The sequence below is a fragment of the Pseudomonas sp. 8 R 14 genome (assembly GCF_900005955.1).
Classification (GTDB): domain Bacteria; phylum Pseudomonadota; class Gammaproteobacteria; order Pseudomonadales; family Pseudomonadaceae; genus Aquipseudomonas; species Aquipseudomonas marginalis.
Map to the genome: position 1 here is coordinate 1 of NZ_CVTH01000078.1, position 99,546 is coordinate 99,546.

General features: G+C 60.9%; 83 protein-coding genes, 2 rRNA genes and 4 pseudogenes. 47 read left to right on the forward strand and 42 right to left on the reverse strand.

All coding sequences use genetic code 11. The features are described 5' to 3' along the window. Positions 1-189 precede the first annotated feature (189 nt). From BFQ01_RS22130 to mrdA, 3 genes are all read left to right on the forward strand, one after another. Positions 190-3,081, forward strand: a 23S ribosomal RNA gene (locus BFQ01_RS22130). A 152-nt stretch (positions 3,082-3,233) separates the two neighbouring features. Next, positions 3,234-3,349, forward strand: a 5S ribosomal RNA gene (rrf, locus tag BFQ01_RS22135). A gap of 270 nt (positions 3,350-3,619) precedes the next feature. Next, positions 3,620-5,512: a penicillin-binding protein 2 gene (gene mrdA / locus BFQ01_RS22140; RefSeq protein WP_065926889.1), complete on the forward strand. Its 1,893-nt coding sequence runs from the start codon at positions 3,620-3,622 to the stop codon at positions 5,510-5,512. 1 nt (position 5,513) lies between these two features. Here mrdA and BFQ01_RS22145 read toward each other — a convergent pair whose 3' ends face one another. Further along, entirely contained in the window at positions 5,514-5,915 is a 402-nt protein-coding gene (locus BFQ01_RS22145; protein ID WP_065926890.1) for a GFA family protein, read from the reverse strand. A gap of 99 nt (positions 5,916-6,014) precedes the next feature. Between BFQ01_RS22145 and BFQ01_RS22150 the strand changes: the two genes are divergently transcribed. From BFQ01_RS22150 to BFQ01_RS22165, 4 genes are all read left to right on the forward strand, one after another. Then, positions 6,015-6,482 carry an SRPBCC family protein gene (locus BFQ01_RS22150; protein WP_065926891.1) on the forward strand — a complete coding sequence of 156 codons (468 nt, stop codon included), beginning with the start codon at positions 6,015-6,017 and terminating at the stop codon, positions 6,480-6,482. A 138-nt stretch (positions 6,483-6,620) separates the two neighbouring features. Then, the gene (locus BFQ01_RS22155; protein ID WP_065926892.1) at positions 6,621-8,978 is read left to right on the forward strand and encodes a DNA polymerase II; all 2,358 of its coding nucleotides are present in this window, start codon (positions 6,621-6,623) and stop codon (positions 8,976-8,978) included. A gap of 31 nt (positions 8,979-9,009) precedes the next feature. Beyond that, entirely contained in the window at positions 9,010-9,642 is a 633-nt protein-coding gene (locus BFQ01_RS22160; protein ID WP_065926893.1) for a glutathione S-transferase family protein, read from the forward strand. A gap of 164 nt (positions 9,643-9,806) precedes the next feature. After that, positions 9,807-10,382 carry a DUF4174 domain-containing protein gene (locus BFQ01_RS22165; RefSeq protein ID WP_065926894.1) on the forward strand — a complete coding sequence of 192 codons (576 nt, stop codon included), beginning with the start codon at positions 9,807-9,809 and terminating at the stop codon, positions 10,380-10,382. A 36-nt stretch (positions 10,383-10,418) separates the two neighbouring features. On the opposite strand, the gene BFQ01_RS22170 is transcribed toward BFQ01_RS22165, so the two are convergent. The 15 genes from BFQ01_RS22170 to BFQ01_RS22240 form a co-directional block, all read right to left on the reverse strand. Beyond that, positions 10,419-11,453, reverse strand: a complete 1,035-nt coding sequence (locus BFQ01_RS22170; RefSeq protein ID WP_083244918.1) for an acyltransferase family protein — start codon at positions 11,451-11,453, stop codon at positions 10,419-10,421. A gap of 141 nt (positions 11,454-11,594) precedes the next feature. Further along, on the reverse strand, positions 11,595-13,004 hold the full coding sequence (locus tag BFQ01_RS22175; protein ID WP_065926896.1) for a lipid II flippase MurJ: 1,410 nt from the start codon (positions 13,002-13,004) through the stop codon (positions 11,595-11,597). Beyond that, on the reverse strand, positions 13,004-14,431 hold the full coding sequence (locus tag BFQ01_RS22180) for an O-antigen ligase family protein (RefSeq protein ID WP_027603097.1): 1,428 nt from the start codon (positions 14,429-14,431) through the stop codon (positions 13,004-13,006). Before BFQ01_RS22180 ends, BFQ01_RS22175 begins: the two co-directional genes overlap by 1 nt. Before the next feature lie 2 nt (positions 14,432-14,433). Next, positions 14,434-15,537 (reverse strand): glycosyltransferase family 4 protein, encoded by a 1,104-nt coding sequence (locus BFQ01_RS22185; RefSeq protein WP_065926897.1) that lies wholly within the window; start codon positions 15,535-15,537, stop codon positions 14,434-14,436. Next, on the reverse strand, positions 15,528-16,745 hold the full coding sequence (locus BFQ01_RS22190; RefSeq protein WP_065926898.1) for a glycosyltransferase family 4 protein: 1,218 nt from the start codon (positions 16,743-16,745) through the stop codon (positions 15,528-15,530). The genes BFQ01_RS22185 and BFQ01_RS22190 overlap by 10 nt, the downstream gene beginning before the upstream one ends. A gap of 8 nt (positions 16,746-16,753) precedes the next feature. After that, a complete protein-coding gene (locus BFQ01_RS22195; protein ID WP_065926899.1) occupies positions 16,754-18,082 on the reverse strand; it encodes a GH39 family glycosyl hydrolase in 1,329 nt (442 codons plus the stop codon). Next, positions 18,072-19,262, reverse strand: a complete 1,191-nt coding sequence (locus tag BFQ01_RS22200; RefSeq protein WP_065926900.1) for a glycosyltransferase — start codon at positions 19,260-19,262, stop codon at positions 18,072-18,074. The genes BFQ01_RS22195 and BFQ01_RS22200 overlap by 11 nt, the downstream gene beginning before the upstream one ends. Further along, entirely contained in the window at positions 19,262-21,253 is a 1,992-nt protein-coding gene (locus BFQ01_RS22205) for a GumC family protein (protein ID WP_065926901.1), read from the reverse strand. The genes BFQ01_RS22200 and BFQ01_RS22205 overlap by 1 nt, the downstream gene beginning before the upstream one ends. A 14-nt stretch (positions 21,254-21,267) precedes the next feature. After that, positions 21,268-22,044, reverse strand: a complete 777-nt coding sequence (locus tag BFQ01_RS22210) for a polysaccharide biosynthesis/export family protein (RefSeq protein ID WP_065926902.1) — start codon at positions 22,042-22,044, stop codon at positions 21,268-21,270. Between the two features lie 29 nt (positions 22,045-22,073). Beyond that, entirely contained in the window at positions 22,074-22,985 is a 912-nt protein-coding gene (locus BFQ01_RS22215) for a glycosyltransferase family 2 protein (protein WP_065926903.1), read from the reverse strand. A gap of 1 nt (position 22,986) precedes the next feature. Continuing rightward, a complete protein-coding gene (locus tag BFQ01_RS22220; RefSeq protein ID WP_065926904.1) occupies positions 22,987-24,447 on the reverse strand; it encodes a mannose-1-phosphate guanylyltransferase/mannose-6-phosphate isomerase in 1,461 nt (486 codons plus the stop codon). Next, complete coding sequence (locus tag BFQ01_RS22225; RefSeq protein ID WP_065926905.1) at positions 24,447-25,886, reverse strand: undecaprenyl-phosphate glucose phosphotransferase; 1,440 nt, start codon at positions 25,884-25,886, stop codon at positions 24,447-24,449. Before BFQ01_RS22225 ends, BFQ01_RS22220 begins: the two co-directional genes overlap by 1 nt. 430 nt (positions 25,887-26,316) lie before the next feature. Next, positions 26,317-28,803, reverse strand: coding sequence for a TonB-dependent siderophore receptor (locus BFQ01_RS22230; protein ID WP_065926906.1), 2,487 nt, complete (start codon positions 28,801-28,803; stop codon positions 26,317-26,319). Between the two features lie 106 nt (positions 28,804-28,909). Beyond that, positions 28,910-29,860: a FecR domain-containing protein gene (locus BFQ01_RS22235; RefSeq protein ID WP_065926907.1), complete on the reverse strand. Its 951-nt coding sequence runs from the start codon at positions 29,858-29,860 to the stop codon at positions 28,910-28,912. Next, entirely contained in the window at positions 29,847-30,362 is a 516-nt protein-coding gene (locus BFQ01_RS22240; protein WP_053132260.1) for a sigma-70 family RNA polymerase sigma factor, read from the reverse strand. The genes BFQ01_RS22235 and BFQ01_RS22240 overlap by 14 nt, the downstream gene beginning before the upstream one ends. A gap of 160 nt (positions 30,363-30,522) precedes the next feature. Here BFQ01_RS22240 and BFQ01_RS22245 point away from each other — a divergent pair, with 160 nt between their 5' ends. Next, complete coding sequence (locus BFQ01_RS22245) at positions 30,523-31,152, forward strand: LysE family translocator (RefSeq protein WP_065926961.1); 630 nt, start codon at positions 30,523-30,525, stop codon at positions 31,150-31,152. A 181-nt stretch (positions 31,153-31,333) separates the two neighbouring features. Here BFQ01_RS22245 and inhA read toward each other — a convergent pair whose 3' ends face one another. Beyond that, complete coding sequence (inhA, locus tag BFQ01_RS22250) at positions 31,334-32,014, reverse strand: isonitrile hydratase (protein ID WP_065926908.1); 681 nt, start codon at positions 32,012-32,014, stop codon at positions 31,334-31,336. A 90-nt stretch (positions 32,015-32,104) separates the two neighbouring features. Between inhA and BFQ01_RS22255 the strand changes: the two genes are divergently transcribed. Continuing rightward, a complete protein-coding gene (locus BFQ01_RS22255) occupies positions 32,105-33,073 on the forward strand; it encodes a GlxA family transcriptional regulator (protein WP_065926909.1) in 969 nt (322 codons plus the stop codon). Here BFQ01_RS22255 and BFQ01_RS22260 read toward each other — a convergent pair. The 3 genes from BFQ01_RS22260 to BFQ01_RS22270 all read right to left on the reverse strand — a co-directional run bounded on the left by BFQ01_RS22260 (position 33,070) and on the right by BFQ01_RS22270 (position 36,664). Beyond that, on the reverse strand, positions 33,070-33,969 hold the full coding sequence (locus tag BFQ01_RS22260; RefSeq protein WP_065926910.1) for an alpha/beta fold hydrolase: 900 nt from the start codon (positions 33,967-33,969) through the stop codon (positions 33,070-33,072). The genes BFQ01_RS22255 and BFQ01_RS22260 overlap by 4 nt on opposite strands. 75 nt (positions 33,970-34,044) lie before the next feature. Continuing rightward, positions 34,045-35,871, reverse strand: coding sequence for a glycoside hydrolase family 15 protein (locus BFQ01_RS22265; RefSeq protein ID WP_065926911.1), 1,827 nt, complete (start codon positions 35,869-35,871; stop codon positions 34,045-34,047). Continuing rightward, on the reverse strand, positions 35,864-36,664 hold the full coding sequence (locus BFQ01_RS22270) for a glucose 1-dehydrogenase (protein ID WP_065926912.1): 801 nt from the start codon (positions 36,662-36,664) through the stop codon (positions 35,864-35,866). The genes BFQ01_RS22265 and BFQ01_RS22270 overlap by 8 nt, the downstream gene beginning before the upstream one ends. A 253-nt stretch (positions 36,665-36,917) precedes the next feature. Between BFQ01_RS22270 and BFQ01_RS33435 the strand changes: the two are divergent. The 15 genes and pseudogenes from BFQ01_RS33435 to BFQ01_RS22340 form a co-directional block, all read left to right on the forward strand. After that, positions 36,918-37,508: pseudogene (locus BFQ01_RS33435) on the forward strand (HAD family hydrolase); the annotation flags it as partial. A gap of 123 nt (positions 37,509-37,631) precedes the next feature. Further along, complete coding sequence (locus BFQ01_RS33440; protein ID WP_065926913.1) at positions 37,632-38,855, forward strand: transaldolase family protein; 1,224 nt, start codon at positions 37,632-37,634, stop codon at positions 38,853-38,855. Further along, positions 38,852-39,580 carry a sulfotransferase-like domain-containing protein gene (locus tag BFQ01_RS22280; RefSeq protein WP_065926914.1) on the forward strand — a complete coding sequence of 243 codons (729 nt, stop codon included), beginning with the start codon at positions 38,852-38,854 and terminating at the stop codon, positions 39,578-39,580. Before BFQ01_RS33440 ends, BFQ01_RS22280 begins: the two co-directional genes overlap by 4 nt. Before the next feature lie 10 nt (positions 39,581-39,590). After that, entirely contained in the window at positions 39,591-40,316 is a 726-nt protein-coding gene (locus tag BFQ01_RS22285; RefSeq protein ID WP_065926915.1) for an SDR family oxidoreductase, read from the forward strand. Next, on the forward strand, positions 40,313-41,449 hold the full coding sequence (locus BFQ01_RS22290; RefSeq protein ID WP_065926916.1) for a hypothetical protein: 1,137 nt from the start codon (positions 40,313-40,315) through the stop codon (positions 41,447-41,449). The genes BFQ01_RS22285 and BFQ01_RS22290 overlap by 4 nt, the downstream gene beginning before the upstream one ends. A gap of 7 nt (positions 41,450-41,456) precedes the next feature. Then, positions 41,457-42,227, forward strand: a complete 771-nt coding sequence (locus tag BFQ01_RS22295; RefSeq protein WP_065926917.1) for a class I SAM-dependent methyltransferase — start codon at positions 41,457-41,459, stop codon at positions 42,225-42,227. Between the two features lie 10 nt (positions 42,228-42,237). After that, entirely contained in the window at positions 42,238-43,467 is a 1,230-nt protein-coding gene (locus BFQ01_RS22300) for an MFS transporter (protein ID WP_065926918.1), read from the forward strand. Beyond that, complete coding sequence (cysC, locus tag BFQ01_RS22305; protein ID WP_065926919.1) at positions 43,464-44,078, forward strand: adenylyl-sulfate kinase; 615 nt, start codon at positions 43,464-43,466, stop codon at positions 44,076-44,078. The genes BFQ01_RS22300 and cysC overlap by 4 nt, the downstream gene beginning before the upstream one ends. Before the next feature lie 96 nt (positions 44,079-44,174). Next, positions 44,175-44,810: a CGNR zinc finger domain-containing protein gene (locus tag BFQ01_RS22310; RefSeq protein WP_065926920.1), complete on the forward strand. Its 636-nt coding sequence runs from the start codon at positions 44,175-44,177 to the stop codon at positions 44,808-44,810. 91 nt (positions 44,811-44,901) lie between these two features. Then, positions 44,902-45,402 (forward strand): sigma-70 family RNA polymerase sigma factor, encoded by a 501-nt coding sequence (locus tag BFQ01_RS22315; protein ID WP_065926921.1) that lies wholly within the window; start codon positions 44,902-44,904, stop codon positions 45,400-45,402. A 29-nt stretch (positions 45,403-45,431) separates the two neighbouring features. Further along, a complete protein-coding gene (locus BFQ01_RS22320; protein ID WP_065926922.1) occupies positions 45,432-46,385 on the forward strand; it encodes a FecR family protein in 954 nt (317 codons plus the stop codon). 97 nt (positions 46,386-46,482) lie between these two features. After that, positions 46,483-48,888, forward strand: a complete 2,406-nt coding sequence (locus BFQ01_RS22325; RefSeq protein ID WP_065926923.1) for a TonB-dependent siderophore receptor — start codon at positions 46,483-46,485, stop codon at positions 48,886-48,888. Positions 48,889-49,086: 198 nt separating this feature from the next. Then, positions 49,087-50,043: a type III secretion effector protein gene (locus BFQ01_RS32610; RefSeq protein WP_065926924.1), complete on the forward strand. Its 957-nt coding sequence runs from the start codon at positions 49,087-49,089 to the stop codon at positions 50,041-50,043. Positions 50,044-50,185: 142 nt separating this feature from the next. Beyond that, positions 50,186-50,491 (forward strand): hypothetical protein, encoded by a 306-nt coding sequence (locus BFQ01_RS33030; protein WP_065926925.1) that lies wholly within the window; start codon positions 50,186-50,188, stop codon positions 50,489-50,491. A gap of 579 nt (positions 50,492-51,070) precedes the next feature. Then, entirely contained in the window at positions 51,071-51,598 is a 528-nt protein-coding gene (locus BFQ01_RS22340; RefSeq protein WP_256097771.1) for a type III secretion effector protein, read from the forward strand. A 10-nt stretch (positions 51,599-51,608) separates the two neighbouring features. On the opposite strand, the pseudogene BFQ01_RS22345 reads toward BFQ01_RS22340, so the two are convergent. Beyond that, a pseudogene (locus BFQ01_RS22345) lies at positions 51,609-52,759 on the reverse strand (MFS transporter). A 345-nt stretch (positions 52,760-53,104) separates the two neighbouring features. Here BFQ01_RS22345 and BFQ01_RS22355 point away from each other — a divergent pair. The 5 genes from BFQ01_RS22355 (at position 53,105) to BFQ01_RS22375 (ending at position 60,194) form a co-directional block, all read left to right on the forward strand. Beyond that, positions 53,105-54,091, forward strand: coding sequence for a diaminopimelate epimerase (locus BFQ01_RS22355; protein WP_065926927.1), 987 nt, complete (start codon positions 53,105-53,107; stop codon positions 54,089-54,091). Between the two features lie 310 nt (positions 54,092-54,401). Beyond that, positions 54,402-56,420, forward strand: a complete 2,019-nt coding sequence (locus BFQ01_RS22360) for a type VI secretion system Vgr family protein (protein WP_065926928.1) — start codon at positions 54,402-54,404, stop codon at positions 56,418-56,420. Continuing rightward, positions 56,420-57,256, forward strand: coding sequence for a DUF4123 domain-containing protein (locus tag BFQ01_RS22365; RefSeq protein WP_065926929.1), 837 nt, complete (start codon positions 56,420-56,422; stop codon positions 57,254-57,256). The genes BFQ01_RS22360 and BFQ01_RS22365 overlap by 1 nt, the downstream gene beginning before the upstream one ends. Continuing rightward, on the forward strand, positions 57,249-58,031 hold the full coding sequence (locus tag BFQ01_RS22370) for a hypothetical protein (protein WP_065926930.1): 783 nt from the start codon (positions 57,249-57,251) through the stop codon (positions 58,029-58,031). Before BFQ01_RS22365 ends, BFQ01_RS22370 begins: the two co-directional genes overlap by 8 nt. A gap of 12 nt (positions 58,032-58,043) precedes the next feature. Beyond that, a complete protein-coding gene (locus BFQ01_RS22375) occupies positions 58,044-60,194 on the forward strand; it encodes a lipase family protein (RefSeq protein ID WP_065926931.1) in 2,151 nt (716 codons plus the stop codon). A gap of 9 nt (positions 60,195-60,203) precedes the next feature. Here BFQ01_RS22375 and codA read toward each other — a convergent pair whose 3' ends face one another. The 6 genes from codA to BFQ01_RS22405 all read right to left on the reverse strand — a co-directional run bounded on the left by codA (position 60,204) and on the right by BFQ01_RS22405 (position 66,354). Continuing rightward, positions 60,204-61,439: a cytosine deaminase gene (codA, locus tag BFQ01_RS22380; protein WP_065926932.1), complete on the reverse strand. Its 1,236-nt coding sequence runs from the start codon at positions 61,437-61,439 to the stop codon at positions 60,204-60,206. Between the two features lie 27 nt (positions 61,440-61,466). After that, on the reverse strand, positions 61,467-62,672 hold the full coding sequence (locus BFQ01_RS22385; protein ID WP_065926933.1) for a PucR family transcriptional regulator: 1,206 nt from the start codon (positions 62,670-62,672) through the stop codon (positions 61,467-61,469). Then, positions 62,669-63,931, reverse strand: coding sequence for a cytosine permease (gene codB, locus BFQ01_RS22390; RefSeq protein WP_065926934.1), 1,263 nt, complete (start codon positions 63,929-63,931; stop codon positions 62,669-62,671). Before codB ends, BFQ01_RS22385 begins: the two co-directional genes overlap by 4 nt. Before the next feature lie 190 nt (positions 63,932-64,121). Continuing rightward, positions 64,122-64,745, reverse strand: coding sequence for an NUDIX hydrolase (locus BFQ01_RS22395; protein WP_065926935.1), 624 nt, complete (start codon positions 64,743-64,745; stop codon positions 64,122-64,124). A 96-nt stretch (positions 64,746-64,841) separates the two neighbouring features. Further along, on the reverse strand, positions 64,842-65,198 hold the full coding sequence (gene queD / locus BFQ01_RS22400; RefSeq protein ID WP_003237990.1) for a 6-carboxytetrahydropterin synthase QueD: 357 nt from the start codon (positions 65,196-65,198) through the stop codon (positions 64,842-64,844). A 76-nt stretch (positions 65,199-65,274) separates the two neighbouring features. Next, positions 65,275-66,354 carry a hypothetical protein gene (locus BFQ01_RS22405; protein ID WP_065926936.1) on the reverse strand — a complete coding sequence of 360 codons (1,080 nt, stop codon included), beginning with the start codon at positions 66,352-66,354 and terminating at the stop codon, positions 65,275-65,277. Between the two features lie 194 nt (positions 66,355-66,548). Here BFQ01_RS22405 and BFQ01_RS22410 point away from each other — a divergent pair, with 194 nt between their 5' ends. Genes BFQ01_RS22410 through BFQ01_RS22425 form a run of 4 tightly spaced genes read left to right on the forward strand, consistent with a single transcriptional unit; the run spans position 66,549 to position 69,146 of the window. Next, a complete protein-coding gene (locus BFQ01_RS22410; protein ID WP_065926937.1) occupies positions 66,549-66,851 on the forward strand; it encodes a PepSY domain-containing protein in 303 nt (100 codons plus the stop codon). Further along, on the forward strand, positions 66,851-67,162 hold the full coding sequence (locus BFQ01_RS22415) for a PepSY domain-containing protein (protein ID WP_027603140.1): 312 nt from the start codon (positions 66,851-66,853) through the stop codon (positions 67,160-67,162). Before BFQ01_RS22410 ends, BFQ01_RS22415 begins: the two co-directional genes overlap by 1 nt. Next, positions 67,162-67,830: a response regulator transcription factor gene (locus BFQ01_RS22420; RefSeq protein WP_065926938.1), complete on the forward strand. Its 669-nt coding sequence runs from the start codon at positions 67,162-67,164 to the stop codon at positions 67,828-67,830. Before BFQ01_RS22415 ends, BFQ01_RS22420 begins: the two co-directional genes overlap by 1 nt. After that, positions 67,827-69,146, forward strand: coding sequence for a sensor histidine kinase (locus BFQ01_RS22425; protein WP_065926939.1), 1,320 nt, complete (start codon positions 67,827-67,829; stop codon positions 69,144-69,146). The genes BFQ01_RS22420 and BFQ01_RS22425 overlap by 4 nt, the downstream gene beginning before the upstream one ends. 191 nt (positions 69,147-69,337) lie before the next feature. On the opposite strand, the gene BFQ01_RS33445 is transcribed toward BFQ01_RS22425, so the two are convergent. After that, positions 69,338-70,093: a methyl-accepting chemotaxis protein gene (locus tag BFQ01_RS33445; RefSeq protein ID WP_370671270.1), complete on the reverse strand. Its 756-nt coding sequence runs from the start codon at positions 70,091-70,093 to the stop codon at positions 69,338-69,340. A gap of 102 nt (positions 70,094-70,195) precedes the next feature. After that, positions 70,196-71,485 (reverse strand): annotated as a pseudogene (locus tag BFQ01_RS33450) (HAMP domain-containing protein); the annotation flags it as partial. A 238-nt stretch (positions 71,486-71,723) separates the two neighbouring features. Between BFQ01_RS33450 and BFQ01_RS22435 the strand changes: the two are divergent. The 3 genes and pseudogenes from BFQ01_RS22435 (at position 71,724) to BFQ01_RS33460 (ending at position 74,784) form a co-directional block, all read left to right on the forward strand. Continuing rightward, positions 71,724-73,043, forward strand: a complete 1,320-nt coding sequence (locus BFQ01_RS22435; RefSeq protein WP_161985740.1) for a Na+/H+ antiporter family protein — start codon at positions 71,724-71,726, stop codon at positions 73,041-73,043. Between the two features lie 61 nt (positions 73,044-73,104). Continuing rightward, positions 73,105-73,926 (forward strand): annotated as a pseudogene (locus BFQ01_RS33455) (cache domain-containing protein); the annotation flags it as partial. A 102-nt stretch (positions 73,927-74,028) separates the two neighbouring features. Further along, positions 74,029-74,784 (forward strand): methyl-accepting chemotaxis protein, encoded by a 756-nt coding sequence (locus tag BFQ01_RS33460; protein ID WP_370671271.1) that lies wholly within the window; start codon positions 74,029-74,031, stop codon positions 74,782-74,784. On the opposite strand, the gene yegQ is transcribed toward BFQ01_RS33460, so the two are convergent. Beyond that, positions 74,781-76,100 (reverse strand): prephenate-dependent tRNA uridine(34) hydroxylase TrhP, encoded by a 1,320-nt coding sequence (gene yegQ, locus BFQ01_RS22445; RefSeq protein ID WP_065926943.1) that lies wholly within the window; start codon positions 76,098-76,100, stop codon positions 74,781-74,783. The two genes, BFQ01_RS33460 and yegQ, sit on opposite strands and share 4 nt — an antisense overlap. A 161-nt stretch (positions 76,101-76,261) precedes the next feature. On the opposite strand from yegQ, the gene BFQ01_RS22450 reads away from it, so the two are divergent. Next, the gene (locus tag BFQ01_RS22450) at positions 76,262-77,329 is read left to right on the forward strand and encodes an AI-2E family transporter (RefSeq protein WP_027603150.1); all 1,068 of its coding nucleotides are present in this window, start codon (positions 76,262-76,264) and stop codon (positions 77,327-77,329) included. A 17-nt stretch (positions 77,330-77,346) separates the two neighbouring features. On the opposite strand, the gene BFQ01_RS22455 is transcribed toward BFQ01_RS22450, so the two are convergent. The 3 genes from BFQ01_RS22455 to BFQ01_RS22465 all read right to left on the reverse strand — a co-directional run bounded on the left by BFQ01_RS22455 (position 77,347) and on the right by BFQ01_RS22465 (position 78,399). Next, on the reverse strand, positions 77,347-77,526 hold the full coding sequence (locus BFQ01_RS22455; protein WP_065926944.1) for a hypothetical protein: 180 nt from the start codon (positions 77,524-77,526) through the stop codon (positions 77,347-77,349). 91 nt (positions 77,527-77,617) lie between these two features. Further along, on the reverse strand, positions 77,618-77,812 hold the full coding sequence (locus tag BFQ01_RS22460) for a hypothetical protein (protein ID WP_027603152.1): 195 nt from the start codon (positions 77,810-77,812) through the stop codon (positions 77,618-77,620). A gap of 233 nt (positions 77,813-78,045) precedes the next feature. Further along, positions 78,046-78,399, reverse strand: a complete 354-nt coding sequence (locus BFQ01_RS22465; RefSeq protein WP_027603153.1) for a hypothetical protein — start codon at positions 78,397-78,399, stop codon at positions 78,046-78,048. A gap of 156 nt (positions 78,400-78,555) precedes the next feature. On the opposite strand from BFQ01_RS22465, the gene BFQ01_RS22470 reads away from it, so the two are divergent. Continuing rightward, positions 78,556-79,374 (forward strand): shikimate 5-dehydrogenase, encoded by an 819-nt coding sequence (locus BFQ01_RS22470; RefSeq protein ID WP_065926945.1) that lies wholly within the window; start codon positions 78,556-78,558, stop codon positions 79,372-79,374. Positions 79,375-79,432: 58 nt separating this feature from the next. Here the strand turns inward: BFQ01_RS22470 and BFQ01_RS22475 are convergent, their stop codons facing one another. Further along, entirely contained in the window at positions 79,433-80,083 is a 651-nt protein-coding gene (locus BFQ01_RS22475) for a YceH family protein (RefSeq protein WP_065926946.1), read from the reverse strand. A 173-nt stretch (positions 80,084-80,256) separates the two neighbouring features. Between BFQ01_RS22475 and BFQ01_RS22480 the strand changes: the two genes are divergently transcribed. Continuing rightward, positions 80,257-80,766 carry a DUF1993 domain-containing protein gene (locus BFQ01_RS22480; protein ID WP_065926947.1) on the forward strand — a complete coding sequence of 170 codons (510 nt, stop codon included), beginning with the start codon at positions 80,257-80,259 and terminating at the stop codon, positions 80,764-80,766. A gap of 58 nt (positions 80,767-80,824) precedes the next feature. Here BFQ01_RS22480 and BFQ01_RS22485 read toward each other — a convergent pair whose 3' ends face one another. The 3 genes from BFQ01_RS22485 to sstT all read right to left on the reverse strand — a co-directional run bounded on the left by BFQ01_RS22485 (position 80,825) and on the right by sstT (position 85,935). Then, positions 80,825-82,816 carry a 3'-5' exonuclease gene (locus tag BFQ01_RS22485; protein WP_065926948.1) on the reverse strand — a complete coding sequence of 664 codons (1,992 nt, stop codon included), beginning with the start codon at positions 82,814-82,816 and terminating at the stop codon, positions 80,825-80,827. Further along, positions 82,813-84,546, reverse strand: a complete 1,734-nt coding sequence (locus BFQ01_RS22490) for a DEAD/DEAH box helicase (RefSeq protein ID WP_065926949.1) — start codon at positions 84,544-84,546, stop codon at positions 82,813-82,815. The genes BFQ01_RS22485 and BFQ01_RS22490 overlap by 4 nt, the downstream gene beginning before the upstream one ends. Positions 84,547-84,714: 168 nt before the next feature. Beyond that, positions 84,715-85,935, reverse strand: coding sequence for a serine/threonine transporter SstT (gene sstT, locus BFQ01_RS22495; protein ID WP_065926950.1), 1,221 nt, complete (start codon positions 85,933-85,935; stop codon positions 84,715-84,717). 232 nt (positions 85,936-86,167) lie between these two features. Between sstT and BFQ01_RS22500 the strand changes: the two genes are divergently transcribed. Continuing rightward, positions 86,168-87,325 (forward strand): MFS transporter, encoded by a 1,158-nt coding sequence (locus BFQ01_RS22500; RefSeq protein ID WP_065926951.1) that lies wholly within the window; start codon positions 86,168-86,170, stop codon positions 87,323-87,325. A 4-nt stretch (positions 87,326-87,329) separates the two neighbouring features. On the opposite strand, the gene nhaR is transcribed toward BFQ01_RS22500, so the two are convergent. Further along, entirely contained in the window at positions 87,330-88,232 is a 903-nt protein-coding gene (nhaR, locus tag BFQ01_RS22505) for a transcriptional activator NhaR (protein WP_065926952.1), read from the reverse strand. A gap of 134 nt (positions 88,233-88,366) precedes the next feature. Here nhaR and BFQ01_RS22510 point away from each other — a divergent pair, with 134 nt between their 5' ends. The 4 genes from BFQ01_RS22510 (at position 88,367) to mnmH (ending at position 91,626) form a co-directional block, all read left to right on the forward strand. Continuing rightward, positions 88,367-88,618: a hypothetical protein gene (locus BFQ01_RS22510; RefSeq protein ID WP_065926953.1), complete on the forward strand. Its 252-nt coding sequence runs from the start codon at positions 88,367-88,369 to the stop codon at positions 88,616-88,618. 29 nt (positions 88,619-88,647) lie between these two features. Then, on the forward strand, positions 88,648-89,397 hold the full coding sequence (locus tag BFQ01_RS22515) for a TerC family protein (protein WP_065926954.1): 750 nt from the start codon (positions 88,648-88,650) through the stop codon (positions 89,395-89,397). A 94-nt stretch (positions 89,398-89,491) separates the two neighbouring features. Continuing rightward, on the forward strand, positions 89,492-90,526 hold the full coding sequence (gene selD / locus BFQ01_RS22520; protein ID WP_065926955.1) for a selenide, water dikinase SelD: 1,035 nt from the start codon (positions 89,492-89,494) through the stop codon (positions 90,524-90,526). After that, entirely contained in the window at positions 90,526-91,626 is a 1,101-nt protein-coding gene (mnmH, locus tag BFQ01_RS22525; protein ID WP_065926956.1) for a tRNA 2-selenouridine(34) synthase MnmH, read from the forward strand. The genes selD and mnmH overlap by 1 nt, the downstream gene beginning before the upstream one ends. On the opposite strand, the gene BFQ01_RS22530 is transcribed toward mnmH, so the two are convergent. Both BFQ01_RS22530 and BFQ01_RS22535 read right to left on the reverse strand, forming a co-directional pair. Next, a complete protein-coding gene (locus BFQ01_RS22530; RefSeq protein WP_027603164.1) occupies positions 91,616-92,671 on the reverse strand; it encodes a permease in 1,056 nt (351 codons plus the stop codon). The two genes, mnmH and BFQ01_RS22530, sit on opposite strands and share 11 nt — an antisense overlap. A gap of 45 nt (positions 92,672-92,716) precedes the next feature. Further along, the gene (locus tag BFQ01_RS22535; RefSeq protein ID WP_065926957.1) at positions 92,717-93,418 is read right to left on the reverse strand and encodes a histidine phosphatase family protein; all 702 of its coding nucleotides are present in this window, start codon (positions 93,416-93,418) and stop codon (positions 92,717-92,719) included. Positions 93,419-93,671: 253 nt separating this feature from the next. On the opposite strand from BFQ01_RS22535, the gene BFQ01_RS22540 reads away from it, so the two are divergent. From BFQ01_RS22540 to hemB, 3 genes are all read left to right on the forward strand, one after another. After that, positions 93,672-94,370 carry a glutathione S-transferase N-terminal domain-containing protein gene (locus tag BFQ01_RS22540; RefSeq protein ID WP_065926958.1) on the forward strand — a complete coding sequence of 233 codons (699 nt, stop codon included), beginning with the start codon at positions 93,672-93,674 and terminating at the stop codon, positions 94,368-94,370. A gap of 3 nt (positions 94,371-94,373) precedes the next feature. Continuing rightward, positions 94,374-95,213, forward strand: a complete 840-nt coding sequence (locus tag BFQ01_RS22545; RefSeq protein ID WP_065926959.1) for a PhzF family phenazine biosynthesis protein — start codon at positions 94,374-94,376, stop codon at positions 95,211-95,213. A gap of 118 nt (positions 95,214-95,331) precedes the next feature. Beyond that, entirely contained in the window at positions 95,332-96,306 is a 975-nt protein-coding gene (gene hemB, locus BFQ01_RS22550; RefSeq protein ID WP_065926960.1) for a porphobilinogen synthase, read from the forward strand. 423 nt (positions 96,307-96,729) lie between these two features. On the opposite strand, the gene BFQ01_RS32440 is transcribed toward hemB, so the two are convergent. Both BFQ01_RS32440 and BFQ01_RS22555 read right to left on the reverse strand, forming a co-directional pair. After that, a complete protein-coding gene (locus tag BFQ01_RS32440; protein ID WP_141691296.1) occupies positions 96,730-97,113 on the reverse strand; it encodes a hypothetical protein in 384 nt (127 codons plus the stop codon). A gap of 1 nt (position 97,114) precedes the next feature. Continuing rightward, the coding region (locus tag BFQ01_RS22555; RefSeq protein ID WP_083244919.1) for an RHS repeat-associated core domain-containing protein at positions 97,115-99,546 on the reverse strand (2,432 nt) is incomplete at its 5' end.

Genomic DNA, 99,546 nt, shown 5'->3' on the forward strand with positions numbered 1-99,546 from the left:
TTGATTTCTAGTCTTTGATTAGATCGTTCTTTAAAAATTTGGGTATGTGATAGAAAGATAGACTGAACGTTACTTTCACTGGTAACGGCTCAGGCTAAGGTAAAATTTGTGAGTGGCTCTTAATTGAGTATGATCGAATTTTCGGCGAATGTCGTCTTCATAGTATAACCAGATTGCTTGGGGTTATATGGTCAAGTGAAGAAGCGCATACGGTGGATGCCTTGGCAGTCAGAGGCGATGAAAGACGTGGTAGCCTGCGAAAAGCTTCGGGGAGTCGGCAAACAGACTTTGATCCGGAGATGTCTGAATGGGGGAACCCAGCCATCATAAGATGGTTATCTTGTACTGAATACATAGGTGCAAGAGGCGAACCAGGGGAACTGAAACATCTAAGTACCCTGAGGAAAAGAAATCAACCGAGATTCCCTTAGTAGTGGCGAGCGAACGGGGACTAGCCCTTAAGTGGCTTTGAGATTAGCGGAACGCTCTGGAAAGTGCGGCCATAGTGGGTGATAGCCCTGTACGCGAAAATCTCTTAGTCATGAAATCGAGTAGGACGGAGCACGAGAAACTTTGTCTGAATATGGGGGGACCATCCTCCAAGGCTAAATACTACTGACTGACCGATAGTGAACTAGTACCGTGAGGGAAAGGCGAAAAGAACCCCGGAGAGGGGAGTGAAATAGATCCTGAAACCGTATGCGTACAAGCAGTGGGAGCCCACTTTGTTGGGTGACTGCGTACCTTTTGTATAATGGGTCAGCGACTTATTTTCAGTGGCGAGCTTAACCGAATAGGGGAGGCGTAGCGAAAGCGAGTCTTAATAGGGCGTCTAGTCGCTGGGAATAGACCCGAAACCGGGCGATCTATCCATGGGCAGGTTGAAGGTTGGGTAACACTAACTGGAGGACCGAACCGACTACCGTTGAAAAGTTAGCGGATGACCTGTGGATCGGAGTGAAAGGCTAATCAAGCTCGGAGATAGCTGGTTCTCCTCGAAAGCTATTTAGGTAGCGCCTCATGTATCACTGTAGGGGGTAGAGCACTGTTTCGGCTAGGGGGTCATCCCGACTTACCAAACCGATGCAAACTCCGAATACCTACAAGTGCCGAGCATGGGAGACACACGGCGGGTGCTAACGTCCGTCGTGAAAAGGGAAACAACCCAGACCGTCAGCTAAGGTCCCAAAGTTATGGTTAAGTGGGAAACGATGTGGGAAGGCTTAGACAGCTAGGAGGTTGGCTTAGAAGCAGCCACCCTTTAAAGAAAGCGTAATAGCTCACTAGTCGAGTCGGCCTGCGCGGAAGATGTAACGGGGCTCAAACCATACACCGAAGCTACGGGTATCACGTAAGTGATGCGGTAGAGGAGCGTTCTGTAAGCCTGTGAAGGTGAGTTGAGAAGCTTGCTGGAGGTATCAGAAGTGCGAATGCTGACATGAGTAACGATAATGGGTGTGAAAAACACCCACGCCGAAAGACCAAGGTTTCCTGCGCAACGTTAATCGACGCAGGGTTAGTCGGTCCCTAAGGCGAGGCTGAAAAGCGTAGTCGATGGAAAACAGGTTAATATTCCTGTACTTCTGGTTATTGCGATGGAGGGACGGAGAAGGCTAGGCCAGCTTGGCGTTGGTTGTCCAAGTTTAAGGTGGTAGGCTGGAATCTTAGGTAAATCCGGGATTCTAAGGCCGAGAGCTGATGACGAGTTAACTTTTAGTTAACGAAGTGGTTGATGCCATGCTTCCAAGAAAAGCTTCTAAGCTTCAGGTAACCAGGAACCGTACCCCAAACCGACACAGGTGGTTGGGTAGAGAATACCAAGGCGCTTGAGAGAACTCGGGTGAAGGAACTAGGCAAAATGGCACCGTAACTTCGGGAGAAGGTGCGCCGGTGAGGGTGAAGGACTTGCTCCGTAAGCTCATGCCGGTCGAAGATACCAGGCCGCTGCGACTGTTTATTAAAAACACAGCACTCTGCAAACACGAAAGTGGACGTATAGGGTGTGACGCCTGCCCGGTGCCGGAAGGTTAATTGATGGGGTTAGCTAACGCGAAGCTCTTGATCGAAGCCCCGGTAAACGGCGGCCGTAACTATAACGGTCCTAAGGTAGCGAAATTCCTTGTCGGGTAAGTTCCGACCTGCACGAATGGCGTAACGATGGCGGCGCTGTCTCCACCCGAGACTCAGTGAAATTGAAATCGCTGTGAAGATGCAGTGTATCCGCGGCTAGACGGAAAGACCCCGTGAACCTTTACTATAGCTTTGCACTGGACTTTGAATTTGCTTGTGTAGGATAGGTGGGAGGCTTTGAAGCGTGGACGCCAGTCTGCGTGGAGCCAACCTTGAAATACCACCCTGGCAACTTTGAGGTTCTAACTCAGGTCCGTTATCCGGATCGAGGACAGTGTATGGTGGGTAGTTTGACTGGGGCGGTCTCCTCCTAAAGAGTAACGGAGGAGTACGAAGGTGCGCTCAGACCGGTCGGAAATCGGTCGTAGAGTATAAAGGCAAAAGCGCGCTTGACTGCGAGACAGACACGTCGAGCAGGTACGAAAGTAGGTCTTAGTGATCCGGTGGTTCTGTATGGAAGGGCCATCGCTCAACGGATAAAAGGTACTCCGGGGATAACAGGCTGATACCGCCCAAGAGTTCATATCGACGGCGGTGTTTGGCACCTCGATGTCGGCTCATCACATCCTGGGGCTGAAGCCGGTCCCAAGGGTATGGCTGTTCGCCATTTAAAGTGGTACGCGAGCTGGGTTTAGAACGTCGTGAGACAGTTCGGTCCCTATCTGCCGTGGACGTTTGAGATTTGAGAGGGGCTGCTCCTAGTACGAGAGGACCGGAGTGGACGAACCTCTGGTGTTCCGGTTGTCACGCCAGTGGCATTGCCGGGTAGCTATGTTCGGAATAGATAACCGCTGAAAGCATCTAAGCGGGAAACTAGCCTCAAGATGAGATCTCACTGGGACCTTGAGTCCCCTGAAGGGCCGTCGAAGACTACGACGTTGATAGGTTGGGTGTGTAAGCGCTGTGAGGCGTTGAGCTAACCAATACTAATTGCCCGTGAGGCTTGACCATATAACACCCAAGCAATTTGCGTCGAAAGGCCAGATTGCGGTGTGTGAAGACGCAATGAACCGAAAGTTCGAGATTTCACAAAACACCGACAGCTGTCACATACCCAATTTGCTGAAGCGAGGCCAGCTGGCCACGACTCAGTACCCGAATTTCTTGACGACCATAGAGCATTGGAACCACCTGATCCCATCCCGAACTCAGCAGTGAAACGATGCATCGCCGATGGTAGTGTGGGGTTTCCCCATGTGAGAGTAGGTCATCGTCAAGATTAAATTCCGAAACCCCATTTGCGAAAGCAGATGGGGTTTTGTTTTGGGCGCTCGAAAAGTGGGTACGCCTAGGCGGATGAGCTGTTGAGTATCTTCAAGGGCAGCTGCCGTATCACCGTACCCGTCGAGAGGGAACTCACTTCAGAGTGCCGTTGGGGAATTCAATGCAAAGTGTTTCTGCATTTTTGGTATGGTGCAGCACATTTCCCAAGGACTGATCTTTCATCGCAGGATGCGGCGTCGACCTTCTTCAACGAGATGCTGTAGAAATGCCTGAACCGATACCGATTAAAGATCACGAAAAAGAAAACCGCCTGGTCAACAAGCGCCTGCTCGCTTGTGCGTTGTTGGTGATAGGCATTACGTGTGCCCTGGTGGGGCGTATGTATTTCCTTCAAGTCGTACAGTTCGACTACCACTCCACGATTTCTGAAAACAACCGCGTCCACGTGCTGCCCATCACTCCGACGCGCGGCCTTATCTATGACCGTAATGGCGTGGTGCTGGCCGATAACCGACCCAGCTACAACCTGACCATCACCCGCGAGCGCACCACTGACCTCAAGGGCGAACTCGACGCCATCGTCAACTTGCTGCACCTGCCTGTCGAAGACCGTGCGTTGTTCGACAAGGCCCTGAAGCAGGCACGGCACCCCTTCGTCCCCGTGACGTTGTTTTACGAGTTGACCGAAGAGCAAGTCGCATTGCTGGCGGTGAATGAGTTCCGCCTGCCAGGAGTAGATGTAGAGCCGCAATTCGTCCGTCACTACCCGCTGGGTGCGCATTTTGCCCACTCCATCGGCTATGTGGGGCGGATCAATGAGAAAGAATCCAAAGCCCTCGACTCGGTGGAGTACCGTGGCACGCAGTCCATCGGCAAAACCGGTATCGAGCGTTTCTACGAATCCGAACTGCATGGTCATGTCGGCTACGAAGAGGTCGAGACCAATGCCCAAGGCCGCGTACTCCGTGTGCTCAAGCACACCGACCCGATTCCTGGCAAAAATATCGTCCTAAGCCTCGACGTGAAGCTCCAGGAAGCTGCGGAAGAAGCCCTGGGTGATCGCCGTGGCTCAGTGGTTGCCCTCGATCCGCAAACCGGCGAAGTACTGGCCATGGTCAGTAAGCCGAGTTTTGATCCGAACCTGTTCGTCACCGGCATCAGTTTCAAGGAATATGCCGCCCTGCACGACTCCATTGACCGGCCGCTCTTCAACCGTGTCCTCCGGGGGCTCTATGCGCCGGGCTCGACCATCAAGCCGGAAGTGGCCATCGCTGGCCTCGACAGCGGTGTCGTCACCCCACAGACCCGTGTATTCGACCCCGGTTACTACCAGCTCCCCGACTTTGACCACAAATACCGCAATTGGAACCACAGCGGCGACGGCTGGGTAGACATGGACGCTGCCATCATGCGTTCCAACGACACTTACTTTTACGACCTTGCTCACAAACTCGGCATCGACCGTCTGCACGACTACCTGGCGGAGTTTGGCCTGGGCCAGAAAGTCTCCCTGGACATGTTCGAAGAGTCCGCTGGCTTGATGCCATCCCAGGCTTGGAAGCGCGCCACGCGGCGCCAACCCTGGTTCCCGGGCGAAACCGTGATCCTCGGCATTGGCCAGGGGTATATGCAAGTCACTCCGCTGCAATTGGCCCAGGCCACGGCGTTGATCGCCAACAAGGGTGTGTGGAATCGCCCGCACCTGGCCAAGACGATCAATGGTGAGCCGCCGGTGGACCAGAATCCAATGCCCAACGTCGTCCTCAAGGATCCGCGTGATTGGGAGCAGGTCAATCACGGTATGCAGTTGGTGATGCATGACCCGCGAGGTATCGCCCGGGCCGCCGCACAAGGGGCGCAATACCGCATTGCCGGCAAGAGCGGTACTGCGCAAGTGGTTGCGATCAAGCAAGGTGAGCGTTACAACCGCGAAAAAACCCTGGAGCGCCATCGCGACAACGCGTTGTTCGTTGGCTTCGCTCCGGCCGAACATCCGAAGATCGTGATTTCGGTGATGATCGAAAACGGTGAGGCCGGTGGTCGCGTCGCGGGTCCGGTGGTGCGGCAAATCATGGATGCGTGGCTACTCGACCAGGACGGTCACCTGAAGCCGCAATATGCGACGCCGGCAAAAGCGCCAGGTGACCCCCACGTCTAAATCATGCCTTCCACTCGTCCCATTGCTCTATGCCTTCATGGTCAAGCCAGGGCACATCATGGGCCATCCAGATGTGCGAGGTGGGCCTGACGCCCGGATCATCGTCCAGCGTCGCCACCCGCACGATCACATGGGGCTGATGCCCACGTTCTGCTATCAGATGTGAGCCACAGCGCGAGCAGAAATGCCTGAGCTTGCCCGGCGAAGATTCAAAGGACGCCAACAGTTCCTCCCCCAGCGTCCAGCGAAAATGTTCGCGCATTACTCCTGCGGTGGCGACAAACGGTGCCGCATGTATTTTGCGGCAGCTTGCGCAGTGGCAGTGGCTGATAGGCATGTCCAACTGGTCCACCTGATAGCGGACACCTTTGCAGAAGCAACTTCCATTCAATGGGTCAGTCATAAACGTATTGCCGGTTCAAGGACGGGGTCATCATGATTGCTTACAACCTGAGGTTGCGCATTATTTGGTGTCGCCTACTGTCAATGGAGGAGGTGACTTATGCACGTATTAGATCGCATTGAGCGAAAAGTTCTGCTGAACGCTTCACGTAAACAGGTCTGGGAAGCGCTCACCAATGCCGAGCAATTCGGCGATTGGTTTGGCATCGCCCTCAAGGGCAAAGCCTTTGTGGCAGGGGAAACCATAGAGGCGCCGATTACCTACCCAGGTTACGAACACGTGATCTGGAAAGCCAAAATCGAACGCATCCTGCCGCAAACGTTGTTCTCTTTCTGGTGGCACCCCTTCGCGGTAGAAAAGGGCGTCGACTACGACAAGGAAACCCCGACACTGGTTGAATTCACCATTGAGGATCGGGCGCCGGGCATTTTGCTGCGGGTGGTTGAATCCGGTTTCGACGCGGTGCCGGAGGCTCGTCGGCAAAAAGCCTTCAAGATGAATTCCCGTGGCTGGGACGAGCAGATGGGCAATATCGAAAACTATTTGAGCAAAACACGTCGGGCGTGAGCTGGAGAAATGGCACCATTGCGGTGCCCGCTTTCGCCGCCTTTAGAAGTCCACCGCTTGCGTGCGCGTTTACCTGCCGCGTTTGCGCAGATGCCGCGTAGAATCAACGCCTGAAAGCTATTCCTGAGGTGCGGTACGGTGGATTTACAGCAGGGTTTTGTCCTGACCCGGCATTGGCGCGATACCCCGGCGGGCACGGAGGTCAGTTTCTGGCTGGCCACAGACCAGGGGCCACGGTTTATCCGCCTACCCGTGCAGACCTCGGTGATGTTCATTCCCGAGGCCCATCGCAAGCCGCTGGATTGGTTGCTCAAAGGCGAACGCGATATCGAATTGCGCCCGCTGCAACTCTGCGATTTCCATCACCGCCCGGTCCTGGGCCTCTACACGCGCCAGCATCGCCAGTTGATGGACGTGGAAAAGCGCGTGCGCGCCGCCGGTGTCGATGTCTACGAAGCCGATGTGCGCCCGCCGGAACGCTACATGATGGAGCGTTTCATCACCGCTCCGGTCTGGTTCGGTGGGACACCGGATGCCAGTGGTGCCCTGTGCGATGCGCAGATGAAGCCCGCGCCCGACTACCGCCCGCCGCTCAAGCTGGTGTCCCTGGACATCGAGACCACCGCCCAGGGCGACCTCTATTCCATCGCCCTCGAAGGCTGCGGCGAACGCCAGGTGTACATGCTCGGCCCGCCGAACAAGACTGACGCGGTGGATTTCAAGCTCGACTACTGCGACACCCGCGCTCAACTGCTCGAATGCCTCAACCAATGGCTCGCCACCCATGACCCCGATGCAATCATCGGCTGGAATGTGGTGCAGTTCGACCTGCGCGTACTCCACGAACATGCCCAGCGCCTCAACGTACCGTTGATGCTCGGTCGCGGCGATGAGCCCATGGCCTGGCGCGAACACGGCAGCCGCAACCATTACTTCGCCGCAGCGGCGGGGCGTCTGATCATCGACGGTATCGAGGCCCTGCGTTCGGCCACCTGGAGTTTCGAATCCTTCAGCCTGGAAAACGTCGCGCAAACCCTGCTCGGCGAGGGCAAGGACATCTCCACACCGTATCAACGCATGGACGAAATCAACCGCATGTTCGCCGAGGACAAGCCCGCCCTGGCGCGTTACAACCTCAAGGACTGCGAGCTGGTCACGCGGATTTTCGAGAAGACCGAACTGCTCAAGTTCCTGCTCGAACGCGCCAGCGTCACCGGGTTGCCGGCCGACCGCAACGGCGGCTCGGTGGCGGCGTTTACCCACCTGTACATGCCGCTGATGCACCGCCAGGGCTTCGTCGCGCCGAACCTGGGCGACAAACCACCCCAGGCCAGCCCCGGCGGGTTTGTCATGGATTCGCGTCCTGGCCTCTACGAATCGGTGCTGGTGCTCGATTACAAAAGCCTTTACCCGTCGATCATCCGCAGCTTCCTGATCGACCCGGTGGGCCTGATCGAAGGCCTCAAGCACCCCGACGACAGCGACTCCGTCGAAGGCTTTCGCGGTGCACGCTTTTCTCGCACCCGGCACTGCCTGCCGGCCATCGTTGCGCGTGTCTCCGAAGGTCGCGAAGAGGCCAAGCGTGAGCACAACGCGCCGCTGTCCCAGGCGCTGAAAATCATCATGAATGCGTTCTACGGCGTACTCGGTTCCAGCGGTTGCCGCTTTTTCGATACACGACTGGCTTCGTCGATCACGATGCGCGGCCACCAGATCATGCGCCAGACCCGCGAACTGGTTGAAGCCCAGGGGTATGAGGTGATCTACGGCGACACCGACTCCACCTTCGTGTGGCTCGGCAGCGCGCATTCCCAGGACGACGCCAGCCGTATCGGCCAGGCGCTGGTCAAGCACGTCAACACCTGGTGGCGTGAGCACCTGCACAGCGCGTTCGGCCTGCAAAGTGCCCTGGAGCTGCAATACGAAACCCACTTCAGCCGCTTCCTGATGCCGACCATTCGCGGCGCGGAGGAGGGCAGCAAGAAGCGCTACGCCGGCCTGGTGGTACGTGCCGACGGCAGCGAAGAGATGATCTACAAAGGCCTGGAGACCGTACGCAGCGACTGGTCGCCCCTGGCCCGCCGGTTCCAGCAGGAACTCTACCAGCGCATCTTCCACCGCCAGCCCCATCAGGACTACATACGCGACTACGTGCGCCGCACCTTGAGCGGCGAGTTCGATGAACTGCTGATCTACCGCAAACGTCTGCGCCGTCAACTGGATGACTACGAGCGCAACGTGCCGCCCCATGTACGCGCGGCGCGCCTGGCCGATGAATACAACGACCGCCTGGGGCGCCCGCGCCAGTACCAGCGCGGCGGCTGGATCCGCTATGTGATCAGCGTCAACGGCCCCGAACCGCTGGAAGTACGCCAGGCGCCGATTGATTACGACCACTACGTCACCCGGCAATTGCAACCGGTCGCAGATGCCATCCTGCCGTTCGTGAGTGACGATTTCAGCACCCTGGTCGGCGGGCAAATGGGCTTGTTCTAAAATTCTTGATTCATCCAATGGAGGAAAGGCTATGTACACACTCTATGGCATCGACGAATCCGGCTCCTGCATGATTGAAATCGCCCTGCAACGGTGCGCGGTACCATGGCGACGGGTGGACGCCGCCTCCTGGGCCGACGGCGAGGGCAGTGATGAGCTTGCCCGTATCAACCCGCTCAAACAGGTGCCCACCCTGGTTATCCCCGATGGACAGGTGCTGACGGAAAGTGCCGCGATCCTGATCCACCTGGGCCTGGCGTTTCCCGATGCGCATCTGCTGGGCGGCGACCGTGACCAGATCATCCGCGGCCTGGTGTACATCGCGGCCAATTGCTATTCGGCGATTGGCATCATTGACTACCCGCAACGCTGGGTGGGCAATGCCGATGAAGCGGTGCAGGCGCAATTGGTCGCGGGCACGCGTCGCTATCTGCATCAGGCCTGGGTGGTGTTTGCCGAACAGTTTGCCGGCCAACTGTTCGCGTCCAACGGCGAACCGAATGCGCTGGGCATCATGGCGGCGGCGGTGTCGCGCTGGGATGAGGCGCGTGAGGCCTTGACTGCCCTGGCGCCAGGCTTTGCCCAGACCCTGGCGCAGGTGGATGCCGACCCGATCGTGGCGCCTGTCTTTGCCCGCCATTGGCCGGGCTGGAAGGTCTCGTAATGTTTCCGCAATCAAGGGAAACAATGCCGCATGTCGCCGCCAAGCCCTTGCGGAGCGGGCGTCCTGACCTACGCTTTCTGAACGCGGTGTAGGAATCATCCTTGAATTTGACTGTCGCAGACATGAAACTCAAGAACCCTGCATGGAATTCAAAGGAGGTGCGCATGCTCATCCGGTCGCTGACCCTGGCTACCTTGATGGCTTTTACGGGGCCGCTGTTGGCTGCTGATGATATCAACCCGCTCAAGCAGGACCTGGGCAAAGCCCGGCCACTGGTGGTGGTGGAGCTTGATTCCGGCAACGACACACTGGCGACCCTCAAGAAACAACTGGACGAGCCTGCCACCAAGCAGTCCTTTGAAGAGCGCAGCATGGTGTTCTACACCGTGAAGTTTGGCAGCATCGGTGCCGAAGGGGAGAAGTTCGCCAAGGACCCCAAGGACAACAAGAAGCTCACGCCGCCCGAGACCAATGCGCTGATCCGCGCCCTCAAACTGGGTGCCGGCAGCGGCACCAAAGTGATCCTGGTGGGCAAGGATGGCGAGAAGAAAGTCGAGAAGACCGTGCCACCGGATACCCTCGATTTGAAAGAGTTTTTCAGCGCCATCGACCAGATGCCGATGGCCGAGAAAGAAACCGCCGCCGCCCCGGAACCCGAGCCCGTTGCACCGGCTCCGGCCAAGGGCGCCAAGCCGGCGAAACACGCCGGCAAGCCCGCCGCGCAACAACTGGATGACTGAACCCGATACCCGGTAGGAGCACGCTCGCTCCTACCGTTATCTGGCAGCCTTGCGCAGCGGAAATGGAAAGTAGAAAAACCGCAGGAATGCCACCCGCTTGATCACTTCCCCGATCAACAACGGCACCACTACCGCCACCACAAAACCGATGCAGGCCGCGACAAACGCGTGCAGTCCCAGACGCTCCATCAAATCGAATGTCTTGTGCTGGATCTCCCCATGGAAGATCAGCAGGATCAGGGTCGACTGGCCGATGTAGGTCATGACCCGGGTGATCAGGGCCGACGCCATCAGCACCCGCGCCAACGCCCAGCACAGGTACACCCCAATCACCGCCAGCAGGCTGGTCCACAGCCAGTGGTCGTAGCGACGCTGCGCCAGGTCCATGGTATCGCCCCGGTAGAGGAACACCGCCGCGAACAGCGCCACCGACACCAGCAGGGTCAGCAGTGACCCCGCATGGGTACGCAGCCAGTCACGCAGCAGGTAGCCGTAGACGAAACACGCGCTGCTGATCAGGGTGATATCCAGGCTGAAGGGCAAGCCGGGCAGCACCCAGGTTTGCCCGCCGAGAGTCACCGGCAGTTGCCAGAACCACGGCAGCATCCAGATGCCGATCAGCAGCGGCACCAGCATCACTGCACAGCTCACCGCCAGCGGCAGGCGCTGAATCAGCCGCAGTACCGCCCAACTGAAGAGGATCGCCACCCAGAAGTGCGGCAAAAACCACAGCGCCTGCCAGGGGATGGTGTCCACCGAGGCGTACAGCACGCCGCCGATATCCGGCAGCAGCGGTTGGCCGCGCAGCACATCGCGCATGATCACATACACCAGCATGGTGAAGAAAAACGGCTTGAGCAGGCCGTCGGCCTTACGCACCGCCATCTCGACAAACGGCTGTTCAGGTTTGAAAAACACCCCCGACAGAAAGAAGAACAATGGCAGTACGAACGACGCCAGGATCGGGTACATCAAGTCCGGCGACGTGGCGACAAACCAACTGTGGGCGTACACGATCACCAGGATGCCGATGCCCTTGGCGATATCCATTTGAATCCAGCGATTTTTCACCTGAGTGCTCCCGATCTATAAACTCCACCGCCCCTGTAGGAGCTGGCTTGCCAGCGAAGAACGCAAGGGCACCACGTGCATCCAGAATGCCCGCGTTATCGTTGACGATTTTCGCTGGCAAGCCAGCTCCTACAATAAGCGTCATGCCTTGCGCCACGGCTTGAGCCACAGCCCCATGCCGAGCAGCACCATGGCGCCCGCCAGGGTGCTCAGCCCCAGTTGCAGCCACACGCCCTCAATACCAAACAGCATCAGCGCCGCCAGCCCCATCAGCAGCCCACTGAGCAGCCAATGCCGGGCCCACGGCAGGGCGCCAATCAAGGCCTGGCGCTGCATCAGCAACAGTGCGGTGCAGAGCACGCCGGCCAGTGCGGCCAAGGGGATGCCGGCCAGGCCGAACACCCAGGGCAGCGCTCCCAGCAACAACACGTTGACCAGGCTGCCCAGCAACTCGCAGCGCAGCGGCTGGCGCGTATCGCCGGCGGCGTAGGCATAGCGCGCGAGCAAGGCGTTCCAGGCGCCGAACACCAACGGCACGGCAAACCAGGCCAGCAGCAGCGGCAACGGCGAATCCGCCGATTGCCTGGGCAGCAGCAGCGCCACCAGGCTCGGGGCTGCCGCCACCAGGCCGACACCGGCAGGCAGGGTCAGTACGCTGGCGGTTTCCAGGCCGCGCTTGAGCAGGGCCAGGCGCTCATCGCCCTGACGGCGGCTCATCATGCCCAGCAGTACCTGGTTGAGACTCATCAGCGCAATCAGCGGCAGGTTCATCAGCTTGCGCGCCAGGTTGACCCAGGTCACCGCGCCTTCGCCCAGCAGCGATGCCACCAGCCGCTCGATCAGCGCCAACCCCTGGCTGGCGCCATTGCTCAGCAACAGCGGTCCGATGCGCTGGCCCAGCTCCCGCAAGGGTGCGACGCTCAGTTGCCAGCGCCATGGCCGCCAGCCTTGGCGCCACACCGACGGCAACAGCGCCAGCGGCATCAACAGGCTGCCGGCCAGGCAGGCCAGGGCCAGCGCGTGCGGTTGGCTGGTAGTGCCCGCGAGGGCGAGGTACGTCACCGGCGGCAGGTTGAACAGCAACGAGCCCAGCCCCGCGAGGACAAAACGTTCGCTGGCCTGCAAGGGAATGCTGAACAGCCCATGCAATATCAAGCCCGGCACACACCAGGCGACGATCTGCAGGTTGCTGCTGGCCAAGGCTGTGGCGGTGTCGGCCAACCCCGGGCCGAGCATTTGCACCAGCCACGGTGCCAACAGCGTCAGCAGCAGGCTGATGACCAGCGCGATCAGCAGCAACGCCGGGAACAGCACCGCCAGCCACTCCAGGCGTTCGCCATGCTTGCGTTGCAGGTACAACGGCAGCGCGGCGGCGCTCAGCACACCGCCGGCCAACGACATGCGCAGCGCTTCCGGCAAAAACAGCGCGATCAGGAAGGCATCGCTGCGCTCTCCGGCGCCCCAGGCCGCCACCAGCAGCCATTCACGGGCAAATCCCAGGCACAGGCCCACCAGGGTCGCCAATGTCAGCCAGGCGGCAGAGCCGAGCATCAGGGCCGTGCCCCATCAGGCAGGTGTTTGCGGTAGGCCACGGTCTTCACTTGCGGCAGCCGCGCCGGAAACAACCGCCGCGCCTCCAGTACATTGATGCCCACCATCAGCCAGAACAACGCCACCATCACCACCGCAAAACTGAAGTAGTGGTCGAACAGGCCGCTGACCAGCGCCGACAGAATCCCGCCGGTGGTGCCCAGCCACAGGGCATTGTCCTTGGTCAGGCGGATCGGGCCTTTTTGCGGACGCGCCTCACGCCACCAGCGCACGGTCACCGCCACAAAGAACAGCATGCCGACGATGCCGGTCTTGTAGATGAAGTTCAGCCACAGGTTGGAGATCCCCAGCAGGTGGGTACCCGGTACCGGCGGGTCAACCTTGAAGCCGATCCCGAACGGATAGGACACCACCGCCTGCGGGAACATGCGGTACTCGTCGAACCGCACTTCGGTACTGGCGTTGTCCGACGAGAAAATCGTCGCCAGGCGTTCCTGTAACGGTGGGTAGGCCATTACCAGTGCCACGGTCAGCGCCGCGCCGATCATCAGCAGGCGCCCAGTGTAGGGCACGCGGCGCGTAGCCATCCACACCAGCACCAACGCCAGGCTGACCATCGCGCCGCGGCTGCTGGCCAACAGCAACGCGGCCGCGCCCAGGCAGGCGACGCCCAGGCCCAGCGCACGTTTCCAGCCCTGTTCGGTCACGCCGAAGCAGAAGGCCAGGGGCAGCAGCAATGCCATGATCCCGCCGATGGCATTCGGGTGCATCCACGGCGAACCCATGCGCGAAGACATGGCCTCCAGGCCGAATTTCAACATGTCGAAGTTGCCGTAGTTGAACAACGCCAGAATCGGCGCAATGCCAGCCCCGGAGCGCGTGCGCACGAACACCGCAATCGACAGCACCAGCATCGCCAGGCTGCCCAGCAACAGGGCGATGACCAAGGATTCACGCTGCTTGCGGTCCACCAGCAACCTGGCGCAGAGAAACACTGCCGACAGGCTCAGCAACCAGCGCAGCCAGTTGGCCACGCCGCTGCTGTCGGCGTGGACGGTGACCTGGCCGACGATGAACGGGAACACGCTGAACAGCATCAGCCACAGCAGCATCTGGTCGGTGGGACGGCGGGTCAGGCTGGGCGTATCGGGCAGGCGGGCCAGGAAGTTGTGCCACAGCACCGCGCCCCAGGTCAGGGCCAGGATCGCTTCGCTGACGGTGCTGCGGATCCCCAGGTTGATAGTCGAGTACGGCATGAACGTGGCGATCATGGCGAACAACAACAGCCCCCACAACGGAAAGCGCAGGATGGTCACTGCCCCCGCCAGGCCGACCACGGCCAGGAACGCCTTGGCCGGCGACAGCAACAGGGCGAGGGCGCCAAACAGCAGGCCGAAGAGGATCGCGACGAGGCTTGCCAGGTTCACTCTCACTGAAGTTCCTCGATCAGTTCGGTCAGGCGCTGGCGATAGGCATGATGGTTGAAACGTTGCGCCCACAGGCGCCGTTGCTCGGCGCAGTCTTCATCCGGCCGCGCGCCCAGGCTGAGCATCAATTGCACCAGCGCCGGGCCATCGATGGGCGAAAAGCGCGGGGCCGACGGCGGGGTGATTTCATCCAGCGAAGTGCCGCTCGCCACCGCCACCGGCGTACCGACGCTCAGGGCCTCGATCACCGGCAGGCCAAAGCCTTCGGCATAGGACGGCTGCCACAGGCGTGACGCCTGGCGGTAAAGCGCCTGCAACTCGGCGTCCGACACGCCGCTCAGCGCACGAATCCCCGGCAATGTGCGCTGGGCTTCGGGCAAGTGTTCCAAACTGCCCACCAGCACCAACTCCGGCACCGAAGGGGATTGGCGCCGCGCCTGCTGCCAGGCGTCCACCAAAAACGGCACGTTCTTGCGCAACTCGCGGGTGCCCACCAGCAGCCAGTAGTGCTCGGGCAATTGATGCCGGCTCATGTCCGCCACCAGCCCGGCAAAGCCATCGACCTGATTGGGCAGCACACGAATCTTGCCCACCGCCTTGGGAAACAGCCGCGCGGTTTCATCGGCGCTGTACTGCGACGGCGTCCACACGCGGTCGGCGCTGTGCACCGCGTAGGCAATCGACAGGCGATCGCTGGTCTTGTAGATCAGCGCCTTCAAGCGGTTGGCATGGTAGTTGTCCAGGGTGATCTGGAACAGGTCATGCAGCAGCACCACCGTGCGCAAGCCTTTCGGTTTGGGCGGCAAGGGCAGGCCCATATTGAAGGTGCTGATGTACAGGTCGATACGCTCCTCGCGCAAGGCGCGCGGCAGAAAACCGGCCTCAAAGCGCAGACGATTCTGCGGCTGGTGCATGGCGGTCTTGGCACAGCCCCACGCCGGGCAGTGGGCCTGCAGGCGCGTTTCATCGCCCAGTGGTGCCACGGTAAACCGTTCAAGCTCGATGCCCGGCAAGGTGTGCAGGGCGCTTTCCAGTGCATACACCTGGCGGCTGATGCCCGATTGCGGCGAGGTGCCGACGGTGCGGTAATCCAGGCCTATACGCATGCGGGCTCCCTCTGGCTCAGCGGCACGAGGGTGGCGTACACCTGCTCCAATTGGCTGGCGGCGACGCTCCAGTCATGGGCGCGGCGTACGTAGGCGCGGCCCGCCTCACCCATGGGCGCGGCGGCTTCAGGGCATTGCAGCAGGCGCACCACGGCATCGGCCAGGTCGTCGGCGCTTTGCCCACCGAGGTAGTCCAGGCCTTCCACCAGGTCCAACCCCGACACGCCTTGTTCGGTGCTGGCCAGCGGCAGGCCGGCGGCCAGGGCTTCGAGCACCTTGAGCTTGGAGCCGCCGCCGTGGCGCAACGGCGCCAGGAACACCGAACAGCTCGATTGCAGGTCGAGCAGGTTGGGCACGAAGCCTTGCCACTCGATACGCGGGTCTTTCCAACGCTCGCGCCAGTTGCCGGGCATGCCGAAGCCGCACACGCTCATGCGCGCATCCGCACAGCGCGCCCAGACTTTGGGCAGGATTTCATCCAGGGCCCATTCGATGGCGTCCACGTTCGGCGCGTATTCATAGTTGCCGAGGAACAGCACGCGGCGTGTCGACGGGTCGGGATGGGCGGCGGCGAAGTGATCGCAGTCCACGCCATTGACCACCACCGGTACGGGTTTGCCGGCGATTTTTTCCAGGACGTGCGCATCGTTTTGAGTGACCGCCACCACCTGCGCGGCCTGGCGCATCACCCGGCGTTCCCAGCGGGCATAGCGCCATTGATCGTAGCGAATGAACGGCAGCGACCAACGCGGCAAACGGTCGTAGGTGGCCGCGCCCAGGGCCGACTCCACATTGTGTTCGGTCAGCACAAAGGGCTGTGATTTACGCGCCAGCGCATCTTCGTAAGGCTGGAAACTGTAGCTGTGCTCGATCTGCACCACGTCCCACTGCTCACCCAGCAACCAGTTGAAGGTGTCCTGCAACTCGCCCGCCAGCCCATTCACGCTGGCCAGCAGCGGGTAGGGTGCAAACAGCCCCGCCACCAGGGTCTTGAGGCTGCGCAACGGCCGGCGCGGCAGGATGATCAACTGTTCGACAAACGCTTCCAGCACCTGGCGGTCGGCAAGGGACACCGGATGCTTGTCATGCAGCAGCAAGGTGATCCGATGCCCCCGCGCCGCCAGGCTGCGCAGCAGGTGGAACTGGCGCGTCTTGCCGCCGCTGGTGGCGGGCCAGGGCGAGTAGGGCAGGATCCATAAAATGCGCATGGCGGGCCTCACTCCCATAACAGAATTTGCAGGTTCGGCTTGACCATGACGGTCAGCCCGTGGGTGCCGCTTACCGGGGTTTGCGTACCGCGCAGCGGGTCATGCAGGGTGGCGCTGGCCAGGTTGGGCAGGTGTGCGTTGCCGCCCCCGGCCGCCCAGAAGAACCATAGCTTGCGCCCGTCGGCGCGGGTCCAGCCGATGCTGAACAGGCCGTCGGGCAACTGATCGGCGCTGGGCGGGTCGCCGGGGGTGAGCGTCGGACCGCTGACGTCGAGGAAATTTTTCAGCGCGGTGTAGACCGGCTTGGGGTTGGCGTCGATGTCGAGCAAACCGTAAGACTGATCACGCACACTGGCGCGCTGGTCCAGATCACTGAGGGTAAACAGGAAGATCCGGTCGTAATCCAGCGCACTCATCAGCGCCAGGCGGCGCACCACGTAATCGGCCTGGGCCTGTGGGGTGATGATGTCCTGGGCGTCTTTGGGACCTGTGTAGGTCGACCAGCCCCACTCGGTGCTCCACAGGGTCTGCACGCCGCCGTTGCGCAGGGCCTGGTTGAGCGCGGTGGTCCTGGCGATAAAGTCCAGGTTGGCCGGGTCGTTGCCTTCGGGCAATTGGGTATAAGGGTGGTACGAGACGACGGTATTGAGGCTGGCCACGCCCAGGGCGCCGAGGGCATCGAACATGCTCTGGCCGTTGGGCATTTCGCTGAAGAATGCCATGCCGGCGGCCACCACCGGTTTGCTCGGGCTCATTGCGCGCAACGCGGCGGCGGTGGTGGTCAGCAGTGCGGCGTAGCCGGCCGGGTCGGCTGCCGGGCGCCAGAAGCCCAGCAGGTTCGGTTCGTTCCACACCTGCCAGGCGTCGACACTGGGGTAGCGCTGTGCCAACAGCGCCATGCGGTTGGCGAACACGTTCGGGTCTTTCGGCGGGTACTGGTCCTGATACGGCGCACCCACCGGCGCAGTGGTGGCGAACGGCGCCGACCCCACCAGGTAGAACACCGACTTGAGCTGGTTGTCCTGCAGTTTGCCTACCAACTGATCCAACGTCGCAACCTGGTATTGCCCTGGGACCGGCTCCAGCTGGTCCCAATGCAAATCCAGGCGTACCCACTCCAGGCCCAGCGCCTTGAGACGGTCTATCTGCTTCTGATAGCGCTCAGGGGCGAACCACAGGAACTGCGCGTTCACCCCGAGGAAATCCTTCCACACCACGGTTTTGTTGCCCTTGAGCACATGGCTCTCGGCATCGGCCTGGCGCCCCCACAAAAACGCGGTCAGGCCCAAGGCGGCGACCACGACCAGGGTGGCGACGTACGTGCGTTTACGCGCCATGGCGGCTGCCCTCGATGGCTTGCTCAAACAGCGCCTTGAACTTCTGCGCGGTCAACGGCCACAAGCGTTCGCGGCCGATTTCGCCGGCGCGTTCGGCCCAGTCCCGGGCCAGCGGCGGCGTGCGTGGCAGGCGCAGCAGTTGCTCGCTGAGGGCATCCACATCGCCTTCGGGGTAGATAGCGCCATTGCCGCTGGCGACTTCCTCGGCAAACGCGCGAGCGTCAGACGTGATCGCCCCACGCCCGCAGGCGGCAGCCCAGGACAGCGCGCCACTGGTACCGCGCTGGCGCCCGAGCAGGCCGAGTTTTTTTGATTCGCGATAGGGCAGCACCATCACATGGTGGGCCTGGATGGTCTGGGCAATCTCTTCAGCCGGCAGGTTCAGCCGCCAGTCGATGGCATCCGCCAGGCCGAGTTCAGCGATCTGGCGGTTCAACTGCTCCAGGTAGTTGCCGCCTGCGCCAAACGCCATTTCGGCGGCGGTGCCACCGGCCAGGGTCAGGCGCACACGCTCACGCAATTCGGGGGCCTGCTTGAACACGCCGGCCAGGGCCTCTAACAGGTCTTCGATGCCTTTACCCCGGTATATAAACCCGAAGTACAGCAGGCGCAGCGTATCCAGGGGCGGCAACGGCGCCGATGGAATCGCCAGGTTTGCATGGTTGATCACCGCGACTTTCCCCGTCGGCAGTTGCATGCGTTGGCCCAGGCACTCGGCGCCCAGGCGGGTGAGGGTGATCAAACGGGTCAACCCGGCGGCGACCTGGCGCTCTTCACGCAAGGTCAGCGGATCCGCCAGCACCACTGCCGCCTGTGGCATCGGGCTGGGCAAGCGCTCCAGCAGGTTCAACGGGAATGGCAACCGCTCACGCCGCCAGACGATGCGTTCCGGATCATGCACCGTGGCGGTCAAGGGCAGTGCCGGGTAGGCCTTGCGCAATTCGCGCAGGGCCAGGAACTCCCCCAGCCGTCCACCGCCCAGCTCGGCGTGGACCAGGTCCACGCTGTGCCAGTCGAACCCACCGATGGCCTGTTTGATTGCCTCGCTGTTGCCCGCCACCCCGGCCAACGGCGTCAGCACCGTCACCTCCAGTTGTTCCAGTGCCGTGCGGAAATGGTTCGCGTAGTCGGCGATGCCATTTTTCTCCGGTGGCAACGGGGCGAGCAGGGCGACGCGCATCAGAACGCCCCCCGGTACTTGGCGATGGTTTTCAGCACCTTGGCCGGCACTTCGAATTTGCGCCGGTTGATGATGATGCCGTCGACCTTGCCGAACGCGGTGTTGAGGATCGACAGCGCGTGCTCCACCACCGGCACCGTGCTCTTCTGCGCTTCCACCACCAGCCCGATCAGGTCGGCCCGACGCAGGTTGATAAACGCATCGCGGTTATCCAGCAGCGCCGAGGCGTCCAGCAGCACCACTTCACCTGGCGCCGCCGGTTCGGCGCCGCCCACACGCACGTTGATACCGTTTTCCTGCAGCAACTGACGCAGTTGTTCCACCACAAAGGTCACCCCTTCGCCGTGCCGTGCCGAGGTCAGGCCAAGAGTCAGGCCCTGCTCGGCGATGCGCTCCAACTGCAGCAACCCGTACAGCCGGTAGATGCTCGCATTGAATGCGTTGGTGCTTTGGGCGGTGCTGGTGTCCAGCTCGGGCAAGGTGGTCCACAGCGGGAGGCCGAACTTGCGTTCCGCCAGGCCGCCATCGTGGATGCGCTGGTCGAGCAGGTAGCACAGGTAGATCACCAGCAGGCCGACGACGAGGGCGAATGGGACCGCCAGCACCAGCATCACCAGGGTTTTGGGGAAGATACGGCCGGGGTTCAGGGTGGCCTCTTCGATCACCGCGATGTTGCTGATCTGGCTGTTATCCAGTTCGCGGTCAATGCGTGATTTTTCCAGGTTGTCCACATACAACGCGTAGTTGCGTTCGGCGGCGCCCAGCTCCCGGGCGAGGCGTGTCAGTTCCGGTTCGATCTCCAGGGCTTGCTTGCGCTGGGCTTCGAGGTTGGCCAGTTGTTTCTGTTGTTGTGTCAGTTGGGTACGCAGCGCGAGGTTGTTGCTCGACTCATCCAGCAGTACTCGCTGCAAGTGGATTTCCAGGGTATTGGGCGCGCGGTTTTCCGAGCTTTGCACGGTGTTGCTTTCACTCGCGACATGGGCCTGCATTGCGCGGATCGATGCATCCAGGGCTTTGACCGGCGGCGCGTTGTCCGTGTAGGTGCGCATCATGTCGGCCTTTTCCAGCAGCTTCTGGTTCAGCAGGCGGCGCAGGTCCTGCTGCTGGGGGTTCAGTGCGATCTGGCGCACCGTGGTGACTTCCTTGGGCTGGCTCTTGAGCTGGGTGCGGGTGCTCTGGATGGCGCTGTCGGAGGAGGCGATCAGGCGCGTGGTGTTGAACGTTTCGCCCCGCAGTACGTTGATGCGCTCGGACAAGTCTTCCAGGCGATCGGTGATGCTCGCCGCGCCGATCTGGTTCAGGTGCGTGAGGATCTGTTGCTTGTAGCTCTGGATCTCGGTGGCGCTGGTGGCTACCTGGCCTTCATAGAAGACGTACAGGCTCTTGCGCCCCAGGGCCTGGGTGCGTTCGTTGACATAGGTCTCGACCCAATCCTTGACCACCGCCTGGGCTATCTCCGGGTCGCCCCAGGTAAAAGTGATGTCCATCACCGTGGAACCGGCCGCGTGGCTTACCTCGAAGTTCTTTTCCAGGCCCGCCGCCAGGCGTTCCACCGGCGTGGTTTTTTCCACCACGCCGACAGTTTCCAGTACCACGCGGATGCCATCGAACACCGCGCCTATGCCACTCTTGACGTAGTACTTGGTGCGCTTCCAGAAGCCTTCCGGTGGCGGTGCGTTACTGATCACTTCCAGGTAGTGCTCGGCCACCGCTCGCACAATCGGGCGCCCGGTGAGCAGGCGCTCTTCGTCGACAATCGGGTCGCGCTGGGTGCTGGGCATCACCAGCGCCTGGCGATTGCTGATCTCGATGGGCAAGGTCGAATCACGCCCCGGCTTGACCAGCAGGCGCGCCGTGGATTCGTACTTGGCCGGCAGCAGGAAAGCCCCCAGCAGAATGATCACCAGCGCCGCAATGGCGGCCAGTTTGAACTCGTGGCGGAAGATGAAGAACAGGCGTAGCAGATCACGAAAAGAACGGATCTCGATCATGGGATGTCGCTCCTTTAATTGCTGCCGCCGCTGGTTCGCGTGTAGTTGTAGCCGACCCCAATGGACTTGGTGAACGGAATCAGTTGGTTCATGTAGGTATCCACGCCCTGGATGCGCTCGCCGACGTTGGACTTGGGCACGAACACCACATCGCCGCGTTGCAGGCGCACCGGCTTGCGTCCGTTGGCGCCGGTCTTGAGGAGCTGGCTGAAGTCCAGGAAGTAAGCACGATAGGCGCCCTGGGCATCTTCGCGCAGCAGCGCGACCATGCTCGCGTTGCCCGCCGGGCTGACCCCGCCGGCGCCGACAATCGCCTGCTCCAGGGTGTTGGCCGTGGCGATCTGCACCGCCGTGGGGTTATTCACCGCACCGCCGACGATCACCGAGTTGCTCGGCGCCTGGTTGATGTTCACCGTCACCCGGGGTTCGCGGTAGGTCGCCGCGAGCTCGTGGGTCAACTGGGTGGCCAGCTCCGATGGCTGGCGCCCGGCAACCTGGATCGGCCCCAGGAACGGGTAGTTGATCTTGCCGTCGGTCTGCACCGTGTACAGCGTCAGCTCGTAGATGGTGCTGACGTTGAACGCCGACAGCGTCGGCATCTCGCCGGCATCGCGGACGATGCGCAACTGGTCGCCGATACGGATGCGTTCCACCGCCGGTGGCAGCTGGGCCAGTTGGTCGAGGGCGCGCTTGCCGTCCTCGACGGTCTTGCTGTCCGGTGGCTCGATACGCGCCGGGGTGTTGCAGGCGGCCAGGGTCAGCATGGCCAGGGCGAGCACGCTTCGCTTCATCAAGGGGGACTTCCTGTGGGTCATGCTGCTCACCTCCAATAACCGGGAAACATGCTGATGCGCCGCTTGAGGGCGAGCGGCAGGCGGCGTTCAAGATGGCCCAGGCGGTAACCGAGCAGTTTGAACACGCTGCGCACCAGCACCTCGGGCACGCGGTGCAAGGCGCCGGCTTTGCGCAGCGCCGCGAGTTCGGCCAGCACATAGCGTTTGCCCTCGCCACCCGCGTCGCCAAAGGCCTGCTTGATCCACGGCTCGCGGCCGTAGAACACGCCAATGTCGAAGTAGCGGTGAAACTCGTCCATGAGTTTGTAATCGTGGGAGTGATGCACCAGCGCGGTGGCGGCGTAGCGCACCTTGTAGCCGTCGAGCAGCATGCGTGCGGCCACAAAGGCGTCTTCGCTGCCGATCACGTCGGCAGGGAAGCCACCGACGGCCTGCAACACACTGCGCCGGTATACCGAAAACGAGTCGGAGCTGAAGCAGGTCTTGATCCCAAGCTCCGGTGCATCGGCCAGGCTTTTGCTGCGGCTGTGTTCCGGGTAGTTGAAGTGCCGCGATTGCGCGCCCAGCACGCCCGCATCGGGATGGGGCAATTGCCGCCCGTAGGCGACGCCGTTGAGCGGGTCCTGCTGCAATTCATCGAGCAGGTTGGCAAAGGTCTCGGGGGTGGCGGGGATGGCGTCCTGGGTCATCACGATCAGTGCGTCGCCACCCACCTGTTCGCTGGCCCAGCGGCGGGTGCCGCCGTGGTTGAAGTCACGGGCGTCGATCACCTCGACCCGCGCGCCGAACGCTCGAAAGCGCGCCACGGTGTCATCGCTGGAGGCGCTGTCCACCACCAGCATCTCGTCAGGTTGCAGGGTTTGCATCTTCAGCGCGGGCAGCAGGCGTGCCAGGTGGCTGGAGGCGTTACGGGTGGGGATGATCAATGAAGTGCGCATGTCATTTTTTCGCCTCGGCAGGCGCGCGGCCGTAGATGTCGTCGAAGCGCACGATGTCGTCTTCGCCCAGGTACTCGCCGCTCTGCACTTCGATCATCACCAGGTCGATGATGCCGGGGTTGGTCAGCCGGTGTTTGTGCCCGGCGGGAATGTAGGTGGACTCGTTGGCGTTGATCAGGAATTCGCGGTCGCCATTGGTGATCTGTGCCGCGCCGCTGACCACCACCCAGTGTTCGCTGCGGTGGTGGTGCATCTGCAACGACAGCGAGGCCAGGGGCTTGACCACGATGCGCTTGATCTTGAAGCGACTGCTTTCCTCCAGCACGGTGTAGGTGCCCCACGGCCGGGTCACCGTGCGGTGCAGGCTGTACGCCGGATGATTCTGGCGCTTGAGCTCGGCGACGATGTAGCGCACATCCTGGCTGCGGTGGGCGTCGGCGATCAGCAGCGCGTCGGGGGTGTCGACGATGATCAGGTCGCGCACCCCAACGGCGCCCAACACGCGCTTGGGCGAGTCGATGTAGCAGTTGTGCACGTCATGCAAAATCGCTTCGCCATTGACCTGGTTGCCATGGGCATCGCTGGGGGTGAGCTGGCGCAGCGCTTCCCAGGACCCGATGTCGCTCCAGCCAATGTCACAGGGCACCACGGCCACTTGCCGGGACTTTTCCATCAAGGCCACGTCGATGGAAATATCCGGCGCACTGCCGAACGCATCCGCATCCAGTTCACGTTGACGCGAGGTTATGTTCTGCAGGCTCTGGCTGTGCTCCAGCGCGGCGCGTGCGGCCTCCAGCACGTCAGGTGCATGGGTGGCGAGCTCATCCACCAGGGTGCTGGCCTTGAAGCAGAACATGCCGGCGTTCCACAGGTGCTTGCCGCCGTCCAGATAGGCCTGGGCGGTGGCCAGGTCGGGTTTCTCGACGAAGCGTTTGACCCGGTAGCCCTGGCTCAGCGCCTCGCCTTGCTCGATATAGCCAAAACCGGTTTCCGGGTGGTCGGGCTGGATGCCGAACGTCACCAGGTAGCCGGCTTCGGCCAGGTCGCGGGCCTGGGTCACGGCCTCGGCGAACGCCACTTCATTGAGGATCAGGTGGTCGGCGGGCATCACGAGCAACTGTGCGTCGCCGCCGAAATGCTCCTGCACATGCAGGGCCGCCACGGCGATGGCCGCCGCCGTGTTGCGCCCGAAAGGTTCCAGCAGCAGGTCCAGGGGCAGGCGGGCGTTGTTCACTCCGCGGTAGTCATCGAGGGTACGAAACAACAGGTCGCGGTTGGTCACCGTGAGCACGCTTTCCACGCCGGGCAGTTTGGCCGCGCGCAGGAAGGTTTTTTGCAGCAGGCTCTGACCATCGCGCATGCGCATGAAGGGCTTGGGCATGTTCTGCCGCGACACCGGCCACAGTCGAGTGCCCGAACCACCGGAAACGATGCAGGGAATTAATCCGTTGAGGGTCTTCATCAATAGACTTCCTTGGTGGAAAGGACGGCCGGGACCGTCATGAAAACGATGTACAGGTCAAACCACACCGACCACTTGGAGATGTACTCCAGGTCGTACTCGACACGTTTCTGGATCTTGAACAGGGTGTCGGTCTCACCCCGGTAACCGTTGATCTGCGCCCAGCCGGTGATCCCCGGTTTCACGCGGTGGCGCGAGCTGTACTCGCTCACCGCCACTTCGAAGGGTATGCCGGCGGCCTTGGTCGCCGTGGCATGGGGGCGCGGGCCGACCATGGACATGTTGCCCAGCAGCACGTTGAACAACTGCGGCAGCTCGTCGATGCTGGTCTTGCGGATGATGCGCCCCACCCGGGTAATGCGCGGGTCTGCGCGGGTGGTCTGGCGTTCGGCGGTGAAGTCGCTCTGGTCGGTGTACATCGAGCGGAACTTGAACACGCGGATTTCGTTGTCGTTGTAGCCAAAGCGGTTCTGGCGAAACAGGATCGGCCCTTTGGAGTCGAGCTTGATCGCAATCGCCGTCGCCACCATCACAGGGGACAGCGCCACCAGGGCCAGGCTGGCCAGCAGCACATCCTCCAGGCGCTTGATCACCGGCGACCAGCCACGCAACGGCAATTGCGAGGTGTTGAACATCAGGATCCCGCCCACGTCGGTGATGCGGCTATGGCCGTAGCGCAGCGCGGCCATGTCGGGCACCAGCATCACGTTCACCGACATCTGCCGCAGGCGGTTGACCAACCCATGGATGCGCTGCTCGGCGGCCCATGGCAGGCAGATCATCACTTGGTTGACCTGCTCGGCGCGGATGAGTTTTTCCAGCTCACGGGTGTTGCCCAGCAGTGGCAGGTTGCTCAATTCCTTGGGGATCCGCTCGGTGCGATCGTCGATAAAGCCGATCAGGCCGGAGCGGATATCACCGTTGCGTTGCAGGTGGTCGGCGACGTGCATGGCGGTGTCGGTAAAGCCCAGGATCACCGTACGTTGCAGGTATTTGCCCTTGCGCATCAGGCTGCGGTACAGGCGCAGCATCAGCAGGCGCTCAAGGCAGAACAACCCGAGGCTGGCGAAGTACCAGGCCACCAGGTTACGCGGGGTCAATTGCGGGAAAAACTGCAGGATCTGGTACATGAACAACAGGATGCAAAACGCCGCCGACCAGGCCTTGACCTTGGTTTTCAGGCGCAGTCGGTTGCTGAACAGTTCTTCGGAATAGATGCCCAGGGCCTGGAACAGAATGATCGTCAGGACCGCGAAAAATACCAGCAGGCCGAGGAAGTGCCCGCGCAGTTCAGGGTCCATCGGGTCGATGAACATCACCAGGATCAACGGGGGCAAAATGGCACTCAGGCCATGTATGAACTTGACGAAAACAACAAAGAACTCAACAAAACCGGCGCGCGTTAAAAACAGGCTGTCGACGGACGACTTCTCTCGCATAAAACATCCCTCATTGCACGCCAGAGCTATTGTTTGGATGTTTGTTCAATAAAGCAGCGAACTGCTTTAGAGGGCACTTCCAACTACGGCTACTCTGGGTAATACGCAACTATCAATTCAAATGCAGCTATCCATTTGAAGGGAATTTGCGGGGGTAGTGACTACAGGAGTGTTCCCTTAATCAACTTGTCAATGAATTGACGATGGTGCGGAGGTGGCAGGGCAGACAGGTTTATCAGTGTTTTGTTCGGCATTTTATTGACATTCCTTGTCCGGGTACGCGGTGATTGGGTGTGTTTTTGAGTGTAGAAACAAATGCAGGATTTTTCCTGCATAAAGGAAAAACCTTTTTTCAAAGGCGGTAGGAAGGGGGGGCAAAGAGGGGTTGGCAGGGCGCACGAAGTGCCCTGCCTGCGGGACTTTCGCCAGATCAGAAGTTGCCTTTCAAACTCACCGTAAAATTTCGCGGCTCGCCATAAAAGTTACCCCAGGAGGCTGTACCCACCGTGTTGTAGTAACTTTTATCGAACAGATTGTTGCCGTTGAGTGCGACGGTCCAAGTGTCGTCGATACGGTACGCCACACGGGCACTCCAGGTTGCGTAACCGGCCTGTTCGAGCTTGATGGTCTGCACGCGGTAATTGCTGCTCTGGGCGTTGACGCCGGTGCCCACGCTCCATTTCGACAGGGCGCCGTCGAGCTGGTAGTCGCCCCACATGCGCAGCATGTGTCGAGGTACGTAGGTGTTGGACGTGCCGCCTTCCAGGGCGGTATCGATGTTCTTCAGGGACTTGGTCTGGGTGTAGGTGTAGCCGCCGGATACCTGCAGGCGCTCGAGGACTTCACCGCTGATTTCCGCCTCCACGCCCTGGGCGCGCACCTTGCCGCTGTCGGTGTAGCAATAGCCGTCGGCGGAGGTCGGGCACTGGGCGATGTAATCGGATTCGGCCGCGTTTTTCTCGACGGCGCGGAACAGCGCCAGGGAGCTGTTCAGGCGCCCGTCGAACCATTCGCCCTTGATACCCAGCTCGTAGTTGTCACCGATCTTCGGCTTGAGCGCGGCGCCATTGAGCGTGGCATAGGAACTTTGCGGCTGGAAGATATCCGCGTAGCTGGCGTACACCGACAGGTGCTCGTTGAGGTCGTAGATCAGTGCGGCAAACGGCGTCACTTCACCGGTTTCCCGGGTGCGGGCATCCTGCAAGGCCCACTCGCCCCAGGCCAGGTTGTTGGACTGGCGACGGTTCTCGTACCAGCTCACGCGGCTGCCTACGATAAACATCAACGGCTCGGCCAGGCGCAGGCGCAAGGTGGTGTAGGCGCCGTACTGGGTGGCGGTTTCCTTCACCGTGCCGCCGCGATACATGTTCGGCCAGAAGGTGCTGTTGGCCGGCTCCGGGAAATGGTGGTCGGGTTGGTAGATGCCTTGGCGCCTGGGCAGGTTCTGGATCGCGTACACATCGTCCTGGGTACCACGGCTGCCATTGGCACCGAGGATCAGTTCGTGTTCCAGCCCGAAGGCTTCGAACTTGCCGTCCACATAGGCATCGAGGCCGAAGTCCTTGTGGTCGTAGTCCATCAGCGCCGCATAGGAGTTGGCCGTAGGCGTCGGGTTGCTGTAGGCAATGGTGCCTTCGCTGGCGGCGTATTTGGTGTCTTGCAGGTTGCGGCTGTGCACGGCCGCAACCTTGAGTTTCCAGTCATCGTTGAAGGAGTGGGTGAGGTCGGCGAAGAAGGTGGTGCGCCGGCTTTGCCAGTCGTTCCAGGATTGGCCCAGGCAGGTGGAGCGGCTGAGGTGGGCGCTTTTGCCGTCGGCATAGCGCGGCAGGCCGCCCCAGCACGGTGTGGCGTCGACGTCTTCATGGCTGGCGCCGAAGCCCAGGGTGGTGTCGGCGCTGAGATCGACATCCAGGGCGCCATAGAAAGCCTGGTCCTGGCGCTTGGAAATATCCATGTAGGAACCGCGATTCTGTTGGCTGATCGCCGCGCGGCCGCGCACCGTACCGCTGTCATTCAGCGGGCCGCCGGTGTCGACGTCGGCGCGGTAGTTGTCCCAGGTGCCGGCGGACAGCGACAGGCTGGTGGTGGGCCTGGCCTGGGGCCGTTTGCGCACGAAGTTCACCGCGCCGCTGGCGGTGCCGGCGCCCTTGAGCATGCCGGCCGCGCCCTTGAGCACTTCCACACGGTCGTAGATCGCCATGTTCGCGCTGAAGCTGTCGGCCTGCACGTAGTCCTTGCCCATGTCCAGGGGCACGCCATCGTACTGGTACTGGCCGAGCATCTTGAAACCACGGGAATAAAAATATTTGCCGCCCATGGGCGATTCGTAGGTGGTGATCCCGGGCGTGCGTTCCATGACGTCATCGATGGTGGTGAGGTTCTGGTCATCCATCAATTGGCGGGTCATCACACTCACCGATTGCGGCGTTTCCCGCAGGCTGTGTTCGCCCTTGCCGATCGTCACCGCGCCCGTGGTGTAGGCCCCGGTGCCATCGGTGGTGGCGCCCAACCGCTCACCAGTGACTGTGGTGGCGCCCAGGTTCAGCGCGCCGCTGTCGGCCACTTGCGGCAACAGCAGCCAGGTACTGTTGCCCTGGCGCTGGGCTTGCAGGCCCTGGCCACGCAGCAACCGGTCGAGCGCCTGCTCGCGGTCCAGGCGACCACTCAGGCCCGGGCTGGTCTTGCCGGCGACGCTGGTGGCGTCGTACGACAGGCTGATGCCGGCCTGACGGGCGAACTGGTCCAGTGCCGTGGCCAGGGAACCGGCTGCAATGTTCCAGTCGCGGGCCTGGGTGTCGCTGGCCGGCGTTTCGGCCCATGCGAACGGCGGCGCGGCTGCGCAGCTCAGGCAGGCGCCGAGCAAGGCGGCGTGCACCGCGTGCTTGAGGGGGGAACGTGGGGAGGGGAACGCTTGCATGACCGCGGGATGCTCCTGAAGGAAGTGAACAGAACCGGCCTGTTGATCGGCCTTTCCTTACAGGTCGAGCGGCAATGAGAATTCACCTCATTTATTTTCGAGAATGTTAAACGCGGGCGGTGACGGTCACCCAGTAGCGGCTGCGGTAAGTGACATCGAGCTTGAGTGAGTGCGCTACCAGGCCCAGCACTTGATCGGTGTCGTCCAACTGATAAGTGCCCGACACCCGCAACCCGGCCACCGCTTCGCTGCAGCGCAGCAGGCCGTTGCGGTAGCGGCCCAGTTCGGCGAGGAAAGCATCCAGGCGCATGTCCCGGGCGCTGATCACGCCTTCGCTCCAGGCCCAAGGGTCCAGGCCATTGGCGACCAGAGAACGAATGCCACTGCGGTCGAACAGCACCTGTTCGCCGGGGTTGATCACTTGGCGCGCGCCGGCGGCGTGGTTGTCGGCAAACACCGCCACCGTGCCCTGCTGCACGGCGAGCATGGTGCCTTGGGCGTCTTCGCGCACCAGGAAGCGCGTGCCGAGGGCGCGCAGGTAACCGTCACGGGTCTGTACCCAGAAGGGCCGCGTGTCGGCACCGGTATTGACCAGTATTTCACCCTGGCGCAACTGCACCAGGCGCCGCTCCTGAGTCAATACCGCGTCGAATGCGCTGGCGCTGTTCAGTTGGATGCGGCTGCCGTCGTTCAACGCCACCCAACGCCGTTCGCCAGTGGCAGTGCGGTAGTCGGCCATCAAGGCGGGCAGCGGGGTGTAGTCGCGGCCGAACCAGGTCAGGCCGGCCGTACCGGCCACCAGGCCGAGCAGCTTCAACCCTTCACGGCGGCTGATACGTCGACGCGCCCCGTGCAGGGCGTGGCGGCCGACCTGCGCGGGCAGGTGGCTGAACTCATCATTCATCGTCGCCACCCGTTGCCAGACCTGCTGGTGTTCGGCGCTGGTGTGCAGCCAGCGCTCGAACGCAGCGGTGCTCGCGTCGTCGGCGACGTTGAAGCGCAGCTTGATCATCCACTGGATGGCCTGGTCGACCAGGCGCGGGTCAGAGGTCGGCATAGCGCAACCGATAGCAGGCGTGCAGCGCCTTGGACAGGTCACGCTCCACCGTAGCCTTGGACACCCCGAGGCGCAGGGCGATCTGCGCACAGGTCAGGCCGTCCAGTTGCGCCAACAGGAATGCTTCACGCACCCGCGGCTTGAGCTGGTCGAGCAGGCGGTCGATGCGTTCCAGACTGTCGAGAATCAGCAGGCGGGTTTCTTCCGACGGCACGTCGGCCTGGGGGAAATGCGCAAGGCTTTCGAGGTAGGCGCGCTCCAGTTCGCGGCGCCGGTACTGGTCGATCATCAAGCTGCGGGCGATGCTGCTCAGGTACGCGCGCGGCTGCAGTACGGCCTGCTGTTTGCGTGCGTTGAGCAGGCGCACAAAGGTTTCCTGCGCCAGGTCGGCGGCACGTTCACGGCAACCGGTGCGCCGGCTCAACCAGCCGCGCAGCCAGGAGTGATGGGTGTGGTAAAGCTGGCCGATAGCGGCATGGTCCAGTGGGTGATCGCTCGACATGGGCATCCTGGCGCAGCAGTCTTAATTGATAATGTTTCGCATTCTAGACGCTGGTCGTGGCCATTCGCAATTGCCGATGAACAATGTATCCAGCACAATTTTTTGTTCGCCCCAGGCCCACGCACTAATCTGCAGGCTTTTCCCGGTGGACGGCTTGAGCATGATCGACTTTGCGACCCTGGCAGTTTTTTCAGGTGCTGTGCTGTTGTTGCTGTTATCCCCGGGGCCGAACATGGCCTTTGTGATCAGCCATGGCGTCACCCACGGCTGGCGCGGGGGAGTGGCCTCGGCCCTGGGCATCGGTGTCGCCGACATACTGCTGAGCGCATTGACCGCCAGCGGGGTAACGGCGTTGGTCGCCAGTTGGCCGCCATCCTTTGACGTGATCCGCTGTGCGGGTGTGGTCTACCTGCTGTGGCTGGTGTTCAAGACGCTGCAGAAAAAACCTGGGCCAGATACTGCCCACCTGCACCGTGTGCCCCTTGGCCGGGTGTTTCTACAGGCGATGCTCAACAGCCTGCTCAACCCCAAGGCGTTGCTGTTTTTTGTGGTGTTTTTGCCGCAGTTCGTACGGCCGCCGGCCGGCTCCATCGCCGTGCAGTTGATGCTGTTGGGGGGCGTGCTGACTTTGATCGCTGGGGTGTTTCACCTGCTGCTGGGCATATTCGGCGGGGTGCTGAGCCGCTTCTTCGCCAGGCGCCCAAGAGCCGCCTGGCTACAGAAATGGGGCTTGGCGACGGTGCTGAGCGTGTTGGCGGTGCGCCTGGCGGTGATGTCGCGCCCAGCCTGACCCCATGAGGTGAAGGGATTGTGCGGCGAGCAAGCGGTCTGTGGCCAAACGAGCTTGTTGTGGTGAACGAGCTTGTTGTGGTGAGCGAGCTTGCTCGCGCTGGGCTGCGCAGCAGCCCCTCCAAAGCTTGGGGCCGCTTCGCGCCCCAGCGCGAGCAAGCTCGCTCACCACAGGTACAGGCTCAGCCCAATCGTACCGCCGCGCGCGCCACTATCTCCCCCCGCGTTTTGCGCGACTCGCTCGTGCGCTTTTTGGCTTCCTCCAGCACATGCGCAGGCGCTGTGTCCGGGCGACCCGAATCGAACGGCGGCGCCGGCGCATATTCAATCTGCAACTGCACCAGTTGCGCCGCCGCTTCGCTGTACAACTCCGCCGCCAGCACCAGGGCAAAGTCGATACCGGCGGTAATGCCACCCCCGGTGAACAGGTTGCCGTCACGCACCACGCGCTCCTGTACCGGGATGGCGCCGAGGGGGGCGAGCATGTCGTGGTAGGCCCAGTGCGTCGTCGCCTTGCGCCCGCGCAGCAACCCCGCCGCGCCGAGCACCAGCGAGCCGGTGCACACCGAGGTCACGTAGCGCGCGGTCTGCGCCTGGGCCTTGAGGAAGTCCAGGGTCTGCGGGTCTTCCATCAGTGGGCCCACGCCGGAACCACCGGGCACGCAGATCACATCCAGCGTCGGGCAGTCGGCATAGGTCATGGTCGGCGTGAACACCAGGCCCGTGCTCGAGGTGACCGGCGCCAGATCCTTCCATATCAGGTGCAGTTTCACGTCCGGCAGCGAACCCAATACGTCGTAGGGGCCGGTCAGGTCCAGTTGCTGAATGCCGGGGAACAACAGAAAGCCGATCTGCAAGGTCATGAATGAAGCTCCGAGAAAGGGGTAGACGACCTCACTCTAGCGGCCTAGGCTTTGGCGAATACGCCATTGAACCCACGAATCACGCCAACCATGCCCAGAATTGTTCACGTACTCGCTTTCGAGAATGCCCAGGTGCTCGACGTCACCGGGCCGCTGCAGGTGTTTGCATCGGCCAATGACCTGGCGCGCCAGCGTGGCGTGCCGTTGCCTTATGCGGTCACGGTGATCGCCGACCAGGCCGGACCGGTGATGACCTCCGCCGGCCTGGCGCTGGTGGCCGAGCCGTTGCCTGCGGTCGACCAGCCCTGCGACACCCTGGTGATCGCGGGTGGCTGGGGCGTGTACGGCGCCGCTGAAAAGCCTGCGCTGGTGGATTGGGTGCGCGAAAAAGCCCGGCACACTCGGCGCATGGCGTCGGTGTGTACCGGTGCATTTTTGCTGGCGGCCAGTGGCTTGCTCGATGGTTGTCGCGTCGCCACCCACTGGACCCGTTGCGAAGAACTGGCGCGCAAGTTTCCGGCGCTGACCGTGGAGCCCAACCCGATCTTTATCCAGCAGGGCGCGGTGTGGACCTCCGCCGGTGTGACCGCCGGTATCGACCTGTGCCTGGCTCTGGTGGAAGAAGACCTGGGCCGCGCCGTGGCCCTGGAAGTGGCGCGGCACCTGGTGGTGTTCCTGAAGCGCCCCGGCGGCCAGTCGCAATTCAGCGTGACCCTGTCCCTGCAAAAGGGCGGCAGCCGTTTCACCGAACTGCATGCCTGGATAGCCGAACATCTGACCCTCGACCTGAGTATCCCGACCCTGGCCGCCCAGGCCGGCATGAGCGAGCGCAGCTTCGTGCGCCACTACCGCGCTGAAACCGGCCAGACGCCCGCGCGCGCCGTCGAACTGATCCGCGTCGAAAGCGCCCGTCGGCAACTGGCGGACAGCACGGCGTCGATCAAGCGCATCGCCGTGCAGTGTGGTTTCGGCTGCGAAGAAACCTTGCGCCGCAGCTTTATGCGGGCCTTGTCGGTGACGCCCCAGGCCTACCGCGAGCGGTTCTCGCCGGTGGCCTAGGCGAGCAATTCAAACAGGGCGTCGAGGGTGGCCCGCGGTGCTTCCTGGGGAATATTGTGGCCCACACCGGGCAACACCTCCCGCCGGTAAAAAGCGCTGAAATGCTCCACGTCGTCATCCTCTTGCGACGGCGGGCCCACGCCGTCATCGGCGCCGCACAGAGAAATACTCGGCACCGCAATCGCCGGTTGCCGCGCCAGGGCCTGCTCGATGGCTTCCAGCGCCGGATCGCCAGGCGCATACATGAAACGATGGCGATAGGAATGAATCACCACCTCGACAAAGTCCGGGTTATCGAATGACGGCGCCGTCTGCCCATACAGCCCTGGCCCGTCGGCCCAGGACGGCGACCACAGCGACCACAGCAACTCACAGAGTTCGCGGCGATTGGCCGTCAGCCCGTCCACACCGCGCTGGGTGTGAAAGTAGAACTGGTACCACAACCGATGTTCCGTCACCGGCGCCCGTGGCTGGCGCGACCTGGCAATGTCCTGGATGTTATAGCCATCGCCCGTTACCAGCCCGCGTACCCGTTCCGGCCACAGGGCCGCGACGATACACGCGGCACGCCCGCCCCAGTCATACCCAGCCAGGGTGGCGCGCGGGATCGACAGCGCATCCATGAAATCCAGCAGATCCTTGCCCAGCGCCGCCTGTTGGCCGGAGCGCATCACCTGCGCGTTGATAAACCGCGTAGGGCCATAACCGCGCAGGTACGGCACCAGCACCCGGTAGCCGCGTTCGGCCAGCACCGGCGCAATCTCGTCATAGCCGCGAGGGTCATAAGGGAAACCATGCAGCAGGATCACAGGCTCGCCGTCAATGGGACCGTGGGTTTCATACGCCACATCGAGCATGGAGGTGCGCACGTAGAGGAGTGGGGCGGTGATGGTCATGGTGGACTCCTGTCAGGTGTTGAAACTCTAGTCGAAAGACATGACGGGATGCCCTGCCTGTAAAGGCAGGGCGCCTCAGGGCTGCCAGGTCGTCTTCTCGCCACTGAGCTTGCGGTCCAGGAACGTCGCCGCGCTGATCAACGCCAGATGGCTCAACGCCTGGGGCGTATTGCCCAGGTGGCGGGCCTGGCTGTCGAACTCTTCGGCATACAGGCCCAGCGGGTTGGCGTAGCGCAGCAGTTGTTCGAATTCCAGGTGGGCCTTCTCCACTTGCCCGGCGCGGGCCAGGCATTCGACGTACCAGAACGAGCAGGCGGCGAATGCGCCTTCGGTGCCTTGCAAGCCGTCGATCGCGTTGTCGTCGTTGCGGTAGCGGTAGACCATCCCGTCGCGCACCAGGCTTTTCTGGATCGCCTGCAACGTGCTCAGCCAGCGCGGGTCGGTGGCGGCGACAAAACGCACCAGCGGCATCAGCAGCATCGAACCGTCCAGTGCGGTGCTGCCGATGTGCTGCACAAAATGCCCGCGTTCTTCGTTCCAGAAGTTGCTCCAGATATCGGCATAGATCGCCTGGCGGGTCTGGTCCCAACGTGCAAACGGCGCCGGCAACGAGCGCTTGGAGGCCAGGCGGATCGCACGGTCCAGGGCCACCCAGCACATCAGCCGCGAATGCAGGAAGTGATGCTGCTCGCCGCGCATTTCCCAGATGCCCACGTCTTTGCGGTTCCAGATTTCACACACCTGGTCAGCGACTTCCACCGTGTGTTTCCAGCCCTCGTGGGAGATGGCTTCGCCGTACTTGTTGACCAAGTACACCGCGTCCATCAACTCGCCATAAATATCCAGCTGGACCTGGTCGACCGCGCCATTGCCGATGCGCACCGGCTTGGCGCCGCCGTGGCCGCTGAGGTGCTCCAGCGTGGTTTCGGGCAGCTCCTGGCGGCCGTCGATGCCGTACAGGATATTGATCTTGGTCGGCTGGCCACAGCAGTCGCTGACCCGGCCCTTGAGCCAGCGCATATAGGCGTTGGCCTCGTCGACAAAGCCCAGGCGCATAAAGGCGTAGACGGTAAACGAGGCGTCGCGGATCCAGGTGTAGCGGTAGTCCCAGTTGCGTTCGCCCGCAGGCGTTTCCGGCAAGCCGAAGGTGGCGGCGGCGATGATTGCGCCGTGTTTGCGCGAGGTCAGCAGCTTGAGGGCCAGGGCCGAGCGGTTGACCATTTCGCGCCAGCGCCCGCGGTAGTTCGACTGCGCGATCCAGCCGCGCCAGAACTTCAAGGTGTGGGCCAGGGCCAGGTCGGTGCAGACACTCGCCACACGCTCATCGTCCTGGCCGCCGAGTACGAACTCGGCGCCTTCTTCCTGATCCAGGGTGAAGCGGGCCACGGCGGCGTTATCTTCGATCTGCAACGGATGGCTGCCGCACAGGCGCATGCCCGGCTGGCCATCGGCGTTGAAACAGATGCTGGCGTTATCCAGGCTCGCCTCGGTGGTGGCGCGCGCGTAGTCATGGCGCACGGCGCAGCGCAGATGGAGGGTGGCCGTGCCGCTGACCACGCGTACGCGGCGAATCAGCAGGGGCAAGTCGTCGATTTCTTCGCTGATGACCAGCAGGTCGGTGATTTCCACCACGGCTTCATCGCTGAGCCAACGGGTTTGCAGCACATTGGTGTCGGGCAGGTAGATCTGTTCGCGGCGGGCGTTGGGCAGGTCCGGGGTGAGTTGGAACGTGCCGGCATCGGGGGTGTCCAGCAGTGAGCAGAAGATCGACGGGCTGTCGAACTCCGGCCAGCAGAAGAAATCGATGCTGCCTTTATCGTTCACCAGCGCCGCGCTGCGCATATCGCCGATGATGCCGTGGGCATCGATGGCGCTTTGTGGTTCGTTTTTCAAATCAACCATTGTCACGAAACTCCGGGTAAAGGCTCATGCCGCCATCAATGAAGAGGGTGCTGCCGACCACGTAATCCGAGGCGTCACTGGCCAGCCATACCACGGCGTTGGCCACGTCCTCCACATCGCCGACCCGGCCATAGGGGATCAACTTGAGCAGCTCCTGTTCCGCCGCGCCTTCGGTGGCGGCACGGTTGATCGCCGTACGAATCGCCCCCGGCGCAATGCCGTTGATACGGATGCGCTGTTCACTGACCTCCTGGGCGAGGGTGCGCATCAGCATCTCAACGCCGCCCTTGGACGCCGCGTAATTCACATGCCCGGCCCAGGGGATCAACTGGTGCACCGAGCTCATGTGGATGATTTTGCCGGCGGCGCGGGATACGCCTTCACGGATGCCCTGGCGCTTGAAGAGGCGTACCGCCGCCCGGGCACAGAGGAACTGGCCGGTGAGGTTGACGCCGATCACGGCGTTCCAGTCGTCGAGGGTCATGTCGACCACGGCGGCGTCCTTCTGCATGCCGGAGTTGGCCACCAGGATGTCCAGATGGCCGAACGCGTCGAGGGTCTTTGCGAACAGGCGTTCCACATCGGCTTCTTTCGACACGTCGGCACCGATGGCAATCGCCCGGCCGCCCTCGGCGTTGATCTGCTCTGCCAACGCCTCGGCGGGCGCGGCCTGGCTGTTGTAATTGAGCACCACCGCAGCGCCGGCTTGCGCCAGGGCCCTGGCCGCACCGGCGCCGATACCGGAACTGGCGCCCGTTACCAGCGCCACTTGTTGCTCCAACGAGATATGCATTGCCCACCCGACCTTGAATTCGTGAGTTCAAGTAGCTGACTGACGGCGCATAACGGAAGTTCAGCCGTGTGAAATTAGCGACTACAACCATGGTGGAAAATGGAATAACAGAAGAATAAAAAATAACCATAAGATACTAAAAAACCGCTAAAAAGCGTTTGACAGGGTTTTTTGCCCCGTGTCTTATAAGCACACCTCAACCCGCTCCGCTGGTAGTTCGGAAGTCATGCGGAGTCACCTATAAGAGATGCCTATGTGTTCATCGGCAGCTATAGGGGAACTACCAGAGCAGGGAGCTACGACGTTGCCTAAGTTAGTTATTTTCGATTGCGACGGTGTACTCGTCCAAAGCGAAGAGATCACCCTGTCTGTATTGATCGGCATGCTTAATGCACACGTACAGGACGGCAAGACACTGGATAGTGCGTATTTCATTGAGCACTTTCGTGGAAGAAAGATTGCCGATTGTCTGCGCGAAGCAGAACAGTTAATGGGTATTTGTTTGACTCCTCAGTTTGAAGAGGACTTCCGAGTTCGAGCGCTGGAAGCATTGACGCTTAATGTGAAAGCGACTGATGGGGTACTTGACGTATTGGAAGTGCTGGGAATTCCCTATTGCGTAGCCTCGAGTGCGCCGCGCAATAAGATCGAACAGTGTTTACGCCTTGTGGGGTTGTTGCCTTATTTCGAAGGGCGAATATTCAGTTGTTATGAATTGGGGCGTTGGAAGCCTGATCCGCTGGTGTTTTTAACGGCGTGTGAAACTTACAACGTCGAACCCTGTGATGCGCTGGTGATTGAAGACAGTGTCACAGGGATTCAAGCCGCCGTGGCAGCCACTATAAAAGTCCTGGGTTTTGGTCCGTTGTCTCGACATCGAATATTGGCCGAAGCCGGCGCGTTACCTTTTGCCAATATGCGTGAGTTACCGACCCTCATTGATCACGTTACTCAAGGAGCAAGTGTTGTGGGCACACTGGGTTATATAGAGCGACTTAAACGTAATGATCCCTGTTCGGAAGTGTGGTGGGATTCGTCGCCCGTGGTGTACGCACCGTATAAACAGCATTTGTTGGACAAGTACCCGGCAGCCGCCGCCCATATCGAACAGTTGATGCCGCAGGATCTCTCCCAGCCCTGGGGCTTCAGCAGTGTGACCACCAACCCCCGGCTGGTGACGGCGACGATCCTCGACAAGAAAGAGTACTGGTCGTCGCGTTTTAATCTGGCCAGCCTGTCTCCCGGCGAATTGCGCAAGCAACTCTACGACGAAGTGATTGCAGAGGGCGCTTCGACGCTCAAGCCGCTGTGGGTGCAATCGGCCCAGGCCGACGGCTGGATATGCGCCCAAGTCGACCCGTCGGATGTGCGGTGCAGCGAACGCATGACCGCACGAGGCCTGGAGCTGCATCGCCTGGCCGCGAATGTGATGGTCAAAGTGCCGGGCAGCCTGGAGGGTTTCGCGACGATCGAACACCTGGTGGCCCAAGGCGTTTCGGTCAATATCACGTTCTGCTTCACCGTTTCGCAATTCCATGCCGGTATCCAGGCAATAGAGCGGGGCATCGCCTGCGCCCGCCGCAATGGCGTCGACACCGGCTGTTGCAAGTATGTGATCACCTTTATGATCGGGCGTTTTTCCTGCCAGCCCGAGTTCGCCTTGCAGGCCGCCGAGCGTGGCCTGGCGCTGGGCCCGGAGGACATGCGCTGGGCCGAGCTGATGATTTACCAGCAGATCCAGGCCCTGGTCGCGGCCTCGAAGGTGCCGGTCAAGACCCTGCTTTCCAGTATCAAGGTCGACGTTGACGAACGTGGCCACAAGCACTGCTGGCACCTGGAAAAGACCGGGCTGACCACCACGTGCTACACGCTGACGCCGGAGGTGGTGGAGTTTCTGATCGAGCGTGAAAGCCACGGCAAACCGGTGGCACCCGCCTGTGAACCCCAGCAGGCGCCGGCTGAGACGTTCGCCCGGCTCATCCGCATTCCGTACTTCTGCGAAGCCTATTTCATCGACAGCATCGAGCCCTACGACTTTGGCAATCATGAGGCGTTTATCAACGCCTGCAACGAAGCCAACAGTGCGCATCGGCGCCTGACCGACTACTGCGTGCGCCTGTGCCCGGTGACGAAGCCTTTCGCACGCTCGCTCAACGCCATCCTGGCCGCTGAATACGGGGTGCTGGCATGAACAAGATGGTCGGGTTGTGGGCGCACCCGCGTTCCCGTTCCACGGTGTTGGAGCGTGTGTTTATCGAACGAGGGGATTTTGAGGTTTTCCACGAGCCGTTTGCCCATATGGCATTTTCCGCAGATTCAATGATTCCTTCGGATGAATGGGACCACAGTTTGCCCACCACGTATCAAGGTATAAAAGAGCAACTGCTCAAGGCCCGGGAAAGTACCAATGTCTTTCACAAAGACATGTGTTACCACTGCCTGGATGACTTGAAAGTTGACCGGGACTTCCTGGCGCAACAACACAATGTTTTTATTATTCGCGAGCCCGCCAGCAGCATTATTTCCCATCACCGGGTACACCCCGATATGCCCGTGCAGGCCATCGGGCATAAAGCCTTGTACGAGATATTTTGTGTGGTCACCAAACTCATCGGAAAAGTGCCTTATGTGATTAATGCCGATGACCTCGCCGCCGAGCCGGAGCGTGTCATTCGTAAACTGTGTGACTACTTGCAGATTGAATTTTTGCCCCATGCCATGACATGGAAACGTGAATGTCCACGACAGTGGAAAACCTGGAGAAGTTGGCATGTGGCGGCGGAGAACAGTGAACGCATTGCTCTGCCGGATAAACCTGCTATCGATATGGATACTTTCGATCAGTCGCCAAAATTAAAAGCCTTTTACGAATACCACCGACCCTTCTACGCACGCATGAATGAATTTTGCCAATAAGGATTGTTGTATGAAAAAGTTGATTGTCACCGGTGCGGCCAATGGGATCGGCCGGGCTACTGTGGAAAAGGCTATCCAGGCAGGTTATTTCGTTATCGGTGCCGACAAGGATGCCGAAGGCCTGCGTGCGTTACAGCGCACTTACACGGCGGATGTATTGGAAACCCATGTCGCGGACTTTTCGGATAATGCGCTGATCAAGGGTTTTATCCCTGCGCTGTACGAGCGCCACGCAACTATTCATGCATTAATCAATAACGCCGGTATTTACCACGGCAAAAGCATCTACGCCTATTCCGATGCCGAAGTGGACGAAATCTTGACTGTGAACCTCAAGGCCTTGGTCTATCTCTCCAAAGACTTCGCCGAACGGGAGATGAAACACGAGGCGCCGCGCTGCATCGTCAATATCGCCTCGGTGGCGGGCGAAGTGGGCAGTTGTGATGCTTTGTACGGCGCCACCAAGGCGGCGGTGATCGGCCTGACCAAAGCCAATGCCTGGAATTTTGCGCCGTTCGTGCGGGTTAACGCAGTGTCGCCGGCGCTGATCCACGACACCGCCATCTACGACACCATCCCTGAATACCGCCGCGCCGAGTACGCGCGCCAGGAAATCCTCAAGGAACCGATCCTGCCCGGCGGCGTCGCCGAGGTCATTTTGCTGGTGATCAGCGATGCCATGCGGCATGTCACCGGCAAGGTCATTCCGGTAGACAATGGAGCCTACCCACGATGAGCCCGTCAGCCCCCAAGAAGAAACTGCTGCTGGTGGGCGCAGGCAACCTGTGCCTGCAGATCCTGAAGATTCTCGGGCCGAAAAATGCCTTTGAATTCGTGGTGCTGGGGCGCAATGAAGACGCGACCGTGCGGCTATGCAACCTGGTGGCCCTGTCGTGTGCGCAGTTGGGGCACTGCATCACGATCAAGCCGGTGATCGCCGACCTCACCGATATCGACCGGGTCACCCAGGTGCTGCGTGCAGAGGCGCCGGACCTGGTGGTGAACTGCGCGTCGTTGCAGTCGTGGCGTGTGATCACCGGGTTGCCCAGGCTCTCGTTCGAGCAACTCGACCAGGCGCAGTTCGGCCCCTGGCTGCCCATGCACCTGACGCTGATGCATCACTTGATGCAGGCGGTGAAAGCCTCCGGTATCGCGGCCAGGACGGTCAACGCGGCCTTTCCCGATGCGGTCAACCCGATCCTGGCCAGGGTCGGGCTGGCGCCGGATATTGGCGTGGGCAATGTCGCCAACCTGATCCCGGCGCTGCGATTTTCCATCGCGCGGCTGCTGGAGTGTGCGCCTGCCGATGTGCAGGTGTGCCTGTATGCCCAGCACTATTTCAGCCACTACGTGCCGCGCGGCGGCTTGCCCCCGCGTGCCAGCTACCGCTTGTTGCATGAGGTGCGCGACCGCCCGGCCGCGGCCCACCTGCCGGCCGAAGCGATTTTTTCCACGGTTAAATCCGAGTTCCGCCGCCTGGGCGGTATCGATGGGCAGTTCCTCACGGCGTGCTCGGCCGTCACCGTGATCGAAGGGTTGTTTTCGCCCACCCCGGTGCTGGTGCACGCGCCCGGCCCGCTGGGGTTGCCGGGCGGCTATCCGGTGTGGCTGCAGGAGGGGCAGATCAAGGTGCAGTTCAGCGCCGACTGCCCCCAGGACGAAGCGGTGCGTATCAACACCATCTGCCAGAGCCAGGATGGCATCGATGAAATTCATTGCGATGGCTCGGTCACCTATAACCCGCAATGCATGGCCGTGATGCAGGCGATGCTGGGGTACTCGAAGAAAACCATGTCCATCGAACAGTCCGCCGAGTTTGCCCACGAGCTGTCGAGCAAATACCTGTCTTTCAAACATTCAACCTGGTAGGTGTGTGATGAATCGGATGTCGGTGCACAAGCGCGGCGAAGTCGCCAGTTACGCCACGCAATACTCGAAAAAATTCGTCGAGCGCTGGGATGAATTGATCGATTGGGAAAAAAGAAAGGCGGGGGAGAACGGGTTCTTTGAAAACCTGCTGAAGCAGCACGGCGTGAAGTCGGTGATCGACGTCTCCACGGGCAGTGGTTTTCATGCGGTCCAGCTTAAGCAGGCGGGGTTCGATGTCGTCGCCACGGACGGCAGCAGCACGATGTTGACCAAGGCCCGGGAGAATTTTCGGCAACGCGGGTTGGCGATCGAATCGCACTACCGGGATTGGCAGGCCCTCGATCCCGCCGAACTGGGGCGCTTCGATGCTGTGGTGTGCCTGGGCAGTTCGCTGTGCCATGTGTTTGCAGCCCATGAACGGCTGGAGGTGCTGGAGAGATTCAGGGCATTGCTCAATCCGGGCGGCTTGCTGATTGTGGATCAACGTAACTTCTTTGCCATTCGCGCAGGCAAGTTCAAATCCAGCGGTCATTACTATTACTGCGGCACGCAGGCATCCGTCGGCCTGGGGCAGGTGGATGAACACGTGTGTGAGTTCATCTACTCGTTCGATAACGCCGAGCAGTATCGGTTGCAGGTCTATCCGCTGTTGCCGGGCGAGTTGAAGGGGGAGGTGCTCAAGTCCGGATTTTGCACCCATGAGAGTTACGGGGATTTCCAGCGTGACTACGACATGATGAATTGTGATTTTGTCATCCACACGGCACGCGCCGTTTAAGGAGTACCTGATGAGCACACTGGTACAGAGTAGCGCGCGCCCGTTGGACAGCGTCGTGCTGGCGGTGGTGTTGACCGGGTTCGTGGCCAGTACCTACGGGTTTGGCGTCTACCTGTTCGCCAACCTGGTGGTGGACATGCGCCGCGACATCGGTTTCGACTACACCACGGTGGGCCTGATCACCGGCGGTGCGCAGATCGGCTTCCTGCTGTTTTCATCGGTCACCAGTTACATCAGTCGTTTTTTCGAAGGCTGGAAGATCAGCCTGGTGTCGACGCTGATGACCTCCCTGGCGCTGTTGGGGCTGAGTGTCAGCAACAGTATCTGGCTGTCCGGGGCGCTGTTGATTTTGCTCGGCGGCTGCTCGGCCTCGGTGTACATCCCGTTGGCGGAGATTGTCACCAAGGGTTTCAGCCCGGGTAATCGCTCGCGGGTCATGGGGCTGATTTCCAGCGGCACCAGCTACGGCGTGTTCATCAATGGCTTGCTGGTGTCGTTCCTTACCCTGCAGGGTGGCTGGCGCTCGATCTGGCTCACCGCGGGCCTGATCTCGGTGGCCCTGTGCGTGGTGGCCTGGTTTCTGCTGCGCAACCTGGTGGCGGACAAGGACGCCGGTTTTTCCGGGCCGCGTTCGACGGCGTTCGAGAGTCATGCACCTTGGTTGAGTCGCTCGCTGTACCTGACCTGGGCCATTGCGTTTTTGAATGGGATGGCGCTGTTGCCGTTCCAGACTTACCTGGCTCCGTTCCTGCGGGACGAGTTGGGGGTGTCGGTGCAGGACGCCGGGTTTGTCTGGACCACCATTGGCGCGGTGGGCATGGCCTCGGGCTTTCTGGTGGGGTGGATCGCCGACAAGGTGGGCGTCAGGGCGTCGCTGGCCATGTGCTTTTTGAGTGCGGGGCTGGCCGCCACCCTGGTGTTCAGTTTCAACAGCCTCCCGCTGTTCTACCTGGCGGCATTTTTGTTTGCCCTGGCGTTCTACCCCATCTTCGGGCTTGTCCCCAGCTACATCGGGCAAATCGTGCCGGTCAGCCGACTGACCCAGGCATTCGGCATTGCCAATGTGCTGATCGGCCTGGGGGGTGTGTGCGGTAACTTCCTGGGCGGTTTTTCCAAGGACCTGACCGGCTCGTTCGCGACCGTCTACTGGGTGGTTGCGCTGTTGCTGTTCGTGCAATGCGTGATGGTATTCCTGTTGGGTAAACCGCCTGTGGCGGTGACGGAGGGTGAGCGGCCATGAGTCATTTTGCGGAACGTCCAGAACGGAATCTGCATGCGTTTGCGTTCAGCCATCTCGCCGCGGAACGCTCGCGTATGGGGCAAAAGCCCTTGGTCATCTGGATGACGGGCATCTCGGCGGCCGGCAAGTCGACGATTGCCGATGCGCTGGACAGGGCCTTGCAGGCACAGGGGCGCTTGACCTGCATCATTGACGGCGACTCGGTGCGCGGCGGCCTGTGCCGCGACCTGGGTTTTACCGACAGCGACCGCGATGAAAATATCCGGCGGGTCGCCGAAGTGGCGCGCTTGATGCTGGATGCAGGGCTGGTGGTGATCGTGGCGCTGATCTCACCGTCGGCGGCCAGCCGGCATTACGCGCGCGCCATTGTCGGCAATGAGCATTTTGTCGAGGTGCATGTGGATGCGCCGCTGGAAACGGCGGAGCAACGTGACCCTAAGGGCTTGTACAAAAAAGCCCGCCTGGGGTTGATCCAACACTTCACCGGGATTGATTCGGACTACGACGTGCCGATCTTTCCGGAAGTGCACGTGGACACCCAGGCGCTGTCTGTCGAACAGTCTGTCGCGACTATTCTCGATTGGATGGCCCGCAACGACGAGCGCACATAGCCGCTGGTCTTTGCGCCGCGGTGGCGGTGCCTGCACCTTCGGAAAACAAGGTAATCTGCGCCATCGCAGGCATACCGCGTTTTTTCAGGAGCAGGCATGACGCATTTCACCGGCACTGCAAAATCCATCCGCCTGATCGGCGGGGCCCAGGTGTTGGACTTCATCAATACCACCAACGGTCGCCGCCCTGGGTCGCCGCTCAAAGTCATGGAAGAGCGGCTTACCAGTTTTCAGTTTTTCTTTGAATGGGCGCTGCACGCCTCGTTGATCTCCACCCAGGAGTTCGCTGAATACAAGGCCATGGTGTTTGAGTCGCCTATTTCCTACCAGCCGGATCTGGACGCCATCATTGCGTTCCGCGAATGCCTGTATGCCGTGTTTTACCCGTTGTCCTTGCGCCAGGCTGCGGCCGATGACGCCTTGCAGCAGATCAACCTGAATTTCCAGCAAGGCACCGCCTGGCGGGTGCTGCGCATGGTTGATGGGACACCGGCCTGGGCGTGGAAAACCTGCACCTCTGCCCAGGAACTGAGTGCAATGTTGATCGGGCGCCTGGCGATCGAGGCCACGCAGTTGCTGGTGTCCGGTGATCTTCGCGTGCTGAAGTGCTGCACGGCCACCGACTGTGATTGGCTATTCCTGGATATCTCCAAGAACAAACTGCGCAAATGGTGCCAGATGAGCGTGTGCGGCAGCCGGGAGAAATTGAGTCGCCTTAAACAGGCGCTTTAGTTTCCAGGCAGTGGCGCGGTCGACGGGTAGCAATTGCTCCACTTAATAGGAAGCATTACTATTCACGCCCCGCCTCCCCAGTGCTCCCGCGATGATCCCTCAGCCGCCCCGCAGAACAGGCTTTTTCGAGCACTACGAAGAGTTGATCGGCACCTGGACACGCCGCCTGAGAAACCGTCAGCAGGCCGAGGACCTGGCCCATGACACCTTTGTGAGAGTGCTGGAGACAACCGCCTCCCAGGTAGAGCAACCGCGCGCTTATCTGCATCAAACTGCGCGAAATATCGCCGTGGACGCCTACCGACGCGAAGACCGGCGGGAAGCCATGGCGTTGGAAGCCTTTGATCAGAGCCAGCCCCACGGCGGTGACCCGGAGCATTTCATGCACGCGATCCAGCTCGCGGACTCCATCGAGCGGGCATTGGCCGAGTTGCCGCTCAACTGCCGCAGGATCTTTATCTGGCAGAAGATCGAGGGCCTGACCCAGCAGGAGATCGCCGAGCGCCTGGGCTTGTCCAAGAACATGGTGGAAAAGTATATGATCCGCACCCTGCGGCATTTGCGTGACCGCCTGGATGCGATGGCCCCATGACACACGCTCGCTCTGAAACAGGACCTTCCATGATGGATAACCGTGCCCGCGACGAAGCCGCGCAATGGTTTGTACGCCTGCAAGACGCTGGGTTGGACGCCACCGAGCGCGAGCGTTTCGATGTGTGGCGCAATGAAAAGCCCGAGCACCAATATGAATTCGATGTGCTGCAAGGCCTGTGGAGCGCCGCCGACCTGGTGCCCAAGGCCCGCTTGCAGGCGTTGGGCGAGGCGCCGGCCGAGCGTCCAAAACGTCGTGGCGTGTTGCGTTACGCCGTCGCCGCCAGTGTGGTCGCCGTGGCCTTGGGGCTCGGCTTGTTCAGCGGCCTTGATCATCCGAAGCCCTACCGGGCCGATTTCAGCACGCGCCTGGGTGAGCATCGCCAGGTGGCATTGCCCGACGGCTCGATGATGGATTTGAACAGCCGCAGCGTTGTCTCGGTGCACTACGAAAAAGGCCGCCGCAGTATTGAACTCAAGCAGGGCGAGGCCATGTTCAATGTCGAGCATGACAGCAGCCGTCCCTTTGTGGTCGCCGCCGGTGCAGGGCAGGTGACGGTCACCGGCACGCGCTTTGATGTGCGTCGCGATGATGACCAGACCCGTGTGGTGGTCGAGGCCGGTACGGTGAAGGTGCAAGGGCGCTCACCGAACGAGGGGGTGACGCTGACGGCGGGGCTGGGAACCCATATCAATGACCAAGGCTTGGTGGCAGCGTCCTACGCAGTGAATGCCGAGGAACTGACGGCCTGGCGCAGCGGCAAACTGGTGTTCAACAACGCATCCCTGGGTGAAGTCGCCCGTGAGGTGTCGCGTTATCGCGAGCGCCCGTTGCGCGTCAGCACACCCGCCGTTGGCAACCTGCGACTGACCAGTGTGTTCAAGGCCAATGACACCGATGCCTTGCTCAAGGCCTTGCCCCATATCCTGCCCGTGGCCCTGAGGACCCTGCCGGATGGCAGCCAGGAAATTATTTCACGCTGAGATTCAGGTTTTTTCCGAGTTCTTCGTCTTCTCCTGCAGCTGCAACTGGTTTGCATTAACAGCCGCATACTCTTGCGATTACAGGACTGGGGTCGACGTGAAAAAATGTGCCGTTCACAACAATAAAATCTCCCGCTGGGCGCCGCTTGCCCTTGCGCTTGCTGTCAGTGCCGCAGTGCCGGCGGCCTATGCTGGCGACGCTATCCATATCCAGGCCCAACCCCTGGGGAGCGCGCTGAGCCAACTGGGGCAGCAGACGTCCCTGCAAGTGTTTTTCAGCCCCGACCTGGTCGCCGGCAAGCAGGCCCCCGCAGTAGATGGCAACCTGTCGGCGGAACAGGCCCTGCGCCAATTGCTGCAAGGCAGTGGCCTGGACTATCAGATCGACGCCGGTTCCGTGACCCTGCGCCCGCTCGGCAGCGGCGCCGGTGACGCCGGTTCGCCCCTGGAACTGAGTGCCACCGACATCAGGGTGGTCGGCGACTGGCTTGGGGATGCCGATGCCGAAGTGGTGCAGAACCACCCGGGCGCGCGTACGGTGATTCGCCGCGAAGCCATGGTGGAGCAGGGCGCGATGAATGTCGGTGATGTGCTGCGTCGTATGCCTGGGGTCCAGGTGCAGGAATCCAACGGCACAGGTGGCAGCGATATTTCCCTCAATGTCGGCGTACGCGGGCTGACATCACGTCTGTCGCCACGCTCCACCGTGCTGATCGACGGGGTGCCGGCGGCATTCGCGCCCTATGGCCAGCCACAACTGTCGATGGCGCCGATTTCCGCCGGCAACCTGGACAGCATCGACGTGGTACGCGGCGCCGGTTCCGTGCGTTATGGGCCACAGAACGTCGGTGGCGTGATCAACTTCGTGACCCGCGCGATCCCCGAGAAATTCTCCGGTGAAGTCGGCACCACCCTGCAAACTTCCGCCCATGGTGGCTGGAAGCACATCGAGAGCGCTTTTATCGGCGGCACTGCCGAAAACGGCATCGGCGCTGCGCTGTTGTACTCCGGAGTGAATGGCAACGGTTACCGCAACAGCAACAACGGCAACGACATCGACGACGTGATCTTCAAGACCCACTGGGCGCCGACCGACCAGGACGACTTCTCGCTGAACTTCCATTACTACGATGCCAGCGCCGACATGCCCGGCGGGCTGACCCAGAAACAGTTCGATGCCAACCCGTACCAGTCGGTGCGCGATTGGGACAATTTCAGCGGGCGTCGCAAGGACGTGTCCTTCAAGTACAACCGGCAAATCGACGACCGGACCCAGGCCGAAGTGCTGACTTATTATTCCGACAGTTTCCGCGGCAGTAACATCGCTAACCGCGACCTCGCGACCCTCGGGTCCTACCCGCGCACCTACTACACCTTCGGCATCGAGCCGCGGGTATCCCATGTATTCGACGTGGGCCCCAGCACCCAGGAAGTCAGCGTCGGTTACCGCTACCTCAAGGAAGGCATGCATGAGCAGGCCACCAGTCTGAACCTGATCAACAACGTGCCGACGTCGGGTGGCCGCAGCGATGGTCACGTCTACCAGGATCGCACCGGTGGCACCGAGGCCAACGCCTTCTATGTGGACAACAAGATCGATATCGGCAAGTGGACCGTCACCCCGGGCATCCGTTTTGAAGACATCCGCACCGAATGGCACGACCGTCCGGTCATCCCCCTTACGGGGCCCCGCACCCAGGAAAAACGCCGCGAGGTCCATAGCCAGGAACCGCTGCCGGCCCTGAGCGTGATGTACCACCTTTCCGATGCGTGGAAATTGTTCGCCAACTACGAAACCTCCTTCGGCAGCCTGCAGTACTTCCAACTCGGACAAGGCGGCAGCGGCGACCAGACCGCCAGCGGCCTGAACCCGGAAAAAGCCAAGACCTATGAGGTCGGTACGCGCTACAGCGACAGTGTGTGGGGCGGGGAACTCACGTATTTCTACATCGACTTCTCGGATGAGCTGCAATACGTCAGCAATGCCGTGGGCTGGACCAACCTTGGCGCCACCAAGCACACCGGCATCGAAGCGTCGGCCCACTATGACTTGTCGAACCTGGACCCTCGCCTGGACGGCCTGACCGCCAACGCCGGCTTCACCTACACCAAGGCTACCGCCGAAGGTGACGTACCGTTCAAAGGACGCGACCTGCCACTGTATTCCCGGGAAGTGGCAACCCTGGGCCTGCGCTACGACGTCAACCACTGGACCCACAACCTGGATGTGTACGCCCAGTCCGGACAGCGTGCACCGGGTACCACCAGCACCTACATTACCCAGGGCAGCGCCGATGGGCAGTACGGTGATATCCCGGGCTATGTCTCGGTCAACGTGCGCAGTGGCTACGACTTTGGCGAACAACTGTCGAACCTGAAGCTGGGGGTGGGGGTGAAAAACGTCTTTGACCAGCAGCACTACACCCGCTCCAGCGACAACAATGCCGGGCTGTACCTGGGCGAGCCGCGTACGTTTTTTGTACAGGCCAGCGTCGGGTTCTGACCTTTATCGGTTTGGAAAAGTCGCAGTCTTGCAAGAGGCTGCGATCGTTTGTCCTGTTTCTTACATCCTCGCAGTGCATATTGCGGCTGGTTCAGGAACCGTTTCCGACAGAAGTGCCACACATGGGAAAGCTAAAGGGCTTCGACGTTGCGTTGGAGCGGCAAGCTGAAGATCGCGCCCACTGTAATGGAGAAAACTATGTCGGTATTGGTGTCCGATACACAGGCCTCGACCTCATCAACTTCTGACCTTTTGCAGGCCACTTCCAGGCCTGAGGTCAAAGCCCCTCGGCCAGCGACTGCCCCCAACGGCCAAGCGGCTGCAAACGTCAGCTTCCTGCCTCGGGAAAACCAGAGGGGGCCCGTGTTCGGCGCGCCCTCTTCGCAGGCCCCCCGTCAGAGTGCTGCTGACAACGTGATGCGTCACTCCAGCGAGCCGGCCAGGCAGGGCCTGATGGATACGGTCAGACACTGGGTGAGCCCTTGGTTTGCCTGGCATCGCCCACAACCAGGTCCTGGCTACTGCAATCCGCCACCACGCCCCGATCCTACCGTGGGTAAGCCGTATCCGCCCGCGCCGGGCTGGCCTGATCCGACGTACTCGCTGAAAAGCAATGACGAGTTGGCGCAACAGTTACGTGACAATTTCAATGCCTTCAGGGACCGCAGCAACCCTGGGTATGTCAGCGTTGACAGTATCTATGGGATGGCGAAAAAAACCTGGTCTCCCAATCCGGTCACGAACGCGAACATTCGCCTGGCCAACGAGTTGCTGCGACGTCCGGAACTGATGAGCGCCCTGGACCGGCACTCCTCCACCGGTGCATTGGATGGCCTGATCGACCGGCAAAATGTGAACATCGTGGTCAAGGGGGAAAACTACTTCAAGTACAAGACCGACAAGGAAATGGCCGGTGAAATGCTTGAGCATTTCGACGAGTTGAAACGTAATCCCTGGGACCGGGAGCTGAGCTTCAACCACCTGAGGAGCCTGGCGGCCCAGGAGCAGACAGGCGATTCGCCCATGGATCATCTGATCCAGCTGTCCCAGGAGATACTCAAGCGCAGTGACGTGTTGAGGAAAATGGACAATCTCGCCGGTCGTGATAATGACGGCCGGATCAGCTGGCAAGCGCTTTACCTGCTTTCCCGCTGACCGTCCGCCAGGCGCCGCCGCTGAATGACGGTGCCTGGCTCAATTTTGTCAGGAACTGTTTACGCCGACTGACCAAGTAGTTCATAGGCACCGGCCTTGATCAAACCGGTCGGCTTTCAGATTCCGTATGGAGAGCTAGCAAATGACGTCAAGCTCGTTTCACCCGCCCCAGCCCAGCTGTCATGAGCTCTTTCGCAATACGGATGATGACGATCCGACTGTGCCCACGGGTGCCATCGTTGCGCAAGAGCCCCCGGCCCTGGCCGATGTGCATGCTGTCGAAGCCAGGCGCATGAGGGCTTTCGCCGGTCAGTGCCAATTCCAGGCGCCGGTCGAGGAAGACTTTTCCCGGGGCATGCTCGCGACCGGGCAGATGGCGAGTGACGACGCCAAGCCCCCCAAGTACTCCAGGCTGATCAATAGCCTGACGACCTGGTTGCGTCGGTAAGGGTGGGAATCACCGTACCTTCTGGTCGTTGTTTACATGCTGTCATTGGTATTCATCGGTTGTCCGGAACTGTTGTGTTTGTCCAACCACACATGGGGTGCTTGCCGGTGGAATCCATTCGCTGATTCCGTCTGGGGGTGGTGATCACCGGGCAGGTATGTATCGGAAACGCGTTGGAGAAAACCCATGACGATTGAGGGTGCACCCCCTCATGGTCTGCCCTTGGCACTGGATGAGCCGGCTTTACGGTCTACAGTGCCAGCGCCGCTCACGCCCTCTGAAAACCTGACAGGGGGCTGTTCCTGCGCGCCTCGACGGCGTGTCGCGGGTGCCTCTGGTGCTGCGCGGAACAATGTCGGTGCTGCGCCAGCGAGCGCTGCAGAACCTGCCCGCTGCTACGCGCGTGAACCTCGCCCAGCCCGGCGTAACGTCCACCGACAGCCAACTGGCGTTGGCCCTGGAAAAAGATTTTGGCAGGCTGTACCCCTTCCTGAACGACGGGCGTTTGACCTGCTCGTCATTGCAGCGTGTTGCAGACGAACGTATGGGAAAAGCGAGGAGTTGGACCGGACGATTCAAGTGGTCAGCGAGATTCTCAAGCGCCCGCGGTTGAGCGATGCAATTTTGAGCCGCGACGGCGATATCACCCGGGACAGTCTCAGGGCGGCAGCCCAAACGCTACAGGGGAACAGCTCGCCAAGTGTGTTCAGCCAGGACCCGTTCCATGCCCAGGGCAATACCCAGGTGGTGCTGGCCCTGCAGGGCCAGTTCGAACAATTGAGGAATAAATCGCAGGACCGGACGTTCTTCTTTGAACAACACCAGTACGTTGAAATCGCCATGCTCAAGGCCGTCATGCAGGACCCGCATGCCGTTGATCAAGAGGGTGCGCCTGTGCTGGATCCTTCCTCCGGCATGCCTCGGCCCAGGTACAGCAAGCTCTGTGTCTACACGGCGAAGAACATTCTTGAGCGGCCTGGTCTGCTGCCTTCGCTGATACGTGCGAACGGCACACGATTGTTTGGTCTGCCGCAAAAAGACGGCTGGCTCAGTAACAAAAGCCTCGAGCGTTGGCTGGAACAGGACAAGGCCCGCAAAGCGCGCTGATGTGCGGGGGTCATACCTTGAGGACCTTGCCGCTCAGGGACACACCGGCGAGCAGCACTGCGATCAGCACAAAGGCACTGCTCAGGCTGCTGCCATGGGCAATGAAGCCAATCACTGCGGGGCCGGCAAGAATCCCGGCATACCCCAAGGTCGTGATGGCAGGCACGGCAATATGTTCCGGCATCACCGTTTGCTTGCCGACGGCGGTGTACAGCACCGGTACGATATTCGAACAACCGGCACCTACCAGCGCATACCCCAGCAATGCGGTTTCCCAGGCTGGCAATAACGTTGCCAGCAACATGCCAGCAGTGGCCAGTGCACCACCGATCACAATCACACGGGTCGCGCCCAGGCGCCGCACGATGGCATCGCCGGTCAGGCGCCCGGCAGTCATGGTCAGGGCGAAGGCTGCGTAACCCAGGCCGGCGTAAGCTTCGTCCAGACCGCGTTCGGCACTGAGGAACACGGCGCTCCAATCCAGTACGGCGCCTTCTGCCAAAAACACGATAAAGCACAGACAGCCGATGAACAGTACTACGCCGTGGGGGATCGCAAATGCCGGACCCGAACTTTCACTGCCATAGGGCAACAAATGGGGCCCGGCCTTGAGCAGCGCCAGTGCCATGATGACGATCACCACCAGGGTCGCCTGCAGAGGTGACAGACCCAACCCCAGCAGCCCGGCAACCCCGGCCGCGCCGACGATCCCTCCCAGGCTGAACAAGCCGTGGAAGCCCGACATCATGGTTTTGCCACTGGCGCGCTCAACAATCACCGCTTGCAGGTTCACCGTGGAGTCCACCGTGCCAAGGCCCGCGCCAAACAGGAACAATCCGGCGATGAGTAACGGAATCGAGCTGACCGTGGCCAGCATGGGCAAGGCCAGGCATATCATGATCGTGCCGGCGCTCAGCACGCGTCGGCAGCCATAACGAGACGCCAGCGCACCGGCGGCCGGCATGGCGATGATAGACCCCCCCCCAGGCATAACAGCAGCAGGCCCAGAGTGCCTTCACTCAGTTCGGCGCGTGCTTTGGCGTATGGCACCAACGGCGCCCAGGCAGCAATGCCGAAGCCGGCGATGAAAAATGCGATACGGGTCGACATTTGTTCCAGCCGCCCGGGAACCACGGGTGCTGAGGTGGGGATGGCAGTCATGAAAAAATCCTTGGTTTTGCGTTCAGCGAACGATGTCCGGCGCGACATCCTTGCACATCAGGCCTTGGGGGGCGAGCCGGGTTCCCCCCGAGATCAGCGGCGATGAGTTTTTTTGCAATTCTGGAACGCCATGGGCGTTGGCAACCACACACGGAGTGTCTTTGCGGAAGGCGTTCTGGAAGGTGTGTAATCCCTGTGGGAGCTGGTGAACCCCCGGGTTTTCACGGTGGATTACCACCTTCCAGGCCGCCTCCCACACACCCTGCATTGTGTAATACGCTGCTGGTCCAACCCTGTAGGCAACCGAGCGGACGCACCGATGAAGATTGCAAGGCAAGTGGCGCCATGACCCAGTTCTATGACGCACGTGGCAACATTTACGGGGTCGCCAGCCCGGCGTTCCTACGACAGCGGGGTATCGAGGTGCCCGACAGCGCGGCGCAGGCCGCGAGGACTCGCGAGGCTTGGGCTGCATCGGCCATAAGGTCTGAATGCGAGTGGGGCTCGACGCCGCGCCCGGCCAATGCCAAGGCCCACCGCTGCGATGGCTTGCTGGTGGGCCCGTTCCAGGCCGAGCCGCCGTTTGACCTGTTGATCGTGAACACCGACGGCTCCCTGGCCGAGCGCAGTGGCAATGGGTTGACGATTTTTGCCCAGGCGCTTACTGACCAGGGCTTGATGACCGAGGCCTGTGATTTGCGCGTGCATCATGACCAGCCTGACGGGGTGTCGCCGTTGGTGACTCGGGTCGAACCTGCCGTCTATGAGCACCGCTCTGGATTCTGGCTGGCATTGGGGTTGCCCGGGTTCGGGCCGTCGGCCGTGGGTGCTCAGGGGGTTGAGCAGGTGTTCCAAGGCGACATTGAACTGAGCCATGTGAAGGCGTTGGCGGCAATCAACCCACAGTGGGCGCACAGTCAGTTTGTGCGTGTGGGCAATCCTCATTGTGTGACCCTGGTCGAACACATGTCAGCCTTGCCGGACAATCTGCAGATGCAACAGCCAGCGCTGTTCGAACCGTTGCAGGCGATTGCCTTCGCCCCCCCGGCAGGAAGCGGCGAGCCATGCTTGGCCGGAGTCAATTTGCAATGGGTCGCCAGGCAATCCGGCAACCGGGTGGTTGCCCGGGTGTTCGAGCGGGGAGAGGGCCCCACGGCGTCCTCCGGCACCAGCGCCAGTGCCGTGGCCTGTGCGGCGTGGCGAGCGGGTTGGGTTGAGGGAGGTGAAGTCGCGGTGGTGATGCCGGGTGGCACTGCGCCGGTACGTTTGCACACCCAGGTCGATACGCTGCTGAGCGTCAGTCTGTTCGGGACTGCACGGCCTCGGACATGAAGTCTTTTGAGCAGTTGACGCCCTGAGTGGGTGTCAGCTGTTTCGCTATTAATTAATTGATCAGATAAAAGTTGGTGTAGGGCATTTCTTATGTTTGAGAAGTGGCTCATTGACTTGATTTATTATTTTGTAAAAGACACTTCAATCTCAGTCGTACGAAACTTCTTTTTTATTTTTTTGGGGCCGATTTTTTCCTGGAAACGCTAAGCTTCAAGGCGTTCAGGCGCTTTTCCTCGGCAACTTATTTCATGTTTGGCGGGGGAGGTATCTCAGTCCGGTAATAACTATCGATATTGGCGGGTAACAACGGATGGTTAACGCGTTTGTTTCGTCACGTTTCAAATTAATCCTTCCAGGCATAAAGACTGACTTTCAAGTACTGGCGTTCAACGGTCAGGAGGTGCTTGATCAGCCGTTTTTCATCCAGGTGCAGATGGTCAGCGAAAACCCTTCACTGGACCTGGAGTCACTGCTCCACCAGCCTGCCTACCTGGTTTTTGGCGATGCCAATGAAGGCCTGCACGGGCAGGTTTACGCGATTGGCCGCGATGATCCCGGGCGGCGGCTCACCCGTTATCACCTGACGTTGGCGCCGCATCTCGCCTACCTTGCCCATCGACGCGACCAGCGGATTTTCCAGCAGCGCAGTGTTCCGCAGATCATCGCGGCAGTCCTCGAACACCACGGCATCCTGGCCGACCGCTATGCCTTTGAGTTGGGGCCGGTGGTCTACCCGCCGCGGACGTTCTGCGTGCAATACGCGGAAACCGACCTGCATTTCATCCAGCGGCTGTGTGAAGAGGAGGGCATTCACTACCACTTCCGTCACAGCGAGCACCAGCATGTGCTGGTGTTTGGCGACGACCAGACCGTGTTCCACCGCCTGCCTGCGCAGCGTTATTCAGCTGCCGGCGGGCCGCTGGCCGAGACACGGGTTATCCAGCGTTTCGACGTACGCCTGGCGACCCGCAGCCAGCAAACGGTGCGTCGTGATCATGACTTCGAGCATCCGTCCTTATGTCTGCAAGACAGCGCGGGTTCTGCCTCAGCGCAACCCCTTGAGGACTACCGCTACCCGGCTGGATTTACCGGCCATGCACGGGGGGCTCGCCTGGCTCGCAGGGGGTTGGAGCGCCTTCAGATCGGCGGATATCGGGCATTGGGCAGGAGCGACCAAGCGGTGCTGCGCAGTGGGCATTTTCTTGAGCTGCACGACCATCCGGATCCGGCCTGCAATGATTTATGGTTGATCACTTCGGTCCGTCACGAGGGTTATCAACCGCAGGTGCTGGAGGATGGGACAGGTGAGGTGGATGCATTCAAGGGGTATCGCAACCGTTTCACCGCGACACCCTGGAGTGCGCCGTATCGACCCCCTCTCAAGCACCCCAAGCCGACCATCCACGGCACCCAGACCGCCACGGTGACCGGGCCTGCCGGCGAGGAGGTGCATTGCGATGCATACGGCCGGGTAAAAGTACGGTTTCACTGGGACCGACTGGACAAGAGCGATGACACAAGCAGTTGTTGGGTGCGGGTGGCATCGGGTTGGGCCGGAGACGGGTTTGGCGCAACGATGATCCCGCGGGTGGGTATGGAAGTGCTGGTGACATTCCTGGAGGGCGACCCGGACCAACCATTGATCAACGGTTGCCTGGCCAATGCGTTGCACATGCCGACCTATTCCTTGCCGCAACACAAGACCCGCAGCGTCTTGCGCAGTCGCAGCACCCCGGGCGGAGGCGGCGGCAACGAATTGCACCTGGAAGACCGCCGTGGCAAGGAGCTCATCTACCTTCGTGCCCAGCGGGACCTGGAGCAGCAGGTGGGGCATGACAGTCGCCTGGAAGTGGCCGGTGAGCGGCGTGAAATCATTCGAGGGTTAAGTACGGCGCACCTGGAAAGCGAGGAGCATCGTCACGTCACCGGTGACCGCAAGGTTGTGCTCAAGGCCAGCGATCATCTGGACGTGCAGGGCGACAGCCGGACCTATGTCGGGCAAACCCTGGTGATTGAAGCCGGGCAACAGGTGCATCTCAAGGCCGGCGCCAGCCTGGTGATCGACGCGGGCGTACAACTGAGTTTCAAGGCCGGCGGAGAGCACCTGGTGATCCAGGCAGGCGGCATTTTCAGCAGTCGGCCCATCACCCTCGGTGGAACCCCGTCCGCGACCGGGTCTGCGAACGCCCTGTTGGTTGCGCAGAGCCCGAAAATCTCCGCCACACAGGGCGCCATCATGCACTTGGCCAGGCAACTGGATGCGGACTTCTGCCCGCTATGCGAGGACTGCCGCGAAGGCCTCTGCACTGTCGGCGGGAGGGCCGCCTGATGGAAAACCTTCCAAGCCGATGGATGAGCCAACAGCAACAGGCGGGGCACAGGCTGTGCCTGATGCTTGAGGGGAATAACGCAGCGTGCCAGCCAATGTTGGCGGCACGCGGTTTTCCGGCGTACTGCCACCTCTACGCACAAACCCCACTGGCGGAAATGGCCACGTCTGGCCCCGTGATCCTGTTGCTGGATCAGGTAGGGGAGCCCGCGTTGCTCGATCTTCTGCAAGAACCAGAGATGAATTGGGGCTGGCTGGGCAGCTTGCCAGACGCGGACCTGACGGACATGTCCCGGCATTGGCGCGACCGGCTGCTGGTCGGACCGGAGAATAACCGGACGCTGTACCGCCTTCACGACAATCGTACGTTGGCGCGCGCACTGAACCATCTGGGCCTTGAACACTGGCCAGCATTCCTCGGCCCACTGATCAGTGTGTGCTACTGGCATGAAGGCAGTTGGCACTGCGGTGACAACCCTGCCCCCGGTGACTATCCGGTGCCCGAGCCAGCTCCTTGGCTGAACACGCCCAACCCGAATGCCAGCGCCATCCTGCACGCCAATATCCTGCGTTACCTGCTGGCTGAACACAGTGAAGATCTGGCGGCATTGGTTGAATTCCAAGACCCCAGGGTCTGGCTGACCCAAGTGTTGGAACAGGCTCGCAGTTGGCGATGGAGCCAGCCGGAACAGCTGGAGTTTCTGGTCGTGCGACGGCTGGAAGAGGCCACTCGCAGCAGTGGGATTCGTTGGCAGCCGACGGTTGGAGAAACACCGCAGGATCACTTTGAACGAGTTAAGCAGCAGTGGCTCATGTTGGAGAACAAGGATGAGTAAGCGTGTATGGGGCGTGCTGCTTGCGCTGGCGATGGCGGGACTTTCGGGATGTGCGATGAAGCCGGTTGATCGCTTTACGTTGGAGGTGGATTTACCGGCGGAGTTTAAACTTAAAACTGCCGCCAACTATGGGCCTGCAACAGGTGAGACCTGCACCTTGCCAAGGCGCCGAGGCAAGAGGCCGGAGCGGAAGGTCTTTTTTACCGAGTACAAGCCGGTGGCGAGTCGTGCGAGTTATGAGTTGCCTCTGAGTGAGACGGTACAGGGGTGTCCGTTGGTGCTGCGAAGTGTGGATTTTGATCTTTATGCGAAGTGGGGCAAGCGGGATTCGGACGTTGGGGGGGATATAGGGGGGATTTCCATTCGGGATCTTCTGGAGGGGGATCGGCCAGGAATGCCGGAGTCGGGAGTTAAGGAGCTGTCTTGGCAGTGTCAGTGGTTGTTTCGGACTGCAGGGCGGAAGCACGTAATCATAAAGGTCCTTAAATGTGGATATTTGAGTGACAGTGGGGCGCTATCTAACGCTGGTACGAGAGGTGGTTTGCTGCGAGATGAACTGGGAGGACAAAAGGTACTGATAAAAGTAGGACTCAATCCCGAAGAGCGACCTTACATGGGCGATAACTGGATTCGTTTTCCTGGTGGGTGGAAGCGTTGTCTAGGGACGGATTTTGATGATCTTTATGCGTTCTGTAACGGGAATACTACCGACTTCAAGCCCATCACAATGCCCGATGGGCGTATATGCGACATCTATCCAACTTGTACTGAATAAGGATATCCAGGCATGACGATGGAAGAATGGAAGCACCCTTTTTTTGATGAAAGTATGCCTGCTTGCGCATTGCATGGAGGTTGGCTGAGTTTTTGTCTGGTGGATGAATCAGGTGATGGGAAAGCCTATGGAGGGCTTAGATATGAGGTTGTTGACAGCGCAGGGCAGCGGTACAAAGGCCATTTGAATGGAGAAGGGTTTGCACGGTTGGAGGGGCAGTGTCGCGGTCCTGTCGTGCTGGTTTTAGATGCTCCATATGAGGCGGGGAGGGGCTACTATTCAACATTGCAGCAGCGAGACAGCTATCCATTACCGATCACCGATCTTCAAGTGCGAGCTGAACAAACCCGTTTTTCAAGCGTCGATGGTCGGCGAACTGAAAGCAATCCAGGACGACAGAGCTCAGATCGGTTTTACCAAGTTGAAGTAAGCGATCTGGTTCGCCATATCGCCCATCTTCCCCCCGTGGAAAAAACACCCCACCGCCCCCAGCGCCACGCATTAAAAATGATGGCCGACCTGGGCTTTGGCCCGCCCCAGCCAACCTTATCGGGTATCGTGCTGTTCCCAAGCCAGCATACCGTTCTCGAAGTCCGATCGCTGCGAGCCTTGCGCCCGATGCTCTCCACTGAAGATGAGTTCTGTGCTTTGAACCTGTATCAGTTGGCTTTGTTTGCAGCGTTGAGTTACTGCGATTTTGGGCAGGAACCCTCAAAGAAACCCGTTGATAAAGTCCATTTCCCGCTGGACCCCAGCGTTGGGAATCTGTTTGGCAAGCAACTGTCTGGATACCGTGAAGCCTGGCGAGTTGATCCCGAGCAAACCCGGCGATTTTTCCCTCTTTATGAAGATGTCCCTTATTCCAGGCGCTTCGAAATCCTGCCCTTCGACCCTGAGTTGTACCTGCAAAATCGCCCGGAGTTGGGCGAGAAACAGGAACATCCCGCAAGCTTGCACTTCTTTGATGACGAAAAAGACGGCACTGACACCCAGGCGTTCATCACCCATCACGATGAGGTGATCCTGATTTCAGTGCGCGGAACGTTCAGCACGGCCGACGCACTACGGGATGCAAACGCCCATCAGGTTGCATTCGCCGACGGGGTCGGCAAGGCACACGAAGGTTTCTATCAGGCTTACCGGGCTGTGCGTGACTTCGTACTGCGTTACCTCAGTCAATTTCACATAGGCCAACGAATAGTCATTTGCGGTCATAGCTTGGGCGGCGCAATTGCGTTGTTACTGGCAGAAGCGTTACGTCGTATTCCTGAGCGTAACTACAACATCCTCCTCTACACCTACGGCGCCCCCCGCGCCGCCGATGCCGAGTTCACTGCCGGCGCTTCCACGTTGGTCCACCACCGCATCGTCAACCACAACGACCCGGTCCCTAGCGTCCCGGCCCCTTGGATGAACACCACCGCCAAACTCTGGATCCCCGGTGCCGTCACGCTATTCAGCGCCCCCACGGCCGGGGGCCTGTTGTTCGCCGCCGGCCTGGTGCGTATTGGCGGCAACCCCTACCAACACCACGGCGATCAACAGCACTTCATGCCGATCATGCTCCCGGACGGTACGCATTCGTCCGTGCTGTGGAAGCCGGGCTGCGAGTCCATTGAAGAAGCCGGCCGCAACCGGGCATGGCAAACGCGCGGTGACATGCCCGATCGCGAAGGCCTGATCAAACAGTTGGTGCAATACAAGCAGCATTTCATGACCGCCAGCTACATCCCGGCCGCCTGGGCGACGTTGCGTCGCTGGCAACAAGCGGTGGATAGCAACGGTCCTCTGGTGACCCAACGGGAGTTTGAACTGCTCGACCACGCCCTTGCGACCATGCGCAAGCAACTGCAAGACAAGCGGCGTGAACTGGCTCGACAGCGCCCGGCCAACGACCGTGCCTATGAATACCATGAGCCGCTGAACGCTGAGATCGACCGCCTGCACACCGGTCGCGAACGCCTGCAAACCCTGCGCTGGCGTCGTCTCGACGCGCGTGATGTCTACGGCAGCCATAGCCACTCCTCCAACCTGCAACCCAGTCTCAAGCGCTGGTTCCGCCATCGTGAAAACCAGGCGTTGCCTCAGGTCGCGAGCATCCCTCCCGCTGCGCAGAGTGAGCTGGGGAGGGCACAGCCGCTGGATCTCGACTCAATCGTCTGACCTGGGTGCTTAGACAAACTCTACCTGCGCCGGCTGGCGTTTCATCAACACCTTGCCGTGGCGAATCGAGTACAGCGGCAGCCCTTGGCTGCGAATCACCTCGTAGTCGCTGTCGGCCGAGAGGATCAGCAGGTTGGCTGGGCGCCCGGCTTCTAGGCCGTAACGGTCACCCAGGGCCATGGCCTTGGCGCTGTTGTCGGTCACCAGGTCGAGGGCGCTTTGCAGGTTGCGGTAGCCGAGCATATGGCAGATGTGCAAACCGGCTTCCAGCACGCGCAGGATGTTGCCGTTGCCCAGCGGGTACCAGGGATCGACGATGGAGTCCTGGCCAAAGCATACGTTCATGCCGGCCTCCAGCAGCTCGTTGACCCGGGTGACACCACGGCGTTTCGGGAAGCTGTCGAAGCGACCCTGCAGGTGGATGCTTTCGGTGGGACAAGAGACGAAGCTGATCCCGGAGTGCCCCAGCAGGCGGAACAGTTTGGCGCAGTAGGCATTGTCGTAGGAACCCATGGCCGTGGTGTGGCTGGCGGTGACGCGGGCCCCCATGTCGCGGCTGCGGGCTTCTTCGGCAAGTACTTCGAGGAAGCGTGAGTGCGGGTCGTCGGTCTCGTCGCAGTGCACATCCACCAGGCAGCCGGTGCGTTCGGCCAGGTCCATCAGGAACTTCACCGAACTCACGCCTTGGTCGCGGGTGTATTCAAAGTGGGGGATGCCGCCGATCACATCGGCGCCCAGGTGAATAGCTTCTTCCATCAGTTCGCGGCCGTTGCGGTATGACTCGATGCCTTCCTGGGGAAATGCGACGATTTGCAGGTCGATCAGGTGCGTGCTTTCTTCGCGCACTTGCAGCATGGCCTTGAGCGCCGTGAGGTCGGGGTCGGTGACATCGACATGGGTGCGTACATGCTGGATGCCGTGGGCGGCGAGGGACTGGATGGTTTTTTTGGCGCGGGTCCTGGTGTCTTCCTCGGTGATGGTGGCCTTGCGTTCACCCCAGCACTCGATGCCTTCGAACAGGGTGCCGCTCATGTTCCAGCGTGGTTCGCCGGCGGTGAGGGTGGCATCGAGGTGAATGTGCGGTTCGACGAAGGGCGGTATCACCAGGTTGCCGGCTGCGTCCAGGTCATTGGGCCCCACTGCCGGCGCTGTTGTGTGTGGGGTGATGCTGGCGATCCGGCCGTGTTCCAGGTGCAGATCATGCAGGCCTTCACGGTTGCGCAGGCGGGCGTTGATGATGTGCATGGGCAAGTTCCTCTTGGCTAAAAACAATCAGGCAGACAGCCGCCAGATCATCAGGGCGATGCCGATGTCCAGGCGGTCATAAGCGTTATCCAGTGTCAGACCGCACAGGGCTTCGATGCGCTGGACACGGTGTGTCAGGGTATTGCGGTGCAAGGCCAGGCGCTGGGCGGCAGCCACAAGGTTACCATTCTCGTGAAACCAGGCTTCCAGGGTCGGCATCAGGCTGGGCCCGTGGTGCAGGTCGTGACGCAGCAGCGGGCCCAGGCGTTCATTGAGGAACTGGTCGAGCAGGGCGCGATCACGCACACCGCTGAGCAGCTTGAGCACGCCCAGTTCGTCATACACGCACAGCCCGGCACGCTCGCTGAAGCGTCGTGCCGCCACCAATGCCTGGCGTGCTTCGTCCTGCGCCTGGGCCAGGCGCGCGGGTGGGTGTGCAGCGGCGCTCAGGCCGATAAACAATTTCAGCGGCGCCAGGCGCAGGTTGAGCGGGTTCAGCCAGTTGGCCAGTTGCTGGCGGTTGGCCAAGGCCGTGACGGCATCCGGTGCCGGCAGCAGCAGGGTCCATTGTCCGGCGCGCCCCAGTACCGGCAGTACCGCCGATAATTGACGCAAGCGCCGACTGATACCGTCGTGTTGCCGCGCCAGCTGTGCCTCCACCTGTGCCGCGTCACCCTGGGCAAACAGCAACTCACTGCCTTCCAATTGCAGTTGGGCGACCTGCCAATGCCCGGCCAGTGGCATATTCAATTGCACGGCCCGATGCAGCAGCAAATCCAGGGATTGATAATCCCCGCTCAGCAAGCGCTCCAGCACGTCGTGCCGCGAGCGTCCCAGTTGCTCGGACTGGATCAGCGCCGAACCAATCGCCTGGGTCACCAGTACCATTTTCAGCGAGTAGGGCTGTTCGATCAGCGGCATGCCGGCGGTTTCGGCGGCGTCGAGCAAGCGCTGGGGAATTGCCTGGATATACGCCGCTCCCGTCAGGATCACCAACCCGGCCACTTGGCGCTGGCAGGCTTCGTCCAGCAGTTGCAGGAGGTTGGCCTCATCCCGTGGGTGGTTGATGCCGGTGACGAACACCAATTCACCGCCCAGCACCCACTCGGCGATCCCGCTGTTTTCCGCCACATAAGGCCAACGCACGACGTTATCCAGGGCGGCAGCGCCGGCGCGCAGGCGCATGGATTCCAGCCCCGGCAACGCCAGTACATCCGCAATGGTCAGGCTCATACCCGGGCATCAGCCAAAGGCACGCGCAGCACGGCGGTGAGCGCGACGTAGGTCAGCGACGCGGCAGCGATGCCCACCAACGGCGCGACCCACGGCGAGTTGAACGCCAGCACGGTACCCACTGCGTACGCCACCAGCCCGGCCCAGTTGAAGGCTGGCAGGCGCGCATCCGCCAGGCGCGGGTAGTGGCCGCGCCAGCGGTAGAAGAAGTCCGCCATGATCACCCCGCCAATCGGCGGAATCACCGTGCCCAGCAGGATCAGGTACGGCACCAGCATGTCGTACATACCCAGCAACGCCAGCAAGGTGCCGATCACCGCACCCGCCAAGGTCACGGTTTTGCGCCGCTTGGTGCGCAGCAGGTTGCAGCCGGCCACGGCGAAGTTGTAGATGGTGTTGTCCTGGGTGCTCCAGATATTGAGCAGTAACATGGCCATTGCCGCCATGGCAAAGCCTTGCAGCAGCAACACTTCGACCACGTCGGGCTGTTGGTAGACGATCGCGCCATAGGCGCCGATCAGCACCATCAAACCATTGCCGATAAAGAACCCGATCAGGCTGGCCAGCACCGCGACCTTGGCCGAGCGGGAAAACCGCGTCCAGTTGGTGGCCTGGGTGGCGCCGCTGACGAACGTGCCGAACACCAGGGTGATCGCCGTGGACAAATCCAGCTCGCCGGTCGGCACCACCGCCAGCAGCCCATCCAGCCCGCCGACTTTCACCGTGGCGACCCACATCGACAGCAACAGCAACAGGCCCATGGCTGGCACCGCGATGTAGGAAAGAATCTCCAGCCCGCGATAGCCCACGTAGGCCGTGGCGCAAAACACCAGGCCGAACAGCACCATCAACGCCAGCACGCTGCCCTGGCTCAGCTCGAAATACTTGCCCAGCACCACGGCCGCCGTGGCGGTGCCCCAGGCGTACCAGCCGATCTGGGTGAACCCGAGGATCAAGTCACTGAGCTTGCTGCCCACCTCGCCAAAGCAGAAGCGGCCCATCAACACCGAGTTCAACCCGCTCTTGAACGCGATGTAACCCAGGCCTGCGGCGTAGATACCCAACAGCAGGTTACCCAAGGCCACCACGCCGAGCATCTCGGTGAAACTGAACGCCACCCCGAGCTTGCCGCCGGCAAACATGGTCGCGGTAAAAAAGGTAAAGCCCAGCAGCACCATGGCGGTCGACGCCAGGCCTTTGCGCGCATGCATGGGGACTTCGCTTAAGGGGTAATCGTTGCCCGGTTCTTGCTGCGTCATGTGCGTGCTCCCTGAATGAGTGACGCAGGCCTGTTGCACCGGGCGTGCCAAATCACCGGCAGTGACAGGCGCACGGTTGTCGCTGTGCACTGTGCACAGTATTTATAGCCAAACAGGCGGTGAACGCAGGCGGGAGTGTTCGTTGTGCCCAGTCGGGCACGAAAGCGGTGCAGCAGTGATACAAATTGGATCAGTCGAACAGCGTCTGCGTGGTCTCGCCGCGATGAAAGGCGAACGCCGCCTCCAGATCACTTTCGATGGTGCGCCCCCGGGACAGCGGCGGCAGCCCGTCCAGGCTGAAAAAGCCCACCTCGGTGGTCTCGGACCCGGCCACCGGCGCCAGTTGATCCACCCGTTCACACAGGAAATACAACTTGTAGAAATCCCGCACATCCGGCCGGTACAGCCCCTTGGCCTTGTGGGTGACGCTATACAGTGCCCGCGCAGTAACGCTCAGCCCGGCTTCCTCGCGAATTTCCTTGATGATGTTTTCCGCCGCCGACAACCCGATATCGGCATAACCACCGGGCAGCGCCCAGCAACCGTCGGTGGCCTCGCGCACCAGCAGAATCCGCTCACCCTCGATCACCGCGCCACGTACGTCGATCATCGGCGTCGAATAGCGCTGGGCGAAATCCGACACCAGCCCGGTGATGCGCTCCAGCGGCACGTTGCCCAGTTGTGCCAGCATGCTGTGGGCAATCTCGGCGATTTCTTCCAGGCGTTCGCGCTCGAAATCATCGGTGCAAAAGTGCAGCCCCGTGGAGGCCAATGCTTGCAAGCGTTTGGCCTGGGCCAGCCAGGTAGTTTCCATGGACATCTCCTCGGTCGCGAAGAAGGGCAAGGGTGGAAGGGTGCTACGGGAGGCACAAAAAAACCACCGCAAGGGTGGTTTTTTAACAGCGCAGGTTTACTCGCCGCGATAGATGCAGCCACTGGTGCAGGTCTCGTGGATGCGGATCGCACTGAGCTCCGGCAGCAGCGGCTTGAGTTCAGTCCAGATCCACTTGGCCAGCACTTCGCTGGTGGGGTTTTCCAGGCCTGGGATGTCATTGAGGTAGTTGTGGTCGAGGCGTTCGTAGAGCGGCTTGAAAATCGCCTTGATCTCCGAGAAGTCACGAATCCAGCCGGTATGGGGATCCAGGTCGCCGCTCAGGTGGATCGCCACCTTGAACGAATGCCCATGCAGGCGCCCGCACTTGTGGCCTTCCGGTACGTGGGGCAGGCGGTGGGCGGACTCGAAGGTAAACTCTTTGAAGATTTCCACAGTATTTTCAGCTCGGTCAGGTATCTGGCAGGCGGCGAGTTTAACAGCTTGATCCCATGCCGCGCATACCGCTGGGTCAAAGCGCCTGCAAGCGCTCGCCCAGGCCACCGTTATCGGCCAGTTGCAGAAACTCATCCCCCAGCCGCCGGCTCTCGCTCATCGCGGTTTGCCAGTACTTGTTGCGGCTCGGGTCGTCGCCCATGAAGCGCTTGAAGTCGCTGCGGTCCGGCAGTTTGCCGTGGGGCAGGCGGGCCAGGTAGTCCCTGGACGGCGCCAGCAGCAACACATCCTGCAAGCCTTGTGGGTTGCTGCGCCGCCATGGCAGGCCCTTGTCGAACCAGCCGGGGATGACCCGGTCGGTGAAGTGCGGGTACAGCACGATGTCGTCGCCGTGGTAGGGCAGGTCGAGGTGGTAGTCCAGCAGGCCGCCGTCGCGGTAAGTGCCGGTGCCGGCTCCGGGCAGGTCGCGCACGCCTTGCATCACCATGGGGATCGACCCGGACGCCAGCAGCGCCTGGCGCAGGTTACCCATGTCCAGCTCAAGAAAGCGCGATGGAAAATCCTTCAGCGGGTGCACCGGCGGTGCCTGGCGCGGGTCGTGGATGATCAGCCGCTCGAAATGCCGCGCCAGCCGCGCACGGCCGCGCAGGTTGTCGGCAATCACCGATGACAGGCCCAAACCCAGGCGCCCACGGTGGTCATCGGCGAGCAGGCCGTGGCTCTTGACCACCATGATGTTCAGCCGGTAGTCGGGGTTGTCCAGCACCCGTGCATCGCGGCCGGCCAGCAGGTCGTCGAGCATGCGCTGGCAGCTGCGGCTGACTTCGGCCATGGTCACGCCTTTGGCAAAGCGTTGTTCGTTGTACAGGCGGCCGAGGTCCAGCAGGCCTTGCACCGGGTCGGGCAGGCAGGCGCTGGCAAACCGCCAGGAACCGATCGATGCGCCGATCAACGCCCGCTCCCGCGGTGCGCGCGGCAGCCAGTCGCCGAACAGCGCCAGGTCCAGGCCCTGGATCCCCAGCGCCTTGGGGCCGCCGGCCGCACCGGGAAGGATGCCGACATCCGCAGGCTTGAGACCCTGTTCGCGAATGTGCGCAAAGGCGCGTTTGCCGGCCTTGAGGGTCAGGGCGGGGAACTTGATATGGATGGCTGTCATACCGGTCTCTGTTGAAGCGAGGTGTAGGCGCAAGCGTGCTCGCGAAAAACGTTAACGATACCGCGTGAGTCCTGAATAAACATCGTAGCCCGTCGCGCCTGCTGGAAATTGCCATGGTGGCAATTCAGTTTCAGTTAAGTTGCAGCCGCTACCGTGGCCGGCGTAGGAAAAACATCGTGTAACGGAGACTCATCATGAAACGCCTCACTGCTCTGGTCGCCGCCGCTATCATCGCCTCCACGGCGACTCAGGCCGGAGCCGTGGACCCCGACAAACCACTGATCGTGCCCGCCACTGTTACAATTGTCGCTTTCGACCAGCTCGAAGCCACAGCCCAGGCCCTGCACCCCGGTTCAACGCTGTTGGACACCGACCTGGACGAGGCTTACGGCAAGTATGTCTATGAAGTCGAACTGCAAGATGCCGACGGCATTGAATGGGAGGTCGAATTGGACGCGCTTACCGGGCAGGTTCTCAAGAATCATCAGGATACGTAATGAAGGTAAATTTACGCGCCGGCAGTCGAGTGGCGTTGGTGCTGGTGGTGTTCTGCTCAGGCTTGCAGGCCCGCGACCTTAACCAGGACGAAGCCTTGGCGCTGCGCCAGCAGGGGGTGATCCTGCCTCTGGAGCAACTGTTGCAGCAGGCCATGGCGCGGTATCCCGGCTCGCGCCTGCTGGAAGCCGAGCTTGAGAAAAAGCACGGCCAATATGCCTACGAAGTGGAACTGGTGACCACCGACGGCGTGGTGCGCGAGATCAAACTCGACGCCACCAACGGTGTACTGATCAAAGATGAGGAAGACTGATGCGCCTGCTCCTGGTGGAAGACAACGTACCCCTGGCCGATGAACTGCTGGCCGGCCTGCAGCGCCAGGGTTATGCCGTCGACTGGCTGGCCGACGGCCGTGACGCCGCGTATCAGGGCCGCAGCGAACCCTATGACCTGATCATCCTCGACCTCGGCCTGCCCGGTTTGCCCGGCCTTGAGGTGCTGGCGCAATGGCGCGCCGCCGCGCTGACCACCCCGGTGTTGATCCTCACCGCCCGCGATTCCTGGGCCGAGCGCATCGAAGGGCTCAAGGCCGGTGCCGACGATTACCTGAGCAAACCGTTTCACCCCGAAGAGCTGCACCTGCGCATCCAGGCGCTGTTGCGCCGCTCCCACGGGCAGGCCAACCAACCCACCTTGCAAGCTGCCGGCCTGCACCTGGACGAAGGCCGCCAGTGCGTGCTGCGCGATGGCGACGAGATCCAACTGACCGCCGCAGAATTTCGCCTGTTGCGCTACTTCATGCTGCACCCCGAACAGATCCTCTCGAAAAGCCACCTGGCCGAGCACCTGTACGACGGCGAGACCGAGCGCGACTCCAACGTGCTGGAAGTGCACGTCAACCACCTGCGCCGCAAACTCGGCCGCAGCGTGATCGAAACCCGGCGCGGCCAGGGTTACCGCTTTGGCGCCAGCCCTGCATGAAGTCGATTCAGCGCCGCCTGAGCCTGGGCCTGATCAGCGTGATGGTGATCGTCGGCGTGGTACTGGCGCAAACCAGCCTGTGGTTGTTCGAGGCCGGTTTGCAACGCTACCTGGAAGCGGGGTTGCGCAACGATGCCGAGAACCTGCTGGTCGCCCTGGTACGCGGGCCCAACGGTGTGCAACTGGATGAGCAGCGCCTGTCGCCGGCCTACCAGCGGCCGTTTTCCGGGCATTATTTCCGTATCGATTTTGCCGACACTCACTGGCGCTCCCGTTCGCTGTGGGACCAGGAATTGCCCCGACTGCCCGAGGCCGGGCTCAAGGGCAACCTGCAATTGGGGCCCGAAGGCCAGCAATTGCTGGTGCTGCGTTCGGACTACAAGCGCTTTGGCCAATCGATTTCCATCAGCGTGGCCCAGGACTACACCCCGGTGCGGGAAAGTTTTCGCCTGATGCGTCGGATCGGCCTGGTGCTGGGGCTGGCGGCACTGCTGCTGGTGTTGTTTTTGCAGCGAGTCACCGTACGTCGCGCCTTGCGCCCGCTGGAAAACGCGCGTAACCAGATCGCCCAACTGCAACAAGGCCAACGCTCGCAACTCGACACCCAGGTGCCGCTGGAACTGGAACCACTGGTCGCCCAGATCAACCACCTGCTGGCCCACACCGAAGACAGTCTCAAACGTTCGCGCAATGCCCTCGGCAACCTTGGGCATGCGCTGAAAACCCCGCTGGCGGTGCTGTTGAGCGCCGCCTCGAGCGAGGCGCTCAAGGATCACCCCGAACTGAGCAAACTGCTGCGCGAACAATTGGAGCAGGTGCAACAACGCCTCAACCGTGAACTCAATCGCGCCCGGCTGGCCGGCGACACCCTGCCGGGTGCCTTGTTCGACTGTGAACAAGAACTGCCCGGCCTGCTCGCCACGTTGAACATGATCCATGGCGAACACCTGGACCTCAGTTACCACGTCGCGCCGGGTCTGCAACTGCCCTGGGACCGCGAAGACCTGCTGGAGCTGCTCGGCAACCTGCTGGACAACGCCTGCAAATGGGCGGATGCGGAGGTGCGCGTGAGCGTCAGCGAGACGCCGCATGCTTACCTGCTGGCGGTGGAAGATGACGGTCCCGGGATTCCCGAGGCCCAGCGTGACCAGGTCTTCAGCCGCGGTGCACGCCTGGACGAACAGATCGACGGCCATGGCCTGGGGCTGGGGATCGTGCGCGACATTGTCGAGGTGTGGGGCGGGATGTTGCAGTTGCAGGAGAGCGAGCTGGGCGGGCTCAAGGCACTGATCGAATTGCCACGCCGCCAGATCTGAAAACACCCCCGTAGATACCGTCTTATCCAACACCGCGCAAATCCGCAGCTGCCGAGCGCAAGCGAGGCTGCGTCAGGCGCGCTGCCGATTCAAGCTCGAGCCGCGGCCGACGCAGCCTCGCCAAGGCTCGGCAGCTGCTACGGATGTGTGTGGTGTTGGATAAGACGGTATCCACGCGTGGGAGCGATCACTCAGACGCGGAACTGGTCCATCAACCCCTGCTGCTGATTGGCCAGGCTGTTCAACGCCTGGCTCACCCGCGCCGACTCATTGGCCTGTTCCGACAACGACTCGGTCACATCGCGAATGGTCGCCACATTGTGGTTGATCTCTTCGGCCACCGCGCTTTGTTCTTCGGCAGCACTGGCGATTTGCAGGTTCATGTCGCTGATCACCGTGACCGCATCGCCGATCTGGCGCAGGGCGGTAACGGCCTCGCCGACCTGTTCGACACTGCCCTGGGCCTGGCGATAGCTGTTGCCCATGGAGCCGACGACCTCTTCGGTACCGCTCTGCAATTGCTCGATCACCAGGCGGGTTTCCTCCACCGACTCCTGGGTCCGCCGTGCCAGGTTGCGTACCTCGTCGGCGACCACGGCAAACCCCCGGCCGGCCTCACCGGCGCGGGCGGCTTCGATTGCCGCGTTGAGCGCCAGCAGGTTGGTTTGCTCGGCGATGCCGCGAATCACTTCGAGCACGGAGCCGATCTTCTCACTGTTGGCAGACAGGCCTTCGACCTGGGCCATGGCGGTGCTCATATCGGCCGCCAGTTGGCCGATGTTGGTGGTGGTGCGGTCGATCACTGTCAGGCCGTCGCGGGTAGCCTGGTCGGCATCCCGCGCGGCCTGGGCCGCCTGGGCGGCGCTGCGGGCCACGTCCTGGGCTGTGGCGCTCATTTCGTGGGAGGCGGTGGCCACCTGGTCGACCTGGCGGTACTGCTGCTCCATGCCGGCGCTGGTTTGCGTCGCAATCGCGGCGGACTGGTCGGCGGTGCCACGGGCGTCCTGCACCGAGCGTTTGACTTCGGCAATGATGGGTTGCAGCTTGTCGAGGAAACGGTTGAACCAGCCGGCGAGCTGGCCCAGTTCGTCCTGTTTGTCATACGCCAGGCGGCGGGTCAGGTCGCCTTCGCCGCTGGCGATGTCTTCAAGCATATGGGCCACGCCGAGGATCGGTCGGGTCACGCTGCGGGCCATCAGCCAGACCAGGATCAGGCCGATCACGGCAGCCAGCAGGCCCAAGCCCAGTTCCAGCAGGGTGCCGCGGGTATTATCGGCGTCCATCTGGGTCTTCAGTGCTTCAGCCGGCCCCACCAGGACTTTTTCCGGTACATCCAGCAACACCCCCCATGGCTTGCCGTCGGGAATCGGCGCGAACGGCGCCAGCACCTTGAGTTGATGGTCGGTGCGCAGACTGCGGGTCTGTGTCCCGCCGGCCAGGGCGCTGATCAATTGCGCGCCGCTTTGCGTATCGACCTGATCCAGGCGTTTGCTCAACTGGCTGGCGTCCGCGCTGTAGCCGGCAAGCAAACCGGTGGGGCTGAGGATACTGACCTGGGTCTGGCCGTCATACAGCTTCTGGCTGGCCTGCTGGCTCACGGCCTGCAGGCTGTTGAGGTTGATGTCCACCGACAGCGAAGCGATCACCTTGCCATTGACCGTCAACGGAAACACGATGCTGGTCATCAGCACGTTTTGCCCGTCGATCACATAAAAGTACGGTTCGATCACACACGGCTTGAGGGTGCTGCGCGGGCAGGTGAACCAGGCGTTGGCCGGTTCGCCGCTGGGACCGACGCGGGTGTCGGACATGTCGCTTTCCGGCAGTGCCATCGATGTCAGCGTGCCCGGCGTCGGCTGCGACCAGTACAGGGCGAAGCGGCCCTTGTCGTTGCTGCCCAGTTCGGCCTGGTCGGCAAACAACTCATCCTTGCCATCCAGCGCATTGGCTTCGAATACCAGGGACAGCCCCAGCAGTTCCGGGTTGGCCTGCAGGGCGGCCTTGACCTGGCGGGTCAGGTCTTCGCGGGTGTCGAAGGCGTCGAGGAAGCGTTTTTCGGCTTGCTCACGCAGGAACAGGACCTGGCGGGAAAACCCGTGCCCATATTGATAGGCGTCCATGAATTGCCGGCGGATGCCCGCGGCCTGCACCTCACCTTGGGCCTCGATGCGAGCCTGGGCCGCTTCATCGAGCATCTGCATGCTGGAAGCCTTGACCTGCTCGGAACTCTGCGCCATGCGGTACAACGACAAACCCACCAGCAGGGTCACGATCCCCAGCAGGCACAGGCCGGCGAGCAGGGTGATTTTCCATTGAATGGAGAGCTGTCTGAGGGACATCGGTACATCCTTACCTGAAAACACATAGAGCACGGTTATCGGCCGATCTGGAATTTTCTTTATTCAAACGATCAATTTAAACCTGAAAGCGGCGTCGCTTTTTGACATGGGGCGCGACCTGCTGCACAGTGCGCGTCCTCTAATAAGACCTCCTTCAAGCCTGCACGCCGGCTGCCATCCGATGGCCGCCCGGGCGCGGGCATGCCTGTTTTGTATGTTTCTGCTTGAGGTAACCATGATTAACGCAGTCATCGCCGCGGTCGGCACCATGCTGGTGCTCAGCCTGTCCCGCGTGCATGTGGTCATCGCCATTATTGTCGGCGCCCTGGTGGGCGGCCTGACCGGTGGCCTGGGCATCGAGGCCACGCTCAAGGCGTTCAACGGTGGCTTGGGAGGGGGGGCGACCGTGGCCTTGTCCTACGCCTTGCTCGGCGCTTTCGCCGTGGCGATTGCCAAGTCCGGCCTGGCCCACGCCCTGGCGGACAGGGCCTTGCTGCTGGTCGACCGTCAGCAAGCCAGCGGCGGCAACCACGTCAAATGGCTGCTGATCGGCCTGCTGTGGGTGGTCGCGATTGCGTCGCAGAACATCCTGCCGATCCATATCGCGTTTATCCCGTTGCTGGTGCCGCCCCTGTTGTATGTGCTGACCAAATTGCAGTTGGACCGCCGCCTGATCGCCTGCGTGATGACCTTCGGCCTGATCACGCCGTACATGTTCCTGCCGGTGGGCTTCGGCAATATCTTCCTCAACCAGATCCTGCTGGCCAACGTGGCCAAGAGCGGCGTGGACATCAGCCAGGTCAACGTCACCCACGCCATGAGCCTGCCGGCGCTGGGCATGGTGGTCGGGCTGCTGGTGGCGGTGTTTATCAGCTACCGCAAGAAGCGCGTGTATGACCTGGAGAAAATCGAGCGGGTCGAGCAAGTGGCGGTGCAGTACAACCCGCTGACCCTGGCGGTGGCGGGCCTGGCGATTGCCTCGGCGTTCATCATCCAGTTGTGGCTGGACTCTATGATTATCGGCGCCTTGGCCGGGTTCCTGATCTTCTCGGTCTCGGGCATCGTGCGCTGGCGCGACACCGACGACCTGTTTACCGAAGGCATGAAGATGATGGCGATGATCGGCTTCATCATGATCGCCTCGTCAGGCTTTGCCGAAGTGCTCAAGGCTACCGGCGACGTACGCTCGCTGGTGGAAACCTCGGCGGCGTTCATCGGCCATAGCCGTGGGGTGGGGGCGTTGTTGATGTTGCTGGTGGGGCTGCTGGTGACCATGGGCATCGGCTCGTCGTTTTCCACAGTACCGATCCTGGCGGCGATTTTCGTGCCGCTGTGTGTGCAACTGGGCTTCAGCCCGCTGGCCATCGTGTGCATCGTCGGCACCGCCGGGGCGCTGGGTGATGCCGGTTCGCCCGCCTCGGACTCCACCCTGGGCCCGACCTCCGGCCTGAATATCGACGGCCAGCATCACCATATCTGGGACACCGTGGTGCCGACGTTCCTGCACTACAACCTCCCATTGCTGGCGTTTGGCTGGTTGGCGGCGATGACGCTCTGATCTACAGATTCACCGGCGCTGGCCGATAACCTCTCAAGTCGCCCAATAAGAGAGAAAAGCCATGCGTCTGAGCCTGAAGGCCAAAGTCCTGTCCCTCGCCGTTGTGCCGGTGTTGCTGTTCGCCGTGGTCATCAGCCTGACCACCGTGTGGATACTCCAGGGCCAGGCGCGCAATGAGGTGGATGAAACCCGCCAGCGCCTGCTCAACAACGCCAAGGCCACCCTGCAAAGTTATGTGGAAGTGGCCATGACCACCATCAAGCCGCTCTATGACGCGGCCGCCCCCGGCGATACGGCGGCGCGGGCCGAGGTGGTCAAGCTGCTGTCCAACACCAGCTACGGCAAGGACGGTTACTTCTTCGGCTACGACTCCGAGACCATCCGCCTGTTCAAGGGCAACAGCCCCGACGGCGTGGGCAAGAGCTTCAAGGACAACCGTGATCCCAACGGTGTCTACGTCAACCGCGACCTGGTCAAGGTCGGCAAGGACGGCACCCACTACCTGCAATACAGCTCGACCCAGCCCGGCCAGACCGAACTGGTGCCCAAGATGGGCTACACCGAATACCTGCCCAAGTGGGACATGGTCATCGGTACCTCGGTGAACCTGGATGGCATCGAAGCCCAGGTGGCGGTGGTCGAAGCCAAAGTGAAAACGCGCATGGAAGGCGTGCTGCTGAGCATCCTCGGCGTGGCCGTGGTGGTGTTGCTGGTGATCGCCGCTGCCGGCATGCTGCTGGCCAACACCATTTTGCGCCCGCTGCATTTGATGAAAGCCAACCTCGACGACATTGCTGCCGGCGAAGGCGATTTGACCCGCCGCCTGGCCATCACCAGCCAGGACGAGCTGGGCGACCTGGCTGGTGCGTTCAACCGCTTTGTCGACAAGATCCATGGCCTGGTGCGCCAGATCACCGAGATGACCACCCAACTCACCGGCCTGGTCAGCCAGGTGTCCGACCAGGCCCAGCGTTCTGAGCAGGCCATGGAACGCCAGCGTCACGAGACCGACCAGGTGGCCACCGCCATCAATCAGATGTCCTCCGCAGCGCAAGAAGTGGCGCGCAGTGCCCAGGGCGCCTCCGTGGCCGCGCAACAGACCGACGCCGAAGGCCAGGCCGCCAAGCGCGTGGTGGACGGCAGCATCGCGCAGATCCATGCGCTGGTGAATGACATCCGCAGCAGCGGTGTGTCCCTCGACAGCCTGCAGCAGGACGTGTCGTCGATTGTCAGCGTGCTCGGCGTGATCCGCTCGATTGCCGAACAAACCAACCTGCTGGCCCTCAACGCGGCGATCGAGGCCGCGCGGGCAGGGGAGGCCGGGCGCGGTTTTGCCGTGGTCGCCGACGAGGTGCGCGCCCTGGCCAGCCGCACGCAAACCAGCACCCAGGAAATCCAGGGCATGATCGACCGCCTGCAAAAAGGCACCGAGGCGGCCGTAGATGCCATGCGCCGCTCCAGCGATGCCGGCGACGGCACCTCGGCCAAGGCCAACGAAGCCGGGGCGTCCCTGGACACCATGGCCCAGTTGATCGGCACCATCAACTCGATGAACGCGCAGATTGCCAGCGCTGCCGAAGAACAGACCGCCGTCGCCGAAGAGATCAACCGCAGCGTGCATCAGATTGCCGTGGCGGTGGACAGCGTGGCCGATGAAACCCAGTTGGGCGCCCAGACCTCGCGCAGTCTGGCGGACCTGGGCCAGCGGTTGGGGCAGTTGGTGGGGCAGTTCAGGATCTAGAGATCGCGCATCAACAACCCAAAGCGCAGATCCACCTGCGCTGGCAGGGGCACATACACCGTGTGCCCATCCCCCGGCGCCACTTCGATGGCTTCACCCTTGGCGTTGTGCAGACTGGACAGGTCAAAGTGAAAGTTGCCGGCGGGGGTCATCAATTCCAGATGATTGCCGACGGCAAAGCGGTTCTTCACCTTGACCTCGGCCAACTCGCCGCGGCGCTCGCCGGTCAATTCGCCAACAAACTGCTGGCGCTCGGACACTGAGCTGCCGTTCTGGTAATTCTGGTATTCGTCGTGCACGTGGCGGCGCAGGAAACCTTCGGTGTAGCCGCGTTGGGCCAGGGATTCCAGGTCGGTCATCAAGTTGCGGTCAAACGCACGGCCGGCCACGGCATCATCGATTGCCTGGCGGTACACCTGGGTCGTGCGGGCGCAGTAGAAATGCGATTTGGTGCGGCCTTCGATCTTCAGCGAATGCACGCCCATGTGGGTCAGGCGCTCCACATGCTGCACGGCGCGCAGGTCCTTGGCGTTCATGATGTAGGTGCCGTGTTCATCCTCGAAGGCGGGCATCTGTTCGTCGGGGCGGTTGGCTTCCTGCAGCAGGAACACCTGGTCGGTGGGCGCGCCGATCCCCAGTGTGGGTTCCGGTTGATACACCTGGACAATATCGCCCGTGGCGTTTTCCACCGCCGGGGTGGCCTGGTATTTCCAGCGGCAGGCATTGGTGCAGGTGCCCTGGTTGGCATCACGTTTGTTCATGTAGCCCGAGAGCAGGCAGCGCCCGGAATAGGCCATGCACAAGGCACCGTGGACAAACACTTCCAGCTCCATGGCCGGCACCTGCTGGCGAATCTCGCCGATTTCTTCCAGGGACAGCTCCCGTGACAGGATCACCCGGCAAATCCCTTGCTGCTGCCAGAACTCCACGCTGGCCCAGTTCACCGTATTGGCCTGCACCGACAGATGGATCGGCATCATCGGGAAGTGTCGGCGCACCAGCATGATCAGGCCCGGGTCGGACATGATCAGCGCATCCGGGCCCATGGCGATCACCGGGGCGAGGTCCTTGAGGAAGGTCTTGAGCTTGGCATTGTGTGGCGCGATGTTCACCACCACGTAGAACCGCTTGCCCAGCGCGTGGGCTTCCTGGATGCCGAGCGCCAGGTTGGCGTGGTCGAACTCGTTGTTGCGCACCCGCAGGCTGTAGCGCGGCTGGCCGGCGTAGACTGCATCGGCGCCGTAGGCGAAGGCGTAGCGCATGTTTTTCAGGGTGCCGGCGGGGGCGAGCAGTTCGGGGGCAAGGACGAGAGGCATGGGGATCGGATCGCAAAAGGCCGCGAGCGTAGCCCAACATGTGCCGGGCTTTATTGATCTGGGTCTACGCTTACCGCAACAAAGATGGCACTCCCGGGATTTGCGGTGGACTAAGCAGCTGGACGCACACGCGCGGCCTGCTTTTCTGACATGGATCGGACATGAATCAAACCAACCTGCAATTCAAGACCCTGCTGCTGCTGCTGGCCCTGGTGACCGTCGCCTTTATCTGGATATTGCTGCCGTTCTACGGTGCAGTGTTCTGGGCGGTGATCCTCGGCATCATCTTTGCGCCGATGCAGCGTCGCCTGCAGCAGCGCTTCGGCTGGAACCGCAACCTGACGTCCCTGGCCACCTTGATGGTGTGCCTGGTGATCGCGATCCTGCCGGTGATCATTACCAGCGCATTGCTGGTGCAAGAGGGCGCCACGCTGTACAAAAACGTCGAGAGCGGCAAGCTGGACGTGGCCGGCTATATCGAGCAGTTCAAGAACTTCCTGCCGCCGTACTTCCAGCACCTGCTGGACCGCTTCGGCATGGGCAACCTGGAAGGGCTGCGCGAGAAGATCGTCAAGAGCGCCATGCAGGGCAGCCAGTTCTTTGCGACCCAGGCGTTCAGCTTCGGTCAGGGCACGTTTGATTTCCTGGTGAGTTTTTTCATCATGCTGTATCTGCTGTTTTTCCTGCTGCGGGACGGCCCGGAACTGGTGCGCAAGGTCCGCACGGCGGTGCCGCTGGCCGAGCCGCAGAAGCGTCGGTTGCAGCTCAAGTTCAATCGGGTGGTGCGCGCCACGGTCAAGGGCAACGTGCTGGTGGCCGTGACCCAGGGGGCGCTGGGTGGTTTGATCTTCTGGTTCCTGGACATTCCCAGTGCGTTGCTGTGGGCGGTGTTGATGGCGTTTCTGTCACTGCTGCCGGCCGTGGGCGCGGGCATTGTGTGGGGGCCGGTGGCCGCCTACTTCCTGTTGAGCGGTTCGATCTGGCAGGGTGTGGTGCTGGGCCTGTTCGGCGTGTTTGTGATCGGCCTGGTGGACAACGTATTACGCCCGATCCTGGTGGGCAAGGACACCAAGATGCCGGACTACCTGATCCTGATCTCGACCCTGGGCGGCCTGTCGGTATTCGGCCTCAACGGATTTGTGATCGGGCCGCTGGTGGCGGCGTTGTTCATGTCCAGTTGGGCGTTGTTTGTCGAAAGCAAGCCGCGGGTCAAGTTGCCGTTGCCGTAGAGGGGCAGCTTCAAGCTTCAAGCTTCAAGTTTGTAGCTTGTAGCTTGTAACTGCTTCTCCGCTGCGTCTTTAGTCGTCAGCGGGCCGCTGATGGCTTCGCCGTCGCGCACCACGTACCAGCAAGCCAATAAACCCAGCTCTCGAAGCGGGGCAGGGACGGCGCTGCCGATGACGGACATGATTTGAACAGTGGGCATAAGGACCTCCAATCGCTATGGAGGTCACCTTACGGGGCACAGGCGCTCAGGAAAAATCATCTGGCTCGATAGTCGACATCAACAAAAGGCCTCAGTCGACCACTTGATCGAGCATGCTCACCACTTCCTGCTCATTAAGCAGGCCTTTGTGCACCAGGTTTTCCGCCAGCAGCGCGAGGAACTTGGCGCTGCGGTGGCCTTCCAGGTGCTTGAGCTCCGTGAGGGCGCTGTAGACCTTGCTGGACGTACACAGGCCAGCGGTGCGGTGCGGATTTTGTGTGGGCATGGTCAGTCGTCCTTGTTGTTATGGAGTGGACAGGATTGATAGTGGGAGTGTGTCGTGACACAAACATGACAGCGTGAGCCCCGTTCGGGCAAGTAGACTTTCGACCTTAATCATGTGGGATTGCAGCCCGGCCATTGTCCTCAGAGCGACCTTGGCAGGATAAATCCGGACGTTACCCACAAGAAAAGGCCCCGCGGGTGGGCGAGGCCTGTTGCATAGCTGACGGTTGAGACTTACCAGCCGCGGCGGTAATAGCCGTGGGGCGGGCCATAGTAGCCACGCGGTGGGCCGTAGTAGACCGGCGCCGGGCGGTAATAGACCTCCTGCTGCACGTACACCGGTGGCGGTGGTGCGTAGTAGACGGGCGGGGGCGCGGCATACACCGGCTGTGGTTGCACGTAGACCGGCTGCTGCACATAGACCTCACGGGGCTGGCTGGCCACCACGGAGCCCACTACGGCGGCGCCGACCAGGGCACCCAAGACGGCTGGGCCACCCCATCCACCACCATGGGCGGAGGCTTGGCCTGCCATAGCGAGTGCACCTACCAGCAAGGCGATCTTGGGGATTGTACGAATCATGGTCATTCCTCGGTTAGCCCCTGCGCTTGTGGTCTGCAATCAATAGACTCAAGTAATGTCGCGGGGATACTTTTAAGACAACGTATTTCTGAAAAACAGCACGGCCGCTAGGTAAAGGTTGTGTAAGGTCTGTACCGATTTGCTTACTCAAAGGAGTTATCCATGCAGATGCACCCCAACAAGGACACCCAACTGTGCATGTCGCTGTCGGCCCGCCCTGGGAATTTTGGCTTGCGTTTTCATAACCACCTGTACGAACAGCTGGGGCTGAACTTCTACTATAAAGCCTTCAGCAGCCAGGATTTGCCCGGCGCGATAGGTGGTATCCGTGCGTTGGGCATCCGGGGTTGCGGGGTGTCCATGCCCTTCAAGGAGGCCGCCATTGCCTTAGTGGACGAACTGGACGATTCGGTTCAAGCCATCGACTCCCTGAATACCATCGTCAATACCAATGGCCATCTCAAGGCCTACAACACCGACTACATCGCCGTCGAACAATTGCTCAAGAAACACGCCGTGCCGCAGGATTCGACCTTCGCCCTGCGTGGCAGTGGCGGTATGGCCAAGGCCGTGGCGAGCGCCTTGCGGGATGGCGGTTACGCCAATGGTGTGATCGTGGCGCGTAACGAAGCGGCGGGCCGGGCGTTGGCGCATAACCTGGGGTATGAGTGGCAGGCGGAACTGGGCGATTTACGCCCGCAGATGCTGATCAACGTGACGCCCATCGGCATGACCGGCGGGGCCGAGGCGGATGCCCTGGCGTTCGAGGCGGATGCCGTGGATGCAGCGGACACTGTCTTCGATGTGGTGGCGATCCCCGCCGAAACGCCACTGATCGTGCGTGGACGGACCAAAGGCAAGCGGGTAATCACTGGGCTGGAGGTGATTGCGATCCAGGCGTTGGAGCAGTTTGTGCTTTATACCGGCGTGCGGCCTACGGATGAACAGTTCCAGGCAGCAGTAGCCTTCGCCCGCAACTGAAGGCCACTGCAGCTCTAAATGTGGGAGGGGGCAAGCCCCTCCCACATGTTTGACCGTGTCAGGCCTGTTCCAGCTGTGCCAATCGCTCCTCCAGAGCTGCAATTCGTGCTTCAAGCTCTTCGATACGATCCAGCGAGACTGCGCCGGCAGAGCGCTCCACCGGGCTTCCCCGCGCCGCGATAATCACCTCGATGTCCGCCGGATCCCCCAGCGCATGGGTATAGCGATCTTCCCGCTGCCCCGCCTGACGCGGCACCAGCAGCGCCAGCCCGCGGGCAATCAGGCGCTCCAGCTGGTGCACCACCTGCTCGGCATCCTCGAAGTCATGCATGCGCCCGCTGCGGGTCAGCAGTTCGTTGACCGTCTGCGGCCCACGCAAGAACAGCAGCCCGGTCAGGATCACCTGGGCCGGCACCAGTTCCAGCGCCTTGTCCACGCGATGCTCCCAGCGGTCGGCACGGCTGCCCATCACCAGGCGCGTGAAGCCTTGGCCTTCCAACGCACGCAGACTCTGGCCAACCTGGCCCTGGCTCAGGTTCATCACCGGCTCGCGGCTGGTCTTCTGGTTGCAGGCCAGGACCAGGGCGTTGAGGGTCAGGGGATAGGTTTCCGGGTTGGTCGCCTGTTTTTCGATCAGGCAACCCAGGACGCGAATTTCCGTGCTGTTCAGGCGCGGCTCAGGGGTGTCGGTGTCGTGCTCGGCGGTCATCGCGCTTTCCCTATGCAGTGAATGGGGGCGTTCTCAATTAGTTTCCCCAGCGCGGCGAGGAAACTAATTGAGAACGCCCCCGCCTAGCCTAAGCCGGAAAAAATAAAAGACAAGCGCCTGGCGTGTCTATAATCGCCGCTGGTTCCAACCCTGCCACTACCCATGAGACTGCCATGACTATTTCCCTGTACGCCGCCTCCATCCCGGTCTTCAAGCAAATGCTCAGCGCCCTGAGCGATGTGCTGAACAAAGCCGAAGCCCACGCCACCGCCAAGAACATCGAACCCAACGCCTTGCTGCAAGCGCGGCTGTTCCCGGACATGTTCCAACTGGTGCGCCAGGTGCAGATCGCCGTCGACTTCGCCAAGGGTGTTTCCGCACGCCTGGCTGAGATCGAAGTGCCGAAATACGAAGACACCGAAGTCACCTTCGCCGACCTGCAAGCGCTGATCGCCAAGGTGCTGGCGTTTGTCGACACCATCAAGCCCGAGCAAGTCGACGGCAAGGAAGGCATCGAGATCATCACCCGCCCAGGTACGCCGAAAGAGAAGCGCTTCAGCGGCCAGTCCTACCTGCTGACCTACGGCCTGCCGCAGTTCTTCTTCCACGTCACCACCGCGTACGCCTTGTTGCGTCACAACGGTGTGGAAGTGGGCAAGCGTGACTACATGGGCGCTTTCTAAGCCCAGGCATCGGAAAAACGCCCGGAGCTGTTCTTTGCCGAATGGCCCTGGGCGTTTTTTATTCCATCCCCGTGTGGACAAACACCCCCGCAATTTTCTCCGGCAGCGGGGTAGACGAGATCAGCACAAGCCGTTGGCCTGCGCGAGTCATCGCCATATACAGCTTGCGAGCATTCTGTTCCAGCTCGTCGGCCGTGATGCCAACCTTCTGCTCGATAATCCTGAGCAATTTTTCCAGCCCAACCAGAAACACTACGTTGGCTTCCAGTCCGGTTGCACTTTCAACTGTCGCGATTCGCAGCGTTTCATCATGACCGGGTACGACGTCTGGATCATTCATGTCCCAGATTCGCTCGGTGCCGAAACTCTTCTTCAGGGTTTTCATTAACAGCGCTTTGTCTATGCCCTTGCCATACAGCAGCAACATCGCCGACAACGGTAATTCATAGCTGTTCCGATGCGCTCCAATTTCATTGCAGGCCTGGACAACGGCATCCTGTGGAGAGGGCGACAGAACAAACAGCGGCGGTGTACCTGCTTCCATACCGTCGAAGTCTGGTTGCAGATACTCGTCCGGATCGGTCTGTGTAATATCGGCCAACATCTGGCTGGCAGCGCTTAGTATGGCCTGGGTGGTGCGATACGATTTGCGCAGCTTTTTGGTCTTGCCCGCCACATCCAGGCCGACTCGTTTCCAGCTAAGGCGGCTCTTCAGAAAGCCCTGATTCGGATCAGCGCATAAAAACAGCGTTCCCTCGGTTTTTTCCAGGGTGAGTTTGATCAGTTGGAACCACGACGGTGCGAAGAACTGCGCCTCGTCCACCAGAATGTGCTGATAGGCTTCCAGCGTGTCTGTGCGATTGGCCAGGCACAGATCACGGGGGAGCGAGCTCCATAAACGCAGCCCATGCTGATTGAACAGGGCTTTGGTCACCCGTTCGTACAGCGCCCAGACCTGTTGTCGCTCCTCTTTGCGCAGCGCAAAGCCCTGGCCTGCCCGTTCTGCCTTGAGATAATCAGGCTCGTCGATGACGACGTTGTCGTTTATAAAGTTGAACTCATCAAGCAACTGGTTATTGTCCGGTTTCAGTTCCCGGTATTCCGTGTCGCGAAAATGCTGAATAAGGCCTATGGCTTCGGTAGTGAACTTAGGCATCTTCAGTGTTTCTTTAAACAGCGCCCTCCATTGCCTTGAGATCCAGCCCAGCGCCGTCATGATGGTGAGGTTCTTGGGGATTTCCCCATAGACGCGCTGCAGGCGGTGTTTCAGATCTTTCACGACAGGAACGTTGTGAATCAGCATGAGAACCTGCTGGTCAGGGAATTTCCTGGCCAGGATATAGGCGCGACTGGCAGCAATAAGCGTTTTGCCGCTGCCCGCTACACCATTGATCAGCCGCACGGAAAAATCCCCCGCCATTTCCGTTTGCTCATCCGGAAGGTCCAGGTCGAGCTTGCTGGCCCACTCTTGCTGAGGGTCCAGAAAGTAGCGCAGCGTGCGGGCACTGTTGTCGCGCGAAAAGTGACGGCGTGTTGAGCGGAGCCCGGCTATTTCGGCCTCGGAAAAGTAACGGCCCATAAGGGTCTGCCGGGTTTCCGAAGACAGTGCCTTGAGCAGCTTGGGCAGTTGTTCTGCACCGGACTCAAGGAACGTCTTCTTCGACATCAGCCAGATTCCCCGACCTTCGCAATGCCTTGACCAGAGGATTTTACTTTGCTCGGAGTCGCAGCCCCACATCACCACCATCTTGCGCATGGCCGGGATACCGGCCTGGGTTTCGAATGTTCCCAGTTTCTCCAGCATCTGGCTGAATGCTGTCTGCTCTGCGGTCAAAAACAGCTGGTCCGGGTCCAGCGTATCGTACGGCAACTCGCACACCATCAGCGCCAGCCACTCAAGCTCACCGCGCTGTAGGAAAAAATCCGGTGCCCAACTGTCTTGGGTCAGGCATTTGCGGACGACGTAGTCATCCTCAAGCTTCTTGAGTACCCGCTTGCACTGTTGCTGGGAGCCGCTGCTGCGCTGCCATTCGGGTATGAAAAGAGTCATAGCGGGAAATTTACCTTATGGCATTGGCTGATCAACTGGCGGTATTGCTCAGCCCAGGCCTGTGCTGTTTCGCTGGAACAGATGATCCCGTGCTGCAGCTCCGGCCCGATGATGATCAGCTTGGTCATCGCGCGTGTGATGGAAACGTTCAGGCGCTCAGGCTGAAAGAAAAATGTCCCGATTGCACTGATAAACGCTTCGTCGCCACTGCACAGGGACAGGATCACCAACTCCCGCTCCTGACCCTGCATACGCTCGACAGTATCCGCGACGATTGTACTCGCGGCCTCGCTGCCGAACTGTTTGGCCAGCGCCTTGCGAATGGCTCGACCCTGAGCACGGTAGGGCGTCACGATGCCGATTTCATGGAGTGGCAGCCCCATGTCGTGCGCTTGCTGGCACAACTGGACGACGCACCTGGCGTCTGCTGGGTTGCGGTTCCGCGCTTTTGCGTCCTGCGTCGGGATGAACACCGCGCAGGTTTGCGGATCAAGCGCTTCGCTGACATCTACCTGATGAATGGGCGACAGGAGACGGTCCCTGTTTCGCCCGGCGGCGCGTAATCGCCCGCCGTAATACATTTGGCTGGGCCACTGGGTCAGCCAGCGATTCATCCGGTAGGTTTCTTCAAGCATTACCGTGTGATCGGCATCCTGAGCCGTCAGGCGGGCGAACACAGACATGGATTCTTTTGACAGAACCGAGCGAGAAAGCAGTACGGGGGGAAGTTGTTTCTGGTCGCCGATGAAAATAAAGCGTTTGCCCTTGCGCATCGCCATCAGGGCGAGAGGTACGGTGATCTGACTGGCCTCGTCGAAGATCACCGTGTCGAAATTGTAATGGGACAATGAGGAACACGTTGCAAAAGGCGTGGCGCCAATCACATAACCTTGACCTGCCTCTGGCATCCCTTCCCATCTGGCCGGTTCGGCTGCCCAATCCACGTGTTTGTCGAGGTCTTCCCGGCGGCCACCGACCTTGACGGTCGGCACATCGCGCGCAGCAATCTTACTCAGAGCGTTGTTGATGGCCATGTGTGTATGCGAAGTGATGAACACCCGTTCGCCGCGCTCGACCAGCAACTGAGCGATCAGGGCCAGGGCTCTGGTCTTGCCGGTACCGGGTGGACCTTGAATGCAGGCGACCTGTTCAGCACCGAAGGCAAAACCCACGGCCTCGGCTTGTTTCTGGTTGCAGCCCTCTTTGAGCGCGATCTGCTCGGCGTATTCGAGGTCCGCGTCATGGAAGCCGATATTGGGAGCATCGCCGAGCAAAGGAAGAATCGCGTTGTTACCGTGTACGTCGCTCTCAATATCCTGCAAGGTTTGAAGATATTTCGGCGTCAGGTCCATGCCATCAGGGTCCGCGTAGCAAACACCTTCCTGATAGCTCTCCCAAATGAGCATTGCCTGATCCGAACTGAGAAGCCAGCGATCATCCTCTTCCTTTTCGAACTTCATGGCCTGGCATAGCGGCGGGCCTTGGGCATCGCCCAGATGCAGACGCAGCAAGTCACCTGCACGAAAGCGCGATTCGTTGTCGTCGAGGTAGGCCCACAGTAATTTGGCTGTATCGCCACGTTCGAGTCGAACGAAGCCCTGTGTCCAGCCCTGCAGCAACTTGTCCTTCAAGGGACGTTCCCATACCTCTTGAAGTTTTTGCCAGTTGGCGGCCTGTTCGGCGTATACGAAGTCGTACAGTTTTTGAATCAGGGGGGGCTGTCCGAGCATGGCGGTGAACAATCCTTATCGACCGAGGCATCTGTTGGCAGTGTTACATAATGTTTGTCGTGGTTGCGAGCCAGCACGTGGCACGGAAAACCCGACCAGCCCATACAAAAAAAGCCCGGCGCCGTTCTTCATTGAAGAACGGCGCCGGGCTTGCTTACGCTGGCTGTTTTAAACCGACTGCTCTTCCTTGCCCAGGCACGCCGCCGCGGTAAACAGCACATCGGTGGACGAATTGAGCGCGGTTTCCGCCGAATCCTGCAACACGCCGATGATGAAGCCTACGGCCACCACCTGCATGGCGATTTCGCTGGGGATACCGAACAGGCTGCATGCCAGGGGAATCAGCAGCAGCGAGCCGCCGGCCACACCCGACGCACCGCAGGCACAGATCGCCGCGACCACGCTGAGCAGCACGGCAGTCGGCAGGTCCACGGCAATGCCGAGGGTGTGCACGGCCGCCAGGGTCAACACGGTGATGGTGATCGCAGCACCGGCCATGTTGATCGTGGCACCCAGTGGAATCGACACCGAGTAGGTGTCTTCATGCAGGCCCAGGCGTTTGCTCAAGGCCAGGTTCACCGGGATATTCGCCGCCGAACTGCGGGTAAAAAACGCGGTGATGCCGCTTTCGCGCAGGCACATCAGCACCAGCGGGAACGGGTTGCGGCGCAGTTTCCAGAACACGATGGCCGGGTTGACCACCAGTGCCACGAACAGCATGCAACCGATCAGTACCACCAGCAGGTGGGCGTAGCCGAGCAGGGCGCCGAAGCCCGAAGTGGCGAGTGTCGAAGCCACCAGGCCGAAGATACCCAGCGGGGCGAAGCGGATTACCACGCGCACGATCAGGGTCACGCCGTTGGACAGGTCGTCGAGCACCGTGCGGGTGGTCTCGCCGGCATGGCGAATGGCAATGCCCATGCCGATGGCCCAGGCCAGGATGCCGATGAAGTTGGCGTTCATCAGCGCGCTGATGGGGTTGTCCACCACGCTCAACAGCAGGCTTTGCAAGACCTCGCCGATGCCGCCGGGAGCGCTCACGGTGGCGTCATGGGTGGCGAGCACCAGCGATGAGGGAAACCACATGCTGGCAATCACCGCCACCACGGCGGCGGCAAAGGTGCCCAGCAGGTACAGGAACAGGATCGGCTTGATATGGGTTTCCTGGCCGTGTTTATGGTTGGCGATCGACGCCATCACCAGCACAAACACCAGGATCGGCGCCACGGCCTTGAGCGCGGCAACAAATACCTTGCCGATAAACCCGGCGGCCTTGGCCGCCTCCGGCAAGAGCAGGGCCAGCAGGATACCGGCGATCAAGCCGATGACGATTTGCGTGACCAGGCTGATGCGGGCCAGGCGTTGGAAAAGGGAAGGGGCAGCAGTCATATAAAGGTTGTCTCTAGTTTTTTTAAGGGCGCAGCAATGCAGGCGGAAAGAGCTGTAGGAAGCAGGGCGCGAAGTCTAGCATGCCGCTGGACCTGTCCCGGCCGCTGCGGCATTGGGTCACCGGGGCTTCGCAAAAGCCGGACATACTCTGTTAAGATTCTCCCCTCTCACCTTTCCTCTCCGTCAGCGGGCCCTTCGGGCTGTCGTTGATGTCGTCGTTTCTGGAGTTTTCATGCTGTTTCCCATCCTGCTGCTGTCGGCCGCCGGTTTTACCGTGCTGACCACAGAATTCGTTATCGTCGGCCTGTTGCCGTCCATCGCCCGGGACCTCAACGTCAGCGTGTCCCAGGCCGGCCTGCTGGTGACCTTGTTTGCCTTTACCGTGGCGGCCTTTGGTCCGTTTCTGACCGCGTACTGCGCCCGTTTCCCCCGCAAGCGTCTGTTTATCAGCATCCTGCTCCTGTTCGGCGTGGCCAATACCGTGGCCGCATTGGCGCCGAATATCTGGGTGATGGCGTTGGCGCGCTTGATCCCGGCCCTGGGCCTGCCGGTGTTCTGGGCCCTGGCCAGTGAAACCGCGGTGGATATTGTCGGCCCCGAATACGCCGGGCGCGCCATCGAAAAAATCGGCTTCGGCATCGTCTGCGCCACGGTGTTCGGTATCCCGGTGGGCACGTTGATTTCCGATATGTTCGGCTGGCGCGCCGCGTTTGCGATCCTCGCAGTGGTCGCGCTGGCCAAGGCCTTGCTGCTGTTTATCTACCTGCCGGTGACCCAGCCGAAGAACGACCAGGTGTCGTTGCGCTCGCAGTTCAAGATCCTGCGCAACCCGCTGATGCAAGGTCATATCCTGTTGTCGGTCCTGGTGTTCAGCGGCATGTTCACGGCGTACACCTACCTGGCGGACATCCTTGAGCGCCTGGCCGGTTTCGACGGCACTCTGGTGGGCTGGTGCCTGATGGGCTTTGGCGCAGTGGGGCTGATCGGCAACTCCCTGGGCGGGCGTGCGGTGGACCGTCACCCGCTGATCGCCTCGATGGTGTTCTGCGGTTTCATGATCGCCGGCATGGTCGCGCTGGTACCTGCGATCCACTCCACGGTCGGCCTGGCGGCGGCGATGGCGGTGTGGGGCGTGACCCAGGCGGCGCTGTTCCTGGTCAGCCATGTGCGGTTGATGAAGGCCGCACCCCATGCGCCGGCGTTTGCGGCGTCGTTGAATATCGCCGGGGCCAACCTGGGCATTGGCCTGGGGGCCATGGTCGGCGGGCATGTGATCGACACCCTCGGCCTCGGCAGCCTGGGTTTTGCCGCTTCCGGGTTTATCCTGGTGTCGATCCTGCTGGCGCTGTGGCTGATGACCGCCAGGCCAGCGGCCGCGTCCAACGCCTGAACGCTCAGGGCAGGGCGGTAAACAACTCTCGCCGTGCACCTTCGGTTATCGCCACGATGCCGGGGTGCTTGACCTTGCGTTCCACCGAGATCGCGTAGAACGATTCGGTGACGGCATCGGTCTGGCCAATCAACGCCACCCCGTACTGGCGCACCACCTCATCGGCGATCACGCTGGGCGCGATAAAGATCCCGCTGCCGGATTGGCCAAAGGCCTGCATCAAGGCGCTGTCATCGAACTCGCCGATGATCCTGGGCAGGATCTGCTGCTCGGCAAACCAGCGCTGCAAACGGCTGCGTACTACGGTTTCCGCGCCGGGAATCAACAGGGGCGCGCCGTGCAGGCACTGTGGGAAGTCACCGGCGTACCTGTCAGCCAATGCCTGGGTGGCGAAAAAACTGATGCCACATTCCCCCAGTTTCTGGCTGTAGCCCTTGATATCCAGGTGCGAGGGCATGGGGCTGTCGGAGATCACCAGGTCCAGGCGCTGGATCGCCAGGTCGGCCAATAAACGCTCGAGTTTGTCTTCACGGCAGGTAATGCGCAGGGGCTCGCTCAATTCCATGGTCGGCGCGATCAGTCGGTACACGATGGACTTGGGCACCACATCCGCCACCCCGACCCGAAACAGGATCTGTTGCTCATCGGGCTGCGCGCGCAGCATCGCCTCCAGTTCATTGCCGGTCTGGAACATCTGTTCGGCATAGGGCAGGGCCTGGCGCCCGGCTTCGGTGAGTTCAAGCTGGCGGCCTACCCGCTGAAACAGCGCAATCCCGTAGGTTTGCTCCAGCAGGCTGATCTGCCCGCTGATGGTCTGTGGCGTGAGGTTCAGTTGCTCGCAGGCGCGCACGATGCTGCCGGTCTTGGCCACTACCCAGAAGTAATGCAACTGTCGGTAATTGAGCATGATGATCGTCGCTTCGTAAAAACCGAAGTATACGGGAGGAAAATACGAATTTTCCTGAACTGTTTGCCTGCATAGAATGCCTCGCTATCGCGGGGCCACTATTTGGACCCAATGGTTCTAACAAGGAAGACATGATGAAACTCAATTTCCTGAGCGCGGCATCGTTGCTTGCGCTTTCATTGGTGATGATCAGCGGTTGCGATCAGGTCGAAAAAAGCGCGCAACAGGTCATGGGCAAAGCCACCGAGTCGGCCAAGCAAGCCATCGATGACACCCAGAAAGCTGCCGAGCAGGCGTTGAGTGAAGCGACAAATGGCCTGATCAATCCACAAAAAAAGGACGATCAGGAAGAAAACGAGTCTGAATCGAACACCAAAGAAACCTAATCTCCCCAGCACAACGTCAGGACTGACCTATGGATTACCTTTTACAACTGGCCGCCAGCCCTACCGCCTGGATTGCCCTGGCCACCTTGATCGTGATGGAAATCGTGCTGGGCATCGATAACCTGATCTTTATCTCGATCCTCACCAACAAATTGCCGGAGAAACATCGGGCCAAGGCGCGACGCATCGGTATCAGCATGGCGCTGGTGTTGCGCCTGGGCCTGTTGAGCACCATTGCGTTTATCGTGCAATTGACTACGCCGGTGTTCGAAGTGCTCGGCCAGGCGTTCTCATGGAAGGACATGATCCTGATCGCCGGTGGCCTGTTCCTGGTCTGGAAGGCCACCACCGAGATCCATCACAGCATGGACCCTGAGCCCGAAGAAAAGACCAGCACCGGCAATGTCGTGGCCATCGGCTTTGCCGCAGCCATCGGGCAGATCCTGTTGCTTGACCTGGTGTTCTCCATCGACAGCATCATTACCGCCGTGGGCATGACCGAGCACTTGCCGATCATGATCATCGCCGTGGTGACCTCGGTGATCGTGATGCTGGTGGCGGCCGAGCCGTTGGCCAAGTTCATCAACGACAACCCGACCGTGGTGATGCTGGCCCTGGGCTTCCTGATCATGATCGGCATGACGCTGATCGCCGAAGGCTTCGGCGCCCATGTGCCTAAAGGCTACGTCTACGCGGCCATGGCCTTCTCGGCGGCCATCGAGTGCCTGAACATCGCTCGGCGCAACCGTCACAAGCGTCTGCTCGCTGCCCGGCAGTAACGCTGCAACCCCAAAGGCCGGCTGTGCTCACAAGAGCCCAGCCGGCCTTTTGCTGTCTGTTAGAATCCGCCCACTTGATAGCTTGAGGTCCACCATGAACGAGCCGATTCGCCTTACCCAGTACAGCCACGGCGCGGGTTGTGGCTGCAAGATTTCGCCCCAGGTGCTGGAAGTGATCCTGGCTGGCAGCGGCGCGCAGAACCTTGACCCCAACCTGTGGGTGGGCAACACCTCCCGCGACGACGCGGCGGTGTACGCCATCGACGATGAGCGTGGCGTGGTCTCCACCACTGACTTTTTCATGCCGATTGTCGATGATCCCTTCGATTTCGGCCGCATCGCCGCCACCAATGCCATCAGTGACATCTACGCCATGGGCGGCGACCCGTTGATGGCCATCGCCATTCTTGGCTGGCCGGTGAACGTGCTGGCGCCGGAGATCGCCCGTGAAGTGATCCGTGGCGGCCGCTCGGTGTGCGACGAAGCCGGCATCCCGTTGGCGGGCGGGCACTCCATTGACGCGCCCGAGCCGATCTTCGGCCTGGCCGTCACCGGCATCGTGCAAAAGCGCCATATGAAGCGCAACGACACCGCCACCGTGGGCTGCCGTCTGTATCTGACCAAACCGTTGGGCATCGGCATCCTCACCACCGCCGAAAAGAAGGGCAAGTTGCGTGAGGCGGATATCGGCCTGGCCCGTGACTGGATGTGCACCCTCAACAAACCCGGCAGCCGTTTCGGCAAGCTGGCCGGTGTGACGGCAATGACGGATGTCACCGGTTTCGGTCTGTTGGGCCATTTGGTGGAGATGGCGGACGGCAGCGCTGTGACCGCACGTATCGAATACGACAAAGTCCCACGTCTGCCCGGGATCGAGGACTACCTGGACCAGGGCTGCATGCCGGGTGGCACCTTGCGCAACTTCGACAGCTACTCGAGCAAGGTCGGGCGCCTGCAGGAATTGCACAAACGCGTGTTGTGCGACCCGCAGACCAGCGGTGGCCTGCTGATCGCGGTCGCGCCTGAAGGCGACGCAGAATTCCATGCGGTCGCCGCCGAGCTGGGCCTGAACCTTGAGCCCATCGGCGAACTGGTTGAGCGACAGACCCACGCGGTAGAGGTGGTTTGATGGCAACTGACATCACCGATTACCGCGACATTTTCCTCAACGACCGGCCGATGATGGACACCCGTGCACCGGTCGAATTCGCCAAGGGCGCGTTCCCCGGCGTGATCAACCTGCCGTTGATGACCGATGACGAGCGTCAACGCGTCGGCACCTGCTACAAGCAGCAGGGCCAGCAAGCCGCGATTGTGCTGGGGCATGAGCTGGTGTCGGGGGCGATCAAGGCTGAACGCATCGAACAATGGGCACGGTTTGCCCAGGCCAATCCTGACGGTTTCTTGTATTGCTTCCGTGGCGGGCTGCGCTCGCAGATCGTGCAGCAATGGTTGAAGACCGAAGCCGGCATCGAGTACCCCCGGGTCGGGGGTGGCTACAAGGCCATGCGGACCTTCCTGCTGGATACCCTTGACCAGGCGGCCGCCCACTGTGATTTCGTGTTGCTGGGCGGTATGACCGGCACCGGCAAGACCGAGGTGCTGGGCCAGTTGCGTAACGCCCTGGACCTGGAGGGCCATGCCAACCACCGCGGTTCCAGCTTCGGCAAACGCGCCACGGCGCAACCCTCCACTATCGACTTCGAAAACCGCCTGGCGGTGGACCTGCTGAAAAAACGCGCGGGCGGTATCGAGCAGTTCGTGGTCGAGGATGAAAGCCGCATGATCGGCAGCTGCGCGCTGCCGTTGCCGTTGCACAAGGGCATGCAGACCTTTCCGATGGTGTGGCTGGAAGACAGCGTCGAAGGCCGTGTCGAGCGCATCCTGCGCGATTACGTGATTGACCTTTGCGCAGAATTCATCGCGGTATTTGGTGAGCAGGGGCAGGCGTTGTTTGCCGAACGCCTGACCCAGGGCCTGGCCAATATCCACAAGCGCCTGGGCGGCGAGCGTTTCCAGCGGTTGCAGGCGATCATGCAGGATGCTCTGGCGGAACAGCTGCGCAGCGGCGCCGTGGACCTGCATCGCGCCTGGATTGAAGGGCTGTTGCGCGAGTATTACGACCCGATGTACGCCTTCCAGCGTGAAAGCAAAGGCGCACGCATCGAGTTTGCGGGAGAGCAGGGCGCAGTCACGGCCTATCTGCGCGAGCGCGCCCTCAGAGGATAAGCGCGCCGATCAACCCGCACACCACGCCCACCAGCATGGTCAACCCGGCCACCGTCACCAGCACCCGCGCATCGAAATCCTTGCGCAGCATCAACAGCGACGGCAGGCTCACGCTGGGCAGGGTCATCAGCAAGGCCACGGCCGGGCCGGTGCCCATGCCCAGGGTCATCATGGTTTGTACGATGGGGATCTCTGCCGCTGTAGGAATCACAAACAGCGTGCCGACAATCGCCAGGGGCACCAGCCACACCAGGCTGTTGGCCATGGCGCCGTCCACGTGGGGGAACAGCCACACCCGTGCGGCACCGAGCACCAGCACCGCCAGGATATAGATCGGTATGGTGCTCCAGAACAGCTGCCACAGGGTACGCAGCCAGCGACTGAAGAAGGGTTGCGCTTCGACCTGGCTGGCCTCGGCCACCGCGTCCAAGGCAACTTCCGGCACCTGGTCCGGCCGTGCGATGCGTTGTGCCACCAGTGACACACCCACCACCAGCACAATGCCCGCCACCAGCCTCAACGCGGTAAAGCCCCAGCCCAGTACAAAACCCATGAACACCAGCGTCGCCGGATTCAGCACCGGGTTGGCAATCCAGAAGGCCAATGCCGCGCCCACCGACACCTGCTGGCGGCGCATACCGGCCGCGACGGGCGCCGCGCAGCAACTGCACATCATCCCCGGCAAGGCGAACAGCCCGCCGCGCAAGGTCGAGCCGAGGCCGGCACGGCCAAACAGGCGCAGCAACCAGTCGCGGGGGATCAGCACTTGCAGCAGCGAGCCGAGGATCACCGCCAGTACGGCAGCCTTCCAGATCGCCAGGAAATACACCTGGGCGTAGGCCAGCGCTGCCGCCAATGGCGAGCTTTGTTGATCGTTGAGGATCGACGCGCCGATGCTGTGGTTGTCAGCGGCGACAAACGCCTTGAAGTAGTAGGGCGACCACTTCACGTAGTAGAGGCCGACGCAGGCCACCAATAGGAAGAGGGCAGGTTTCCACCAGAACGACCAGCCCCGGACGGGCTGGGTGGAGGCGAGGTTGGGCATGGGGGAGGGTCCGCGAATGAGTCAATAGCGGTGCATCATACGTCCTCAGCTATCGGCACTCACCTGTGTTGGCTGCGGGCAGGTTTCTTCACCGTCGGTCAGGCCCTGCTTGTAGTTGCGGCTGAGCAACGAGGCTTTGCCGTTGTGCCAGGTCAGCGTCAGTACGTACAGCGTGTCGTAGTCGCTGCCGGACCAGTCGTCGGTAATCGTGTGTTTTTCGCCGGAGGCCTCACTGGCCACCTTGTTGATCAGCTCCGGCAGGTAGCCGTGGGACCACGCGGTGTAGATGGTGGCATTGTGGTATTTGTCTTCCACCAGCTCGTCGGCCAGGTCGCTGGTGTCGTTGGCCGAGAACTTGATGTTCACCGGCAGGCCCAACTTGATGGCGCTGGGGCTGATGGTCATCAACGGGCGAATATAGCTGTAGGAATTGTCCAGCTCACCTTCCTCGACATTGCGCGTCGGGTTGGCGGCAAACACGAAGTTGGCCTTGCCGAATTTTTCCGGCAGCAGGGTGGCCAGGTTCATTGCTCGGTTCAACCCTTGGCAATTGAGTTGGCCCAAGCCGCCGGCCGGTTTCTCGGCGTGGCGCAGGAACACCAGGGTTTGCACGCCGTCCACCGGTTGGGCGCGGCTTTCCCGGGCGTCGAGGGCGGCAACCATGGCGCCGCTCACCAGCAAAAGGGGCAACAGGATGTAGGCGTAGTGTTTCAGTCGTTGCACAAGGCGCAGAGGCTTGATCGTCATTATGGGTTCGAGTCTTCGTGCGTCACGTTAAGGCGGACAAGCCTGGCCCTAATGACGCCTGGGGCGTCCTGCGGGTGTTCCGTGTCGGTATAGCGAGGTGCCTCCATTCACCGTTTGAGCGCACTTAAGAGTGCACGCGGGCGTATTGGTTCGCCCACGGGGGATAATAGCCCGCTGATGTTGCGCATTGATGACCCATGCAGGACGTGGGACAGATGATTATCATGGGGGCTTTCCGCCAGGGAGTTTCCCGATGAACCCGATCGCCGCGTTCCCGATCAACAGCAAATGGCCCGCCCGGCATCCGGAGCGCCTGCAACTGTACTCGTTGCCCACGCCCAACGGGGTAAAAGTCTCGATCATGCTCGAAGAGCTGGGCCTGCCTTATGAGGCGCACAAGGTCAGTTTCGAGACCCAGGACCAGTTTTCCCCCGAGTTCCTGTCCCTGAACCCCAACAACAAAATCCCCGCGATCATCGACCCCGACGGCCCGGCGGGGCAGCCGTTGGCGCTGTTCGAGTCAGGCGCAATCCTGATCTACCTGGCGGAAAAATCCAGCCAGTTGCTTTCCGAAGATCCGGCGACACGTTATGAAACGATTCAATGGCTGATGTTCCAGATGGGGGGCATCGGTCCGATGTTTGGCCAACTGGGCTTCTTCAATAAGTTCGCCGGCAAGGACTACGAAGACAAGCGCCCCCGCGACCGTTACGCCGCGGAATCCCGTCGCCTGCTGGACGTGCTGGAAAAGCGCCTGCTCGGCCGCACCTGGATCATGGGCGACGACTACAGCATCGCCGACATCGCCACCTTCCCCTGGATTCGCAACCTGATCGGTTTCTATGAATCGGGCGATCTGGTGGGCATTGCCGACTTCCCTAACGTACTGCGCGCGCTGGACGGCTTTGTCGCCCGGCCGGCGGTCATCCGTGGCCTGAATATTCCGAGCTGAAGCATGCCGACTTTCGATTTCAAACAACTGGATGTATTCAGCAGCGTGTCGCTCAAGGGCAATCCGCTGGCCGTCGTGCTGGGTGCTGACAGCCTCAGCGACCAACAGATGGCTGACTTCGCCAAATGGACAAACCTCAGTGAAACCACGTTTTTGCTGACACCGCGCGATGCTCGGGCGGACTACCGGGTGAGGATCTTTACCACCTTGCAGGAGCTGCCGTTCGCCGGGCACCCGACGCTGGGCAGTTGCCATGCGTGGCTCAAGGCGGGTGGGGTACCCCAAGGCGAGGAGATTATCCAGGAGTGTGGAATCGGCCTGGTGCGTATTCGGCGTCAAGGCGATGAACTGGCGTTTATTGCACCGCCGTTGATGCGCTCCGGCCCTGTGGACTCCGCGCTGCTGGAGCGCGTTCGCCTGGGATTGGGCCTGGCGCCGGGGGCCATTGTGCGCAGCCAGTGGGTCGACAATGGCGCGGGGTGGCTCGCGGTGATGCTGGCTGACCGTGATCAGGTCCTGGCCTTGCAGCCGGACTATTCGCAGCTGCTTGGGCTGGCCGTCGGGGTGATTGCTCCTTGCAACCCGGCTGACGACGTGGACGCGCAGTTTGAGGTGCGTGCCTTTGTCGCAGGCGACGGGGCCCAGGAAGACCCTGCCACCGGCAGCCTGAATGCGGGCGTCGCACAATGGCTGCTCAGCGAAGGACTCGCACCTGAGTGCTACGTGGTCAGCCAGGGCACGGCCATGGGGCGTGCGGGGCGTATTCGCGTCGAGCGCCAGGGTGATGAAATCTGGGTCGGCGGCGCCGTTACGGTGTGTATCGAAGGTCATCTACAGCTCTAGATCAATACATTATTACGGCCCCCGCAATACACTGTTGGCCCCAGGGCATTTGTGCTGCCGGGGCCTTGGGGCATAAGCTTTCGCCCCAAAGATTTCCCGCCACTTTTTCAGGACAGCCATGACCAGCCAGTTCCCCCAAGCCCGTCCACGCCGCCTGCGCCGCTCCCCGGAGCTGCGTGGCTTGTTCCAGGAAACCGAGTTCACCCTCAACGACCTGGTGCTGCCGATTTTCGTCGAAGAAGAAATCGACGACTTCGTGCCGATCACCAGCATGCCCGGCGTGCAACGCATCCCGGAAAAGAAGCTGGCTGCCGAGATCGAGCGCTATGCCCGTGCCGGTATCAAGTCGGTGATGACCTTCGGCGTGTCCCACCACCTGGACGCCAACGGCAGCGACACCTGGAAGGAACGCGGCCTGGTCTCGCGGATGTCCTCGATCATCAAGGACGCGGTGCCGGACATGATCGTAATGTCCGACACCTGCTTCTGCGAATACACCGACCACGGCCACTGCGGCGTGATGCACGGTGCCCATGTCGACAACGACGCGACCCTGGTCAACCTCGGCAAGCAAGCCGTTGCCGCCGCCCGCGCCGGGGCCGACGTGATCGCCCCCTCGGCCGCCATGGACGGCCAGGTCCAGGCCATCCGCCGTGCGCTGGATGAAGCCGGCTTCACCCATATCCCGATCATGGCCTACTCCACCAAATTCGCCTCGGCCCTCTACGGCCCATTCCGCGAAGCCGGCGGCAGTGCGCTCAAGGGCGACCGCAAAAGCTACCAGATGAACCCGATGAACCGCCGCGAAGCCGTGCGCGAATCGCTGCTGGACGAACAGGAAGGCGCGGACGCACTGATGGTCAAGCCGGCCGGTGCCTACCTCGACATCATCCGCGACATCCGCGAAGCCTCGCGCCTGCCGGTGGCGGCGTACCAGGTCAGTGGCGAATACGCGATGATCAAATTCGGCGCCCAGGCGGGAGCGATCGATGAGGACCGGGTTGTGCGGGAAACGTTGGGATCGATCAAGCGGGCGGGTGCGGATTTGATCTTTACCTACTTCGCGATGGACTTGGCGTTGGCTGGGATCTAAGGGCAACGTAACCCACCCCTGGTGAGCGAACACTTGTGGTGAGCGAGCTTGCTCGCGTTGGGCTGCGTAGCAGCCCCATGCCCACGATCTACCTTAAATACTTCATCTGCCTGACTAACTGCATTCTGTGAAGTTTGAATTGTTTGATTGGATGAAGGGGAGGTAATCGCTGGTCTGAATTTTATATATTTTTCCTGGCTTTTGAATAGAAGGCTGCGGAGGATTGAAAGTTTAGGTTGATGTTTCGTTTCAGTAGTCCGTGCAGGCGGTGATTGGGTTTCCGTCTGTATCTAGTATTGTTGTTGATTTTCTTTATGTTGCATATTCAAAAATGTGTATTTTTTATAGCTCTCTCCGATTGATTTCCGCTGGTTGAGCATTTTTTTATATGTAATTTACGGCGGTGAGTAAGTGAACTTATACTCAAACATTTGTTGGGTGAAGAAGAATGTCATTTGTTATCACTTCAACAAAGCTGGGCTTGCCGGTGATTGGCTTGTCAATTTCAATCAAAATTACTGAATCGCCGATTTTTAGTATTGAGCAACTTTGGTCTGCATCTTGGATAAGCTCGCCGATAATTTTATGAGCACCATTCGCAGAAGCGATCTGTGGTGTTTTTACAGATGAGGACATGATGTTTTGTCCCCATGAAAATATTTCATCAAGTTCTAACTCTACATCCAGAATTTCACCAGTTTTTAACTTGGTTCCGCTCCATAAAGCTGTGGCATTTCCAAAAGGTGAGTTGAATTTTACTCTCACAGTGCCTTTGTCAGAAAAAATATCAGTTATTTGTATCTTCATTTCACTTCTTCGTCAGGGGAACGCGTACAACAGTATTGTCAACGTTCATGGTGTTGGTTTTTATCTCGAACGTCCATGTCTCCTCATGATAGTGATGCTTGCTTGGCTTGCTATTCATCTCATGGGCCCCGTAACGAATACTTCTTTTTGCGTCGCTGGAAACAATTCTGTCGCGGTCGGGCTTCCCAGTTCGTGGGTTGGTGTTTGTGTGAGGGCCAGGTCCTAGAAATTCATCCCATTTCTGAATGGTTTCTTCCGGCTTTACAGGTTTATTGGCAAAGGTCTCCTTATGGTAGCCCAGTGTAGGTGGAGAGTTGGAGCTTGTGGGACTGAGTGGGCTGCCTTCATTAACCTGTGCTTTTCCCGCTGGATCTTCAGCACTGGGGTTCGACTTGCATTTATCCCCGCCTGGACAGGTACTCAGACCTAACGGATCCACCCAACCCATAGGGTTCGGCACGTACTGATACGCGTTGATCCCACCCGCCAGCTTCACCGGATCAGGCGTCAGGTAACACCCAATATCCGGATTGTAGTAGCGATGGCGGTTGTAGTGCAGTCCGCTTTCCTGATCGAAGTACTGACCCTGGAAACGCAGCGGGTTGTCGATTGTGCCTTTGTCGAGTCGGCTGATCTGGCCGTAGGCGCGGTAATGCGCGGACCAGACGATGGCGCCGTCTGGAGAGGTGAGTTCTTGCGGCGTGCCGAGGTGGTCGAGTTGGTAGTGATAGGGCTTGGTATCTTTTGGGCCGAAGCCTTCCAGCAGGGCGAGCGGCCTAAAACTATCGGGTTCGTAGAGATAGCTGCGATGGCGATCCGCATGGTGTTCGGCAATCAGTCTGTCGCCTTGCCAGAAAAACTCCGTCGTTAGGCCGTCCACGGTTTTGCTGATGCGTCGCCCAAACGGGTCATAGCGATAGCTGGCGGTTTGGCCGTTGGGTTGGGTGAGGCCTATCAGCCGATGCTGGCAGTCGTAGCGGTATTCGGTGACGAGTTGATGGCCTTTGCCACGCCGCTCGCGGATGAGGTTGCCGAAGGCGTCATAGTCGTAGTGGCGGTCGCCCTGGATCATCAGGCGGTTGCCGGCAACGATATCGGGGCCGGGGCGGTCTTGCATCAGCAGGGTGCCGGCCGGGGTGTGGCCGAAGCGTTCCTGCAGGTCTTGGGAGTGGTCGGCGCGGGTGAGGCGGCCTAGTGGGTCGTAGTGGTAGTGGTGTTCGCCTTTGCGCGTGTCGAGCAGGCGGGTGAGGTTGCCGGTTTTGTCGTAGTCGTATTGGCGTTGGTAGAGGTGGTCTTGTTGCTGGGTGATTGCGTGGGCGTGCAGGCGGTGTTGGTCGTCGTAGTGGTAGTGGCTGAGGAGTTGGCCTTGTTGGCGCTGATGTTCCTGGCCGGCTTTGAACAGGTGCGAGGTCAGCTGTGCGCCATTTAATTCGATGGTGGCGAGGTGGCCGCCTTTGCCGTGGTTGAACACCAAGCGGTTGTTGTCCGGCAGGCGCAGGTGTTGAAGCTGGCCGCAGGCGTCGTAGCCGTAGCGCAAGGTGCCCCAGCCCTGGTGTTCGGCGGTGAGGCGGTTTTGGCTATCGTATTCGTAGGCGAGCGCCCAGTGGCCGTCGTCGACGCTGAGGAGGTTGCCCTGACGGTCGTAGGCATATTCAACAAGGCTACCGTCGGGCAGGGTTTTTCTGACGAGGCGTCCGGCGTGGTCTCGCTCGTAACGGTTAACGAGCTGACTTCCATCGTCACCGTGTTCGGTCTTTTCCTGCAGGTTGCCGTTGAGGTCGTAGACGTAGGCCGTACGCTGCCCGTCAAAGCCGGTTTCCTGCTGGATCAGGCCATTGGGGTGGTAATCAAGTCGGTAGGTCTCGCCGACCTCGTTTTCGATCTCGGTCAGCAATAACCGCACGTTGTCGTAGCGGTATTTGACCTGAGTGCCATCAGCGTTGATGCGCCGACTGATCAGGTGCAGCCCGTCGGCGTATTCGTAGCGGGTGACGTGGCCCAGTTCGTCGCGTTCGGCGGTGATTTTTCCGTAGGGGTTGTAGCTGTATTCCCGACACGCCCCACCGGGCAGCACCACGCGAACCAAGCGACCCACGCTGTCCCACTGATACTGGGTCAGCGCGCCATGCTCATCCTCGCGCGCCACCTGACGGCCAAGATTGTCATAGCGATACCGCTTGATCCCGCCATTGGGCAACTGCTCCTCAATCAGTTGCCCCCGCTCATTCCACACCAGCCGCTGACAACTGTGGTCCGGGTACCAAACCCCAACCAGTTGCCCGTATTTGTCGTAGCTGTAATCCGTAACATGTCCGTCGGGATCGATCTTACGAATGACATCGCCCTGGTCGTTACGCTCGTACTTCCAGACCGCCAGACCCCGCCTTACAACCCGTACGAAGCCATTGTCATGCTCGTAGGACGTCGGCTCAT

Excerpts from the sequence above, each read along its gene's own strand:
- BFQ01_RS32440 (WP_141691296.1), bottom strand. The coding sequence starts at position 97,113 with ATGAAGATACAAATAACTGATATTTTTTCTGACAAAGGCACTGTGAGA.
- BFQ01_RS22375 (WP_065926931.1), top strand. The coding sequence starts at position 58,044 with ATGACGATGGAAGAATGGAAGCACCCTTTTTTTGATGAAAGTATGCCT.
- BFQ01_RS22515 (WP_065926954.1), top strand. The coding sequence starts at position 88,648 with ATGGATTACCTTTTACAACTGGCCGCCAGCCCTACCGCCTGGATTGCC.
- BFQ01_RS22410 (WP_065926937.1), top strand. The coding sequence starts at position 66,549 with ATGAAACGCCTCACTGCTCTGGTCGCCGCCGCTATCATCGCCTCCACG.
- BFQ01_RS22265 (WP_065926911.1), bottom strand. The coding sequence starts at position 35,871 with ATGGTTGATTTGAAAAACGAACCACAAAGCGCCATCGATGCCCACGGC.
- BFQ01_RS22355 (WP_065926927.1), top strand. The coding sequence starts at position 53,105 with ATGACCCAGTTCTATGACGCACGTGGCAACATTTACGGGGTCGCCAGC.
- BFQ01_RS22530 (WP_027603164.1), bottom strand. The coding sequence starts at position 92,671 with ATGCCCAACCTCGCCTCCACCCAGCCCGTCCGGGGCTGGTCGTTCTGG.
- BFQ01_RS22295 (WP_065926917.1), top strand. The coding sequence starts at position 41,457 with ATGAATCGGATGTCGGTGCACAAGCGCGGCGAAGTCGCCAGTTACGCC.
- BFQ01_RS22300 (WP_065926918.1), top strand. The coding sequence starts at position 42,238 with ATGAGCACACTGGTACAGAGTAGCGCGCGCCCGTTGGACAGCGTCGTG.
- codB (WP_065926934.1), bottom strand. The coding sequence starts at position 63,931 with ATGACGCAGCAAGAACCGGGCAACGATTACCCCTTAAGCGAAGTCCCC.
- BFQ01_RS22240 (WP_053132260.1), bottom strand. The coding sequence starts at position 30,362 with ATGTCGAGCGATCACCCACTGGACCATGCCGCTATCGGCCAGCTTTAC.
- BFQ01_RS22145 (WP_065926890.1), bottom strand. The coding sequence starts at position 5,915 with ATGACTGACCCATTGAATGGAAGTTGCTTCTGCAAAGGTGTCCGCTAT.
- codA (WP_065926932.1), bottom strand. The coding sequence starts at position 61,439 with ATGCACATCATCAACGCCCGCCTGCGCAACCGTGAAGGCCTGCATGAT.
- BFQ01_RS22235 (WP_065926907.1), bottom strand. The coding sequence starts at position 29,860 with ATGCCGACCTCTGACCCGCGCCTGGTCGACCAGGCCATCCAGTGGATG.
- BFQ01_RS22365 (WP_065926929.1), top strand. The coding sequence starts at position 56,420 with ATGGAAAACCTTCCAAGCCGATGGATGAGCCAACAGCAACAGGCGGGG.
- BFQ01_RS22405 (WP_065926936.1), bottom strand. The coding sequence starts at position 66,354 with ATGACAGCCATCCATATCAAGTTCCCCGCCCTGACCCTCAAGGCCGGC.
- BFQ01_RS22150 (WP_065926891.1), top strand. The coding sequence starts at position 6,015 with ATGCACGTATTAGATCGCATTGAGCGAAAAGTTCTGCTGAACGCTTCA.
- BFQ01_RS22460 (WP_027603152.1), bottom strand. The coding sequence starts at position 77,812 with ATGCCCACACAAAATCCGCACCGCACCGCTGGCCTGTGTACGTCCAGC.
- mrdA (WP_065926889.1), top strand. The coding sequence starts at position 3,620 with ATGCCTGAACCGATACCGATTAAAGATCACGAAAAAGAAAACCGCCTG.
- BFQ01_RS22395 (WP_065926935.1), bottom strand. The coding sequence starts at position 64,745 with ATGGAAACTACCTGGCTGGCCCAGGCCAAACGCTTGCAAGCATTGGCC.
- BFQ01_RS22245 (WP_065926961.1), top strand. The coding sequence starts at position 30,523 with ATGATCGACTTTGCGACCCTGGCAGTTTTTTCAGGTGCTGTGCTGTTG.
- BFQ01_RS22535 (WP_065926957.1), bottom strand. The coding sequence starts at position 93,418 with ATGACGATCAAGCCTCTGCGCCTTGTGCAACGACTGAAACACTACGCC.
- BFQ01_RS22185 (WP_065926897.1), bottom strand. The coding sequence starts at position 15,537 with ATGCGTATAGGCCTGGATTACCGCACCGTCGGCACCTCGCCGCAATCG.
- BFQ01_RS22175 (WP_065926896.1), bottom strand. The coding sequence starts at position 13,004 with ATGCTCGGCTCTGCCGCCTGGCTGACATTGGCGACCCTGGTGGGCCTG.
- BFQ01_RS22220 (WP_065926904.1), bottom strand. The coding sequence starts at position 24,447 with ATGAAGACCCTCAACGGATTAATTCCCTGCATCGTTTCCGGTGGTTCG.
- BFQ01_RS22165 (WP_065926894.1), top strand. The coding sequence starts at position 9,807 with ATGCTCATCCGGTCGCTGACCCTGGCTACCTTGATGGCTTTTACGGGG.
- BFQ01_RS22545 (WP_065926959.1), top strand. The coding sequence starts at position 94,374 with ATGCCGACTTTCGATTTCAAACAACTGGATGTATTCAGCAGCGTGTCG.
- yegQ (WP_065926943.1), bottom strand. The coding sequence starts at position 76,100 with ATGCCTCTCGTCCTTGCCCCCGAACTGCTCGCCCCCGCCGGCACCCTG.
- BFQ01_RS22205 (WP_065926901.1), bottom strand. The coding sequence starts at position 21,253 with ATGATCGAGATCCGTTCTTTTCGTGATCTGCTACGCCTGTTCTTCATC.
- BFQ01_RS22485 (WP_065926948.1), bottom strand. The coding sequence starts at position 82,816 with ATGACTCTTTTCATACCCGAATGGCAGCGCAGCAGCGGCTCCCAGCAA.
- BFQ01_RS22470 (WP_065926945.1), top strand. The coding sequence starts at position 78,556 with ATGCAGATGCACCCCAACAAGGACACCCAACTGTGCATGTCGCTGTCG.
- hemB (WP_065926960.1), top strand. The coding sequence starts at position 95,332 with ATGACCAGCCAGTTCCCCCAAGCCCGTCCACGCCGCCTGCGCCGCTCC.
- nhaR (WP_065926952.1), bottom strand. The coding sequence starts at position 88,232 with ATGCTCAATTACCGACAGTTGCATTACTTCTGGGTAGTGGCCAAGACC.
- BFQ01_RS22385 (WP_065926933.1), bottom strand. The coding sequence starts at position 62,672 with ATGAGCCTGACCATTGCGGATGTACTGGCGTTGCCGGGGCTGGAATCC.
- BFQ01_RS22310 (WP_065926920.1), top strand. The coding sequence starts at position 44,175 with ATGACGCATTTCACCGGCACTGCAAAATCCATCCGCCTGATCGGCGGG.
- BFQ01_RS22210 (WP_065926902.1), bottom strand. The coding sequence starts at position 22,044 with ATGAAGCGAAGCGTGCTCGCCCTGGCCATGCTGACCCTGGCCGCCTGC.
- sstT (WP_065926950.1), bottom strand. The coding sequence starts at position 85,935 with ATGACTGCTGCCCCTTCCCTTTTCCAACGCCTGGCCCGCATCAGCCTG.
- BFQ01_RS22160 (WP_065926893.1), top strand. The coding sequence starts at position 9,010 with ATGTACACACTCTATGGCATCGACGAATCCGGCTCCTGCATGATTGAA.
- BFQ01_RS22475 (WP_065926946.1), bottom strand. The coding sequence starts at position 80,083 with ATGACCGCCGAGCACGACACCGACACCCCTGAGCCGCGCCTGAACAGC.
- BFQ01_RS22425 (WP_065926939.1), top strand. The coding sequence starts at position 67,827 with ATGAAGTCGATTCAGCGCCGCCTGAGCCTGGGCCTGATCAGCGTGATG.
- BFQ01_RS22255 (WP_065926909.1), top strand. The coding sequence starts at position 32,105 with ATGCCCAGAATTGTTCACGTACTCGCTTTCGAGAATGCCCAGGTGCTC.
- BFQ01_RS32610 (WP_065926924.1), top strand. The coding sequence starts at position 49,087 with ATGTCGGTATTGGTGTCCGATACACAGGCCTCGACCTCATCAACTTCT.
- BFQ01_RS22490 (WP_065926949.1), bottom strand. The coding sequence starts at position 84,546 with ATGCTCGGACAGCCCCCCCTGATTCAAAAACTGTACGACTTCGTATAC.
- BFQ01_RS22260 (WP_065926910.1), bottom strand. The coding sequence starts at position 33,969 with ATGACCATCACCGCCCCACTCCTCTACGTGCGCACCTCCATGCTCGAT.
- BFQ01_RS33460 (WP_370671271.1), top strand. The coding sequence starts at position 74,029 with ATGGAACGCCAGCGTCACGAGACCGACCAGGTGGCCACCGCCATCAAT.
- BFQ01_RS22450 (WP_027603150.1), top strand. The coding sequence starts at position 76,262 with ATGAATCAAACCAACCTGCAATTCAAGACCCTGCTGCTGCTGCTGGCC.
- BFQ01_RS22290 (WP_065926916.1), top strand. The coding sequence starts at position 40,313 with ATGAGCCCGTCAGCCCCCAAGAAGAAACTGCTGCTGGTGGGCGCAGGC.
- BFQ01_RS22315 (WP_065926921.1), top strand. The coding sequence starts at position 44,902 with ATGATCCCTCAGCCGCCCCGCAGAACAGGCTTTTTCGAGCACTACGAA.
- BFQ01_RS33030 (WP_065926925.1), top strand. The coding sequence starts at position 50,186 with ATGACGTCAAGCTCGTTTCACCCGCCCCAGCCCAGCTGTCATGAGCTC.
- BFQ01_RS33445 (WP_370671270.1), bottom strand. The coding sequence starts at position 70,093 with ATGGAGCAGCAGTACCGCCAGGTCGACCAGGTGGCCACCGCCTCCCAC.
- BFQ01_RS22230 (WP_065926906.1), bottom strand. The coding sequence starts at position 28,803 with ATGCAAGCGTTCCCCTCCCCACGTTCCCCCCTCAAGCACGCGGTGCAC.
- inhA (WP_065926908.1), bottom strand. The coding sequence starts at position 32,014 with ATGACCTTGCAGATCGGCTTTCTGTTGTTCCCCGGCATTCAGCAACTG.
- BFQ01_RS22285 (WP_065926915.1), top strand. The coding sequence starts at position 39,591 with ATGAAAAAGTTGATTGTCACCGGTGCGGCCAATGGGATCGGCCGGGCT.
- BFQ01_RS22360 (WP_065926928.1), top strand. The coding sequence starts at position 54,402 with ATGGTTAACGCGTTTGTTTCGTCACGTTTCAAATTAATCCTTCCAGGC.
- selD (WP_065926955.1), top strand. The coding sequence starts at position 89,492 with ATGAACGAGCCGATTCGCCTTACCCAGTACAGCCACGGCGCGGGTTGT.
- BFQ01_RS22510 (WP_065926953.1), top strand. The coding sequence starts at position 88,367 with ATGAAACTCAATTTCCTGAGCGCGGCATCGTTGCTTGCGCTTTCATTG.
- BFQ01_RS22465 (WP_027603153.1), bottom strand. The coding sequence starts at position 78,399 with ATGACCATGATTCGTACAATCCCCAAGATCGCCTTGCTGGTAGGTGCA.
- BFQ01_RS22415 (WP_027603140.1), top strand. The coding sequence starts at position 66,851 with ATGAAGGTAAATTTACGCGCCGGCAGTCGAGTGGCGTTGGTGCTGGTG.
- BFQ01_RS22280 (WP_065926914.1), top strand. The coding sequence starts at position 38,852 with ATGAACAAGATGGTCGGGTTGTGGGCGCACCCGCGTTCCCGTTCCACG.
- BFQ01_RS22480 (WP_065926947.1), top strand. The coding sequence starts at position 80,257 with ATGACTATTTCCCTGTACGCCGCCTCCATCCCGGTCTTCAAGCAAATG.
- BFQ01_RS22190 (WP_065926898.1), bottom strand. The coding sequence starts at position 16,745 with ATGCGCATTTTATGGATCCTGCCCTACTCGCCCTGGCCCGCCACCAGC.
- BFQ01_RS22500 (WP_065926951.1), top strand. The coding sequence starts at position 86,168 with ATGCTGTTTCCCATCCTGCTGCTGTCGGCCGCCGGTTTTACCGTGCTG.
- BFQ01_RS22195 (WP_065926899.1), bottom strand. The coding sequence starts at position 18,082 with ATGGCGCGTAAACGCACGTACGTCGCCACCCTGGTCGTGGTCGCCGCC.
- BFQ01_RS22420 (WP_065926938.1), top strand. The coding sequence starts at position 67,162 with ATGCGCCTGCTCCTGGTGGAAGACAACGTACCCCTGGCCGATGAACTG.
- BFQ01_RS22225 (WP_065926905.1), bottom strand. The coding sequence starts at position 25,886 with ATGCGAGAGAAGTCGTCCGTCGACAGCCTGTTTTTAACGCGCGCCGGT.
- BFQ01_RS22540 (WP_065926958.1), top strand. The coding sequence starts at position 93,672 with ATGAACCCGATCGCCGCGTTCCCGATCAACAGCAAATGGCCCGCCCGG.
- BFQ01_RS22270 (WP_065926912.1), bottom strand. The coding sequence starts at position 36,664 with ATGCATATCTCGTTGGAGCAACAAGTGGCGCTGGTAACGGGCGCCAGT.
- BFQ01_RS22370 (WP_065926930.1), top strand. The coding sequence starts at position 57,249 with ATGAGTAAGCGTGTATGGGGCGTGCTGCTTGCGCTGGCGATGGCGGGA.
- BFQ01_RS22320 (WP_065926922.1), top strand. The coding sequence starts at position 45,432 with ATGATGGATAACCGTGCCCGCGACGAAGCCGCGCAATGGTTTGTACGC.
- BFQ01_RS22215 (WP_065926903.1), bottom strand. The coding sequence starts at position 22,985 with ATGCGCACTTCATTGATCATCCCCACCCGTAACGCCTCCAGCCACCTG.
- mnmH (WP_065926956.1), top strand. The coding sequence starts at position 90,526 with ATGGCAACTGACATCACCGATTACCGCGACATTTTCCTCAACGACCGG.
- BFQ01_RS22455 (WP_065926944.1), bottom strand. The coding sequence starts at position 77,526 with ATGCCCACTGTTCAAATCATGTCCGTCATCGGCAGCGCCGTCCCTGCC.
- BFQ01_RS22200 (WP_065926900.1), bottom strand. The coding sequence starts at position 19,262 with ATGCGCGTCGCCCTGCTCGCCCCGTTGCCACCGGAGAAAAATGGCATC.
- cysC (WP_065926919.1), top strand. The coding sequence starts at position 43,464 with ATGAGTCATTTTGCGGAACGTCCAGAACGGAATCTGCATGCGTTTGCG.